The following is a 112,788-nucleotide window of genomic DNA, read 5'->3' as shown; positions in this document are numbered from 1 at the left end:
AGAAACCAGACTGCTTCATATCGCCATTCCCTCAATCAACGCAGAAGAAATAGAATCATACAGAAGACCTCAAAACCAGGGGGTTTTTAGAACCCTCCAGCTGCTGTCGCGGTCGCGCGGCACCGTCACTGGAAAGACGCCGTCCTGGCCCTTCAGCACCTTGGTCGTGGAGCCATTCCGCCGGTTCAACTGGCCCGGCGGGGCAGCCTTGCCCTCCTCATAGCCCAGATGCGCGGTCAACTCCCCACCCAGCATGCGCTCCATGAGCCGAATTTTCAGCTCCTTCAGCAGCCCGGCGTCACCAGGCAGGTCTTCAGGACGCTCTACGCCCGTCAGCAATTCGTCGAGGATTTCCATCGAGATGGTCATTCATACTTCCTTTCGGTGAAGTATGGACCAGATCAGTTATACACAGAAGATCGGACACTCTCGATCTCGGCGGCCATGGAACGGATCGACCAGTGGGTCGCGTCTTTGGACGTTGTGTTCGGCGTGCGCTCGATGACCTGCGTAACCTGCGCATCCGACACCGTGCGGGGCCGGCCGGCACGGTATTCGTCGGTCAGGCCTTCGATGCCATCTTCGACAAACCGCCGCCGCCATTTGCCGACGGTGTGCTCATGCACCCCCAGGCGTGCAGAAACTTCCTTGCTTTGCAAGCCTTCAGCGCAGAGCAGAACCATCCGGCAGCGATCCGACAACGACCGCGGCGCCTTGTGACGCCGGACCTGCCCTTCAGGAAACGTCCGCGCCTGCGGACTCAGCACCACCTGACCTGCCTATCGTCCCGCCATCGTTCTGCTCCCGTCATTGTGACAGGAATATCATATAATGATGCTTATTTCAGTTCCAGATGACTAGCCTCCTACGATATTTCATTTCCATCCGCGGGTAATGGCCATTTCACTGCCAATTTCTTTGATCAGAAAATCAGGCGCTCCACAATTTGCGGCGACCTCTTCCCACAAGCAAAGCGCACTGTCGACCGCATCAATAATCTTGTCCCTTCGAACAGGCTTAATCCCCGCGATCCGCGCTACTTTATTGATGGCAACCTTGCCCGGGTGGCGCCCATCACCAGCGATCGAAATAGAATGCTCGCCACCGGGGCCCGCAGAAAACGACACATCATAGGCGGGAGCCAGCGACCATTCACCAGCCGCATTCATGAGAAACGCGTGATTTCGAACATGATCGTCCCGGTTTAATGCCCGCACGTTAAATACCATACGTCTAAAAATTTCCTCGACTACATCAATCCGACGACACATAAGTTTGGCAAGCTTGATGAGATCAACGTAATCAACCACACCGTGCTGCATACCGGTATCAAGCAACCCCGCTACCGTGGACATATGCAAGCGGCCACGACCCGGACGATCAAACCGATCAGTGCCAAAAAATCGCTCTTTATTACCTTCTAGCGGAAACATTCGACAGACGTTGATGCCAGCTTCTTTCATGAGAATGCCGTAAGCGATCTCGGCTTCCACCGTCCCGATCGGATCAGATGATGCACGCCCTTTGATCAATACCTGAGTCCAGCCGGAAGCGAGCGGCAGACGGTGATCGCGCAAGGAATGCATATCATCATTGATCTGCGCGACAAACTTGGGCCGCGCGCCCTGACTGCCACCGGACATGACACGGAGCCGCGAAAGATCCGCTGCGGACGCACCATTCACCACTTGTGGTATGATCTCTTCGAACCAGCCCAGATCAATGCTCTCATTCGGAAGGCTGTCTGTTTCAGGGGCGTATGTCAGGGCCCCGCTACCATAGCGCCCGACATAAGCGAGGCGCTCGATATCTCCGATTGTGGTTCGGCTGATACCTCTCGCCGCAATTTCCCGATCAAGCAGGAGACGTCCCCAACCATCTGGGAGACTATCTTCAAACAGGGAAGGAAGACTTGCACCCCGACCGCTGTTTGGCCTCAACAACTGATCATATGACCGACAAAGCACCGGAGAGAGAGGAAGAGGACTTGCCGCAAATCCGGCATCCCACTCGAAAGCTATGCTTCTTCGCTCAGGATCCCGGCCAAGCTGTCCCACCTGTAGAGGCTTTTCTCCATCACCGAAGTCAAGCGCAACAGAAAGTCTTTCAATCATCGCGTCCTCTGCTTCGCTGCGCGTCGACGGAGTTGACTAAACTCATCCAGTTCATCCAGGGAAGAAGCCTCTGGCATGGGAAAAAGATCAGAAAAAGCGTCAAGTGTCCCGAGCGCCTCAGCTATTGCTAGCAGCGTTGCCAAACTCACAGCACCCCCGTTTTCAAATCTTCGAAGCGTCGCTATGGCTACTCCCGATTGCTCAGCTAGATCTTCCTGCGTGATGTTCTTTGCCAACCGGCGCGTACGAGCCGATATCGCTATCTCATCATGCACCTCAGCCGCTGTTTTCGGTAACATGTAATGTATCACGTTTGATCTCTTATGCCATGTTTTCCGGTACAAAATATCATATCTGATATCTAATTGCCACGGCGTTTCGCGCCTCCAGAACTGCCAAACCATCTCCTACAAGGCGAGCTCGATAGAATATGGCGCCCAGATTTTCATACCGGGGACGGAGAAACCTGAGAAGGTCGAGCGACCATTCTCGCCTTCTGTGTCTTACTCGGAGGTGATGTTGTGGACGGCCCCCGCACGAAATGTGCGAGGATGAAATCGTCACCGTCTGCAACGCATGGAGCCACCTATGGGAACGATTTCGACGATTGGCCTTGACCTGGCGAGGAATATTTTTCAGGTGCATGGGATCGATAGTCTTGGGAACATTCTCGTACGCCGTCGCTTACGGCGCGGTGAAGTTCTCCGGTTTTTTGAAACACTCCCGCCATGCCTGGCCGGTATGGAAGCGTGTGGCACGTCGCATTACTGGGCGCGCTCGATTGCGGCTTTCAGACATACGGTCAGGATGATGCCGCTGGTCTATGTGAAGCCATACGTCAAGCGGGGTAAAACTGATGCCGCTGACGCCGAGGCGATCTGCGAGGCGGTGACCCGGCCGACGATGCGCTTCGTGCCAGTCAGGTCACCGGCTCAGCAGGCAGCGTTGCTTCAGCACAAGACGAGGGATTTGCTGCTGCGTCAAAGAACCATGCAGGTCAATGCGCCACGACGCCCTTAACGCATTGATAGACTGACCGCTTGCCTTTACCGAATTCAGAACCGGGACTTGTCATTTCCTATGCCTATCTGTGGCGACATGAACACAACCGAGGACTAGAGGAAGGCCGCAAGCATCTGCCCTGCGTCATCGTTCTGACGATAGAGAAAGCAGGCGGTAGGGCAACCCGCGTGACAGTTGCCGCCATCCCCCACCAGCCCCACACTGACTTTCCGCTTCCCTTTTTCGTACAAATGTAATACGTTTGTACTGAAATCAGGGAGGTAGTTATATGTCCGCCGTGACATTCCGCGTCGATGACGCCCTCAAATCAGCTGCCGTTGCAAAACTCTCCGCGCACGGCCTTTCTCTCTCCGATGTCCTGCGCGATACGTTGGCCTATATCGCCGAGACCGGCCAGCCGCCGGTAAAGCGGCGGCTTGTGACCGACGAAGATGCTAGGCTGATCGAAATCGTCCGCGAACGCCTCGCCGATCCCGCCCCCCGCCACCGCATGACGCTGGCGGAGCTCAAGGCCCGCCATCCCGATGACTGAATACGCGATCGAGTTCGATGATCGTGCACTTCGGGAATGGGACGGGCTGGACGGAAGCATTCGCAGGAAATTCGAGAAGAAGCTCGAAAAACTGGTTCTGACCCCGCATTCTCCCGGCAATGAACTGCACGGCGATCTCGCCGGATTCTACAAAATCAAGCTTCGCCAGGACGGCTATCAGGTCGTTGAACAGAGGATCGTTATTTTTGTCATCGCGATGGGGCGCCGCGAGGATGATGAAATCTACACGGCGGCAACAGGGCGCGTTCCGGAAACGCCAGTCACTGCTGCAAACCCTGGTAGACTTGGAACTGACCGATGACTGGCAGCATATGGTCGACAGCACCGTGATCCATGCTCATTCACAGGCAACAGGCGCAAAAGAGGGGGCATTTGGAGGCTTTTGGTCGATCACGCGGCGGCTTTACGAGCACACTCAATGCCCGATGTGACAATCAGGGACGTCTTCTTGGCTTTGTTCTCACCCGCGGGACAGGTTTCGGACTACAAGACCATAGGTGCCCTGATGGAACTGCCTATCACGAACCACAACTGCATGCTGACAGATCGGGGGGCATGACAGCGACATTTTCCACCGGGATCCGCATGATCCATGTGCTCCTGCTGTCATTCCATCATGTAAAGGCCGCAGCGCCCCACAAAAAACAGAGCGGCGGCGTTATAGGAACTGCACCCGCATTGAATGGATGTTCAACAGGAATTTATGATTGCAGTCGTGAGATAGGTTATGGCTCCGAAGATCCATCTGTCTGTCACGAAAGCTACAGATGTACCTAGCCACTTGTTGGCATAACAAATATTATGGGATTTACAAGTTTGATTGTTCGGGAAGGCAACCAATGATACTTGCGATTAGCGGACAGCAAGATACCCCGTCTCGCCGCGTGACAAGGTAATCATGCCAAAACGCATGGGCATATCCAATTGGAATCCTTGTCATGGACAGACCGCCTCATATATAATCCCATTCTATGGTCAATATATGAGGCAACCTGTCATGTCCGAGACCACGTTTCTCTACTGACGCCTACGATCCGTCCGGACTGATCGCGGCCGAACGGCTGAGTAGCATGCTGCATATCACTCGTGGCGAACTGGCTGCCACCCTGGGCCTGTCCCGCGACGCCGTCTCCAAAAGTGCCCGCCTCGGCCGCCCCACCACCCAGGCGAGGCTGCGCGACATGGTCGAGATCCTCAATCGTGTCCGGCCATGGGCGGGCTCAGCCCAACAGGCTTTCGCATGGTATCGGTCACAGCCCCTGCCCTCCTTCGGTGATCAGACTGTCGAGGCGCTCGTTCGGGAAAGATACGCCGACGCCGTCCGGCGCGCTATCTCGATCGGATTGCAACCGGCGGTTACGCGCGAGGTTTACCGGACGGGTGTTCCGGGCTCATAATCCCCGCTGGTCTTTCACCCCACTGTCAGGCGACGGTGCGGCGCTTCATGGAGGCCGGTTCAACCTGGACGGCACACCTGCCCTTTACACATCTCTGCGGATGGAGACTGCCTGGCTCGAGGCCCAGCAAGGCTTCCCGTTCAAGCCTCAGCCCTTGACCATCTGTGGCTATGACGTCGATAGCGAACCCGTCCTCGATCTGACCGACCCGTCCAATCTTGATAATCGCGGTTTCTCCTCCCCTGCCCCTGGGAAGATCTTGCCGATCAGGGCAAGATGCCGCCCTCGTGGGAACTCGCAAAAATGCTCACAGCCAATGGTGTGGCTGGCATCATCGTCCCGAGTTTTGCCCCCGGAGCAATGGAAAATGACAGGAAGCTGGTCTTCTGGCAGTGGTCAGACAGTCTACCCTCCCGCGTAACCGTCATCGACGATGAAAAGCGTTTGCCAGCAACCGCAACGTCATGGTCGTAAACCGAGAATAAATGAAGGACTTGCGACGATATTAGTCGGTTAAAAGTCCCAACGGAAGCCATTGGGACCATTACGTCACGTCGATCACCAACCATAACAACGGGCGCCCCTCTTTTTGAAGAGCGACAAACAACCAAGCGGCAATTATGCATTCCGTCCTGTAAATGCGTTCATATGAGCCTGAATTTCGAGAGATGCCTCTCCAACGGTCGACGGGTACGTTTGAGCAGTCGTCATCGCCGCGACGCGCTTGTTGTGAAGCGCGAGATCAGCGCCAGCGGTTGGCAATTGTCTAGCTGCCTGCGCCAGACTGATCTGAAGGCTGTTTAAAGGCTCTTTGACGGCATCAATCGAATCACGCATCGAATAAGACGTTGAAGCCTGAACGCTGCTTGGACCTTGATTGTCAGGTGTTTTAAGAAGCTCATCAAGAAAGTCCGGCGCTGCCTGGTCACGTTTGGTTAGAGAACGAATACCAAATAGTTTTCTAAGTGTCGCTATTATTGTCGTATGATCGTAAGGGGTATTGCCTTGTGGCCTGAATACGTGACCCGGCTTTACATATGGTGAGATGATTATTGCAGGGACACGGACACCGAAGTAATCAAAATTAAAACCATCTTGATGTTTATCGTCGGGTGATACTGCTGCTGGTGGAGTCACATGATCATAACATCCTCCGTGTTCATCGTAGGTAATGATTAAAAGTGTCTTATCCCATAAGGGACCATTGCGAACCGCATTATAGACCGATGCAATGAGTTCCTCCCCGTATACGACATCGTGCGCCGGATGCTGGTCATTGGGCATCTTTCTCAAAATGGGGTGAGCAAAATATCGCGGCTCGATGAAACTATACGCGGGTAAAGTCCCTTTTCTCGCATCATTCTCAAACTCCTCAAAATATTTGAAATTCGAGAGCGAGAATTCCCAAAGAGAGGACAAAGTCGTCGATTGCGCAAAGTCATGAAAATATATTTTCCAATCCTTATGAACCTCCCTTAATCTGTTGAATACGGTGGGCATTTCAAACGGGAGCTTGTCCGGATAGTTATTGACCCATCCACCAGACGTGCCCGTATGCGCAAAGATACGGTTTGGCCATGTCTGACATGGCGCAGATGCATGCCAACGGTCTGAAATGCCGAATTCCCGACCCAGCGTCGTCAATACAGGTAGCTGATCGGGGGTGAAGAAATGCATGACTGACTCAGGACTATGCGAACCCGGGCGATCAGGCTGGGCCATATAATTATCTACGAATCCTGACATGTCTGGTAATTTCGAAGCCAAGCTGCCCTTTTCCTGGCGTCCATGAATCTGTTCGTAAATGTCTTTAAATGATTCACCGGGATCAGGATCTGGAATGCGCACCACCTGACGGTCGGTTCCGTCCGTAGTCCACACGGCTATCGATTCGACGGAGCCGTCCGGATGATGCCAGGGATTAGTCTCCGTTCCCGTTAGTCGGTCGATCGGATCGGTGGACGATGGCGACTGTCCAAACATACTATCGAATGACCGATTTTCTAGCATTAATACAACTACGTGCTCAATACCCATTGATTTCCACTCCTTTTATTTTTTACACCATTTAATAAGTCATATATCAGAAAGTTATTTTCTTTTATCTTGTAAATCATACAAATCTCCCGGACCTGAAACCCACGTCTCAGTCATTGATCAAGTCCCAGTTCCCAATGATCACGGGCTGACTGCCCCGCCCAACAGAATGCCAAAAGCCCCCGAATATTGTTACAGTACCAGCTATACTCATACACTAGTTTGTGGGAACTCCGCTAATCCCCTTTTTTTAAACGGGTGACACAAGAGAATGTAGAGAACAAGCCTGCAGTTTCTGTACAGACACTAGCTCGGCATATCCGCGTTGCCCTTCTCCCAACAGTATATCCCGCGTGGCGACGCCACGTAACCCCTGATGGTTAGAGACAGAGATCCAGTCGCAGAAACTGGCCATGACCAAATCGGGTCCCACACCGATGACGCCTCCTTGAGGCACGTTTTCATATCCAATCAATAGGGTAACGGCTTCAGACCCTTTACTCTTCCTTCGGCTCGACTGCGGATGTACCATGACATTCTAAATGTCTGACCGAGACGCCTCTTCTTCCTCGTCTTCACCCGTTGCGTCCATCGGGAGAGACCGCATGTCAGGAAAACAGCAGATGGACGGTCAGCATACGTCCACATCTGGTGCCGTTTAGAGCTGTCCGATGCATCCGGACATCAGGGAAGCGCATCCTGGCAAATGCCCGATATGCGGTATGACACTTCAGCCGATGAGCAGCCCCGATACTATGGAACCAAAGAAGGGAATGGGCCACGACCAGGCGATTCATGATATGGCCTGCCATGATCAGAACCGCCATGCGCCCCAGACCGCTGCCTGGCCGCCTACTGGTGGCCACACGATCTGGACATGCCCCATGCGTCCGCAGATCCGGCAGGACCATCCTGGAAACTGCGCGCTTTGCGGCATTGCGCTGGAGGCGGAGGAACCGACCGAACAGCCTGACGACAATTCGGAGCTGAAGGACTTCACGCACCGCCTGATCGTGGCCCCCGCTCTTGCCATCCCACTCACGGTCGTCACCAATGCGCTTAGGCTCGGCGCCCTACGGACCCGCACCATGCTGGTTCCATATAGTTGGTCCGCTATCTCCCTCATCTAAGACGCGCCGCCGCCCGTCTAACCTGCTCGGGAGCGGACGTTCGTGGTCTTAGTCCATCGCATCTCTTCCGACGAAACCTTCGATCCAGCGTCTCGTCAGGTAGACCATGAAGCTTTGCACGAGTTCCGCACGCGTGGGCGCGTGGCATATGTCAGGCGCACGACGTGGAGCGACATCTCCTCGGTACGCCAGTCGCGCACGGTCTCAACGACACGGCCGTCCGCCCATCTCTCGTGTCCCATGAAGCCGTGATCGCCGTGCCCCGCGCTGTAGGATGTCAGCCACGGTGCTCGGGCAAGCCATACACGCGGCTACTCGATGTCTTCCGACCTCGTCCATACAGTCGGCAAGCGCTTCGCCAAGGCGCACCTTAAAAGTGCCCAGCTACGGTGTGTCGTCAGTTAAGCAGGATCATGATTGAGGCGAACTGCACGGCTGCAAGGAATGTTGACTTCAGTTTATCGTAGCGGGTTGCGATAGCGCGAAACTGCTTGAGTTTATTGAAAATAACCTCTCAACAAGGTTTCGTTCGCTGTAAAGGGAAAAATCGGTTTTCCGTCGTGTTGTTCTGTTGCGTTTTGGCGGGATGACCAGGGTAATCCCGCGCTGTATCAGCCGATCGATCAACCTGTCCGCGTCATACGCCTTGTCAGCAAGGAAAGCATCCGGGTCGATGTTTTCCAGAAGCGGTTCCGCCTGGGTGATATCTGCGTCCTGTCCCGGTGTGATGCCGAGTTCCACCGGATTGCCCAGAGCGTCGCAGATGGCATGGATCTTTGTAGTCAACCCGCCTCGTGATCGTCCGATGGCCTGATCCGTGCCCCTTTTTTGAGAGCTCCGGCACTATGCTGATGCGCCCGGACAATTGTGCTGTCGATCATCATGTATTCGTTGTCGTGATCAGCGGCCAGATAACGAAATATCCGTTCGATGACACCGCTTTCACACCAGCGGCGCAGACGCCGGTGCACGTTTTTCCAGTCCCCGAAACGGGCAGGAAGGTCGCGCCATGGAATGCCCGCGCGATAGCGATACAGTACCGCCTCCACGAACAGACGGTTGTTCGCCGCAGTGCCGCCGACATAACCCTCACGACCGGGGAGAAGATCCTTTATCCGCTCCCACTGGTCATCGCGTAAACCATAGCGCCGCATCCCTCTGTCTCCCCCAAAACTGGGAAAACAGTCAGCACACGCAGCCATAAAGTACAACCCACACGTGCCACATTCAGGGCTTAACTGACGACACGCCGTAAAATAGATGCTTCGAAGGTCAGGGTTATGCCGCATGGCAACCAGAGTAGGCATGTACAGAGCGTTTCTGACATGAATCCGACCAACCCGAATAAAGCTTTTACCCTGCCACTTTCCTCACTGCCTGGTCTGCGAGCCCAACAACCTGTCCATTTCCCAGTGTTCCCAGTTCGGGAATATCGACCCTGCCCCCTGAAATGCCCTCGATTTGAAGTAAGGTCTGTCCATAAGAGACAGACGATGAAGAAAGCACGTTTCACACAGGAGCGGATCATCGGGATCCTGAAGGAGCATCAGGTGGGCGCGACGGCTGCGGATCTGTGCCGCAGGCACGGGATCAGCGACGCGACCTTCTACACCTGGCGGTCGAAATACGGCGGCATGGAAGTGTCGGAAGCGCGTCGGCTGACGGCTCTTGAAGAAGAGAACGCGAAGCTGAAGCGGCTCCTGGCGGAGAGCGTAATGGACGTCTCGACGCTGAAGGCCTGCTGGCAAAAAACTCGTGACGCCCGGTTTGCGGCGGGACGCCGTGGCCTGCGCGATCCGGGAGAAAGACTATTCGCAGCGACGGGCCTGCCGGCTTATTGGTATGGATCCGAAGACCTGGCGCTATGCGTCACGCCGCTCGGATGATGCCACAGTGCGGGGGCGGCTGCGTGAACAGGCTGCAGAGCGACGACGATTTGGCTATCGGCGCCTGCAGATCCTGCTCGACAGGGAGGGGCTGGTGATGAACCACAAGAAGCTGTTCCGGCTGTATCGCGAGGAAGGGCTGTCAGTCCGTAAGCATGGCGGCCGTAAACGGGCGATGGGCACGCGCTCGCCGATGATGCTGCCCGACGGGCCAAACCAGCGATGGAGCCTGGACTTCGTCTCGGACGCGCTGAACAACGGACGACGCTTCCGTGTGCTGACAGTGGTGGACGACTACACGCGAGAGTGCCTGGCGCTGGTAGCGGATACGTCGCTGTCAGGCGAACGGCTCGGCCGCGAACTCGACCGGATCGGGGAACAGCGCGGCTTTCCCATGATGATCGTCCGTGACAACCGCACCGAGATGACCTCGAACGCGATCGAGGCCTGGCAGGAAAAACGGTCGGTGCTGTGGCACTACATCGCACCAGGCAATCCGCAGCAGAACGGGTTCATCGAGAGCTTCAACCGCCGGTTCCGTGACGAATGCCTCAACGAGCACCTGTTCCGCAACCTCGCCCACGCCCGTTCGGTCATCAAGGGCTTGCGGCCTGACCACAATGCCGTCAGGCCCCACACCAGCCTCGGGGGCATGACCCCAGAGGCTTTCGCTCAACACACCGACAAGGCATACAGCAACCCACAGACCCTAACTTAAAACTGAGGGCACGCTCGGGGTAGGGTCACTTCAGGCCCAGATGATCCCGATAGCGGCGAAAGCAGGCCGCGCCACATTCCAGCCGCATCAGGGCGCCTTCGGCGATGGCCGGGGCACGACGCGAATCTTCCGCGATGAGCGGGCTGATAACCTCTGCATTCCATGTTGCGGAATGGCGCACATCCAGCACGGCATGCAGGTCGAAATAATGCCGGTCATCGGGCTGCACGCCCAATCGTTTCAGCCCTGCCGCGACCATGGCCGCCCTACCCGGCGCGGTCAGTTCGATCACGCCCAACGCGCCGACCGCGTGAAACGCCAGATGCCGGCGGCAGGCCAGACCGGACATGGTGTTGGCTAGGGCCAGCGACTGCCACACCGTCGTCTCCGATTGGGACCGCAGCCCGAGGGCATGGACCAAATGCGCCAGCATCGGACCGTGCATGCCGGCTTCCCGGCCATGACCCATTTCGTCCCAGTAATTGCGCGCCAATTCCAACTTGGGGCGCGTTGGCATACGGACCTGGACCAGTGCCGTCAGGTCCTCGAAACCCGCTTCCCCTGCGGCTTCCTGTTCAAGGAACCAGCACATGGCCTCACGGGATGCATCATGCGCCAGCCAGGGGAAAAGGCTGTCGTGCTGGCCGGGACCGGTCTGTTCCAGTTCCTCGAACCATGCGAGGAAAGCCGCGGGCTCCCGGGGAGCCTGGGCGGCGATCGGTGCGACCTGTTCGCGCAGGGAGCGCAGAAAACCCGCTTCCTCCGCCAGCAGACGGGGCAGATCCAGTCCCGCCGCACCGTCCTCCTCGGGCAGGCACGGCGTCAGCCTTAGACGATTGAGCCCGGCCAGTGCCAGATGGAGTTCCCGCTGCGCCCGGTCGCTACTCTTGCCCGTCAGGATATTGTTCATTGACACCATTCCTCTCCTGCTATCGCCGTGTCACGGTCAGGCAGATCACCGCGATCCGCTCCGCCGTGGATAGCGGACCATTCTCCAGCTCCTCACCAAAGACATCCGGATCGAGCTCAGTGGCCGCCCACGTAAACTCCCGGCCATCCAGCAGGGCCACCACATCGCGCAGGAAGGGATTGTCCCCATTGATGATTGCGGTCCCGGTATAGAGCAGCAACGTCCCGCCGGGCGTCAGCCGCTCCATGGCCGTTCTGACAATCGCCAGTGACAGGCCCGCCCCCAGCCTGCCGCCGCCATCTCGGTACAGTCTGCAACCGGGATCGGGCAGATAGGGTGGGTTGGAGATGATCAGGTCGAATGCACCCGAAAGCCCCGACAGGAGATCGCCCTGCCACGCCATGATGCCGCCGACGCCGGCAAGACCAACGTTGATCCGCGCCAGCCGCAATGCGTCGGGGTTGATATCGACCATCACCACTTCGGTTGACGGGCAGACCTGTGCAATCATGATCGCGCCAAGTCCCGTGCCGCAGCCAATGTCCACTGCCCGCACGGGCGGCGGGGCGGAGCGCAGGTGGGCCGCCAGCACCGCGCCGAACCGGTAGCTGTCGGGGCCGAAGAACACCGCATCCGCCGCCACGGTGGGAAAGGCGGAATGGAAGAACCCGTTGCCCCCCAGCGTGGAGAACCGGAACCGGCTGCGCCAGGCCCCGTTATCAGCGACAAGCATCCCTGCTTCCGTCGCCTGCGCAAAGAGGGACACGGGCAGCGCATCACGCCGGAAGGGCCGGCTCCAGCCAAAGATATCGACGGGGTTCGCCGCCCACCCATTACCCGGTCGCGCGTTGACGCGGCGCTGGGTCTCTGGCGTGGGGCAGACAAACCTGTAGCCTGATCGCAACAGCGTGATCCCCACCTGTTGCATTGCGTGATCCCGAACTGCCGCGGGGAAGATAGGATTGTCCATGATGAAGCCCCAACGCAGCACGAATTACGCCTGTTCCCACCATGCTGGCAACGCCTGCAGCTTTGGTGCGATGGAACGGCTTCCGAAGCCGGTATTGTGTATACCCCTTGTCCTGCAGTGGCTATGGCTGGGGCTACGCTATCGCAGCCTGACGCTGCCATCGGTGGTCAATCCGGCGATCGAGACCGGGGGACTGGCAGGCGAATCAAAAGCAGCCTGCCTGGCCCGGATCGGTCAGGCGCATGCGCCATGGGTCGCCCGTACCGTCCTCGTCTCCCCCGCTGACATCCCGGCGGCAGCGTCCATGGCGCGGACACTGGGCTACCCGCTGGTTGCCAAGCCCGATATCGGCTGGTGCGGCCATGGCGTGCGACGGATCGATGTCGTAGATGGGCTGACGGCCTACATCGCGGCCTTCCCCCCCGACGCCAGCTTCCTCTTGCAGGAATTCGTGCCCGGCCCCTTTGAGGCCGGACTGTTCTACAGCCGTGGCCCGACCGAAGCCCATGGCCGCCTTATCGGTCTCGCCATCCGGCATTCCCCACAGGTCACGGGCGACGGCGTGCGTTCCATCGCGGCCCTGATGGCCGCCGACCCACGGCTGTGCTCGCGGATCGGGCATTACCGGCGCGCCCTTTCCACCAGAGGGATTGACCATGTTCCGATGCGTGGCGAATGCGTCATCCTTGGCACGGTCGCGTCCCTGCGGGTGGGCGGCCGCTATGAGGATGCCATGCGGCTCAATACCCCTGCCCTTGAAGACCGTGTCGATGCCATAGCCCGCTCCATGCACGGCTTCCATTTCGGTCGCCTGGACGTACGTTTTGGCAGCGAGGCGGCCCTGCAACGCGGAGAGTTCCGGATTATCGAAATCAACGGCGCCGGATCCGAAGCCATCCAGTTCTGGGACCCGACGATGCGCCTGCGGGATGCCTATCGTGGCGTGTTCGCCAAGCAGGCGGCCCTGTTCGCGCTGGCGGCCCGGATGCGGGCCGATGGCGCGGTCCCGATCAGCGCAATGGCGCTGGCCACGGCATGGTGGCGGCAACTCAGGCTGATGCGGCGCTATCCTTCGTCCAATTAGTTCATATGTGCAGCCCGGATCATGATCTGGAAACAGGCTCCGCATCTGTATGACCCTGATCGGCGCTGTCATGCCATGATACGTGGTTCCACCGCCTCACCCCTTCTGCAATCGGGGAAGCAGGCGTTCCAGTCGCAGCCTCCCCCGGCTGTCCGTCAGCCGCCAGGCTGCCAGGTAGGCCGCGGCTGTCGCGCCGATCAGGTTGCCACTGACGATAAGTGACATCAGCAGGACCTGGTACCTTGAGGCTGCCAAGGGGTTCATCCCCGCCAGGATCTGCCCTGTCATGATTCCGGGCATGGTAATGATCCCGGCGGCCGCCATCTGGTTCAGCGTCGGCAGCAGGGCCGTCCGGATGGCCTGGCGAATCAGGCCGTTCATTGCCTGCGCGCGGGTCGCGCCGAGAATGATCCGCGCCTCGATGGCCTGCCGTTCGCGCGTGATGGCGGACAGGAGTGTATTCATCGACAGGCTTGTTGCATTCATGACATTGCCCAGCAGCAGGCCCGTCAGGGGAATGGCCGTGCGGGCCACATACCACGGGTGGGGCTGGAGGCCGGTCAACAGCCCGATCAGCACCACGATGACCGTCCCTGTTACCGTGGAGGCACCCGCGATCCCGAAATGCCACCACAGACCAAGGCGGACCTGCTGGCGTGACCCGGCTTCCCGGGCGGCGGCGGTGAACATGAAGGCCAGCAGCCCGATGGTCAGCCACACGGAGGCATGACCAAACACGAACAAAAGCACACTGCCGACAAGCGCAAGCTGTACCGCCATGCGCACGGCGGAAACCAGCAGCACCCGCTGCAACCCCAGCGACAGCAGGAACGACAGCGCGCTGCCGATGGCGATCAGGGCAGCGGCCACCAGCATGTCCCCGGTCGTCAGCACTATGGGTGTCATGGCGCGATTTCTTCCATGTGTCCCCGTGCCATCCGGAACCGCGTCCCGGCCATGCGCCCCGCCTGCCCCATGTCGTGCGAGACCAGGACAATGGCCGTCCCCTGCGCCCTTGCCTCCTGAAGAACGGCTTCAACCCTGTCCGTCGTGGCGGCATCCAGCGCCGAACAGGGTTCATCAAGCAGCAGGACACGGGGATGCAGCAGCAGGGCGCGGATCAGGGACAGCCGCTGGCGTTCCCCCGTGGACAGGCGTGACAGCGGCGAGCGCAGGCAGTCTTCCCGCAGGCCAAGGCGCGCGACCAGCGCGCGCACCGCGTCCGTATCCACCATGTGGTCCAGCACGATATCGGACCACCACGCAGGTTCCGCCGGGACATATTGCACCAGGCGGCGCCACTGCGCCGCAGGCATGCCCGAGCAGGCCTGTCCATCGATGCGTGCATCGCCTTCATGCGGGTCAAGATCCGCGATCATGCGCAGCAGTACCGACTTCCCGCTGCCTGATGACCCGGTGATCGCCACGCACGCCCCCGCCGGGACAGTGAATGCAAACGGGCCACCATGGACGCTGCGCAAGGCCAGTACCTCCAGCGCCACAGGCCTGGCCTGATCTGTCGCTACAGTCATCCATCCTCCTGAACAGCCATCCCTGCCCGTTCGCGCGAAGACATCAGCCACGTTGCGTCCAGTCCCGGGCCTTTTCCCATATCTGAATTTCTCGATATGAGGAAATATTATATCCTCGCCGGACATGGCGACCGGCATCGCGCCGGTGTGCATGGCCCGGGCTACGGTCCATTTATGGACAGGTCCCGGCGACAGGACGGCCTGCCCCCGCGCCAGCCCGATGAAACCGGCCAACGCTGTAGGCGTTGGGAACCCTGCCTGTTTGCCCATAATCGGATATTACCATGATGCTGGATCGCCGTTCCTTTCTGGCATTGTCCGGACGAACGACGCCGGCGGCCATGATCCCGCGCCGGGGCCGTGGCGCTGGCCCCGTCATGGGTGGAAAAGCGGACCATACGCTGCGGATCGCCACGGGACAGGTCGAACTTGCCCCCGGGCGCATCATTTCAACCACGCTTTATAATGGCCAGTTTCCCGGCCCCCTGCTGCGGCTTGAGGAAAGCAGGCTCAGCGTGATCGACATCTTCAATGATACCGATACGCCGGAACTGGTGCATTGGCATGGCCGGGGGCGATCTCAACCGTGGTACCTATACCGGGCAGGTCGGGCTGGTCTATATCGAGCCGAAGGATAATCCTGGCGCCCATGACCGCGAGATATTCCTTGTGCTGAAGGAATTCGCGCCATTCTTCAGCCGTGGCGGCGACATGGCGGTGGGTGCGCTTGCGGGCGACCCGGTAGCCGAACTCCAGCGGCTGGGAAAGGGCGCCGACGCGGTCGCCACGCAAGGGACGAAGGGGTTCGAGGTCGGCTACAGGTCATTCACGATCAACGGCCCATTCAATAAGGTGGCGTATAAGCTGGTGCTGCCGGATAGGGCGCCGTCGGGTAAGCAGGCACGACCGGTACAGACATCGCCACGCCTGTAGTGGCAGCAACCACGCCCGCGATCAGTCCGGTTACCGCCGCCACAAGCAGGTACTGCGCTCCGGACTGCATCCAGTAATAGCCTGATGGCGGTGCCCACAGGCCATGGTAGCGCCGCCAGTCACGGCCCCGCCACTGCCACGACGGTCATGACCGCCATGCCCCCATGGCGGATCCGCACGGGCCGTCGCACTGGTCAGGATCAGGCAGGCTGACAGGATGGCGGCCGGAAATCGATCTATCATGGTGCCTCCATCGGCAAGCAGGGTAAGGAACACAGGCTCTCATGGCTTATGCATGAACGTACGCCCCCCCCCGCGCCAGGACAGGGATTGACATTATTTTATATATCCACAATCAAAGATATATGGATATGGAATCGGCCCTTGCCGCGCTCAGCGCCCTGTCCCAGTCCACGCGGCTGGCTATCTTCCGCCTGCTTGTGCGCCATGAACCGGACGGCCTGCCCGCCGGAGATGTCGCTCGCCATCTTGATATGCCGCAGAACACGATCTCGACCCACCTCGCGATCCTGACACGTGCCGGCCTGCTGAGCGCGCAACGCCACAGTCGGCAGATCGTCTATCGCGCCTGTCTTTCTCGCCTGCAGGACCTGATGCTCTTCCTCGTCAGGGACTGCTGTGCGGGCAGTCCCGAACTCTGTGCGCCCCTGATCGCGACCCTGTCCTCCTGCTGTCCGTCCCCCGAATCCTGCTCATGACCATCACGATCTATCACAACCCGGCCTGCGGCACGTCGCGCAATGTGCTGGCACTGATCCGCAACAGCGGCGAGGAGCCTCGCATTATCGAGTATCTGAAAACGCCTCCCAATCGTGCGGAACTGGTCGATCTGATTGCCCTTATGGGCGTTCCGGTGCGCTCGGTCCTGCGGGAAAAGGACACGCCCTTTCACGAACTTGGCCTCGATAATCCGGCCCTGAGCGATGACGCGCTGATCGATGCCATAATCGCACACCCAATCTTGATGAACCGACCGATCGTCGTCACCCCGCTCGGCGTTGCGCTCTGCCGTCCGTCCGAGACGGTTCTGGACATCCTGCCCAACCCACAGCAGGGCGCATTCGTCAAAGCGGACAACGAGAAAACCGTCGATGAATCCGGAAAGCGGATCGTCTGATGCTGGCGCTTCTGATTTTCGTTGTCACGCTGGTTTTTGTCATCTGGCAGCCTCGGGGGCTGGGCATCGGCTGGAGCGCAATGGCAGGTGCCGCCGTGGCTCTGGCGGCTGGTGTGATCCACTGGCACGACATTCCGGTCATCTGGCACATCGTCTGGGACGCGACCTTCACCTTTATCGCGCTGATCGTTATCTCGCTGTTGCTGGACGAGGCCGGGTTCTTCCATTGGGCCGCCCTGCACGCGGTGCGTTGGGGCAAAGGGCGAGGCCAGACGCTATTCCCGCTGATCGTGGTGCTGGGAGCGGCCATTGCAGCGGTTTTCGCCAATGACGGCGCGGCCCTGCTGCTCACGCCCATTGTCATCGCCATCCTCACTCAGCTCCGCCTGAGCCATACTGCAGCCCTGGCCTTCATCATAGCGACCGGCTTCGTCGCGGACACCACCAGCCTGCCGCTGGTCATCTCCAATCTGGTGAACATCGTCAGCGCCAATTTCTTTGGCATTGCGTTCGATCGCTATGCCACGATCATGGTCCCTGTCGATCTGGTAGCACTTGGTGCAACGCTGGCCGTCTTGTGGCTGTGGTACCGGCGGCAGGTGCCTGCGACCTATCCCGTCGCCGAACTGCCCGCACCTGCCACGGCCATTCGTGACCCTCATGTATTCCGGGCGGCATTTCCGCTGCTAGCCCTGGTTCTGGCGGCCTATTTCCTGACCGCGCCGTTTCATATCCCGGTCTGTGTCGTAGCCTGCCTGGCTGCTGCAATCCTGCTGCTCGTCGCCGGATATGGCCGGGTGATCTCTGTTCGCAAGGTGCTGCGGGGTGCTCCGTGGCAGATCGTGATCTTCTCCCTAGGCATGTATCTGGTGGTCTATGGGCTGCGCAATGCCGGGCTGACCGACTATCTTGCGACCGCACTGGTCTGGCTCGGTCATCAAGGGACGTTCACGGCCACCATCGGCACCGGCTTTCTAGCGGCTGTTCTGTCGTCCATCATGAACAATATGCCGAGTGTGCTGGTCGGGGCGCTGGCGATCCAGCAGGCTCACGACATCACGCCGCTGACACGCGACCTGATGATCTATGCCAACGTCATCGGCTGCGACCTCGGGCCGAAATTCACGCCCATTGGTAGTCTCGCAACACTGCTGTGGCTGCATGTGCTGGCATCCAAGAATCATCGGGTCACGTGGGGGCAATACATGAAGGTCGGGCTGGCCATCACCCCGCCGGTCCTGCTGGCCACGCTCATCGCGCTGGCCCTGTGGCTGCCCCGGGTCAGCCACCCGTAACGCATGAAGGGAACCGCTCCATGACCGCACCTGACCTGCCCGCCCTGCATCCGGAATATCTCGAACGGGTTGACCTCGCGCGGCTTGAGCCACACCCACGGGTTGACCATCCGCCCCGCATCCTGCTGCTCTATGGCTCGCTGCGACCACGCTCGTTCAGCCGCCTGCTGGTGCTGGAGGCGGAGCGCATCCTGAAAGCCCTCGGCGCGGAAACGCGGATATTCGACCCGACCGGCCTGCCGGTGGCGGATTCCGTACCTGCCACCCATCCGAAGGTGCAGGAACTGCGCGCACTCTCGCTCTGGTCGGAAGGCCAGGTCTGGTGCAGCCCCGAACGGCACGGTAACATAACCGCTGTGTTCAAAAACCAGATCGACTGGTTGCCACTGTCCGAAGGCTCGATCCGTCCGACGCAGGGCCGCACGCTGGCGGTGATGCAGGTCTCAGGCGGATCGCAAAGCTTCAATTCCGTCAATGCCCTGCGGGTTCTGGGCCGATGGATGCGGATGTTCTCCATCCCCAACCAGTCCAGCGTGCCGATGGCCTATACGCAATTCGGTGATGATGACCGGATGAAGCCCTCCCCGCTCTATGACCGCATGGTGGATGTCATGGAGGAACTGATGAAGTTCACATGGCTGCTGCGGGACCGGGCCGATTACCTCGTTGATCGCTATAGCGAGCGCAGGCAGGACCATCGCCCGCCTGAAGCGCGGTGAGGCCGGGACGGGACGGGACGGAACCGTTCAACGTGGTGATTGCGGATGGCGGCCATGCTGCGGGGCCGTAAGCCTGCTACGCTCCAGCCAACGCCAAAGCGGCAACACTTCAGGCTTACCGTATCCGTGATCCTGTGATCTGGATTAATAAACCCCAATCTTCGTGCGACCATCTTGTCGCTTTATCAAAGCTCTTGTAAAAACAAAAAGAAATACTTTGTCATGAACATAGCGTTATGGAATATTTCCAATTGAAAACCTCCATAAACAGTAAAATCCGTCACGATCCACAAGAAACTACCAAGGTTCTTGTGGTCAACACCCTCCTGACGTGAAGACAAACACCGTGTCCTGATTTCGCATATAGCGATCTTCCTATACCGCCTTGATGTGCCTGGGCATCATAGCCTGCTCATGCCGTTGGCCACGGTCGTTCGAGATTACCAGGATAAAAGCAATAGTGGCGGTCACCGATATTGTACCGGCCCACCTGACCGACACCACTACGAAAGGGGTTCACCCCATGTTACCCTTACAGTCGAGTTGCGCCCTGCCTGAGGCTGCCACGTCTCGAAATGGACGGGAAGGCATCTGTCTTGATCATGACCAGTCCTTGCAGCAATGGATCCTTGCATGATGACCGAAACCTGCAAGGTCCTGATGATCTTCCCGCTTTTCAACGCCAATTCATTCTGGAACTACAAGGAAGCCTGCGATCTTGCGGGCGCACGCTATCCGGCGGCCCCCCTTGGCCTGGTCACGGTCGCAGCCCTCCTGCCCCGGGACTGGGAAGTCCGGTTGGTCAACCGCAATACCGAAGACCTTGTGGATGCCGATTACGACTGGGCCGACATGGTCATGACCGGCGGCATGCTGCCGCAGCGCAATGATGCGCTGCACATCATCGAGACCTGCCGCGCGCGCGGCAAGCCGGTGGTGGTGGGTGGCCCCGACGTGACCTCTAGCCCATCGCTTTACAGCGCCGCCAATTTTCAGGTACTGGGCGAGGCCGAGGAAATCATGGATGATTTCGTCGCGGCCTGGCGCAGCGGTGCGCGGCAGGGCGTGTTTGAAGCACCAATGGGCAAGACGGATGTTACAAAAAGTCCGTTGCCGCGCTTTGATCTGCTCAAGCTTGACCAGTACCTACATGTTGGCATCCAGTTCTCGCGTGGGTGTCCGTTCAGTTGCGAGTTCTGCGACATCATTGAACTCTATGGCCGAGTGCCGCGCACCAAGACCAATGCGCAGGTCATGGCCGAACTCGATGCCCTGTACGCGCTTGGCTATCGCGGACATGTGGATTTTGTCGATGACAACCTGATTGGCAACAAGAAGGCGCTCAAGAAATTCCTGCCCGACCTGAAACGCTGGCAGAACGAGAAGAACTTTCCATTCGAGTTCTCGACCGAGGCATCGATCAACCTTGCCGATGATGCCGACCTGCTGCGCAGCCTGGCCGATACCAATTTCTTCGCCATATTCGTCGGCATCGAAAGCCCGGATACAGACTCCCTCGTGCTGATGCAGAAAAAGCAGAACACGCGGCGCAGCCTGCAGCAGAGCATCGAGACAATCCACAAGGCCGGGATTTTCGTCAATGCGGGCTTCATCGTGGGTTTCGACAGCGAAAAGGGCAGTGTCGCCCAGGGCATGATCGACTGTATCGAGGATACGTCCATCCCAGTCTGCATGGTCGGCCTGCTTTACGCCCTGCCCACGACGCAGCTGACGCGGCGCCTGCTGGCGGAAGGCCGCCTTTTTTCCGGCAGTGAACAGACGCAGTCGGGCGACCAATGCACGGCGGGGCTGAATTTCGAGACAAAACGCCCGCGTCGCGACGTGCTGAACGATTACAGGACGGTGCTTGCGGCCATCTATGACCCAGTCGCCTATTTCGGCCGCGTGCGCAGGCTGGGCCGGATGCTCGGGCGCAAGCGCGCGCACCGGATGATAAAGGGTGATTTGCGCAGCTTTGTCCGGCTCATGTTCCGCATCCACCGTGCGGGGCCGGGAACGGCCGGGCAGTTCTGGCGCATGATGCTGGACTGCGCCCTGCATAACCCGCGCGCGCTGCCCTATGTGGTGATGACAAGCGCGCTTTACCTGCATCTTGGCCCGTTTTCACGCCAGGTCATTGCCGAGATCGACCGCGAGATCGCGGATGTGGAACAGGGCCGCTGGCATGTGCCGCCCGTTGTACGTCATGTCAAGGCAGAACTCGTGCCAGCCTAAACCGTGTTAAGGGAAGATGAAGGAGTATGCATGATGTACAATAAAGGCGCTAATATGCATTGCCTGTTAAAGCGCATTTCGTATAAATTCCGACATAACGAAGCTATTCCACTTATCAAAATATATATTGAATTAATGAAAAGAATTGTTCAATAAATAATTTGTTTTAGATTTTATTATACGATATTTTTTCGAAAAATGAGGCGCATCTGGCATAATCATCATATATGGTTACATACAATCATATTATTGAAAACCTGCTCTTTTGCATATGCCCAGCCTGTTCCCGTAAGCGTGCTGAGCGCGGGCGTTACGCCACAGCAGAATATTCCCGACCATATTGACCCGCGCACCCATCTGTCCGGCAACTGGGGCGGAATACGGAACTGGCTGCTGGCACAGGGAATTGATATCCGTATATCGGATACCAATGAATTCTGGTCCAACCCGGTGGGGGGCGCGCAGGCATCCAGCAACTACATCGGGTCCGCCGCGGTTGAAATGGTGACGGATCTGCACACCCTGACGGGCCTGCCACTGGGTACATTTGACATCAGCGCCATGGAAATCCGTGGGCGACCATTCAGTAATACGCCCCTGTATGTTTTCAACCAGACATCGAATATCGAAGCGGATGATAACGGGCGGCTATATGAACTGTGGTACAGCCAGAAATTCATGGGAGAACGCCTGGCCTTCCGGATTGGCAAGCTGGATCTCGGGCATGACTTCATGGTCAGCAGCGTCGGGCTGAACTTCCTCAACGCGTCCTTTTCCTGGCCCATCATGCCCGATAATGACCTGTATGACCAAGGCCCCGTCTCCCCCGTGGCCACGCCTGCGATACGGTTGCGCTATACCCTGTCCCCACACTGGAATTTCCTGTTCGCGGCAGCCGATGACAATCCTGTGGGCGGCCCCTTCATCAACGCGAAGGACCCGTGGAACCAAAACCGCGACCCCGGTGGCACGCGCTTCAGTTTCCGCACGGGCGCTCTTTTCTTCGGGGAGGTCCAGTACCGGCGGACCCTGTACGGAAGGCAGGGCACATATAAACTTGGCGGTTACTTTGATACCGGACGCTTTCCCGACCAGTCCGATCTCAGAAAAAACCATAAAACCAACTGGGCCGTCTACGCCATTGCGGATCAGACGCTGCAGCATTTCGGGCGAATAACGGAGCTTGACGCTTTCATTCGGGGGAACTGGACAGCGGACACCGACCGCAACCAGATCGTCTATGCCGCAGATGCTGGGTTGTCCCTGAAGGGGCCGTTTGGACGTGCAGGCGACATGGCGGGGTTTGGTGCGGGCCTGGGGGCGGCTAGTCCCTATCTTGCCCAGGCGGACCGGCGTTCTGGCCTGCCCATGCAGGGCACCGAATATCATCTGGAGTTGACCTATCAGATCCCAATCACGCCATGGTTCATGCTTCAGCCTGATATTCAGGGCATCATATCGCCCAGTGGTGGTGTTCTCGATAATAAAGGGCAGCATGTGCATGACGAAGCCATCTTCGGTCTGCATAGCAGCGTAACATTCTGAACCACTCTGTACAAGGTTTTTTTGAAAAGATCCGACCAGACTGTGTTGTCCCGCCTTTTCATTCCAGGTTCATCTAGGGCGTGTCGTCAGTTAATTCCGATGATGGCGGAAACGAGTTGCACTGCTGCGAGGAATGTTGACTTCAGCTTGTCGTAGCGTGTTGCAACGCCCCTGAACTGCTTCAGCCTGGCGAAGAAGCGTTCAATGATGTTTCTGTTTTTGTAAAGCAGGAAGCTGATTTTTCGTGGATTACGTCGGTTTTTCCTTGAAGGGATAACCGGTGTGATCTGCCGTTCTTCGATCTTTTCGATAAGCGGATCGGCGTCATAAGCCCTGTCGGCGATAAAAGCTGCAGGGTCGACTTCATCCAGCAGGGGACCTGCTTCCGTGATGTCCGCTCTTTGACCGGGCGTCAGGGACAGGACAACCGCCTTTCCTGCAGCATCGACAATAGCGTGGATTTTCGAAGTCAGTCCGCCACGGGACCGCCCGATAGCCTGATCCGCGCCCCTTTTTTACGGGCACCCGCACTGTGCTGGTGCGCCCGGACAATCGTGCTGTCGATCATCATATATTCGTTGTCACGATCGGCGGCCAGATGCCGGAAAATCCGTTCGATCACGCCGCCTTCGCACCAGCGACGCAGTCGCCGGTGGACGTTTTTCCAGTCACCAAAACGGACAGGCAGGTCACGCCAAGGAATGCCGGCACGGTAACGATATAGAACCGCTTCCACAAACAGACGGTTATCGGCAGCCGTTCCGCCGACATGGCCTTCACGACCCGGGAGAAGATCTTTTATCCGTTCCCACTGGCTGTCACTCAGGCCATATCGTCGCATTCATTCTCTCCCTGAAAACAGGGAGAAAACATCACAGATCAAACGGGAGTACAAGCCTCATGCCGTCAGATGCTAACTGACGACACGCCCTAGAAATTCACATTGGTATGCAACCCGAATACGGCTTCATTACCAATCCGGTGCGTCGGACAGGATGGATCTCCCGTGCCGCCCGAGGGGTTCAGGACATATTGGAAATCGGGCTGCACGACCATCCATGGTGTGATCTGGGCCTGATAGGTCAGTTCAAAATGATTTTCGTTTCCCTGCACCAGGGCACCGCGCGCGCGATCATAGGCACGCACGCCTGATGTGACGCGACCGATACCCCAGCCCAGACCAAGTGTATCATTCGTCCTGCCTGAAAAGGGCGCCTTCAGGTTAAGGCCGGCATCAATGGCGAAGCTTATGATATTGCGATCACCACTATTACCCGTCGCCCGGACAAACAGGCCAAGTGCGCGTGATGCATCAGGCGACGGACGCCAGATCAACTGGTCGATTATCCCGTAAATCAGCCAGTTTCCCCGATCCCAGCGGGGTGTACCACCATCCGCGCCAAGAGACAGTCCCTGTGTGTTATATCGATAATCCGGAAATCGTGCCGTATCATAATAGCCTCCAAGTTTATAAACGCCTGACAGGCCCGGATGACTGGCCGCGCGTCCACTGTCGCCAGATTGAGGATTGAAGGCATACTGAATTTCGGTAATCAGTAGCGCGCCGGTTCCCATATTGAACTGCGTGCCACTTCCATCCCTTATGGTCTGGCTGGTGGGGTCCGCCGGGTTTCCGGTCACGCCAAAGACACTGCTATCCTGATTACCCGACGGATTGTCATCCGCCGCCGCGAACATGAATGTGTATTTTTCACCGGGTCGGTAGCGCAACCGGATTGCGGGAGCTGCAAGCGGCCATGAAGGACCGCCAGCATAAAGGTTGACCGAAGGACCCATTGGCCATCCGAAATTGGCGTTGAGGTACAGGGACGCGTAATCGCTGATCAGGAATTCCGTATCGAGATCCTGCTGGCCGATCTTGACGTCCAGCGCGCCCCTGAGAAAGGACTGCTGGTACCAAAGTTCAAACAGGCGGGTGGAGCGATCCGCCTCAAATCCGCTGATGGGGTTGAAATTGCCCAGATGGTCCTGAGTGACGGCACGTCCCCGGATCTGCAGGGCACTGATGTTGATTGTCGCGCCTTTAAGCCCGATCATCCTTTCCAGATCCGCCATCAGGGTCGGCATGGTAATGCCGATATAGGAAGGGCCCGTGCCCGATCCCCTGCCATCGCCATTGGTACTGCCGATCCCGCCCGTGGCGCTACCCCATAACTCGTTGACGTCCTGAATGCTCAGCGTCAGGCCGTAGCGGGCCAGCCATGGACGCAGTCCCCCCATATTCCCCAGCAGGCTCCCACCGGCAGACGGCGTATCTTGGCTGTGGCTGGTCGTGATTGCGCCTGCTTGCCAGGAATCACGCACGGTCGCCGGGTCAATCTGGGCCAAGAAAGGTGTACTGGCGCCCAGATGGGCCTGCCCACCCGCAATGGCGGTCTGGGCCTGCCCCGCAACGGAGATGAAACCACCGATGCCCCAGAAGAAAATTCCCTCACATACACGCCGGAACAATCGGGTAACGCAAACCGCCGGAATCCTGCGTGATGTCAGTTCGCACGGTCGCAAATGTTTCTCATATTATCGTAAAAAAGGTCGTAATCCAGACAGATATCATATACCCGGTCTTCTTTCCACAACATGATGTTTTTGTTAAAGACACAATGTGAATAAAAGAGAATTGTGATATTATATCGTTCTCGTAATTTAATTTATTATTTTTAAAAAATATGCCTGAAGGTCATAAAAAGGTGTCTATTCTGCTTTGGCGATGGACGAAAACACATAGCGGAAAATAAATTATCGCGGCTGCCGCTTCTATGGAAAACAATTCAGACTTTTCACTTTGGCTGCCTGCACAAAATGATCGCCGGCATGCGTGGTAATACTGAGTACCATGCTGCCTGCTACAAGGATTGGCGGCCCTACCATTGCTCATAACGGCTGATCTCTTGCTAGCAGCGTCTCCCCCGTGACCTTATTTTCCGTGTTCAGGTTCACGTCATGTCTGCGTGTTACAAGAACAGCGAGCATCGGCATGATGGCATGGCCAGGGTCAGGTGCCAGGAGGCCGGACAAATATTATGAGATCGATAGTGCATTACGGATTGGCAATCCTGATGATAGTCAGCATATCCGGCTGTGTGGCGCGCGCCGAAACAGAAACAGAAACAGAAACAGAAACAAACGGTATTTGCGAGACAGTGGAACAGGGTATCCGGCTGCATGTCGACGGCACGTATGGCGGATATCCCCATTCCGTCCTGCGTGATGCGGTGCTGGAGAGCGTAGCCTGTCCTTCGGGGGATGCAGAACTACGCGCTTTCCATACCATTGCGATACCGCCGCCCCATATGCGTATTGCCGTCATGCGCCCCATCGGGCAGGGCCAGCAGGGATCGCTGTCCATCATGCTGTTTTCACAAGGGCATTTCGTTATCGGCGAACGGATGTCCCTCTCTCCTTTCTCACGCACCCAGTCTCCTTTTTCGGTAAAGGCAGACATCAACCTTGCAACAGCACGCCTATGGGGCGATCTGGCGAACCGGATCGCACAGGGGAAGCGTGCCATTCCATAATGGGGAAACACGCTCAGTCCATCACATTTGCGATCCGGTTTACCGAAAATGGCCGTAGCTTGCACATATTCTGCGATGTCATTAGGTGACGGGCGCCACACAGTTATCTGGATACAGGTTCCTTGCTCGCTGCCGGTGTCGTCGTGGGTTTACCATCTCCGTTCTTTTTTTACAGTCTGAACACCAACAGGCCGCAGGTATCGGCAAGGCGGCCAATCGTTCAGGTTCGCGTCATGTTTGAGTGATATGATCGTTCGGATGAAATACAAATCTGGCCTTTCCCCAGCACGTTATGACGCACCAACAATCATTTTCCACTGGGGATGCACGGCCATTATCATGTTGCAGTTCGCAACCGCGAATTTATGGGGCCTGTTCCGGAACCCGCTACACCATCAACTGGTGGTGACCCACCTGACGGCAGGCATGGTACTGAGCGTTCTGTTTCCCGCACGCCTGCTATGGCGACTAGGCTGGGGGCGGCAGATCCGCGCCGCCGATCGCTGGCTTGATGCCATGCTGGCGCGCTACGTGGAATACAGCCTGTATGGGCTAGTCCTGCTGGAAATCCTCCTTGGGTATCTGTGGCGATGGGGCAATGGGCAGGCCATGAGTTTCCTGTCCATCCAGATCATGCCGCCCTTTGGCAGGTTTCCGACATCGACAGTCGGCATTCTGCACTGGCTGCACCAGTGGAATGGCTGGCTGATCATCGTGCTTGCCACGGGTCATGCGCTGGCCGCGTGTTTTCATTACTTCATTCTCCGGGACAATGTTTTTCAGAGAATGCTGCTGACAGGGAATGTATCCGATGAATATGGAAAGTAAAATACCGCTGCGCCCCAAAGAAATCCACGCGACCTCCCGTCTGGGCTGGCTGCGGGCCGCTGTTCTGGGGGCGAATGATGGTATCCTGTCAACATCCAGCCTGATCATCGGCGTTGCCAGCGCCCATGCGACACAGGGGAGCATCCTGCTGGCTGGAATTTCCAGTCTGGCTGCCGGGGCCATGTCCATGGCCGCGGGGGAATATGTGTCCGTTAGCTCGCAGGCGGATTCTGAGAAGGCTGACCTCGCCCGCGAAAAAAAGGAGCTTGGCAGTAGCTGGGACGCTGAAGTGAGCGAACTGGCCGGGATATACCGTCAGCGTGGCCTGGATGATATTCTGTCACGCAAGGTTGCCCTTCAGCTCATGAAGCATGATGCACTGGGGGCGCACGCCCGCGATGAACTCGGCATTTCGGACGCGACAGCGGCGCGTCCGGTACAGGCCGCCTTTGCATCGGCTAGCGCATTCTCTTCCGGTGCCATACTGCCCGTGCTGGCAGCCCTGCTGTCGCCAGCCAGCGTGGTCTCGTGGAGTGTATCCGCTGTATCCCTGATTGGTCTGGCGGTATTGGGAGTCGTGGGTGCGCGTGCAGGTGGGGCCTCACCATGGCGTCCGGCAATGCGGGTCATATTCTGGGGCATCGTAGCGATGGCCGTGACGGCTGCCATCGGCCGGATATTCGGGGTACAGACATAATGTATTAAATATTTCTGTATATTGAACGAATGGAATGATATCGTGAATGTACTTCTTGTAATTGTGCTATCAAAGGCAGTCGTTTCAGTGCTCTGCATGCGACTTGCATTTCATTTATATCGTGACAAAAACAATATAATATTACATAGAAATAGGTCTGTGGGATTATGCTATCCCGGCAATAGATAGTGGGCATCAACTTCCTTGAATACTTTCCCAAGGCGGCTATGGGAACCCCGCTTCTCCTGCGGGACGCGAATTATATGCGCAGTGATCTCTATTCCGTTGTCGCTGCGATCATTAATGGCCGACTACGATGTCGGACCGAAAGGCATTTGCCTACACGCCATGGTCATCCTGCTTGCGTACCTATCTCATCCAGGATGGCCGAACCGGGCATGCATGCAAGATCATCCTATACCGCCAGGGAGTCACGCACTCATGACATAACCGCTACCCCTGACGGTGTGGATCAGAGGTTGGCCATCCTGCCCCAGTTTCTCCCGCAGACGACAAATATGCGTTTCGACGATGTTCGTACGAACCGGGAAATCCATATGCCAGACATCCTTCAGCAACATTTGCCGGGAAAGCACCGTGCCTGCATTCCTCATGAAATATTCCAGAAGTTTTAGTTCCTGAGGCTGCAGAAGAACCTTTTCGCCATTCCGTGTCACTGCAAGCGTCAGCAGATTGAGTTCAACGTCAGCCACATTCATTATTGTTGTATGCTGGAAGGAAGATGATCGACGAAGCAGTACCTGCACGCGCGCGACCAACTCGCGTAATGCAAATGGCTTGATCATGTAATCATCCGCACCATGCCGCAGACCGGCGACACGGCTTGGTACGCCATCCATCGTCGTCAGGAACAGGACTGGCGTCATGATGGCATAAGAGCGCATGCGCATGAGAATTGTCAGTCCATCCAGACCAGGCAGCATGCGATCCAGAATGACGATATCCCACGTTTGCGACAGGGCATGCTGCGATCCATCGGTCCCGTTAGCGACACAAACCACGTCAATTCCGCTTTCCTCCAGTCCCTGCCGCACGTAATCCGTAGTTGCGTGGTCATCTTCAACCAAAAGCAGGCGGGGGCGTGTTACCAGCGTCATGAAGCAGGCCAATCAACAAATTTAATGTCCCGCCCAGCGAGACTGAGTTCTTGATCAGGTTATCAGAATCATTGTTACATGGCACCATCCATGACGATGGATAGACAATTATTGGCATTTTTTAATGTATCGACCATGTCTCCAAATTGAATACAGAATAAATAATATCAATATTTCATGTGATACATATCATAAATGTGGATGTATATGTATTATATTTTATACGGTATTAAAACAAATACTACGTACGCGCAGGCATATAAAAAATAAAAGACGGTAAGTTCTCTCCGGACAGGACAAGGCAAAGGGGTTAACGCGGAAAGACCATTGGGGGTAAAGTCAGGCTACAGGGCTGGAGCCTATGCCAACCGGACCTGTCATGATCGGGGACGGGTGGATCTTGTCCGGTCATCCATATCCTGAGAGGATGTCGCTACATGATAAATATGTCCAATGATGTCGTGGAATAGGATATCCCGACGCCGAAATGTGGAGACACGACGTATCATCGCCACGACGTCGTTTCGTATCGTCACGTTGTTCGCCGGTCTTTTTATATTGGGCGGCATGGTCATGACTATAACGTCAGGCCTTTACAGCCAGTCAACCATGCGCCAGCAGATCCGCCGGGAAGTGGAGAACGAGAGCCATGAGACATTTGCAGATGCTGGTGTTGCGGATGTCCGTCATCTCCTGCCAGTTGTGCAAGGACTGATCGAACATGAACCCGGTTTCCATTATTTGCTTCAGGACCCCGGACAGGTCATTGTCGCAGGCAACATGCTGCATCTGCGACCAGTGCCGGGCGAACGCTGGCTGGCATGGTCCCATCGCCTGCCGAAAGAAATCAACCAGGATATCGTTTATGGAATAGGTTATCGCCTTGATGACGGCGGCTATTACTTCGTGGGCATGGATGCCTCGCCCCTGACGCATCTCCAACGCGCATTATGGACAACGATCCTGTGGGGCATTGCAGGATTTGGTCTGATAGGGGTAGCAGGCGGCCTTTTCCTGAGCAACCTGATCCTGAAATGGATCGAGACGATAAGCAGGACGGCACGGAGCATCATGCAGGGCGATCTGTCTCGCCGCATCCCGCTACGTGGCACGGATGATGAGCTTGATCATCTCTCGGAGAGCCTCAATGCGATGCTCGACCAGAATGAATACCTGATTGCAAGTCTGAAACAGGTCTCCAATGACATCGCGCACGACATGCGCCGCCCGCTGGCGCGTATGCGCCAGAATCTTGAGCGCGCCATTGGGGCACATGGACCTTCCGATACCATGCATGAGCAGGTCGAGTGTGCAATCGAGGATCTGGATGCCGCATTGGAAATATTTTCCTCGCTGCTCAAGCTGGCGCAACTTGAGTCCGGGGCATGGAACAACGAAATGGAACCCCTCGATCCCGCACGACTTCTGGAATCAGTTCTAGAACCGTATCGCTCCGTTATCGAAGACAATGGACAGCGCCTGGAAACCGAAATCATTCCCGCCTGCCCTACCGTCACCGGTCATCCAGTCCTTTTACGGCAGGCGTTCTCCAACCTGATCGAGAATGCCGTACGCCATACGCCCGACCAGACCACCATCACAGCGACCATAATGCTTTCGGACAAGACCATCACGATAGAAATAGCCGATAATGGTCCAGGCATTCCGGACGAAGCCATGCTTCGGGTATTCGACCGCTTTGTCCGTCTTGATACAAGCCGTACGCATGACGGTAACGGGCTAGGGCTTACCATGGTGAAAGCCGTAGTACAACTGCACCGGGGCACGATCGTCTTGTCTCACAACAACCCTGGCGTAAGGTGTATCGTTAAATTACCCATAGAGCTCTAGCCTTCACGGCCTCATAGACAGCAGACCTCCTGGCTGGTTAGAGATGTGCAAATACGACTGAAGATTGGGGCATTGTAAGCTGACATCCCCGTGAGCTTTCGCCAGAAATAATGATGCCGCGCGCCCATGCGATGTGGCCGCCTGCAACGGTCCCGGCGAGCAGGGATCCAAATCGGGATTCATACAAACCATGCTGCTCTGGTCCCTGATTCTGGTTGCATCAGCCGCGGCATTTGGCCTGAGCGCCGTGTCGGGAGGCGGTGCCGGGCTGCTCCTAATGCCCCTGCTGGGGCTGGTGCTGCCTGGCACTCAGGTGCCAGCCGCCCTGTCGATCGGGACAGTTGCCAGTTCGGCGACGCGCATCATCTCGTTCCGGCAGGCGATCCGGTGGGACATCGTCCGGCATTTTGCGCCCACCGCGTTGCCCTTCGCCGCCCTGGGCGCATGGGCATTGAGCCGTATGGAGCCAGCCTATCTGTCGCTGCTTCTTGGCGTATTCCTGATGGGGAATCTTCCCCTTCTCTTTCGCAAGCCTGCACCCCAGGTCACTGTGAAAACGCCCCACGCTATCGAACTGCACGTGCTGGGTGCTACCGCCGGCTTCATTTCCGGTTTTACCGGAGCGGTCGGCCTGGTGTTCAATGGGTTTTATTATCGACTTGGTCTGCGGAAGGAAGAAATCGTCGCAACCCGCGCGGCCAACGAAATCATGCTGCATGTGCTCAAGATCGCTCTCTACGCTGAGTTCGGCCTGTTGAATACCCGGGCCAGCATTGCGGGTATCGCTGTTGCTGCGGCGGCGGTTCTGTCATCAATAATCATGAAGTACCTGTTGCCGCACCTGCATGATCGCCTGTTTCACCATATTGGTCATGCCGCCATGGTCGTGGCGGGTGTCATGATGGTGATCTCCGCCAGTAGTCAGTTAGCGCGGCAGGCAAATGTCACGGTGCATTTCGCCCACGTAGCCCATGAAGCCGCAGCGTCCGTGTCATGGCGACAACACACTTTCGCGGTCGAATGGGAAAATGGTGATGAACGCGAGTTGAGCCCCCGAGTGCTTTCCAGACTGGCTTCATCCCCTATGATAACAACCCATTGATTTAAGTGCGGGAATCTGATTCAGGCTCTGTGAGGAGACTGGAGATGAGCGACCTGTTTTGGCTGCCGGACGAACAAATGGAGCGTCTGCGGCCCTTTTTCTTTAAGAGCCATGGTAGAGCCTGCGTTGATGACCGCCGAATGCTGAGCGGCATCATTTTTGTCAATCGGAACGGCTTGCGCTGGCGCGATGCGCCCCGGGAATACGGTCCACATAAGACGCTCTAAAACCGTTGGAAGCGCTGGGGCGCCATGGGGATCTGCGCCCGGATGATGGACGGTCTGGCTGCCGGAAAGGCAGAGCCCCAGACCATCATGACTGATGCGACGTATCTCCAGGCACACCGCACGGCTTCGAGCGTGCGGCTAAAAAAGGGGATCCAGGTCGCTTGATCGGCCGCACCAGAGGGGCATAAACACGAAGCTGCATGCGATCACCGACCAGAGTGGGCGACCGCTGAGCTTTTTCATGACTGCGGGACAGATAAGCGATTATACCGATGCCGCTGCCCTGCTGGATAGTCTTCCTGAAGCACAATGGATGCCGGGAGATCGCGGGGATGACGCCGACTGGTTCAGGGACGCCCTGGAAGCAAAAGGTATAAAAGCCCTGCATTTCAGGACAGAAATCTCGCGGAAAACCGGTCAGATACGACAAGAGAAAATATAAACGCCGCAATCGCATCGAGATCATATTCGGAAGGCTCAAGGGCTGGCGGCGGGTTGCAACCCGCTACAACAGATGCCCGACCGTCTTCTTCTCAGCCATCTGTCTCACCGCAACCGTCATGTTCTGGCTATGTGTCCCGAGCCTAGAAGCCGTCCGTACTTTGGTAAAGACCTTTCAACACCGTAATAATAATAACGTCCGCTATCATTATATTACCCGCAACAAAATGAACTTTGCACCTGAAGATTATATGAATCTTACTTCACACGAGATTCACTATGACTACAGTGACATTTTTTTCATCGACGGCTTCAAATGTTCTATCAACTGTTTGAGGGAGGCATCATGCCAGGATGGAAAAGTGAGCAAACACATTATCCTGAACCACTAGTGAGATCCAGTAAGCTCATTCCATCGGAAAATGCCATAAATGCATCAACGGCCTGTACTATGAGATGGCGAAACTGACAAGCATTGCCCAGTATACACTGGTTATTGCCAGATGGGTGACAGGCGCCAGGGGATTCTTTTTCAGTTTCCATGAGCCGCATAATATGACCGACGTTGATGTTTCTGGCAGACACAGCCAGACGGATGCCACCAGTACCTCCCCGGGTACCTTGTACGATCCCGGCATGACACAGGTGTTGTACAACTTTCACAAGATGATTGTGCGAAATGCCCTGCAACTCAGTGATGTTCCTGACGGTAACACGCGAATCAGGATTACACGCCAAGTGGATCAACACACGGAAAGCGTAGTCGGTACGCAGCGAAAGAGGCATCAACCCCACCACCCATAGGCACGTGTTGACTGATTTTCCCAAGCAGCCTCTAAGAATATTGCCAACGGGCTGCTGTACCAGGCAACCGTGACGCAGGGCATTCGTGACATAGGGGAGTAGAGTACGCAAAATGGAGTTGCCTGCGCGTCTGTTCCTCTACTGTCATGAATTAGGTTACCTTCGAGTTTGGAAAGGTGACACACACACCAAATCCTCTGGCAGATCCTGTAAGTGGGGAACGTAAGCGCAGAGTAACGTCCATTTGGGTAGCGATATTACTGGCAATGGCGAGACCCAGGCCACTGCCATGATTACCGGTCCCGCCGCGCACGAATGGGCTAGTCAGCCGCTGGAATATGCCGGGTGGCAGCGCGGGGCAGTCATTGGTGATGTCGATTCCACCATCTGGTAGCACGGCCACCCGCACGGGCATATGGTGCCCTCCATGCAGCAGGGCGTTTTCAAGCAGGTTGCGCAACATGATGCCGGTCGCATCCATGTCACCATGTACGAATATGTGGTGAATCCCGTCTGGCGCGATGACAATGCCCTGCCCGTCACACGGATTATGCCCAAGATCATCGACAAGGACATGCACTACGGTCATCAGGTCGAAACGGTCGCGCCGGAAAGCGACGCCGGACGAGGCGCGGGAAAACTGCAGCAGTTTTTCCACCGTGCGGCCCAGCCTGCGGGTCCGGTCGGCAATGAGCTCCACCCGCCGGCCCGTATCCGAACCCGCCGGCATCAGTCGGCCCAGCATCTGTACCTGCGCCAGAAGGGCTCCAAGCGGGTTACGCAGTTCATGCGCAGCGCTTGCGGCAAAGGCGCGCTCGGTAGAGAGCGCTGCCTCCAACCGCGCCAACAGCGTATTGATCGAGCGCTGGATGGAGACTAGTTCGTCAGGGAGATCAAGGGGGGGAATGGGCTGAAGGTTGCCGCTGCCACGTGCGCGCATCTCGTCATGCAGCAGGTCCAGCGGGCGCAGGGCGCGCCGCACGATCAGGCGCACCAGCCACCAGATCACCGGCATGAAAAGCAGCATGGGCACGACAGAGATCAGCATCGCGCGCCGGACGGCCTCGCGCCGGTGGAAGGTCGGTTCCCCCACAAGAACGCGGTATTTCTCCGCCACGGGTGACGCGACATAAACGCGAAAATGCGGAACATTAGCAAACCCGGTCCGCCACGCGCGCTCGAATGCGTCCTGCGGGGCATTCTGGGAACGCAACACGACATGCCCGGTCACATCCACGATCTGATAGGCCAGGGTGCGTGGCCCGACTTCCGGCAGCCAGGCGATGGATGACGCCGCACCCGGATCATGCAGTCGTGTCTCCACAGCCGTCTGCAGGCGCTCGGAAACTTCCTGCAGCGAGTTGTCCAGCCGTTCCGTTACCTCGTAGCGGGTAAATCCACCTACCGCGACACTGAGGATCAGCAGCCCCAGTATCACGACCATGAGTACGCTGCTGATGATCCGGGTAGACAGGCTCCAGCTTTTCATGCGCCGTCCCTTGCATCGAGGCAGTAGCCACGGCCGCGTATGGTCCGGATGACCGTGTTGCCGACCTTGCGCCGCAGGCGGCTGATGAAAACCTCGACGGTATTGCTGTCCACGTCCCGGTCCAGCGCATACAGCGCGGTGTCAATCTGCTGGCGCGAATAGATCCGGCCCGGACTGCGCGACAGCAGTTCCATGATGCTCCATTCCCGCGCGGTCAGGTCCAGCCGCTCGCCATCACGCGATACAGACCGGTTCTCCCGGTCTATCGTAATCTCTCCCACGCGGCAGTGCGCGTGCCTGCGCGGCGATGCATACCGGCGGGCCACTGCCGCAATACGGGCCACGAGTTCATTCAGGTCATAGGGCTTGACGATATAATCATCTGCCCCTTCGGACAGACCCGCGATACGGTCACTGATCTGGTCCTCTGCCGTGGTGATGAGGATGGCGATGTCTGATGATGTCCGACGGACCTCACGCAACAGGTCGCGCCCACTTCCATCGGGCAGGCCAAGGTCGAGCAGCATGAAATCATAATCCACCGTTGCCATGGCCGCGCGCGCGTCCTCCAGCGTCGTGAACCAGTCCACGGCATGCCCGTCCAGACCCACGCGCTCCTGCACCGCCACACCCAGATCGTATTCATCCTCGACAATAAGGATACGCATCAGTCCTGATCCTTTTCCCGCATGACCCGGGCATACAGTGATGGCAGCACAAGCAGGGTCAGCAACGTGGACGTGACCAGCCCGCCGATCACCACACTGGCCAGCGGGCGCTCGACTTCCGCGCCCGCACTTTCGGAAAACGCCATGGGAAAAAAGCCAAGGCTGGCGACAAGGGCTGTAGCCATGACGGGACGGAAGCGGGATTCCGCGGCCGCAAAGGCCGCCTGTGCCACGGCCATTCCCCGTGCCCGCAGGGCTGCGATCTCACTGACCAGCACCACGCCATTCAGGATCGCCACGCCAAACAGCGCGATGAAGCCGATCCCCGCCGAAATGCTGAACGGCATGCCGCGCAGCGTCAGCGCCACGATGCCGCCGGTTGCCGCCACCGGCAGGTTGACGAACACCAGCAGCGCGGGCCGCACTGCGCCAAACGCCACCACCAGCAGCGCAAAGATCAGGCCAAGGGCAACGGGCAGCACGATCTCCAGCCGCCTTGTAGCTGATTGCAGGTTACGGAACTGCCCGTCCCACTGCATGGTATAGCCCGCGGGCAGCTTCACGTCCCGCGCCACACGGGCCTGTGCTTCGGCTACATAGGAAGACAGATCACGCCCGCGCACATTGGCCTGCACCACCATGCGCCGGCGTACCCGGTCGCGGCTTATGCGCGGCGGCCCATCGACTTCATGCACATGCGCCACCTGTGACAGCATCGCATTCCCCTGCCCGTCCATCCGCCGGACCTGCAGCGCGCCAATGGCGGCGGCGGATGTCGCCACGCGGGGGTCAAGGCGGACCTGCGTGCCGATGATGGCGTTATCCACGATCACCGGCCGGGCGCCGATATGCCCGCCTATGGCCTCCACCGTATCGAGAATGTCCTGCACCGCCACATTGCGGCTGGCAGCCTGCGTGCGGTCAATGTCGACCACGATCAGCGGCACGGTGCCGTCCCCCGCAGCCGCCACGTCCGCTGCCCCCTTCACGCCGGACATAGCCGCCACCACCCGGTCACCCAGCTCGGCCAGCATGGCCAGGTCATCGCCAAAGATCGAGACGGCAATCTGCGTGCGCACGCCAGAGAGCAGGTCATCCATGCGCATCTGCACCGGCTGGCTCCATGAATACAGCGCATCGGGCAGTTCGCGCCGCAGGGTATCATCCATCGCGGCGACCAGCCCCGCCTGCGTGCGGGCGGTTTTCCATGTGGCGGGTGGGTTGAGGAAGATGAAGCTGTCGGTCTCGTTCACGCCCATCGGGTCGGTGGGAATGGCCGATGTGCCGGTATTGCTGACCACCGCGCGCACTTCGGGGAAGCGGCGCAGGATCTGCTCCTGCTTCGTGACTGACGCCAGAACCGTATCAAGCGAGGCCGAGGGCAGCCGCGTGGTGGTGACCGCCAGCGCCCCTTCATCAAGCTGGGGAATGAACTCACCGCCCAGCCTCATCGCAAGCCCCGCTGAAAGGGCCAGCACCACCAGCGTACCGCCAAACAGGATGCGTGGATGGGTTTCCCCCCATGTCACCATATGGGTATAGGGCCGGCGCAGGAAGGCAATCAGCCGCGTATCACCCGCAGGCCGCACGCCCCCCAGCGCAAGGGCGGCCAGAACGGGCACGCAGATGAAGCAGTACGCCAGCGACGCCAGCAGCGCCATGATGACCGTCTGCGCCATGGGGCGGAACATGTGCCCCTCTATCCCCTGCAGGGTCAGGATCGGCAGATAGACCATGATGATGACCAGTATGGCAAACCCCACCGGGCGCATGACCTGCTGCACGGAGGAGATGACCAGCGGAATGAATTCGGCGTCCGGCTCCTCCTCCCTGCGCGACAGCACATGTTCGATCACCACCAGCGAACCATCGACAATCATGCCGAAATCGATTGCGCCAAGGCTGAGCAGGTTGGCCGAGATACCGAACTGCCGCATGCCCGCCATCGCGCAGACAAGGGCAACCGGAATGACCGAGGCAATGACAAGGGCGGCCTGCCAGCTCCCGATCACCACCACCAGCACCCCCACCACCAGCACGGCGCCCATGACCAGGTTGTCACGCACGGTGGCGATGGTCTGCCCGGTCAGGGTGGCGCGGGTGTAATAGGGTTCGATCGTGACGCCTGCGGGCAAAGCCTGCCGTATGCCCGGCAGCGCACGGTTGATGGCGGCAAGCGTTGCGTTGGAACTCGCCCCGCTTTCCATCATCACCACGCCGATCACGATCTCGCCCTGCCCGTCACGCGTTACCGCCCCCAGACGGGTGCGCGCGCCTGCGCGCACGCGGCCAAGATCGCGCAGCCGCACGGCGGACCCATCGGGGTTGGTGCGCACGGCAATGTTGCCAAAGTCGGCCAGGCTGCCGACCAGCCCGCGTCCGACCACGCTCTGCTGTTCGGCATGGTGCGTGATCCATCCGCCGCCGGATGCCGCGTTGCCGGCATCCACCGCACGATAGACCTCGCCTACCGAAAGGTTGCTGCCGATCAGCCGCGCGGGGTCCAGCGTCACCTCATAGGTTTCTTCCGCCCCGCCATTGACGTTGACATCCACCACACCGGGTACAAGACGCATCTGCGGCACCACGGTCCAGTTCATGATGCGGTTGAGTTCCATGAGCGAACCCCCCGCGCCACGGATCTGGAACTGCATGATCTCGCCCATGCCGGTAGCCAGCGGCCCCATGCTGACGGTAATGCCGGGCACGGATATGCTGGCGCGCGCCTGCTGTATGCGCTCGTTCACGCGGGTGCGGTCCAGGTTGATGTCGGTATCATCGGCAAACTGCACATACACCACCGAGACGCCGCCGCGCGATACGGAACGCAGGTCAGTCATGCCGGGGATTCCGGTCATGCTGGTCTCGACGGGAAAGGTGATGAGTTTTTCCACTTCCTCCGTCGCAAGGCCCGGCGCCACGACCGAGACGAGAACCTGCCGGGGCGAAATATCCGGCACCGCTTCCACCGGCAGGCCCAGGACAGTCATGATGCCCGCGGCCAGCAGCAGGCCAAGACCGCCCAGCACCAGCATGCGCGCGCGGATCAGGGTGGCAAGGTAGGCATGTGCCATCAGTCTGCATCCATTCCGGCCAGACCGATGACGGAACGCAGGGCAAAACTACCATGACCCACCACCGGCTCGCCCTCTGTCAGGCCGGAACGCAGCACTGCCTGCCGCCCGTCATCCAGTGCCACATCGACCACGACCGGCCGGTAGTCCGTCGCGTTCACCCGCACGAACACGACGCTGCGCCCGTCAATCTGCTGGATGGCTTCGGACGGCACGACAAGACCCGCCACGCTGTCACGCTGAGCCAGTGCGGAATCCAGCACCATACCGGGCACCAGCGCGCCAGTGGGGTTTGACACACGGCTTATGACCCGGACCAGCCCGGTCAGGGAACTGGCCATCCCGTCCACCGTATCGATACGGGATGTAAACGGGCCGTCTGCCGTCCGCGTTACCTGCTGGCCGCCTGGTGCGATCCGCGCCGCCTGATCGGGCGGGATATCGGAAACGATCCATACGCTGGACAGATCTGCCACGCTCGCCACGTCCATGCTCGGGTCCACATCACCCGCCACTGACGTACCGATCACCTGCACCATGCCGTTGACAGGGGAGATCAGGGTCGAGGTTTCGTCTTCCGCGCCCTGACTGTCCTGCTCCGATGATGAATTGAACTCCTCGGCAAAACGGTGGCCCAACGTGTCCACATCCGCCTGGCGTGCACGCATGGTGGCATCCGCCTGTGCCAGCACGTCCTGCCTGCGGCGCAGTTCGGCCAATGATATGCTCTCGCCAGCCAGTGCCCTAGCCCGCTGCACCGCGCCTGCCGCATCGGTCCGGGCCGCAATGGCGGCAGCAAGCGCTGCACGCATCTGAACCGCCTGCAGGCGCGCAACATGCAGGGAATGATCCTGATAGCGCACCAGCGCCTGCCCCCGCTGCACGGATGCTCCGGGCTGTACCAGTACTGCCAGCACCTTGCCACTGCCGGCGGGATGGATATGAACGACCCGCGTCGTATCGGGCATGACCCGGCTCATGACCGGCAGCATGGGTGCCACGCGACCCGGCGTGGCTGTGACGATGGTTACCCCTTCATTGGCAACCGCCGCCCCGTCCAGCTTCACGATCGGGGGCAGCGTCCCCTCCCCGGCATGGGCAGGCAGGGCGGACAGGCCGAGAAGAAACAGGATGGAGGCAATCCGCTTCATGGCACGACACCTGTTGCAATCAGCATGCGGATGCTGGCGACATGCCATTCCACTTCAGCCCGGACACTGGCCAGTCGGGTATTGGCGGCCGCCTGCCGGGCGGCAAGCGCCGTATCCACACCGGCTTCGCCTACTTGCCAGGCCCGTTCCTGCGCCTGGGCCCGCTTTTCCATATTCTCTGCGGCACTGCGGGTAGCCTGTCGTGCCGTGGTGGCCGCGATCAGGCGTTCACGCACGCGCATCATTTCCAGATGCACCATGCGCCGCGCCTGCGTTTCCTGGCTGGTGGCCGTGGCCAGGCGGTTGCGGGCTTCGGACATGATGGGGGTGTTACGGACCTCGCTGGGCAGGGGGATGCTGAAATTCACGCCCACACGATCATCCCACGGGCTGCCGTACTGCTTTTCATGAATGGCGTCCACGCCGATTTCCGGGTTGGGCATGAACGAACGGCGCGCCAGTTTCATGTTCGCTTCGGCGGCTTCCACATTGCGGTGCGCGACCTTTATGCGGGGATCGTTGTCTTCCATGTCGCGCGGGCTGACAAAACGGGCCTGCGTCACGTCGCCGCCACCATAACGGCTCAGGTCAGGCACAACCGGGCGCCCCAGCAGCACCTCCAGGGCCGTAGTCGCGTTCTGCGCTTCCTCCTGTGCCAGGGCCAGTTCATTGCGCGCGTTCTCCATCGCCGCCTGCGCCATCTGCCCATCGACCGAGGCCAGTTCCCCACCATGCACCGCATGCGTCGCATTGCCGGCCATGCGCGCTGTCGCATCGTACAGGGCATGGGCCACATCCATCCGGGTACGGGCAATCAGGGCGGCGGCAGCTGCGTCCAGCACCCGGATGGATAGCGCCATGTGTTCGACATTGAGCTGCTCATCAATCGACGCGGCTTCCGCGCTGGCTACCTGTTTTGTTGCACTGCCCTGCCCCGGCAACCACAGCGGCACCGATACGCCGCCCTGATAGGTTGTATAGCCTTCGTTACTGCCCAGCATGTGGTCATCCATGTATTCACCCGACAGGGTCGGGCCGCCGGCAAACCATGACCCGGCAGCGCTGGCGCGGGCGCGGGCGGAATGATGGCCGACCTGAAGTTCGGTGCGGACGGGATCGATCGCCCAGGCCATGCCGACGGCTTCATGGAAGGATGGGCCAGGGCGGGCGTCCTGGGCCAGGGCCATCCATGGCAGGGCACAGGCCATGGCGATCGACACGATGGGGGGGATGGGGGGGATGGCGCGGTTCATGCTTCAGGCCATCATGGAATGGCGCGACCACCATGGCTGATCCGTTCGGCCAAATCGCTCCACAGTCGCGCCATCAGCAGATTGATCTCGGACGTGACCGAAAACGGGGACTGCGAACGCGCCAGGGGCGAAAGGGACATGCGTTCCCCGATGACAAAATGCCCCTGCGAGAACAGCCGGGCCGAAATCGCCCCCTGCTGCCCCTGCCCCATGGGCCTCGTAACGGAAATACGCAGGTGTGGCGGCGGGTCGGCAATGAGACCGAAGACATGCCGTTCAGCTTCATCAGAGGGGCACGCCACGCCCTGCAGCACGGCGTCACGCAGTACGGAATGGGGATAACCCCCATACATGCCATCTACATGCAAACGTATACCATGCCGGACCGTCATACATATGCCCTCTGTCCCATCATCCGCCCAAGCGGCCGACACCCCTAGGAAGAAAATACAGGCTGCATACAGACTATCCCGCACTATCCTTTGCATAATAAGCGTCTGTTCCCCGGCGTACATAAAGTTCCTGCCATCACGACGATGACTTTCTGACGGTAACAGAGAAACCTGACGTGAACCTGAACATCCGGTCTACAAAAGAGAATTTATATTATGAAAATGATTATCATTTCTATATTTAGAGTAAGCGATAATTTCATATGTGAATTTAAGGCTCTGTTAGAGCCTGAATTAGAAAGCGGTTTGATTGATTTGTCTCAGCACCCTGCAGATATGGACAATCATCAACTGTGCACAGGATAACGAGATTGGTGCCTCGACATGTTTCGTGAAACGGCGGCAGCGTCCGAGCCATACGAAGCGACGCTCCACGATCCAGCGTTTCGGCATGATGATGAAGCCTTCAGCCCGATCGCTGCGCTTGACGATCTCGATCGTCCGTCGGCCACGTTCGACCAGCACACCACGCAACTTCTCGCCAGCATATCCACCCTCACCAATCAGATGGCGCAGCCAAGCGAACAATGAGCGTATTTTGGTTGCTGCCGGCGGCGCACCGTTATGATCCTGAATGTCGGCGGGATGCACGACAGCTGCCACGACATGACACAGCGTGTCGGTCGAGATATGCCGCTCGCGACCCTTGATTTTTTTTGCTCGCGTCATAACCACAGCGGCCGCTGTTGTAGCGGTTTTAACCGACTGGCTGTCAATAACACCCACCGAAGGCGTGGCGTCTTGCCCACTTGTGCTGCTCTGCCACAGCTGGCTAGGCTCGTATCTCGGATTTGAGCATCTGTTAAAGTTCCTTGCTACGGACGGACATGATGCTGTCGTGCCCTCGGTACCCAGCTCTGCCTTTTTCAACCCGATCACCGGTATCATACATAGGCCCGCGTTGTGCAGCCGCACTCATATGCGGGCTGATGGCTCGTCTAGCCGGTACCCGGCGTTTTGAACGCTCATCGGCGTCAGGATAAGGCTCCAGACTCACCCCGCACCCAGACTGAAACAGGTGATTTCACACCCCTGCCCAATTAGATTACAAAACCCGACCACAGCCCGGTGCCATTGCTAACGTATAGCAACCTACCGCCAGGAATGTGCTGGCAGCCGCAACCGAACGTGACCCTGTTCGGCTGTGCTGCACATCTCATGTTTCCGTTTTCTGGCGCAGAGGCCAACGTTGCCCTGTATGTCGGCGTAGAACGTGGTTGATCGCTCATCAGACAAGCGCATGGAGCGTCGAACCTACAACACATATTAAGAAGTCCGGCAGGACATGTTTGAATACATAGAAATGTTCGGGCTTCCCTGTTTTCCTCGGCCAGCCAGTAATCTGGCATGCTGACGAACTGCCTCAATTTCCTTTGCCGAGACCTTTCCTTTGAGCTTCGCGTTCCGCATCCGCCAGTCCAGACTTCTCACCTGATCAGAGAGGACCACACTGGCGGGTTTTACTACTACGGCTACTTCAAACGGATAGCCTTTGATTTTAGTGGTCATGGGGCAGCAAAGCGTCATCCCCGCTTTGGCATTATAACTTGCAGGGCTGAGAAGCACCGCAGGCCGATGCACAGCCCGTTTCCGCCCCGGCTGAGGGATCAAATTCCAACCAGACAATGTCGCCGCAGTCCGGAACCCACGTGACCTGCGATTTGGTGTTCACCAGCTTTCGTCACCTACAGACTGTCCAAAGTCAATTTCATCATGCCCGTTCAGATCGGTAATCCCGGCGACGAGATCTTCCAGTTTGAGCAGTGTGGCGCGAACTGGCGCAATGATAACTCGAACATCTTCCTCATGAACATTCACCATCTGATCATCCTGACGTTCGGGTGATGCCTGGCTGCCTTATGACAAAGCCGGATAGGCCGGGCTGATCAGTCAGACCTTGGCCCCTTTTGCTTTCGTGCCGGTCTTCCGTACCGCACGCGGTCTCGCTGAAGTCTTGGAACCCGGCGTTTTCTTTGGCGATGCCGCGGAAGATCCGGTTTCAGTTGCCGACGACCTGGATCGCTTCGAAATCGTTTTTTTGGGGGGTAATACAGCCTCAGCAGTGTCGACCAACACTTCTTTCGTCGCACTATCGACAGAAGGTGCTGCGGTTGCTTCGTCCACGGGAGCGGTCTGGGGCACCAAAACCTTACGTCCGAGACCCGCGTCTCGCGCCAGAGTCGCCCGCATTTTGGCATACTCCGGAGCAACCATGGGATAATCCATAGGAAGTTGCCACTTCTCTCGGTATTGCGTTGGCGTCATTCCGTACCTTGTCTGCAGGTGACGCTTGAGCATTTTGAGTTTTTTGCCATCTTCCAGACAGACGATGTAGTCAGGAAATACCGACTGCCCGACTGGAACTGCAGGCTGCTGGGCAGGGATGCTGCTATTTTTCTCTGTGGCCGGTGTTGTTTCGCGGATAGCAGCGTAGACATCGCGGATAAACGCCGGGACATGTTCTGTCGGCAGAGAGGTATTGGTATTGCCGAGATGCGCTGCCACGATGTCGCTCATGGCAATTACAATTGCCGGGGATAGGTCGTCTGATTGGTCCATGATAAAGCCTCTCCGCTATATTTTTACCGAATAACATTGCCGGAGTGTAAGTCTTTATGCAATCGGCAAAATATGGCGTATCGAAAGCTGAATTATATATTGCGGCACGTTGCCTACATCGATCACATTGCACCATGAACATCAAGTTTTACGCAAATTGTATGCGGCGGAGCCTGCCCCTGATTACGCTATCAGACGGCGTAAACTGGCTTATGCAGCGGGCCTTTCACGAAAACTACGGCTCACCCCAATGTCGATGATAAGTTTTTTAGTCCGAATATATCCACACACGAATTTTCCATGACGTGGTGAGCGGATACAGTATTTATCTCTATCACCTGTCCGATGATCACACCGGGTTACCCCTGCAGGTAATGCAGCCAGTCATGGCTGTGTAACGATATAGCCGCGTTTCAGGCGATAACGGATCATCGCGGTCAGGGCATTCACCGCGGCGCCTTCATCCGGATAGAGATCCACGCGCTGGGTGCCAGCTGTCCCGATCCTGCCCCAGTTACGAACAAGCGCGGCACCACCGAACAGGTCGGGCTGAACTGACAGTCCGTAATACCGCCACTCATTGAAACTGGGTTGAATACGGCGCAACTGGACCGATAGTGGGAACAGTCCAAGCTGTATTGTTTTCTCTGGGGGAACGGCGCTCGTTGATCTTCTGGATGTCATATTGGTCCTGCGCATCGCATGATGCTAACATGATCTATTATCCAAGTACAGATATTCTGAACTTCTTTCAGCCTTTTGCAACTTCGCTTGGAGCATGCATGGATCATTTCCTGCGATCTATGGGTCGGATGGTACGATGCGGATGTCTTCCGATACGTCAGTCATCCAGCATGTTGGTGGTTGCTTCAAGCCACGACCGATCGCAAGATGACGTAGAAGACGCTTTTTCTTGCCATCCAGGCATGACTGCCCTTCGATCACCCAGCAATAGCTCCGCATGTTTCGAACATACGTTGCCCGCAGAATATCTATGAAACACTCGGTAACAATAATGAGATATACGTTACAACAAGACGGAATCGTGTAGATTGGGCAGCCTGATCATGATTCCGTGTAGCTAGGTGACCAGATTAAATCACGACGAAAATCGTGAATAATAGCAAAGTATATCGGGTTATGCCGCTCCAGCGCTCCGTAAGAAACATGGCAACCGTGCACTGCGTTGCTTCAGTGTGTTCGTCTTGATCCGTGTGAGGATGACATGAAGTTTGATGAACTTCGCTCGCGTTTCGAGCTTATCGATGACGAACAATCCGGACAGCTATGTCTGACGCTGGTTCAGGCGATTTTAGCGCTGAGATGCAATATTGAATACATTGCTTCTCCAGCGAAAACATCAACTGCCAGGCGTGAGCAGGCAAGATCATTGCACCCCATTCTGGTGCTTTGCCACGAAAAAGGCCGTCAGTTGAAAGACGACCATCCGAATTCCCATTATTTGCAACTCCGCGTTGATATTCTTGTAAAAATGATAAGTGAGATGTCGGTCGACGAGTTAGGAAGCGAAGCAGAAGAGACGTTTATTCTCTCCCCGATCAACCCTGCTTTTGAAAATCCCCCATCTCGAGAAAGGGGGAACGACAAGGAATGATTTTTTAATCGCAGTCGCATGATCAGGGCGTACAGGACATAAGTATTGTCCGGAGTCCGCCATGCGCAGTTTCTACGTGTTGCCATTTCTCCTGCTCATACACGCGCCAGCGCGAGGACAGCAATGCTCTGTGTCCACTCCGATTGTGTCCAGGAGCAACACCATAGGGCCGCCCCTGGAACATGATAATAAAGGTAGGACTGATGCAGTCGCCCACCTTGGGATAGCAGGGGCCAACATCGAAAAACTGCCCGATCTCCACGGCTTCGAAGCTGGCATCGCCCATACCCGGAACGAACTCCTCGTCTTTTTCGCTCCGGAAAGCCATGCAATCGTGCTTAGCGGCACGCTGGTTCCGGTACCATACGACACCCTACGTTCCCTGGCCGGATCGCGCGCCCACGATCTCACGCCGGTCGAAGGCATCAGGGGAATGTTTGTTCGGGCGGATAACCGTTTTCAGGTCGTCTATGCGACCCCGGATGGCAAGGCAGCAGTCGCGGCCCGCATGTGGGGCGCCACTGGACAGGACATCACGAAAGACCAGATCAGGGACATTCCCGGAGCCGTCCCAGAAATCAGTATCTCTGGCCCTTCATCCGACACTAACGAACAGTCCGGGCTTCTGGGTCTCTCGGGAGGCCTTATAGGGACACCTTCAGCCCCGGAAGTCATCATGTTCATAGACCCGCAATGTATCTACTCGATGAAGGCAATGCATATCCTTCAGCCCGCAATCGATGCGGGGAAAGTTCGCCTGAAAATAGTCCCGCTGTCATTGCTTGATTACGAGGATAATGGCGCCAGTACCGTCAATGCGAGAGCCATGCTGTCGCTTCCGGCAAACGAGATGGCACAAGCGTGGGTCAACGGTCGTCTAAACCCGAGATTGACTGTACCTGAACCGGATAGTGGGGAGAAGCTTGCCCGCAATACCGGGATTGCACGGCAGATAGGGCTCACAGGGACCCCAACCTTCGTCTGGATGCACCGCAATGGCAGGATCGGCCGGCTCGACGGCGTTCCCACGGATGTCATCACGTTTCTCACCTCGGTCTCGCAATGAAGACACGACAGGACCAGACCGGCCCGCGGCGTTTTTTTGCAAAAACGCGCAAAGTGGCCCGCCTGATGATTGGCGACCCACGTACATTGGTCGCCTGGTCCGATGTGACGAGGAACGCCGCGCTGATTGAAGCCCTCGGGAAGGCATTACTGAAGCCTAAAGCCAGTATGCAGGGCCCGCGGGCGCCAGACGGTACCCCTATTGATATCGCCGCGATCGCTGCCGAATATGGCGTCGAACCCCGCGTTGTGGCGATCTTACTCGATCGGAGACAGCATGAGACATACAGGCGGGCGCTTGCTGCCAGTATGCTCGCTGTAGGTCTGATTCTTGGCTGGGCCGGAGAGATGCTCCTTTCCCACTGGAAGGGCACCCAACTCCTTGCTGCGCTGGAGTTCGCACCCTTCTGGACATTTCTGGCACTCGTGGCGTTTCAGAACGCGTGGCTCAACTGGCAGATCCGCGAACGCCGCCTGTGTTCCGCCCGCCAATTTGTCGCGACCGCCGACAGCCTCATTCCCCGCAAGCCGTAAGCGCAAGTCCATCTGCATTGCGCTGGTGAATAGATAGGATCGGCGGAGCACTCAGAACGTCCCGGGAGGCGCGTTCTTGTCGCCGCCCTGAGCGCCTGTTGCCCAAGAGGCGTGTTCATAATCCTCGCGCCCCTGCATCACCCGTGGATCATCAGGCCGGACGATCGTACCGGCGCGATCGCACGTAGGGGGTGTCCAGATTACACGTGTCGATCCGTAGGCAGCGTGCGGATCATAACGCGCATGCCTGGTCGGCGGAGCCTTTGGGCCATGCACATGGGCAGCAGACGACACGTTGCCAGCGCTGCATGCCGCAAGCCAGGGGGAGAGGACAAGAGGTAGAATGAGATGTTTCACGAATGGTCTCCCGCTTAGAGGAGACCATCCTGACCAAGTATCTTGCGACTAGGACTGCCGCTTTCTCCATTCATTTTCCATGGAAAGATAGCCCCAAATCCGTCGTTCCATGTTCTCGGCCTTGGTTGTCAGTGTGACATGGTCATCGCTGAGTCGGCGGTAATTGACACGGATTGCCTCAAGTTCTTGCGCCCGGTCTTTTTCCTGTTCCCTTGATATTTTGAGATCGTTGGCAAGCTGCTCAGCATGAGCACTCGTCCGACAAAAATGGTCTTTCAGTTCTCTGATCTGGGATTCCAGGCCATGAGCGTAGTCTTTCCAGTCTTCCAACTGGCTTTCGAGTTTATCGGAGTGAGCATTTGCCAGATTAAGTGCCTCGGTCAAGCGACTGATTAACCGAACCTGCTCTTCGAGTTCGTTAAAATGCGGCGGAGCAGCACCATGAAGGGCCTGTCGGATATTGCGTTGCAAGCTCTCGCTATACTGACACGACATGCGTCCGAGTATGAAGCCTGCCGGCCCACTCAACCCGTTGCCACCAAACATTTCATGCCCTCCAAGTGTAACGCACTATAGGATCTTTTTCATTGTCGTATCTACAGCTTTATTTGCACCCGTATATATTTGCTTACTATTTTTATCATCCATAGGCTGGGTCGCAGTTCGATCGCTCCCACCGAGCGACTGCTGAATCGAGAGCAACGTGCCCGCCATACCGACAACGGCGGCGTCCCGGCTGAACTGGTCGATGTCGACCCGGTCCACGTCACCAAATCCGATCATGGCGGGAACCCGCTGGGGTAGGATCGAGATCATCCTGAATGAAATGAACGCCAAAGTGACATGAATCATGACAAACAGGCTGACCAGAACAATCATGCCGAGGAAGTTGCTCACAATCCAGCCGTTTGACAGCACCAGTCCGGCCGCAATGCCGAAACACATGTGGATCAGCCACGACACTGAATCAAATATAAAATATCCAAGGAAAAGTCCGAACAGCATCAGCACCGGCCGGAAGATGACATTGAACAGAAGGGCATAACCCTGTTTTGCATGACCGTGCAGCCCCTCCCCGTTCATGGTCATATGCGCGAGCATCCACAGAGGCGCTGCAATCACGGACTCACAGACCATGATGAACCATCCAGCCACGGCAAACATCCACATGACAAACGGGATCATCGGGATGACATAGGCGATGGTGAGGCCTGGCATAAGCATGGCGAAACAGCCGCCGATAATCGGCGCGCCAAAAAAGTGCATCAGTGCGTGCCCGGCCCCTGCCGCAACGGCACCTTCAGGATTTCCGCTCAGAAGCGACAGCACGCCAATACCGACGGTGCCGGCCGTAGAAGAAAGAACCGACGCAGTGCCCATGGTGAGAAGGGCGGTCGTGATCATCCAGTTGCCAAGTGACATGAGATTGCCAAACGGATCCGTCCAGTAGCCGTTCGTACCGGACGGCTCGATAAATCCGGTCACGATCTGCAGGGCGTAATCATTCAGGTGCAGGGCGCGGAACAGCTGGTCGAGCACACCCGCACCGTCTCCGCCCGGTATCGCTCCTGTGTACAGGTCAGCATTCCCGCCTGGCGCGGTCACGCCATCCTGCGTTGCAACCATGCTGTCAATGTTCTCCATAAAGGTGTCCGCAGACTGCACCAGGGGCGCAATGTCCGAGGCAAGATAGTTTCCGAGACCGGAATAGGATGGCGTGGTGATGGTTGGCGTTGCGGTCATGAGAGACAGGGTCTGGCCATTGAGGCGCGCGAATTCGAGATAGTAGGCTCCTGCGCCAGTCCACCCGAGAGTATCCATCTGGCTGCTGGTGTTGACCGCATCTCCGTTCGTCGAAATTCCCCATTGGTGAAGCGCGAGCGTCTGATTATTGACCGTGTCCTGAAGCTTCGAACGCAGTTGTGCCGCCTGCGTCGTGAGACGCGACGCATAATCGTTGGTGGCATTGACGATGATGGTCATGAGTGGGGCCAAGGACGTTGTCGTTTTGGTCTGCCAGTACTTCTGCGCCACCTGTTCAACCTGGCTGCGAATGTCGCCAAGGATCACGGAATCAAGGACCTGCTTTTGCATACCCGCCTGGTCGACCTGGAAACCGGCCAGATTCACTGCGTCAGTATTGGGCGCCTGCAGACTTACGGCCCCGCAAACTGGTGTCCCGTCTCCTGCGCCGGCTGCCATATTGTAAGAATAGTTGATGATCCCCATCTTTCCGCCGGTCACGGACAGGACGGTCTGCCCGGTCGGGGCTGCAATCAGGCTCGTGTTATTCGCAGCAATGTTAATAATGGCCCGGCAGAACTCATTTTTTACAAGGCCGGTCACAATCCCCTTTGTGCCGGGGATAAGGGGCTGTGCAATGACCTTGCCGTCTGGTCCGATCGCCTGCTTCGCCTTGTCGTAAACGACCTTCGCCATACCGATGCCCCAGAGCGAGCCCTGCACGACAACGGCCTGCGCTGCATTGAAGCCGGTTGTCGGCAGCGGCCACATCAGGATGGCCGCAATCCCGATCCGCACGATCGACATGCTGGTCTGGTTGTTACCAAGGAGTTGCGCTGTTTCTGCACCCCGGTGGATGTTCATGAAGTAGATATAGCTTACGACCGCCATCGCAAATGCCATGACAAACCCGGAGAACCACCCGATCATGGTTCCTATGACGGTCGCCTCGTTGCCGATGCTGGGCGCGCCCGTATCCTGGCCGAAAACCGGGAATACAGACCGGATGACCTGCGCCGCCCAGTCACTGCCCGGATCAAGCAGGTCCCATGTCACGTTATAGCCCGTGCTGCTGGCTGCATCTCCCGAACCGGTCGCGACAACCGTCTGCGCTGCCGCGGACACGGTAAGAGCCGACAGAAACAGAAGCGGCAGGATGGCGAATACAGGGCGACGAAAGGGCGTCATGGTTTGTCCTCCAGCGGCGAAGTCACGGCGCAGGACTGGCGGTGGGACCGGGCTTCATCCGCGTCATGAAATCCGTGACTGCAGTCACAGCCTTGTGCATCATCTCGCGGACCTTCTCGCTCATGTCTTCCAGCGCACTGGCCCCCTCTTTTTTTCCGGGCACTTCGGCAGCAGTCCTGCCGATCTCGGCATCGATCTGGGTGAAGCGCTGCGTCACACTGCCGGGCATTCCCATGCGCTGGCCTGTTGCCTCGGCGGCGTCCCTTCCCTTTCCGTAGGCTTCGAGCTTGCTGGTGACATTCTCCAGTTGCGCCGCAAATGCCTGGTTATTCTGTTTCTCCGTCACAAACTGGCTATGCAGATCCGCATACCGGCCACCGGCCTTCATCTCCGACAACACACCGGCAACACCGTCAGGGTCGCCCTTTCCTGCATCTGAAATCGCCGCCATGATGGAGGAAGCTGGCCGCTCCCTGAGGTCACGCAGGGCCTCCACCGCCTGCTTTCCCAGACGTTCGGTCGCCTCCAGGCTCTTTTCGTCACGCGCGTTGTGCAGCCGGGTGCTGAAATCGGCGGCCTTTTCCATCCACGATGATGCCGGGCTCGCAGGCTGGCTATCAATGCGCGAGGCAATCGCTTCTGCTAGGCGGGCAAAGCCGCCACCGCGAATAACCTTGACGTCCTCCTGATCCCTGGCCGCCCCGTTCGTTTCCCGTGTGTTCGCTGCCGCCTTTTCCTTTGTGCCGTTGCCATCCATCGTCGATCGGCTTTCCGGCGCGTCTTTTGCGGGACCTGTCTGTTTCTCTCGAAAGTCCTTCTGAGGATCCGTCGTATGGGTCTGTCCGGGTTGACTGCTGGCCGACTGCTCCGGTCCAGGCGGAGCGCCCTCCCCCGGCGACGCCATTCCACGGGTTTTGTCCGGCTGACCTTTCTCATCGTGCGCAGACCCGGCAGCATGGTCATGCCCTGGCGCTGGCTGATGCCCTGGTTCGGGAAAGACGGTCGCCCTCAGGTTCTCGATGGTGTGCGCGATGTCCGGGTGGTCCGGATCCTGACGTCCTTCAACCAGTTCGCTGGCAAGTGTCCGGATCGCGTTTACTTCTGGCTGCTGAAGGCGATGCGTTTCACGCATCATCGCAGCGACCACAGGTTCGTTCAGACCTGGGTAATGCGCCGCGCGCTCTGTCATCTCGGTGCGGAGAGGATGCTCCTTTTCAAGCGTCGGTCCCAAAAGGCGCTCTACATCCTGCACGGCGTATGCGACGCGCGTACGGAAGCCGGGATCATTATGGACGTCAGGCTCGCGGGATTCCTGCCGCAGCCGATCATATGCGGCGGCCTGCCCGGGTGCCTGCTTCCTGTATTCGGACTGCACGCGATCAAGGGTTTTCAGCACATCCTCGATATCGCCGGTTTTCTGCTGGGCCTCAGACATGGCAAACCTCTAGGGATTGATCGTGGGGGAAGGCATCGGTGTCAGGCCGTCCCTGAAGGCGACCTCTTCTTCCTGCGCGACCCGGGCAGCTCCCATGGTCGCGAGGTAGAGCCCGAGACGGTAGTTCTGCAGCGCAAGGTAATTGGACTGCGCCATCTCGGTGGCAACCTCGCGCATGACCGACGCGGGAGGCATTGCCTGGAGCGAGGCGTTCCAGCTTACGCTGGAGACCCTGCGATTGACTTCCAGCGCCATAGCCTGCAGCCACGACGCCTTGTCGAGCGGCGTGAGCCCCTCGGCCGTCATTTCAGCCTTCTGGTCCCGCGTGAGCGCGACAGACGGAACACCAAGAGATGTGACGTAGCCCGTGACCCAGCGGGCAAGAGACATACGACTGTTGTACGACCGGCGCCGGGTTGCGGCTTCACGTCCCCGAAGGCTGGACAGCTGCTCGCCACGCAGGGCCGCCGGCGCTACCGGCTGGATGAGCGTGGTCGCATAATCATTGGCTGCATCCACTGCGCCATCCGCGGACAGGGTATCGGCGCCGAACAGGCTGGCGGCACGCTGGTCGGCGTTCGGCAGCCGGGACACGGAAGAGCAGAGCCCCTGCGCCACGTCGTCGGATGAACAGTAGCGCTTGAGGTGCAGGGACATGTTCGCATCCGTGCCCTGTGACTTGCCGTAATAGGAGGGAGTCCCCTGACCTGCCTCACCACGGGGATCGCTCACGGTCGCAATGGCATACACCGCGGATCGAGCCGCCTTGGACGCGGCCACGGTGGACTGCTGGGCATCAAGGCCCGCGCAGAATTCCGGATTCATCATATGCTCGTCCCGGATTCCGGTTTCCTGCTGACGCCGTAGAAATCCGGCCATCGCCGCGTCCTGGGCATCCATGAGTTGCGACTGGGCACCAACCTGGGCTTTCGCGTAATTGGCAACCTGCGTGAAACCCTTCGTCAGGAGAGACGCAACGGAATTCGGGTTTGTAAGACTACTGAGATTTGAATCGATGCTGTCCGTCAGGTTTTTCGTCATCGTATTGAGGGCGTTGCCCGTGAACGCCTGGAGAAGCTTGATCGCTGCAACGACAGCGGCATCACTGAAAAGCGCGTATGCCGGACGCGGCGTGACTGCCAGCACGCAGACGCACGAAGCGGCACCAATGGCAACCATCTGCAGCCTGCGCATCAGAATACTCCGTCCACGAGATTGCTCAGGCTGTATCCGGTCGGAAGCTGGGGAGATCCGTTGATATACAGGTCAGTCGTACCGCTCGACGTCCCCGCAATGGCAGTCGCAATTGGCGGACCACCACCACCGAAACTCAGGCTCGGGCACATGAGTCCGCTACTCGAGCCAAAACCGAGCCCCAGATTAACGCCCGACAGACTGAGTCCACATTGGGTCGACCCCATGGCGTTCCCCCATGCCGCCTGTACGGCCTGACAGACCTGGCCGCCTATCTGGCCCTCGACGGCCTGCAGGAGGGCTGCGGGGTCAAGGCCGTTCGTGATGAGATTCAGTCCGGTGCCGTTGAAAAAATTGCTCAGGCAGGACAGGCCGTTGACGCTATCCGGCTGCTTTTCATAGGCGTCGTTGGCCTGGACGCGTTCGTTTACGGCTGTTGCCGCCGCCTGGGTCAGGGCGGCGCAGCCGACGCTTCCCGTAGATGTCGTGGCACCAGAGGCGCCTGATGACGTGGTCTGCGCATGCCCCTGTATCGATACAAGAGCGGCAGCCACTGACAACAGGACACGGAAGCGCAGACGGATCATGCGGCCTCCTGACGTGTAGCCGGACGCGTCACAGCCTCCAGCAGGGCAATCCTTTGCGGAGCAAGAAGGCGATGAAGCGCCTGGCGCCTGCTTTCCGAGATCACGCCACGTCCAAAAGGGCTGTCCGGCGACAACAGGTCCCTGCGGCCGCGCAGATAGGGGATCAGCGCGTCAAGGGAGCTGACCAGATCAGGCCATTCATGCGGCGCAACACCAGCGAGGATGGCGTACCAGGCCGTCCTCGCTGTCATATCATTGTCCAACATCGCAATGACGTCCTTTCCGCCCCTGATGCGCCAGATCTCGCCGAGCGCATCCAGCGCAAGGGCGACATTGGGCATCGGGGAAGGAGGTCCGGATTTCCGGACGGATGAGGGCTTGTTCATGGAACCTTCCTCGGGTGGTTACGACGAAGGTGTCGGGCCATCATGCGACCGGTCAGCGAATTCGATGTCGGACCGCGACCTTATTATGGCCGACATCAATGACGTCGCCCGCCTGGGCTACCGTGGTCGCCAGAACCTTGTTCCATTCCCGGCCGCCCTGCCAGTCAACAGGAACGCTGGTGTCCACGTCCGCCGCGAACACGACGCGCACCCCATGCGGAACGATCTGGCGTACGGCGAAGCCAAGTGGAACCTGCTTTCCGTATCCACTGGCGATATGGAAATATCGACGGGCTGGAACATTGCCGGATGTTCGAGGATCCGTACCAGTACCCGGCAATACGCCCGGCCCTTCCTGACCAGCATCTCCCGGTGAGGGTAAGGTCTCCCCGCCGGTCGTCCCCGTTGAGGGCAACGTCAATGCCGGCCGGGGCGGAGTGTCCGGAGAGGTTGTCTGGACCAGATGAAACGCGGCAGATGTGGCAGATATGGGGCCAGAGGCCAGCGCCATAACCACGGCAGGCATAACAGGCATATGAGTGTCTCCATCAAGCTCTCCTGACCAGAGCAGCGGCCTTTGCGACCTCAGACACCTTTTTTACGGGCTCCAACTCGACTATCATGACGTTCCGTCACGGCTGATCCGCTGTCAGGACGCGGCCAGTCGATATCTTCTGGATGTTGGAAGTTTCTTTTGCTGAGGAAAATGCCTGCCGTGAGAGTAAACGAAAATGTCCCATGACAATGGCAAGATGCAAGCCGAGGCTTTATTTGCATCCGGCCAATTATATAAAGACATCGGGGAAATCATTTATGACAGGCGGACGGCGCTTGACTGGACGCAGGTGCACCTCGCCAAACTGGCACGGTTGAATGTATCGGTCATACGGAGCATCGAAGCAGGTCGTCCGGTTTCCCTGGAAACATTATCGGCGCTGCTACGGGTATTTGAAATAGATCCGCGCGATATTCTTCCGCAAGGTGCACCAGAAGGTACATGGTTTGCCCATCTGGATCTGGCGGCATCCGCCACGCAGCTGAAAAAAACCATGAAGCAGTGTTCGGACTACAATCTGGCAATCCAGAAATTACGCGACATTATTGGCAATATTTCAAAGACGTTTAACCTGCCGGAAATACCGGCCAGATTGCCGATCGATCATTATTCACACAGTGTCGCCTTCACCTCGGGGGAACGGCAGGACCTCCTCGAGATATTTGGGCGCAGGATTCAGATCTTCAGGACGCTTCAGGGGGCAACAGCGAGCCAGATCGCCCATAAATCACACGTTTCCCTGACCAGCCTGAGCCTGATCGAAGCAGGACTCAGAAATCCAAGCCTTGAAACGGTTTATCGCATTGCCGAAGGACTGTCTGTCTCCGTTTATTACCTGATCCCGGGAATACATGACGACGCAGACCTTTTGCGTTCCCTGGACATGACCGCGTGGGCAATGTCCGCGCAATCACAACTCGAAGCCCTCGCTGATCTCGAGTCCATTATTGGTCACCTCGACGATATCGCAAACCACTGACCGGGTGCATGAAGGTATGGAGGCTGCCAGGAAAGGGGTCTCCTTTCTTATGGCAGGCACTATGCCTTGGACTGTCCATTCCAGGTGATGTGCCCCGGCTGATCACCAACGCGGACCGGAAACCGCGTCCGGAGTCATATTAGCGCGTTCTGCGCTATTTATTTCTTGACGGTTATATAACGCTTAAGAGATATTATTCCCAAAACACGCAGCCTATCCCGAAAACGCGATGACGAGGGCATACCGCCATGAAGTCAGCATCGTTCGGCCAGGTTATAAAACACGGTCTGTTTACATGGCTTCAGACCTATCCCACGCCAGAAATGACGCGCGCCCTCTATGCCAGGCTGTGCGACGAGGTCCTTGTAGCGACAATGCTTACCCTGACAGTGCAGGAGGTAAAGGAGTCAGTCGCGCAATGGGCCGACCGACCCCAGAATGTTTTTTATGAAGCGCCTGCACGCAGGGGAGCATGGACAAGGACCCAGTTGCTCATCCTTGGCCAACGCTGGCTCTGTGGTGATAAAACCGCCGACATAGCCGAGATGCTTGGCCGCTCGGCCGGGAGCGTGCGTGCAAAAAGAAAGCAGCTTGGCCTGCCACCGCGCATCAGGCTCTCAAAAATACAGGCGGAGACCATACTTGCCGAAAAGCGGAGCGCCATTCCCGCAGATCCCGAAGCTGTCCTGACATGGGAACAGGCCTCCCTGCTTCCTCATGAAGCCCGGCGGGGACGGACATGGCTTGTCAGGAACAGCCTCAACAAGCTGACCCTCACAGGACATACGGGAGGAGACAAGGTACGGTGGCACGAGGCCGCCAACATTGAAATCGCATACCGCCATTTTGCATTTCAGAACCCGCGTGAAATTGCGCGGGACTTCCTTATTTCGGAAAGCGCGCTGAAATCCCAAAGCTGCTGGGAACAGCTTCCGCCACGACGCGGCGCCAAAGTGCCCTGGTTCATTCACGCGAGGGCCGAATATTATATCGGCGAACACCACTACATCCGGCGGGAATGCCTCTGCAAGAGCGGATGCTTTTTCTGGACCACCCGCAAGGGTGGTGACCGGGTCAGCAGACGATACCGCCGCAGCATTGCCGCCACGCATGGCATTGCCGCCTGAGTAGTAGCGGGAACCGTCAAAGAAAAAACGTGCCGGTCGCAAGATAGACTTCCAGCCTGCTCTCATCACCGTCGGGAAATGAGAGTAGAGTGATGACCATCTTTTTTCATGCCCCCGTAAGGGAGGCGCGCCATGCGGCTGTTTAATTCCGCAGTAACCAGGCGCCTTACCGACCCCGACTTTCAGGGGATTGTTGTAGACAGATCACTGCTGCTCAACATCGCACTGGCGGGCGTGGTCATCGTATTCGCGGCGCACGACGCCTATGTCCGTGCACACCCGCCCACACCCCTCTATTTCTACGTTGACGGCCAGAATGCTCCCCGACCGGCCGTGGCCCTCACCAGTCCGGTACTTGGCCAGGACCAGCTTCTCGGCTGGGCCGTCAAATGGGCGATCGCACCCTACAACATCAACTATCGTGATTTTCCAACCCAGATGAACACCGCGGGCGCTCACTACACGCTCAACGGATGGAACACCTTTGCAAAGTCTTTCATTACGCAGGGGAATCTGGCGAAACTCAGGGATGCAAAACTGCTCTGTTATGCGCAGCCGACACGGGCCGCGACCGTACGCGCCGAGACAGTCGTGCAGGGACACGCGCGCTACGTAATACAGTTTCCTTTCATCCAGACCTGCGAAAACGTGAACCAGCAGAATACGCAAATGCTGATGGCAACCGTGACGATTGATCGCGTGGAGGACCTGGATCACCCGGATGGACTGGCCATCGAACAGCTTGTCGTCTCGTCGGGGAGGGAGTGACAACCGTGCGAATTCTTTCTCTCTTTCCGCTGACCCTGTCCGTCCTGCCACTTGCGGCACTCGCGCAGCAGCCATCACAGCCCGGGCCGGCGGCAACGACACCCGCAGACGATCCTGATACAGCAGCCGAAGGTGAGGCCGAGCATGAGGCCATTCCTTTCACCCCCGAAGAAATCCTTCGGCTGGGGGAACGCCTGAAGGACGTGCGTCGTGCCACGGAGCAGGTCGGCACAGAATTCGCGACCCCTAATGCGCGCCCGGCGATCCGTGTCTCCTTTGCGCCTGGTCAGCAGACAAGCCTGATCTTTACGACAAAAGGCTATCCGACCGCATTGTCCTTCGTGGACAGCACGGGACAACCCTGGCCGATCGCATGGAATACGTCTGGCAATTCCGCCAACCCGGACGGCAGCACGAACTGTGCTTCCGGCAAAAGCGGCGCGTCGGCCGGGAATCCTGCGGTTGAGACAACAGGTTTCTATACCTGCGTCCCGTTCAAGGGCTCCAATACCATCAATATCGAACCGATGTCGCTCCAGCCCAGAGGTGGACTGCTCGTAACGCTTCAGAACGCGCCAAAGCCGGTCTCCTTCCTGTTGATCGCGGGACGTGGATCCTATGATGACAACCTGACCGTTCGCATGTCCGAGGGAGGCCCCAATGCCCGGGAGCCGGTCGACAGCCGCCCCGGAGTACCCGCGACAGGCGAGCCTTACATGAACGCCATGCTAAGCGGCATTCCACCAGCGTCAGCCGTTCCGCTGGCCGTCGAGGGTATTTCACCCGATGACGTGCACGCCTGGCGGATTGGAAACGAGGTCTATCTTCGCACGCGCCTTCATCTCATGACGCCCTCCTCGGACAGCATGGAGCAGGGTGAAGGGGGATACACGCTCTATGCCTTCCATGAGTCCCCCGTTGTCCTTCTCTCCGATGCGGGACGGACGGTCTCGGCCCATATCAGGGACGCACAGTGATGAAACCCAGGTTCAACCAGCTGCTCAGTGATGCGTCGCGGGGCGGAAACCGGCGTCTGCTCGCAATCCTTGGGAGTATCGGCACCGTTCTTGGCGTCACGCTGCTCATCTCCACCATCCACCGTAAGGAGCTTCCACGCTCGGACCCCGGCAGGCCGCCCGCTGCCAACCCCCTGCCCGGCGGCCTGAATTCCAATCCACGCCAGCAGGAACTCCGCGAAGATCAGATCCGCGACGAGGCAGACCGGGCACAGACTGCGGGACAGTCGTATTCACCTGATATTGCGCCGGGCACGCCCACCCATCCCGACGACAAGCCTCCCCCGCCCCCGGTCGCCCAGGAGGTCGGGGTGGACGTCAACCCGGCGATGGCCAAGGCCGCCGCAGCGCCAGCCCCACACGCACCTGAGGTCGTGCCAAGCGTTCCCGTCGTACCAGTGCAGACGGATGCAGCCTTCCGTGCTGCCATGCCACGTGACCCGCAGCTCCAGAAGGACGCAATCGCCGTATACAGACATGCGATCATGGATCTTGCAGGCCGTCTTGATGGACGCTTTCCTGTCACAAATGTCCTGTATGAAAAGACGGAAACCGGAAGGGAACAGCAAAAAAACCCAGCGGTCCCTCCTTCCATGACTTCAGCGGCAACTGCAAATTCCCAGACGGCCCTCTCCCGCGTCCTTGTTCCTGCCGGGCGGGGGATTTACGCCCATACGGTTTCAGCAACCAACAGCGATCTCGGGGGAGAAATCATCCTGGAAGCTGATTCAGGTCCACTCGCTGGCGACAGGATGAAAGCATCCGTCAGAAGGGCCGGGGGACATCTGAACAGGCTGGTTGTCCGCGTTGATCAGGTCTTCCATAAGAATGATCCGACCCCGATCCAGGTCGAAGGTATGGTGGTTGCGCCGGACACCATGGAAGCTGCGGTGGCCTCAAGCGTTGACCAGCTATACGTTGAGCGCTTTGTTCTTCCCGCCGCAGCCGCCTTTGTCCAAGGGCTCGGGCAGGCGATCGAGATGACGTCGAACACGACCGGTTCGATCGGAGCCCTCGGCAACGTCAACTACGTCCAGTCACTGAATTTCCCGCAACAACTGGGCGTGGCGGCCGGTGCAGCGGCCTCGCAGGTCAACAGCGCGCTCATGCAGCAGATGCCGACCCAGCCGCGCGTAAATCTTGCCGCTCAGGTCAGTGTTGGCGTGATCTTCATGTCGGACGTCGTCATGAAGAAGTAAGTTTTCGGGCACCGGTCGCATGATATCGGCGAATTCTGCACTCTCTACCAGAAGGCAGCATTCACCATGACCTCAGCCGCAACCGCAACGACGTCCCGGGATCCGTTCAGCGCGGATCGCGGCATTGAACCTGTTCCGTTTCGCAAGCTGGGCACGACGCCCGAGCCTGACCCTTCGCCTGAACCGGACACAATTGCCGAGCCTCTCTCTCCTCACCCGCAACCTGTGACAGCAGCACCTGACAAAAACCGACCCGTTCCACATGCAATAGCCCTTTTCAGGGCGCTTCCGCGTCGCAGGCAGGTCATGATAGCGGGTACTGCCGTCGGCAGTCTGCTCTCCCTCTTCCTCGTGATGGGCATAGCAAAGAGGCAGGCGTCTCCCGTGGGCCAGGAAGTCGGAATGATTTCCGCCCCGCTACCATCAGGCCCCAAAGCGTCTCCCGCGTCGAGGCACTCACCTACATCATCGCCATCATCCCCGGCACCTCAGGTCTCGGCTACAAATGAGGATCTCAAGGCACTTCTTGCGATAAAAAAGCCGCCCCATCCCGCCGGCCTACTACCGGAAACTCCGTCGGCCGAGACAACACCCGCGCAGAAACACGACACTGGCATCGAAAAGGCTGTTACGACGGACGATGCGGTCCAGAAAGCAACCCGCCTGCAAGCGGCTCCCATGACATCGGACGACCAGTTGCAGGTGCTGCAGCTTGTAACGGAAGAAGCAGCACTGGTGCAGCGGACCCGCAGCGACATCGCAGCACTCCGGCAGGATCTTGACCGGCTGCGTATCGCAGATACGGCAAAGGCTTCGGATCTCAACCGCCGGATGTCGCTCCTCGAAGCCAAACGAGCCGTGGCCGACGCCGAAGCGCCCCCGTCAAATGGACCGGCCGCCACACGCGCCGCGGCCGACAAGGCACGGGCAACTCTGGAAGCCGCGGCGGCCGAGCCACAGCCAGCACCAACGCCGCCGCAATCTCCAGCGTCCCGGACAGCGAAAATGCACCAGACGCCTCCTGCTTCGCCCCCAACATGGACGCCGCACTACCGGATACTTGCTGCATCTCCCCAGCTTGCCATGGTGCAGGACGATGCGGCGCCAGCCGGGCAACCGCCACAGTCCGAAATCGAAATCGGCACCGATCTCCGCGGATATGGTCGTGTGCGCGCCATCTCTCAACGCGGCACGATGTGGGTGATCCAGGCTGAACGCGGCATCATCCAGTAAGGCAAGGACACATCGACGTGCAAGGTCTGGTCAACCTCGTCAACGATCTCGCTCTCGCCATGGCCTGGCTGCTGCCAATGGCCTGCTATATTGCGGCATGGATTGCCTTCCTGACCGGGACATGGGGATTATGGCAGCAGCGCCAGCCCCAGAACCCGTTCGTCGGCCGTCCCTGGGTGCCCTGGATCGGGATTGTCCTCTCCGGCGTCTTCGCCACTTTTGACAGGATACTCACAAAATCCACCACCTCTGCCGGTCTCGATACACAGGTTGCGCTGGGAGCCTCTGTCACCGGCTATACGGATGCCGCGACCGGAAGCGTCATTTCCGGGACAGGCCCAGAGGATGCCATCCTGTCAATCGTCAGTAATTTCGCCCTGTTCTTCGAAATGTTCGGCGCCTGGGCGGCGTTCATGGCGGTCGTTGCGTGGAACGCGTCAGCGACCGGAAAAACAAACCGCTCAAAACTCAGTTGCCTCATCCAGTTCGTTTTCGGCGTGATCCTCCTCAATCCCGTCAAGGAAGCAACCTGGATCCTGAGCCACTGGACAACGTCCGGCTAGGTCCTGTCCGCAAAGAAAGCGTTCGAAGTCGCATGTTGCCGACAGAACAATGATTTGGGGGACATGATCCCTCTTTCAACGGAGCCCTCGACCATGAACCTCTCTCGCACAGGCACCACCAGCGCGGCGCGACTGACGCGTCTGGTGACACAACGGGCCGGATACAGACAGCGTGCCGTCACGGCACTTGGCACATTGGCCGTCCCGATCCTCATTGCCAGCCATGCGCTGGCCCAATCCGCAACCGGCAGCGCAAACGGTATCGGGGCCCAGATGCAGGCCACCGCCCAGGAGGGACTGACAGCGGGCGGCTTTGTCGCTGCTGCATGCATGTATGTCGCTGCCTTCATCTGCTTCATCGGCGGCGTATGGGCGGCCTGGCAGAGCCGCAACGAACAGAACCGTTCGCCCGGAAAGGTCGGTATGGCAATCGCCGGCATCGTGCTGTGCGGTCTTTTCGCAACGGGTCCGCAGTGGATCAACAAGGCTGCCAACACCGCGTCCGGTGGCTCGGCAACCGTTGGTACGCAGGCTCAGGCCTATCAATTCACGAGCGGCGGCTAGGAACCCGATCGCAATGGCCCGTCTCACACAGTCTTTCCGGCTGCTGCCGCGCCCATGGGATCCGTCAGCGCCAGACGCCGGGGAGATGGGTGAGCCGGGCCTTTTCACATGTGCGTGCTGCGGCCTGATAACGCCTGGTCGCAGGTTTCCATGGCATGGTGACGGACCCGGGCCTGTCTGCGCCTTATGCAACATCCTGCAGGATCCGACCCGTCCGGCCATTGAACGCGAAGCCGTCCTGATATGGTGGCCGAAACTGCCGCAGGCCCGCATCATGACCTTGACCCGCTGCGCGCATCAAGCCCTCATGCAGACGCTCGGCAATGGGCCAAACGGACAGGATGTCGTCTGGCATCGTGCAATGGACGCGATCGCGTCAGGGTCGGACACCGCGATGATGCCTGCGCAATGCAAAAGCGCTCTCGCTGTGCTCCGCGCTCTGCACGCGCGAACGACCGAAGCCCGGCGGCGGCTGGAGACAACCTTTCCCCGACTGCTGGCGACTGCCCTGCTGATGGCGAACCGGGCTGACCCGCAGATCAATGAAAGCGCGACCGCCCTGATGGACGGCATCCGGCTCTTCCCCCTGGGCCGTCTCCATAACGGCCCCACCGACATCTACCCGGCGCTTGTCAGGGGATGGCTTGATGCCGATCCCCAACCGGTCATGACGTGACAGGATCATATCAATGGGCGGTATTCTTTCCAGTCTGCTGGCCGGCATCAGCCTCGGGCTGCGCCAGCCCCTTGCCTCATTCTGCGATGTGGAAAGTACGCACGGGGACCATCTCATCACCAAACGCGGTGAATATGTCTCCGTACTGCGCATCAATGGCCTGCGTCGCATGTGCACGCGGCAGGAAGTGGAAGCGCTCGCCGAGCAGCAGCGTATAGAATTGCAGGGTCTCCTTGAAGAACGTGGCCATGCCATTGTGGGATGGTATATTTCCGATCCCGAGCGCTCAGGTATCGAGATTGACCGCCTGAGTCTCAATGGTTGCCGGTCCATAGCCAGACAGATCGGAGCGGACCTTTCGGACGTCATCGAAGAGAGGCGCCGACGCTGGCCAAACGTCATGCGCTGGGAGACCACTTGCTATGTCCTGTGGACCCGGCCCAGCGTGCTGACACGTGAGGACCGCAAACAGGTGGCAGAGGAGCGCCGGACCCTTGCCTCCCAATTTCCTCGCGTGGGCAATACCCAACGTTTTGCCCTGCGCTCCGATATCATGGCGGCCCGCCATGAATCGTTCATTTCACGCGTCCAGGCCGCCTTGCAGGGGTTCGACATTTCCTGCGAATTCCTCGGTCCACATCAGGCATTGCAGGTCGCGCGCGAAGCGACCTATCGTGAAACGGCGGGCTCCGCCTGGAAACCGACCTTGTTGGGTGACCGGGTAATGCCACGGCTTCCGGACGATCTGGATGACCCGCAGCCACATCCGCAGGGCCTGCTCTGGCCAGCGATCCGGGACCAGATCTTCAATGCCGACGCCGAAACGAAAGGCGGACAGCTCGTGACCGTGGGGGATTATACATACGCCCCGGTCGACATGACGATTGGCCCAGAGGATCCGCGCCCGTTTTCCGAACTCTCCAGCGTGCTTGGCCGCAAGAGACTGCCGTGGCGCAGCGCCATGATCCTGGAGGGTGGTGGCCGCGCCGCCTTCGGCTTCAAGGAAGCCGGAGCCGGGTTTCTGGCGATGTTTCCCGGAAATAGCGACATTCGACGGGCGTTTGCCGCACTCAAGCTGGAGCGCCAGAAAAACAACCATAATTCCGTGCGGATGCGCATGACCGCCACAACCTGGGCTCCGGTTGGAGCAGAGGCGAAGCTGCGACGGCAGGCGTCGGACCTCTCCCAGGCAATTGATGCGTGGGGCAACAGCAAGACAACGCGGATCTCTGGCGATCCGCTGGAGGCGGCCATGGGTTCTGTCCCTGCCCTGGCGCTCGGTTCGACTGCGACCTCATCGCTCGCTCTTGTCGGTGACGCGTTCTCCATGATGCCGTGGGCACGCAGTGCGTCACCGTGGCAGAGGGGATCCATTCTCTTCCGCAAACCCGATGGTTCAATCTGGCCCTATGATCCGACCGGGGGCGGGCTACGCCCATCCGTCGTAGACATTATCATCGCCCCGCCTGGCGGCGGAAAATCCGTTCTGGCCAATACCATTCTGCTGGGCTTGATCCTCAGCAGCGCCGCGATCAGCAGCCACGGCACGAAGCTCCCCTATATCGGCAAGCTCGATATCGGGCCGTCCTCGCGCGGACTGATCGAGATGCTGCGCAACGCGCTTGGCCCCGAACGCCAGCACGAGGCGGTTTACGTCAAGATGCAGGCAATCCCGGGCTTCGAGGTCAATGTCTTCGATACCCAGGTCGGACTGGAATATCCTCTGCCACTCGAGCGCGTTTTCCTGCAGAATTTCATCTCGCTCCTTGCTACGCCGCTGGATGGCAGGCCGTGGGAGGGCATGGACCATCTGGTAGAGGACGTGATTGATGAAGCCTACCGCCTCTGTACCGGGGTGCAGGGGGGCACGCCCAAAATCTACACTCCGGGGATCGAGCCCGACGTCGATGCCGCAATAACATCGCTGGGCATCAGCCTGCCCCACCATGCGGGAGAGGACGATCCGACATGGTGGCGGGATGTCGTCGATGCCCTTGTCAATCTCAGGGAATACCGCCTTGCAGGTTTTGCCCAGCGCCATGCAGTACCGGTCCTGCAGGATCTGCTGATTGCGGCCCGCAGCCCGGAAATCGAAAAACGCTATTCCAAGATCACCCTGGAAACTGGAGAAAGCCTGATCGACACGTTTGATCGCTACATCATGAACGTGATCAAGAATTTTCCCATGCTGGCGTCCCCGACAAGGCTGGATATGGGGGACGCGCGCGTGATCGTTCTCGATCTTGCCGAGGTGGCACCATCCGGCTCTCCCGCGGCCAACCGCCAGACAGCGCTCATGTATATGCTTGGCCGCCATATCCTGGCCCGGAATTTCTTTCTCCATCCCGATTATGCCGACGACCCGCATATGCCCCCGTCCATGCGGGACTATCATCTCGCCCGCTTCACTGAGATGTATGAAACGACGAAGCGTGTCGACTTCGATGAGTGGCACCGTACCGAACCAGCGCCCCAGGTAGACAAGCAGGCTGTCCGCGACGGCCGCGAGGGGCGCAAGCACAACGTCCAACTCGCCTTCATTTCACAGAACCATACCGATTTCAGCGAGGACCTTTACAAGATATCAACCGCCCGATGGGTCCTCAAATGCGGTGATCAGGAGACGGCAGACAGCCTTATCCGACGCTTTAAGCTGTCCGATGCCAGCGCCTATGTGATCCGCAACGCACTGCCGGGACCGGGAAAGAATGGTGCGCCATTCTTCGTGGACATGTCGGCCGGAGAAGCAAAGTATGAACAGCTTCTGGTGAACGTCCTGGGGCCAATCGAACTCTGGTCTTTCTCGACGACGCCTGGCGACACGGCGCTCCGTTCGCGCCTTTACAAACGGATCCACTTTGCTCGAGCCCTGCGGATGCTCGCCACCGTATTTCCCTCGGGAACAGCAAACAGCGAGATCGAACGCAGAAAAAGCGAGCGCATGAATGTTTTCGGTCTCGCGACCGATGAAGCGTTTGCCGGCGTTCTGGATGAACTGGCGGATGAGATCGTGGAAGGTAGAGGCGTGGCCGCAGGATTGTATGAAACCCTGCGCGCCATTGATGAACAATCGGAACTCGAATTTACCATTGGGTAGAAGGTGACCGATATTTTCCTGACGGCCTCACATCCCGATCATTGCGGACACAATGATGTTGACCATGCTGTTCGATCAATAGCGCGGCGACGTCTGGCAGGGATAGATTCGACAAATTTATGTGTCGTATCTGGTATATTATACGATATTATCAGTCATATGTGACTATCAGATCGTTAGCGCGATCCCGATCTGATCGTTTATGAAGGCGGCTTCATAATGACGCGCCATCGCCCCGGAAACACCAACCTCTCGCAGAACAGGCCTCCACTCATCCGAAATTCGCCGCGCTGTCACGCGGATCATCTGCCGGGCCTCAGCAGGGGTAATTTCGAAGAATTCACACGCCTCCAGTGCCAGACGGATGGACCGATCATGCGGACCGCCCTCCAGTATCGCCGTTTCCAGATGCGGGTTACGGTCGGGTGCTGGATTCACATCGAAAACGGGGGATAACCGCCAGTGTCCAGCGCCCACATAGAGAAATCCGTGATTTTTCAGATGATCGTCCTTATTTGACACGAGAATAGTATAAACCAGACGCAGGAAGAGTTCGCGGAACTCTGCCTGGGGATCGGCGGCATAGGTCCGGATAAAATCGACAATCTCCGTATAGGAACCCAGTTCCGTTCCGGTTTTCCCCAGAGCAGTCCTCGCCGAAATATAAGGAATCCGGCCAGCCCCACGCCGATCAAACCGCTGGATCAGAGCCACAGGAAACGGCGTTTCAGCCAGTTCCAGCCTGACCTCTGGCGTCCGGATTCCGCATGCTCTTGCCAGACGAAGCGTGGCAACTTCAATACGTTCTATTGGCCACTGGTCGTGAACCGAGGTAAATTTTGCAAGCCAGAGCACATCGCCGTCCCGAACATTGGCCTTCGGTCGCGCCCCACCCGAACCACCTGCACCAGCGAGCGCCTGCATATCCCTTTCGGATATGTCCTTGCCCTGTTCATATGCCCGCGCGATAGCCGTAATAGCGGCAAGATCGACCAGACGCGGTATGATGTCATCGGCGCCGCCACGAATGATTTCTCCGTTATCATCGGCGAAACGAAGCGCACCCTGCCGACATACGTCATCCGACAGTGTGAGATATTCAAACTCGGAAAGCCCATTACCGTAGGCACGCTCGAGAAGCCTGCGCCCCCAACTGTCGGGCGCAGCATCAGCAAAGACACCCGCAAGGGCATCGCGCACGTTCCCTGGCTGGCCAGCCGCATGAAACGGCCCAGAGCCAAGGGGAAAGGTTGGCTGGATGGCAAAGGCCCGAGAATTCTCGACCCAGGCCGGATCATAAGTGAAGGTCGAAAACTGCCGTGGACCTGCCTGCGTAAAACGCAGTTGACCCACGGGAGTCAGGCTGTTGCCAAGAACGACATGGGCGCTGAAATCAGGCATCAGAACGAAGCACCGTCCATATCAATAACATCCGCTCCCCCATGCGTGGCCTTATCCTTATCCTGCTGCCTGCGTAACGTGGTCGCAGAAGACCGGCCTCGACGAGGCTGACGTTCAGCAGCCAACGCCAGTCCCAGATCATCCTTGCGGATATCAATCAGGTCGGCCAACCGGTCCAGAAGACCAAGCACGACCAGCACGTCGGCCAGAGTGCCGATCCCCACACCCGGGTCTCCCTTTTCCAGGCGCGCGATGGAACTTGCTGACGTGCCGGCACGAGCGGCCAGGTCGGCTATCGCTATGCCGCGCCGCAGGCGCGCGCCACGAAGGTCACGCCCCAGTCGCTCAAGAGCCGCGCGGGATTTTGGTGAGCCCATTACTATCACTCATATTTGGCATATAAAATGCCTTATAGCATCATATATGGAATTCTGTAAACTCCACAGCCTCTGCCCTTCACAACACGTTCCTGGCAGGAACTGGCACGTCGCGTAGAAAACGGTGGGCAGGCCGCCTGATTTCCAAGGGCGGTTTCTGGTCGCAGGGCGATCATCACCCTATAAGTCTATTTTTCACCTTGAGGTCATGATGCCTGTTCCGCCAATCGATCCCTTCCACGCGCTGTCCATCAGCGCACTGGCGCATGAACTGGCCGCGCAGGGGCGCAGCATCATTCATATGGAATTTGGCCAGCCTTCCACCGGCGCGCCAAGCGCGGCGATCGAACGCGCCCAGCACGTACTGGCGACCGACCCCATGGGCTATTGGGAAAGCCAGCCCCTGAAGGAACGGATCGCCCTTCACTATGACGAAACATATGGCGTTTCGCTCCAGCCTGAACAGATTATCCTGACCTGTGGCGCATCACCCGCGCTGGTTCTGGCGCTCATGACCAGTTTTGTGCCCGGCGCGCGTGTGGCCATGGCGCGACCGAGCTATGTGGCCTACCGCAATGTGGTACGCTCACTCCATATGGAACCGGTCGAAATCCCATGTGGGGAAAAAGAACGCTTCCAGTTGACCCCCCATGCCATTGCAGAGCTTGATCCCGCTCCCGACGGGCTGATCCTGGCCAGTCCGGCCAACCCCACCGGTACCATCCTGTCTGCAGATGAAATACGGCGCATTGTTGACGTCTGTCGCGCGCACGGGATCTGCATCATATCGGATGAAATCTATCACGGCCTGAGTTTTGGCGAACGCGCGCACAGTATTCTGGAATATGATCCCGATGCGCTGGTGGTAAACAGTTTTTCCAAATACTTCAGCATGGCGCCGTGGCGGCTGGGGTGGCTGGTTGTCCCGCCAGCCAAGGTGGAAGCCGCCCGCGCGCGGATGGGTAATCTGTTCCTGCCGCCCGCCGCCCTCAGCCAGCACGCGGCCCTTGCCGCCTTCGACTGCCGCGATGAGCTTGAAGGGCATATGGAAACCTACCGGCGCAATCGTGACCTGCTGTTGCGTGCCCTGCCCGAAATGGGGCTGCGCCATATCGCGCCACCAGATGGAGCGTTCTATATCTATGCCGATATCCGGCATCTGACGGATGACAGCATGGCGTTTTGCAAGCGCCTGTTGCTGGATACGGGTGTTACGACAGCACCGGGCATTGATTTCGACCCCATAGACGGGAAATACTTCATCCGTTTCAGCTTTGCGGTCGCAACGGAACAGATTGAAGAAGCCATCCGCCGCATGGTCCCATGGTTTCGTCACCAAAAGGACCGCTTACCCGTCAATGCAGTGACTTAAAGGGGGATATACGTCTGGAGCGCGTATAGCTGTGTTTCTGATCAGGAGACATGCGAATACGCACTTACCGCGACCCACTACTACGGACCATGCAGGTGGTTTCTTCCAACTTAAGTTCTGCGACACACGTCTTGATTATAGTCAGCCCCGGCTGCATGCCTTACCCAGATCAATACATTCATACCAAACCATTAACTGCCTGCGATATTACTACCTCAAGCCACTGCTGGAACTGAAATGCGAGGTGGCAAAACTATGCTTCAGCACGATCCCGTTACTCAACACAACAGTCAGCATCTTGCTTTTGTTATTTGATCTTTCTCCAAGCATGCCAAGCCCGACTACGTCCTGCGCTATTGAAAGACCATCCTCCCTGCCGGACGTAAAACTATAAATCCAGACCTCATAACCATCTTCATAGGTTTTCTGCCCCGGTTCACCGTAAATCTGACGCACCTGGGATGAAGTTGTCACACCATCATGAATATTCTGATCAACTTCCGCGATGGTTGTTTTTTTTATGGAAGCATCACCCGTGGACGAACAGGCACTCGTGCCTGCAATGATCGCCATCACGATGGCCGTTCTGATGATCTTCATCCTGCACTCTACCCTCTCGGCTACATATCATCGACATACCTCATTGTGTCCCATCGATACAGATTGTTCAGCGCACATCAGATGCTTGGTAGGACTGTCAGCAACATGGATGGCTGCCGGTGATCCCCTCACGTTCGGAGCCGAAAACAGAAAAGGGTTGCTCTTGTCCCACGCAATTCTGCGCGTCAATCCAGCGACAGCATACCCCAAAAGAGGACACGAATCTGCTCTCGGGGCCTGCATGAAATAAAAAGCAACGCAGCCAATTTTTGCTGCAGCAGTCGCAAGATGATCTTCGAAGCTGCTCCCATTATCCGGAGAAGCTTATGAAACATTCTCTGCTCATTTTTCTTTTGCCCATGGCGCTCAACGCCTGCGCGCAGAGCCTGTCGTCACCTTCTCCCATTGCGACGACCGGCATGGCCAATCCTGAACTGGCCTTGCAGCGGTCAATAGCAGAGACCACGACTGATCTTCGGGAACTTGGCAGCATCCGCCCGTCTCCGGTCGTGGCATCTACCAACCAACCCCCGCTCCCCGATGACCTGACCCGCCGGATCTGGTTCGTGTGGGACGGCCCCCTGGGGAAGGCCGTCGCAAAACTCGGCCAGGAAATCGGCTATAGTGTGACTGTCACCGGCCATCCCCGAGCAATGCGCGTCGCGACCAACAGCGTTGCCGCCGTGGTGGATATCCTTCGGACATTGGGCGATCAGGCCGGAGATCAGGCCATGGTCTCGGTAGACCCGCTTCACCACGCGATAACGGTGGCGTGGCATGCGTAAGATGGCGCTCTTTCTATCTTCGGCCATCGTCGTGACGGCCGCAGGCAGCCCGACCCATGCGGCGTCTGTCTCCACGGGGAAGGTTGTCATTGAGGAGGGGCAGCACGTCCGGCTACCGACATCGTCTCCATCCCCGCCACCCGCCCGCAGCGGCACGTTGGTCCCGGAGCCACAGCCGCCCCAGCCGGGTGCGGATCAGGTGGACGGGGCTGATACCGCCCTTGCCAATCCCATCAATAAACCGGTGACAGGGGCCTCAACGCTCGACGAGGTGGTGGGCGGCGAAGCACCACCCTCTCTTGAGGCCCTTGAGAACACCCGCCCCAATGACGAGCCAGGCGATGACCTGAAACCCGGTCGAAGCGCCCAGCTTCGGGAAGCCGCGCATATTTACGGCGCGCAGGGTGGTCTGGCCGCCCGGGCATTCGCCATCAACGAGATGCTGCGGCGCCATGAGGAGACACTCGACGCCACTTATGATTTCCGGTCGATCGTGCTTCCGATCGGGAGCGGCCAGACCCTCATGCAGCCCCCCATCGTCACCGAGGCACAGATGGCCTTTGCGCTCAATGACACCGGCCAGGTGGCGCACGAGACAGAATGTGTTTTCGAGATCACCCGGGAGGCACAACTGACATCCGCGCCCCCGGACTGGCGCACGTATCTCGTCCGGACATGGGGCAAACCGCATCACCCGGTAGCCGCGGCCCTGCCCCGCACAAAGGCGGAAGTGTCACACTGGAACCAGTGGGTGGCCGAAGGCTGGGCAGACGGGGAAAAGCAGGCGACCGAGATCTTCCTCTCCGACCTGTCGCGCCTGCAGCGCGACATTACCGGCATGGCCCGCTACCGGGTGCTGCTGAACGCTGGGCGCGTCGAAGAACCGCGCGTCGTGTTCGAGCACCAAGATGCCGTGGGAGGAGGAGACACCCTCCACCTCAATGACCGCACGATCCGGATCGCGAGCCAGCCGGGGCTTCAAGGCCACGTCCGGCGCGGAAGCGATTACGGTTATCCGGAGCATTGCCGATGAATATCACCATCCCCGTCACGACCGACGAACGCTGGCCAGATGAAGGCAGGAAAGCGTTTGCCTGGGTCGAGGAGCGACGGCGTAACGCGCCAGGGCTAGACTCCCTCCTTCGCTGGGCGCATGGCCTCGGCGCCTCGCGCATCGACATCAAGACCGGCCATCCGGTCACGATCAAAGTGCACGGCGTGATCCGCTACGCCACATGTAAAGCGACGGACTCCCTTGCGCTGGCGGATATCGTCGGCCATGTCTATGCCTCTGACGGGATGGCCATGCTTGGTGTCGGCCATATCCTCGATACAGCCTACAGCGTGGCACTGGACCGCAAGGTCAATCTGCGTTTCCGGATCAATCTTTCACCCATTTCGGTCAAGCGGGGCAGTGGCGTCCACATCGTCATGCGTCCGATCCCCGCCCGCCCCGCAAGCCTTGACCAGCAGATGGTCGAGCAGGAAATCCGGGACACGAACAGGCTCAAAAGCGGCATGATCCTGTTTGGTGGGGCAACCGGTTCCGGAAAGACCACGTTGCAATTCGGGCTCGCCATCGAAAAACTCATGGACCCGACCGTGTATTGCGACATGGCAACCGGCGAGGAGCCCATCGAGTTCCTGCTGGACGACCTGCGTCCGCCTTCAGGCTCGCGGATCAGCCAGACGGAGATCCGCCCCCCCACCCTGACTTTTCCCACGTTCACCCGCAGCCTGACACGCCGCGAGATGAGCGATGGCATCATCACGGAATGTCGGGACGGCGAGACCATGAATGCAGCCATCAATATCGCCATGATGGGCGGTATTCTGGGCACGACGCTGCATGCAGACAGCGTCTCCCTCATGATCCAGCGCGCGATCGCGCTCTGTCCCCCCTTGGAACGTGACAACCTGGTCTCGGCCCTCGCTCAGGCGCTCCGGTTCTGCATCAACCAGCGCCTTGTGCCCCGAAAGGACGGCGGGCGTGTTGCGATCCGCGAATTCCTCACCTTCGATCGTGATCTGCGCCGCAAGCTGACCCGGACCGAGCCAACGGACTGGCCCGACGTCGTGGCCGACGCGGTCGAGGCGCAGGGCCAGTCTTTCGGAAAGGCCATCCGCAAACTGCTCGATGCCGATCTGATCACCGAAGACACCGCTCTGGCGGAAGAAAGGAGAGACGCGTGATGTGGCGTGCAACGGCCTATCCTGTCCGGGTTTTCATTCTCGATGCCCGCAGCTGCTTTCCCATTCTCATCTCCGTGACACACTGGAGCCTCACCACCCTGCTGATCGGGGTCTTCGGCGTGGTGTTTTTCGGGACGATCTCGTTTTTCGGGCTGACGCTGCCGGCCGCGATACGCTCCATACGACGCTTCCTCATCGGGCCGGTCCGCACCGCCCTGCCGACATGGCAAAGGAGGCGGTTCTCATGAGCGCGATCGACCTGGCGGCGATCAGTGCGGCGCAGACACGGCTTCTGGCCGAAATCGGCAAGCCGATTGAACTGCTGGACCGTGGCACCGGAAAACGGGTGGTCGTATCACCGGCTGACGCGGCACACCCTGAAGCCTATCTGCCCGTTTTCCTGATCAGTGCCGAAACCCTGTGGCTGGAACTGACGGGAACGGGCTTTGCCCTTGATGTCAGCAGGACGCCCGACAGCGCGCTCGGCTATGCCGTCCGCAAGGTGCGCGCCGGTTCATTTACGGTCGTGATGTTATGTCTGATCGATGTCACGATGAGGCTTGCGGAGATGGACGACGCGCTGGTCCTCAATCATCTGATCGACTTTTGGGGCGAAGCCCATGGCCGGATCGCTGATGTTGCGCCGACCTTGCAGGGGGCGACATGATCCCCCGCCTCGCTCTGGCGGCACTCGGGGCGTTTCCCCTTTTTGCCGCCAGCACGACCGCCAGTGCCGCAAGCATCGAAGAAAATGGCCGCCAGATTGCAGCCTGTCTGGAGGCTTCGGCAAAAATCTCTAGTGTGCCCCGTGGCGTGCTGCTTGTCCTCCTCTATGTCGAGGCCGGCCGCCCCGGAATGGTCAGCCCGAACGGTAACGGCACGGCGGATCTCGGGCCGATGCAGGTCAATACGACATGGGTCGATCGCATCGCGAGGCGATGGCACAGCACGCCCGCGCAAACATATGCAGCCCTGCGCGACAGTTCGTGCGCCAATATTGAGGCAGGCGCCTGGATCCTTGGTCAGGCGATGCACGAAGCACACGGCGACCTCTGGCAGGCCGTGGCATTCTATCACTCTCATACCCCACGCCACGGCAATGCCTATCTCCGGCGTTTCTACGACATCGCCCTCACGATGATGGCCAGAAACCACAGGGACGATCGCTCATGAGCACGAGCCGCGTCCCATGGTCATCCAGCGATGACTATCTGCTCTTTTCCTCGATCATCATCATCGTCGGGGTCCTGCTGTTCAGCTACATGGCCTGGAGCCTGTGGCATACGCAGATCACAGCCTTCTATCTGCGGGCCATGCTGGGGCAGATCAACCTGCTGCATACGTCTAATCCTGACCTGATGCGCCTGCGTTTCCAGTTGCAGGCCGCGCAATATCGACCGGATCTGGTGCGGGCAATCCAGCTTTATTATGGCCTTGCAATCCTGGGCAATGCCCTGAAATGGCCGCTGGCCATCGTGATTGCCCTCCTGGGCGGGTTATGCATGTGGCGTGCTGCCCCCGGCCGATTTGCAAAAGCGCTCGATCTGGAAGGTCTGATCGCGGTCCAGGCAGAAATGTTTCCGACGCTGAAAGGCTTCGTCCGACGTCGACTGGACAGGCTTGTAACGCCTACGGATGGTATTCCCCTGCCCGCGGACCCGGCCCTGACACGTGCCGAATGGGGCGCGCGCTTCGCTGTCGATGCACAGGACCGCTACAGTGAAACCGGCGCGCTCGAGGCGTTCACGCGCCAGTTGGGCCGCCACTGGTCCAGCATCAACGCCGCATCCCCTGTTGAACAGGTGCTTCTCGTTGCCTTTGCGATGCACTACCTCCAGAGGCGCCGGGAAGCCCTCGCCCTGCTTGGTGAACTCTCTGCCGGCCTGGCCGACGCTGGCCTTGATGGTCCCCATGGTCCGCTGGCGCCGCTTACGGTGCCAGAGTCCGTTGTGCGAAGCGCCCGCTCTGCCCTGCAGGACAAGGAAATCACAAACTGTATCGATACGGTCTGCGAGCGCAGCGGATGGAGCGTGACCGCGCTCATGACCCTGCTGCACGAAGCCCGGCGTCAGGCGGGCGTACTGGCACCCTCCTCATTCGCCATCGTGAAGCTTATCGACCGATCATTGTGGTACGCGCTGCACTCACTCGGCTTTCCTGCTGAAATCCCGGCCGAAGACCTTCATCCCAATCCCCGCATCGAGGCCGCTGGCGCGCGTGCGCACTGGAGCGAAGAGCGGCGCTACCAGCGTCCGATCTACATCCCTGCGGTTGAAAACGCACTCGCCATCCTGCGCCCGATGCCCGAAGCACAAGGATCTTCCCATGACCCGTATCATCCTCCACGCTGATGGCCGGGCGCCCATCACCATTGAACTCGACGGGACAGGCTTACAGCCCCTCCATCTTCATATCGAATCTGATTTCGGGCAGACGGAGACGAGCGATGCGGCACCGACTTTACCAGAAGCGGCAGCAGCACGGCGCGGGCGCCTGAAAAAAGCATTGCCCGCGCTCATCGCCGGGGGGCTGGCCGCCATCCTGATCATCGGCACACGTCAGGCCATGGTTTCCGACCGCGCCGTTCCCGACACGGGGCCCACTGGCATGCTACGGCCGCCTGCAATTCTACCCCCACTCTCCGGCGCGCCCATGACGGACGAAGGCGCGCCAGGGGTCCGCTCAACCTATGTGCCGGGCGCGCGCATGCCGGTCGATGGAAATGTGGTCGGCAATCCCGACGGTCACCCGGCGAGCGCGGAAATCGATGCCGCACGACGCATCATGACGCAGCGGCCTGTCATCACTTATCCGCAACCCCCAGGTAGCGCGCAGACAGCGCCGACGGCGCCGGTTTCCCCCACGGCACCAACCGCTCCCGTGGCGCCCACGATCGACACGGGAAAATCTCCTTTCGGGCTGGAAGACTGACGCATGGTGAAGCGCGAAATCGGCGGGCCGCAGGTCCACCAGCAACTGAAACACGGCTCTACCTATCGCGACACGCGTCCCTTCACGGTCCGGATCGCCGAAGAGCTGCAATCCAGCAGTTCCGGGTTCGCCCTCATGATTCTGGCAGGGCTCAGCGTGCTGGCTCCCGCGATCGTCGGGATCACCTTTCCCCTCGCCCTCTGCCTGACGCTCTGGGTCATGACCCGCCAGCCCGTGCTGCCTTTTCATCTGCCCAGGTATTCCGGCCTGAAGGACAAACACGATCTTGATCCCAAAACCCGTCGGCCGCGAGCGGCGGCAGGCATCATATATCTTGGAACGGACGGACTGACCGGCCAGCAACTCTGGCTTTCATCCGACGCGGGGCGCCAACACGCCGCCGTGCCCGGCACAACGGGTGCAGGCAAAACGACATCCGCCATCTCCCTGCTGGCCAATCCTCTCGCGCATGGATCCGGGTTCATCCTGATCGACGGCAAGGGCGACAACACGGTCCACGGGGATGTGCTGGCGCTTGCCCGCCGCTTCGGGCTGGACGACCAGGTGCTCAATCTCAATTTTCTGACCGCAAGCGGCATCCGCCAGTCCAATACGTTCAATCCGTTTGCGACCGGCAATGCCGACGCCATCCGTGAAATGCTGGTCAGCCAGCTCGGTGAGCCGTCGAGCAACGACGCCAACGGCGTCTTTCGGGACCGTGCCGTCGGCCTTGCCGGCACGATCGCGCCGGTGCTGACCTGGATGCGCGACACGCACGGCGTGCCGATCAACATCGAGACCATGCGCTACGCCATGGAACTGCGCTGGATCGGCACGCTGGCCCGCCATCGTGTGTTCCTGATCCGCAACCCCGGCTCCGATCACCCCATCGAGATCAGCGTTCCCGAAATTCCCGATGATATCCTCTATCCGGCCCAGGCCTATCTGGGCGAACTGCCAGGATATGATTCCTCTCTGGCCTGGAATGAGCAGAAGGAAAACAAACCGAGCGAGCAGCATGGCTACGCCAAGATGTATTTCACCCGGGTCTTCACACAGCTTGGCGTCAGTCTCGGGCACATATTCCGTGCCCAGATCCCTGATATCGACATGCGCGATGTGGTGCTGAACCGCCGCATTCTCGTCGTCACGCTGCCCGCGTTGGAGAATTCATCGGATACGCTGGCCGGACTGGGCAAGATCGTGGTTGCTGCCGGTCGCGGCGTCATGGCCCAGCTTCTTGGCGCCCGCCTCGACGGCCCCGCCGAGCAGGTCTTCAAGCTCAAGGCAGGCAGCGGCGACGCGCCGTTCCATTTTTTCTACGACGAACTCTCCGCCTACGTCACGGACGGCATGGACCGGCAGCTGGCCATGGGACGCGGCCTGAACTGCATGTTCTGGCTGGGGTTTCAGGATCTTCCGGGTCTTACGACACGCATCGGCGACAAAGCCTTTACCCTGCTCGGCAACGCCAACCTCACCCACGCCATGCGCCTGCAGGATGCCATGCGCACGCGCGAGTGGATCGAAAAGCAGTCCGATCGGATCGAGGTCAGTCAGGCCACGCATTTTGAAGGCAACTCGGCTGGCAGTTACCGGGAAGGACGGGGTGCCGAAGTCCGGGAAGTCGCCCGTATTCCCTGGGCAGACCTTCAGTCACTCATCGAAGGCGAGGCCATAACGATGTATGCCGGTCGCATCGTCCATTCGAAGACGTTCTTTGCCGCCGTCAATGGGCGGTCAGGCGCGATCCGCATGGCCCAGCCGGTCATGCTTGCAGCGCCGCTGGACCTGAATCGGGTGCCCCCGGACCAGCAGTTACTCGCCCTCCTCGCGACGATCGAAGGCGGCCTGTTTCAGTCTGAACTGACCACGGTACACGACGAGCCGGATGTTCGCGCACTCCAGGAAGCAGTCGACCGCCTCGGTCCAGGTTCTCAAGACATCCTGCGCAATTTTGCACAGATCGGTGCAGCGGTCGCGGCCACACCACGCCGGGTTGCGACCGCCAGTGACGATGAAGGGAATGAACACACAGCCGGCACAGACATGCTGACACCGTTTTCCTATATGCTGCGTGATGCTGCCTCCACCCCGAAACCCGGTTTTCAGACACCGCCCCGCACCATACCTCCCATCGACGGTCACCTGCTTGGACGCCTTGAAGCCATTGAACGCCGCGTGGACCGGCAGCCTGGTATAGCCCGGCGTCGGGCACTGCTTATATTGGGTGTCAGGGACGCGATGACAAAAGGCGCACCGAAGGAGGGCGCGGCCAGCACCGGGATGACCGAAAAGGAAATCCTCGCCCAGATCAGGATATTGCGAGAAAAAACCTCGGCATGACGGGCACGATCATCATCCTTCCCGGCGGGGAAAGGTTCCAGCTCGAATGGCGCCGGACCGACCCGGCGCGGTGGGAACGCCGCCTGAAGGCAAAATATGATGAGAGCCGGAGCGCGGAGCGTTCTGACAAGGCGCGATGCCTATGCCAGCATCGCGGCGCCGTACTACCTCTACAGATCCGTTACCGGGCGGACAGTCACAGTTATCACCTCGCCGTCTGGCCAAATGAAGGGCCGCTGCATGAAAAGACATGCCCGTTCTACAAGCCTGATCCGGAGAAAAGTGGGCGCGCCAGCTATGTAAATAGCGTAATTCGCGAGTGTGAGGATGGGGATGTCGCTGTGACCCTGTCGATCGGCCTGCGCCGCAAGGGACCACCCCGGCCAGTCGATGACACGCCGCTGCCTGCTTCAGATCGGCCCGGACAGGCGCGACAGCGCCGGATGACGCCTCTCGGGCTGCTCCATCTCCTGTGGGAGCGGGCGGGGCTGACCGAATGGCGGCCACAATTCGCCGGACACCGCACACCGACGGTCGCCCTGGGCCGGATCGCCTCTGCCGGAACCCGGATCCGGGCGCAGGGCAGACTGATCTCCGATCTTCTCTGTCCTGTTGCCCCAGGGCATGAAAAGTTCGGACGGCGTCTCCATACCGTTGTCAGGACAGAAGGACAGGAAAACCATCTGTTCCTGATCGGGTTCGTGGAGGCTCTGGAACCAGATCCCAGGGGCAATTTCACGATGGCCCTGAGCGGTCAGCGCAACGGTTACCGCTGCTTTCTGACAGTGCCTGCTGCCGAGAGGAACCGTCTTGTCCGGTCGCACCAACTGGCGGCAGCCACACTCGCCCTGCCCGAAGCGGCGCGGCAGGCACATGTTGTGGCGTTGCTCTATGTGACGGCACGAAACATCGGAACGCCCAATAGCCGATGGAAGGGCTGGATCCAGGCGGAAGTCAGGACCGGTGCCCTGATGACCGTCTCTCGCAGCATGCTTCCTTTCGAAAGCGGCCATGAACTGGCGGTAGCCGATGCCCTCGTGGCAGCGGGACGCGCATTCGAAAAACCACTGCGTTTCGACGCGGAACGGGATCTCGTTTTCCCGGATTTCATCCTGCAGGACACGGCGCGGAATGACGGATATCCAATGGAAGTTTTCGGTCGCACGGACGAGGCCTACACTACCAGACGAGCCGAAAAGGAAAATTACTACGACGCGACCTTCGGAGCGGGTGGATGGTGGTCATGGGATGCGACAACAGGGAGCCGGATGCCGCCTTTTCCATCAGGCAGGCTGAGATAAAACAGGGTGACTTCTTCACTTGGCTGCCTTATATGTAGCACCATGAAGCTGAACTCCCATCAGGTTGCTCTGGCAGCAATAAGAAAGCAGACCCTTGCGAACACGAAGAGCAAGCGGACAGCCCATGCGGCTTTGCTGCGAATGGGGATTATCGATAGCAAAGGCGCGGTTACCAAAGAGTACACGCGTGACCCACGCATTGAGGGCATGCTTAAAGCGTAACTGCGTTGACAGCTCTTCATACATCTTTTGTACTCGGTTATCATGGTTGTTCTGAAGAGGTCGGCCGGAAACTGATTAACGGAGAAAGCGCACCAACTCCGTCGGAGACCGACTACGATTGGCTTGGACCGGGTTTCTATGTCTGGGAGTCCGACCCGTTACGTGCGCAAGAATGGGCATATCAGAAACAGCGCAGGGATTCCGGTTTCAAACCGTTCGTTATTGGTCTGGTCGTAGATCTGGGCAACTGTCTTGATTTAACGACACGCGAAGACCTAGAGATGCTCAAGACCGCCTATGAAGGCCTGCGAGAGACATTAAGCACGGATGATATACCGATGCCGGTGAACCGTGATTCCCGGCACGACGTAAATAGTGATAAACTTTTTCGTAACCTCGACTGCGCTGTTATCAGGTATCTTCACGATTCTATTGAAGCCCCAGAGTCTCATCTCGCACCTTATGATACGGTGCGCGGCCTTTTCCAGGAAGGCGGCGAACTCTATCCCGGTAGCGCCTTCCGGGAAAAGACACACACGCAGATCGCAATCCGCAATCTGGATTGTATAAAAGGAATCTTTCGTCTGCCGGACTCTAGCGTCGGGATATAAGGTAGACAGCCGTCTGTTCATCATCATGACTGAATCAAAAGAACAGCCACGCCGCCTCGTCTGACGGCGCGCTCCGCTTTTGGTGGATAGCCTTCTTTCTGCCCCGACGCTTCTCCTGCGACCTCTCTGGCAATGCCGGTTCCGTTGCCCATATCATCAAAATCTGTCGCAGCAGACGTTATGTCTCGCCCCAATTCGATTTCTCGTGCAAGTTCCGATCTGCGCACTGTGTAATTGGGAGCGACCATAGGATAATGAGACGGAAGTCCCCACTTCCGCCGATATTCTTCAAGCGTCACGCCATAGGATGTTGATTTTCACTAAGAACTGACGGTGTGGACGGCTCGCAGTGGTCCTGAGAGGATGCTGAAGAGTTGACTGTCCAGTGGAGGAAACCATCACGCCGCAGTTGATCCGTACCATCAGTTCTCAGTGAAGATCAACGCCGTGAGGGCGCTTCAGCGAGTGGGAATTATTGATCACAAAGACGAAGTGACGGAAGCATACGCGTGGCCACGGCTGTCCATATATATTTTTTTACACAAGGCACCGTTTATATGCGATTTTAAGCATCAATAAACGGTTTTGGACAATTCGGCAGGAATCTAACTCCAATGGCGGACCCGATTGGCGGCATGTGGCTCGCACTGAAATATGATGCAGAGCCATTCGGCGGACTGGCTGTCAAAAGCCAGCTTGGAAGTCGCCGGTCGAGCAGTCATCATAATTTATACAGCATCGAGACGTATCCCGAAAACATGCGTCCGGCCGACACCGCAGCCGCGCATCTGCAGTTTCATCTGCGACACGAACCCACCTGCCTTGAGTTGCTGGCGCGCGTCTTTGCGAAGACCGGACCAGGTTTTGTCCAGGAGTGGATAAACAGTGCACCGACCGGACAATATGCCAGACGGGCGTCATTTCTCTTTGAGTTCGTCACCGGACAAACGCTCGTGCCGCCAGTCGACCTCGGCGGCAACTACGTCTTCGCACTGGACGCATCTTTTCAGGTAACAGCTTCTCCGGACAAAACGAGCAACGTCAGCAGATGGCGCGTCCGTGACAACATGCCTGGGAACCGCTTTTTTTGCCCCTTTATCCCGCTTTCCAGTCAACTCAAGACGGCTGCGGAGATGGACGTATCTGCCGGTTACGGTGAACTGGTGCAGGAGTTCGGCGAGAGCATGCTTGCCCGGGCCGCAGTGTGGCTGACAAATCGTGAAAGCAAGGCAAGTTTCACCATTGAAGGCGAGGAGCATCAACTTGACCGGATCCAGCGCTTCAGCCACGTACTCGCCACGAGAACCGGGCAAGGGACAGTCCCCCTGACAGATACTGACCTTGCCGAATTGCAACGCAACATCCTCGGTGACGTCACAATAACCGAGCATTTTGGCTTGCGACTGTCTCCGGTATTCGTTGGAGAATACACGATGAGGTACGAGAATGTTGTTCATTACCTCGCGCCTCCCGCACAAGACGTAGCGGATATGCTTGAGGGATTAAAAATTTTCCTCGACAGGACGGAAGGACAGTCTCCTGTCATGCGTAGCGCCGTGGCAGCCTTCGGGTTTGTCTACATCCATCCTCTTTCTGACGGGAACGGCCGTGTCCACCGGTTCCTGATAAATGACGTTCTCAGGCGGGACGGCGCCATCCCCGACCAGATCATCCTTCCCATCTCAGCTACGATCATTGGAGACCCGACGAGCAGGCGAAACTACGACCAGATTCTGGACAGGGTTTCAAAACCCCTGATGCGACAGATCACGGATCATGTCTCTTTCGATCGTGACATGCAGACCTATCCTGATGGGATAAAATCCAATCTCGACTTCTCGAACCCTGATCTGGCGAGACCGGCCTGGCGCTATATCAATTTCGCCCCCCACGTTATCTATCTCAGCGCAGCACTGGAGATGACCATCAAGCACAACATGAAAGAGGAAGCCATATATCTCCGGTCGCACCATAATGCCCGGCAGGCACTCAAGGAGCTTGTTGAAATGCCGGATATGGATGCCGACCGCATCATCAGGTCATTACGGGATACTCGTTTCATACCCAGCGGCAAGATTCAGAAAGAATATCCCATGATCGGAAAATTCAGGCTTTGGAACGCCATCTCTGAGGCGCTGAGACGTTCCTTCTCTGAATGATTACACATGAACCGACCATGATAAGTAGAAAGCTGTTCGTCACCAGACATGGGATCTGAAAAAGGATTGTCCGAGTGGAAAAGGCAGGCTGCCCTCGTGAGAACACAACTTTGTAGACATCGCTTATGGATTTTCACTGAGAACTGAATTCTTTCACAAGGTGCATAACGCAAGGGCTTAGGATCGCGATCCGCAACCTGGATTGTATAAAAGGCATCTTTCGTCGGGATTTATCGACGTCACGCCCCGAACTGGATCATGGTCCGGTCAAACAGGAACATCCACTGTCGACACCCTACAGCGTAGCGAAGAAGTTCTGCCTTCGCATATTGCTGCGTTCCTGAGCCAGGAGATCGCCGCGCCGCCCGGTCCGGCGGCGCGTTCCCCTTTTAGTGGACGGCCTTCTTTCTACCCCGGCGCCTTTCTTGTGGCTTGTCAGGCAATGCAGGATCCGTCACGCCCTCATCACCAGATTTGGTGGCAGTGGACATTATATCCCGCCCCAGCCCAATCTCTCTTGCAAGTTCCGATCGGCGTACTGTGTAATTGGGAGCGACCATAGGGTAATGAGCTGGAAGTCCCCATTTCCGCCGATATTCTTCAGGCGTCATGCCATAGGACGCCTGCAGATGCCGTTTGAGCATTTTCAGCTTTTTCCCGTCTTCAAGACATATGATATAATCCGGAAATACGGACCGCTTGATGGGAACGGCAGGTATCTGTTCTTTCACGCTCGAAGTAGTCGGGAAGGACAATGAATTGTAAACAGTCCCAATCAGCCTGATAAGTTCATCTGGCGATATTTTATTTTCCGATACATAAGCAGTTATGATTTCCACGGTCAGCGCCAGCTGTCTTTGTCGTTCTTCGGGCATTGTCCATCACCTTAACAGACGAAAAAACTGTGGCCCTGTATATAACACCGCTATCGGGAATAGTCCTCGACGTTTTCGAAGATTTGGCAGATTGCAGAACAGGTATGCTCTTGAGCAGATATCCAATAGGATCCTGCGCCTGCTCATCTGTATTTCATCTGACCGTCAACACTTCTTGCTTTCTACGGCAATCCTGTTACCCGTTTCCCGCCCAGCATCAAGACGCCATATCTGCGATAAGAGATCATCTGGATCCGGTGTCAGCAGAACACTCAGACACAGCTTCCTCTTCGGTCCAGAAAGGTCTTGAGGCGTGAATATGCCCGGAAGTTTCAGTTGGACCAATAACGCATAGCAGGCTTTCAGGGATCGGTTCGCGTACAACATCATTGAACCGAGTACGCAACTCCTTCTTCAACCAACAGTCGAACGGATCAGGATCTCCCCGGAAAGACACATCATCCATCATTGACCTGCTATCTGCTGCTCCCCGCCTCCCTAACGATACGCAGCCGACTTCGTTGCGCAAATGACCAAAGCATGCGTCAGATCTGAGATGTTGTCGCGGTATGGCACACTGTCGGCAGGATTCAAATCCGGGTGAGAACAGCAGAAAACCGGACGCTCTAGCTGGCGGCGCCTGGCGACGCAGACGGCACATGGTGACGCCCGCCCAGCACCTGGGCGGCCCGTTGGCTCCGAAGCGCCTGCTCTGCACCCGTCATGACCGCTGGTGCGTTCCTGATCATGACCTGCAGCCTGGCGTCGATCTCGACCAGACGCGCTTTATGCAGGCGCTCGGCCTGCCGCGCCTGGGTTTCCAGAATAATCTCCCTCCCATATGGGCGACCTGACTTCGTCAGTGTCTCATGCGTGCGCCCAAGCGCGATCAGTTCCCGGATCCTCGCATCCCGGGCCTTGCGGGTTCGGGCAACCAGATCCGTGCCCAATGATTTATAGGGTTTATGCGCCATTTTCTTTGCCACATGATTCCACAGGTCGTCACTGGTGATGGGCGTCGTGTCCCCGAGCGGCCTCTGGTTCCGGACCGCCTCAAACGTCGCGCCATCGGAGATCATGGTCCATGTGGTTCCACGCGCCCGGCTTTCCGCGACGTATGAGGTAAATCCCGTCGCCAGTTCAACGCCTCGCGGCAGGGCGTTGATGTGCTCGTCTGAAGTAAGCCCCTGTGCCGCATCAATCGTCATGGCATGTCCGAACCCCAGCAACACCCGACCAGTCTTCGCGTCACGAAACCGCCGCCATTCAACATCGGCAACAAGCCCCTCCTTCGTGCGGACGCGAAGCCCCGCATCGCCATGAGCCAGAACCTCCACCACATCACCGTTATTTCCAACCGTGGCGCCCTTTCCATCCACGCTGCCCCATGTCCGACGATACAGCCGAAGCCGGTCGCCCGTAGCGATCGCGAGATCATAGGTTTCGCCACGCTGATCAATAGCCTGCACGGTGATTTCATACGTCGAGATCTCGCCGCGCTCCTGCAGGATTTTACGGACTGCACGACTCAGGTCGGCAGCATCCTGATTGGTCAGCGCTGACATGCTGATCGTCTTGGTCCGGCCACGCCGCGGACAGGCACCCTCGGCGACCAGGGCATCGCGACGCGTCACATACAGCCGGGCAATATCCTGCAGGACTTCCTCATGGTCGCCACCGACCAGACGGATCGTTCCGTTCGCCCGTTTCATATCAATCGCGTCCCGGACTTCCTTCAGATGGAACCTGTTACGGACGTCGTCATCATTTTCCTCGTCTGTATGCGCGTTGGCCGCAGCCCCCCTGAACTCGTGGGATTCCAGATCGCTCTCTTCCGGCTCTGCGCCACGAAACAGATCAGCAATCTGGCGATTTCTTGCAGATACCTGCCGGACACTGGACAGAAGCTCAGGCATATCTTCCGGATCCAGGACCCGACGCAGCATCTCGATGGCGTCCCCTGCCTCGATATTCTGCGCCTGCTCGTGGTCACCCAGCGCCTTGATCGTGCAACCGGTATCACGCTGCACCTGTAACAGGCGAAGCATCTGGCGTGGGCCGACCTGACCGACCTCGTCAATCACCAGTACCGTGTTTCGATCCACATCGACGTCACCCCGCTCCAGCCGCGCCAGAAAGGGCAGCATCGCGCTTGTGTCAAAGATGCCGGCCTCGCGTAATGCGTCCGCCTGACGCCAGGCATTGGCAATCCCGATAACCCTGCGACCATTCGTGTCATAACGCGTATCATGTTTCCACGCATCAACCAGCGGAGACAGCAGCGCCGTCTTTCCGGAGCCTGCGACACCGGTGAGCATGGAGAGCGCGCCGCCCCGGCCAAGAGCGTAGATCGCGGCCTTCTGCGTCTTTCCATGATCGCTTGCGAAGTCGAGGGATGATCGTCCGATCGCTTCCGTGATCTGGCGGTCCGACAGCGCCCCGCTTCGGTTTCCTGACGCACGAGCCGCCTGAATCGCGAGGTCCTCCTCGATGGCGATCTGCGCGGAATTTGTCACCCTCAGCCTGTCGCCACGCATCTCCTGAATCAGCGAGACCCGTTCCCCGCCGAGTTCAAGACCACGCTGTTCAATAAGGGCCACGACATGATCAATGTCCTTCACCCCACCCTCGATGCCGGTGCCGATCAGGCCCCGGGCCGCATATGTTCGAAGCTTGTCGTGATCGATCACGGCGGCTGTTTCAAACTCCCCTGCGAGATGGCGCGCAGCGAAACGGTAGGCAATATCGTATCGTTGTTCCCTGGTACCCACGGGCGCTACTGGCGTGCCAAGCAGGCTTTTTTCCTCCCAGCCAAGACGCCTGGCCTGCTCGCGCCATATCTCATGGTCACTCGTACCTTTGTCCTTGTCGAGCCGGGCTGCCAGGCCGGCCATGGACAGGATGCGGCGCTTGCGGTCGATCGGCATATGCGCCCAGTCCGCTCCTTCCGCCGCGGCGTACTCCTTGGCCGCCCTGATGACGTTGCGTCGTCCCTTGCTGAAGAAATCCGATATATCCTGCGGCACGGCCGAAATGACCGTCGCCTGTTCATTCGCATCGTATTGCTGGGCGATGCCGATCCGGCGCAGTTCATCAGCGAGCTGTGCCTGGAAATATGCTCCAAATTCGTGAACGCGCGATCGCAGCCGCTTCGTGTCGAGTGAACCCACATGTCCCTTTTCCGTGACTACGACATTGAACAGGGCATTATGGATATGGGCATGGGGATCACCGCCTGTTGGCGTATCGATCAGATAGGTCTGGCCTGTCCCCGCGTCACGCGCCTCGACCGTCGGGCGCGCGGTATCATGCCGGAATGACACCCAGGCGACCTCGCCCGGGTTGGCACCGTCTTCGCCCCCATGACCGCGCCGCGCGAAACCGATTTCCCGCGCGACATAGAGCATGGTGGCGTCGTTTGCCCGATCAATGGCGTGCCAGATGACTGCCCTCTCGGCCTCGGTCGGCGCAAACTCGGCCGCAAGCGTAACTGATTTGTGTGGCGCAAGGGTCAGATCATAGGCACTGATCTTGCGGGCATTCCTTGACCAGTCATCGCCATTATCGGCCCTCTTTGCTTCAAACAGGCGATTGAGTTGCGCGTTCTTCGGTGGTGTCTTCGGATCAATGCCAAGAGCCGCTGCAATCTCGGGTCGCATGCCCGGTCGCCACGAGGCCCGCCCATCGCGACCAGTGTAATAGCTGGTCAGTCGGCCACCATCTGCGTCAGGCACTTTTCCGGGCTGGGTACGGAAATCGTGCTCTGGCTCTGGCAGCTCCTGCGTGAAATAGGCAGTGATCAGGCGACCACTACTCTCAGCCGAGATTTTCCGGAACGTCATCATCAGACACCCGTTCCGTCCTTTTCCTCGGGTCGAGAGGTGAGGGGCACCCGGCCCTCCTGAATATCGAGGGTTCTGCCGGTTGTGGCGTCAATATGCCTGAGAACAGGGCACTGCGCGGCGACAAGTGTCACCAGTCGGCCGAGGATCTCATCAAGTGTCGGACCATCAGATTCCTTCGGGGCGAGAATTTCAATGATCAGGGACAGCTTGTCTTCGATCATTCGAAGCCGTTCCCGGATATCGTCGTCCCAACTTGCGGTCGTGTTAGGTTTTCCGACTGACTCGCTCATTATCGTCACCCCCCGTGTCAGAATCACGGGAAGCGTGACGCGGAATCATGCGACCGTTCAGGCCTTCTTCTGGTTGACCCCGGTGAGTTGGTCCTTGACGGCCTTGGCCGGCGCAAAAACCAGTTTGCGCGAGGCCGGAATCTGCATCTCAGCACCGGTCGCCGGATTGCGACCCATGCGGGCAGCGGTGTGCCGGACAGTAAACTTGCCAAAGCCGGGCAGCGATACCTCGTCGCCGACCTCTGCAGCCTGAACGATAGAGGTCAGGACGGTCTCAAGAGCGGTCTTCGCATCGGCCTTCGTGCCGCCCGTGGCTTCGGCGATACGGTCAATCAGATCGGTACTTTTCATCAACGCTGTCTCTTTCAATTAAGGTGACATGGAAAGATCGAATCACAACCGTGGCGGCTTTATGATTTCTCTCGGGTGGGCACGATGATGCTGCGGGACAGGTCTACCCCGATGCGAATGGCGTCATCAAGCTGGCGACCAATACCACTCTGCAGAACGGCGGAACAATACATCACCCCGTCGATTTTGCGGCATACGCTCCAGACCGACCCGATCAGGTTCATGGCATGAACCAGCCCCTCCACGTCGTGACGATCCAGATCGTGAATGAACTGGTGAGGATCAACCTCCTCAATGTATGGCTCCTGTCCCGGCATCACAAAAACCATGTGAGGACCGGGCCGAGAAAGGCGCCTGAGAAGATCCATCTGGCTGCTGGTGACTGTAAGTTGCACGCCACTTCCGGGGCATCCACCGGGGATATAGGCACCGGTTCGACTGATCTGTGGCATCACCTCTCCAGTAATCCAGCGCCGAACCCGTTTGGCAACAGGCTTTCGAGAAATGAACGTCAGGTGATTGGCTCCGCTTTCACTAACGAAGAGTTGGTCCTGCATCCCGCCTGCCGTCACCACGCCAATACGGCAATATTCATCATCATCAAGCCGTTTGACCGTCGCAGAAGGATTGCTGAGGCCCAATATGGAGCAAATCTCCCGGGCCGAGATCCATCGCCTTCCGGTGACTTCCTGAACTGAGATGCGGGTGTCTTCGAATGTCAGATAGTCTCGTTCGCTTTTATGCAGAATAGGTTGAACCGGATCACTGACCGGCTTCCTGACTCGTGGCCTGTTAGGGATGGTATCTCGCATCTCATGTCTCCCCTTTTCCTAAGGAGATTGTGCGCGGGGAACATGCGACCTCTTGTTAAGATGAGCTCAGCGGCATCCGGAAGGGTCTAAGCATTGCTTATACCCTTTTCCAACTTCCCCGCTCCTGGCGGCGAAGCCGCCCGCACCAACGGTGCAATGGTGTATGAGAACCCGCTATTTATGGGTAGGCGCAATGTCAGCCTCGGATATGTCGATGGGTCGTCGTAGGGTCGTGAAACAGTCGTTCCGTCCGTGCGTCAAGGGTAGATATATGGGTCGCTCATGAGTATGCGCACGCAGATTACATGTGAGAATCTGCATGCTGACGAGGCTGCGACCCAGGTATGATCTGGCCGTATTGCATTCGATCGAGGATGCAGGAGGGGATGAATCATGACAGGCAGGTTCGGCAAGGAACGGCTGAAATCGCTCATCGAGAACCACAGGGCCCGAGACAGTGCGACACCTCTCTATCGGTGGCTGCTCACCAATTGCGAGGACATAAGCGCACTGCGATCAAAAGGGGATTCCTGGGCTCCCTATGTTGCGGCAGCCCGAGAAGATGGCCTTGACCTTCCGGACGAAAAGGAAGCGATGAGGCGTATGGAGCGCTATTGGCGCCGTATGGCCGGCACCCGCCGCATGCATCCGGAAGCTGAACAGGTTCCACAATCTCCTGACACCGAAAGCGCCATGCAACCCAGCCGCTTCCCTCGCGGCTGGAGGCCCGCTGTTGTCGATGACGGTCGCGTAAGCTGCGCGCCCGATGGAACTGGCGTTCCCGCACAAATAGTGCCCGCCGAAGAAAACGCACAGGTCGCATCATTGCCTGCGACAGTGCCAGTGTGCTCGGACAGCGAGACAACCGGGGAGAAGAACTTCCCCATTGGTCGCGCCCGGGCCGAGGCCATCAAGCGGGATCTTCTTGCGCGGCTGAAGCGAAAGGAGCCCGGTTTTCATCGGGAGTAAGGCATGGCATCCGCCACGATCACAGACGCCGCAGACCCAACGGAGCTGGTGACACGCCCAACCCTGCTCGTAGCCATCGGGCGCCAGCGGGTGGGAAAGACGACATTCCTCAAATCACTGGCCGAGATCACGGCCCAGCAGGGAGGCAGACCGGAGATCTGGAACACGGATTCCATGAACCGCTCGCATACGCTTTCATCGCTTGGTCCGCAGGTTCTGGAAGCGGACAGCATGTCCCCGACCGGGCAGGCTGCCTGGCTCGAAGGGCAGATCGAGAAGCTGGTTGAATCCCGCCATGATGCGATTCTCGACATCGGGGGAGGATGGACTGCGATGCACGAACTGATCCGCTCATCTCCCCTTGTCGCGGCGCTGGACGAGCTTGGGGTCTCGCTTGTGACGATCTTCATGATCGGTATGGAGAATGCGGACATCGACTATCTGCAGGACCTTCAGGAGCAGCATGGCTTCCTGCCACGCCGCACGGCGATTGTCATAAATGAAGGCCTGCTTCCCGTCGGTATCGACACACCTCAGGCGGTAAGCCAGATCCTCGAAAACGAAGCGGTGCTCAACGCTCTGGACCGAGGCGCCGCGCACGGTGTGTTCCCCGCGATCAACGGGCTGAAGAAAATCGCGGATCGTGGGCAGTCGTTCATGGATTTTGCTGCGAACAAGCCGGTTCCCGGACAGCCGAAAAGCTCGGTCTTCGACAGACTACGGGTCAATCGCTGGCTCAAGCGGGACGTGCCCCTCTTCCTGCGCGACCTCGGAGCGGACTATCTGCCCCGGATGCCAAAGGGGCTGCCCGACGTGGTTATGGAGAATGTCTGATGGCAGCCCAGGGCGACATCGAGGCGGCAGACCGTGAATTCGCGGTCCGAATGGAGAACCTGCGCAGGGTCGCCGCCCAATGGGTCGAGCGTCCGATCGCGCCCGAAGTCGAAGTGCTTTCGGCACTGGTCGCAGCGATAGACCAGATCGGCACCCTCTGCATTGAAGCCAGGCGCGCCTCCATCCGCTCCGTTGCCGAGAGCAGGCTGGTGGCCGAACAGCAGCGCGAAACCCTGGCGCAGGACACGATCGCCATCCGCAGCCACCTCAGGGACGGAATTGAAGCGGTGCACACGCTGCGCACCATCAACGAAAAACTGGTCGAGAAGAAACTCCTCGCGATCACCGCGGATATGACGAAAGGATTAAGGGGCGCCATCGAGAGCCAGGCCACGGCCATGACCAGACGGTACAACCTGGAGACGGCCTTTCGCATCCTGGGCTACAGCTCCATCGTCCTGATAGCGGGATTTGCACTCGGACGGATGCCATGAGCATGTCTGCAACGGTCACGCTCAGGGCCGGAACGGAAACGCCGTACGAAGTACTGACACAGGTCGCATGATGCTGGCCGATCCTGTCCGCCTCGCAACAGGAGGCCAAGGTGATCCGGTTCCCCTTTCCATGCCGCCGCACGGCGCAAGCGACCGTGGTCCTTGTGACGTGCGGCTTCGTCATGCCCCCCATCGGGCACGCACAGACAGTAAACGTGCCCGGCGGACTCCCGATACATGTCAACGCAACCTATCAGGAACCGGGGCTCGGTGGCTGGACCCCGGACACGACAGGCACAGCCCAGGCCACCAGCGGAAGCGGCGCCGTCACCCAGACAACGACAGCAGGCACGTCCGACAGCGATGCGCTCGGGATCCTATACCAGCAGTCATGGGGCTATGCGGCAGCCCAGAACGCCGAGGCGCTGGGCGTCAATCCGTCAGCACTGGCCGCGACCTGCGTGGTCGAGTCCGGCTGCCAGAACCTCTACACGGCCGGAAACGGCAGTACGATCACCGGCGCGTTCCAGATGAGCAACGGGACCTACAGCCAGACCCTTGGAGAGGCACTGGCCGCAGACCCCTCGCTGGCCTCATCCATCACCAGCGGCACGGCAGGCCAGCAGGACCCGGCGACGCAGGCGGTGGCTGCGGCGCAGTATCTCAAGGATGCCGCGACCAGTCTGCAGCACAGCGGCATCAGTAACCCGACGGCCCTTGATGCCCGGGCCTATTATAACTTTGGCCCGAGCGCGGGTGCTGAAATCGCGACGGCCGACGACAGCAGTCTCATGTCGTCCTACATATCGGGCACGGCAATGTCGGGGAACAATATCAGTTCAACCACCACGGTCGGCCAATGGCGCGCGGCAGTCGCAGCAAAAATGGGCAGTGCCGCGTCCAGTTCGATCCTGACCGGCTGACGAGGAGTCCAGCATGAAGTTTTCCCACCGGGCCGCGATCCTTGCGGTCATCACCTGCAGCATCAGCCATCCGGCCTTCGCGCTGCACAGAACCCCGATGCGTGCGCTCGACGGGTACAGATGCATGGCCCTTGATGCGCCGGAGCGGGTCATGATGGATTTCCGGCATCCGGTTCCACTGCAGAGCGAACCACGGGACGATGCCCCGAGCATTGCTCCCGCGCTGGCGGTACTTCCGGTCGCCACGGACGCACCGCCTACGAACGGCTACGTCCGGAGCATGACCCTCGCATTGCGTCCCGGCTGGGTCTCGACAAGGTGGCTGAAACCCTACGACGTGGTCCATCCCGGCATGACCTGCACGCCCTACATCATGAATGACGGCAAGCTGGGCTTCGTGTTCGGCAGGACGACACAATAGGTTTGTCATCTCCACAGTCCGGCATGCTGCATGACCGACATTGTTTTCCCCGGGAGCGGAACAGGGAAGGCCGCTGCCCGCCGGGAGGGCCGCGAGGCGCCCGGGTCAAGCCTGAGGGCATGCCCCTGAGGTGAACCGGGTTGCCCGGAGCGCGGGGCACCGCCCTGCGATCCGGGCGGCCCTGTTCACTGAAAGGGGCGTGTCCTCACCGCGCGAAGCGCGGCGCGCAGCGGGCTTGAGGCGGGCGCCTCGCGGCGGCATGCTGGTATCAGGGCATTTTTTTCCCGCACGATGGCGGCCCCGGACACCAGAAGCAGGAACCCGGTTTCCGGGCTCCTGCGGCGTGGTCTCTCAAGGCGTCGGATCGTCAGGCCACCAGGGGTCGGGAGCGTCCGCAATCTCGCGCGCTTTCGCTTCGGCTGCGGCGATGACTGCGGCCCTTACGGCCTCGGTCGCCTCCCGCCATGCGTCGATGCCGTGGTCGGCAATAAAGTCATGGGCGCCGTCATCTTCGGGGTGCGGCATTTCCGGGCCGTGATAAAAAGGATTGCGATGCCAGACGTCCCGGTCCGTCAGGACCCATGCGTGGTGGGGCGCAGCACGCGAAAGCTCAAGGGCCTCGTCGCGGTCTGCCATGGATTCATATTCGCTCATGCGGGTCGATCCTTGCGGAAAGGTACCTTGCCGTGGGTGGCCGGACCCGCCTTGGGTCCGGCCGGGTCGGTCAGAAGCCGAGGGCGTCCATCTCGGCAGCTGCGGCCCGCTGGTCGATGGTGCGGGCGTTGCTGGCCGTGTAGGGCTTCCACGGGGTGCCGATCATGTCCTCGTAGGCCGCAAGGGCCCCGCGGGCGGACGCAACCAGAGCGGCGGCCTTGATCCCCTGCTCGGCTGCAAAGCGGCGGGCGTTGGCCGCCCTGTTTTCCAGCCCGTCGACGCCCATCCGGTCCTCTTCGCGATATTCGTTGAACTGTGAGGACAGTTCGCGGGCCTGCGCGCGCTTGGCGTCGTAGAACTGGGCGGCCCCGAAGGCGGACGCGACAGCGGCACCAGCCATGCGCTGGAGGTGCATTTCCAGCCCCTTGTCGTTCTGCTCCCCGTTCCATGTGGTCACGACCAGCACGGGCGAGAGGCTGCGGGCGATGACGGTGAAAGCCTGCCGGGCCGTTTCCGCGAGGGCGTCGGCGTCGAAGTCCTCAAGACCGAAATGGGAAACGATCTTGGTGATCTGGTCGGGAACGGGGATCAGGGCTTCGGCGGCCTCGATGGTGATGACAGGCACGCGCCGGGCCGCTTCCTCGAAACGGCGGGCGGCGGGGGCCTTCTGGCCCGATTTTGCCTTGCTGGCGGCTTTCTTCTCTTGCGCGGAAGCAAGGGCGGCGGTCATTGTGTTGGTAGCGTTGGACATGAAACTTGACCTTTCTGTCTGGCGTCAGCCCTGTCCGGTGTTGGAGCACCGGGCGGGGCGTCTGTGGCGGGAACCATTTCCCTCTCCACAAATAAAGAATAGTACAGACAGAATATAAATACAATAAAAAAGACAATATATTATGAGTAAATATTAGTTTACTATTGTTTTTATTCCCTTTATTTCCTTATGCCCATTTTATTAATCACAGTATTATCATGTATTTCATAAGTATTCATCCTGTAGAACCCCAGGGCGAGCGGTCGAACCGTTGCGCGAAAGCGTGGAGACCCCGCAGGGGGCTCCAGTGAGGTTAGCGGCGCAGCCGCTTAGCGAACCAGAGTGAGAGAACCCCGAAGGGGCCGCCCTGATTTTCTTTTTTTCCTGTTGAACAGAGATGTTTCCCGGACCGGCCCTTTCGGGAGAGGAAACCGTATCCAGACGCCCTGTACCTGCGCCGCGTTTTGCGGGCATGCGCTGCAGGGCCACAGCTCCCGTTCGTCTGTGACCCGCGACATTCCTTCAGATACTCTTGATGAAGCCGGAAGGCGTGCCTTCGGCAGGATTGACGAACACCACATCATCCGGTGCCCGGCGCGGTGTGTCGATGGCAAGAAAAATGACAGGATCACACAGGATACGCGGCACCGCATGCACCGCACGCCGCGGAAAGACCAGCAGGTGCCCGGGGACAAACGGCGCTTCCTCAGCCGGATCATCAATCCAGAATGTCCCTTCTCCCGAAAGGACATGGAGGACTTCATCACACTGGGTATGATAATGCGGCGGCACGTCCCGATAGATCCGGAACACCCTGATGCTGGCTTCCGGCCTGTCGGTCAGATAGGTATCCAGCAGCATCGTATCCGCGGTCTGCGGGAACGCGGCGGCAATCCTGTTGAGATCGAACCGCCCACCGGTACGGTTCAGGGTCATCAGGTGCTCTTCATCAGTCATGAGGCCTGTTCTCCGCCCATGTTCCACACCATGTCTCGACGAGCGCTTTCATGGTCTTCTCCATTTCAGCCAGGAAAACCTTCGAGCACGATCTTGCCCTTTGCCTGACCGCTCTCGATCAGGGCATGGGCCTGCCGCAGGTTCGCCGCCGTGATCAGGCCGAGGTGCCTGCCAAGCGTGGTTCGGATACGCCCGTCATCCACGAGGCGTGAGACGTCGTTGAGAATCTCGCCCTGCCTGCCCATATCGGCTGTGCCGAACAGCGGGCGGGTGAACATCAGCTCCCAGTGCAGCGACAGGCTTTTCTTCTTCAGCGGCAGGGCGTCGAGCGCGGCCGGGTCATCAATCAGGCCGAAATGCCCCTGGGGCGCGATCAGCGCGACAATCTCTGGCATATGCCGATCCGTCTGCGTCGTGGAAAAGACGAAGCCGGGCGCACCGGTCGGAAGGGCGGCGACCTGCGCGGCAAGAGGCCTGCTGTGGTCCACCACATGATGTGCCCCGAGGGATGTCACCCAGTCGCGCGTTTCTGGCCGGGAGGCGGTGGCGATGACCGTGACATCGGTCAGGACCCGGGCCAGCTGGATGGCGATGGAGCTGACGCCGCCAGCGCCGCCGATAATCAGCACGGCTGGCCTCACGCCGGGGACGGACCGACGGATATCCAGGCGATCGAACAGCATCTCCCAGGCGGTGATCGCTGTCAGCGGCAGGGCCGCGGCTTCAGCCCAGTTCAGGGAACGGGGCTTACGGCCGACAATCCGCTCATCGACCAGGTGGAATTCGGCATCGGTTCCCGGACGATCGAGTGCGCCTGCGTAGAAAACCTCATCCCCGATGGCAAAATCCGTGACTTCAGGTCCGGTGCCGACAACGATCCCGGCGGCGTCCCAGCCCAGGACCCGCCATTGACCCGCGTCCGGCGCGGCGCTGCGACGGACTTTTGTATCGACCGGATTGACCGACACAGCCCTGATTTCCACCAGGAGATCCCGCCCTGAAGGAACAGGCTTCGGCAGATCGATGTCCTGAAGGGACGCGGGATTGTCGATCGGGAGAGGCGTCTGGTAACCGACGGCGCGCATGATGTCTGCTCCTGTGTTGATGAAGGAGAACAGTGAGCATTATGCTGGGTTCGGACAAGAACGCACTTTTAACGCCCATAGTATCGGAAATGATACCGTCATGGCCCGTATCCGGCATAAATCACTTGATTGCAGTCCCGGCTGTGCCGTTGAAGCGACGCTTCAGCTCATCGACGGGAAATGGAAAGGGGTGATCCTCTACCACCTGCTTGAGGGAACCCTGCGCTTTAACGAAATCCGCAGGCGCCTGCCCAACATCACCCAGCGCATGCTGACGGCGCAGCTCCGCGAACTGGAACAGGACGGGTTTGTCCTGCGGACAGTCTACGCCGAGGTGCCCCCGAAGGTGGAATACAGCCTGACGCCGCGGGGACGGACCCTGGAGCCGGTCATCATGGCCCTCAAGAAATGGGGGGACGAGAATACCGGGTTCAGGCGGGATCCCGAATCCCCTGCGGACCTGGACGAGCCTGCCGCCGATTGTCCGATCTCCTGCGTTCAGGCTGGCGGGTGAGCGGGCAGTATTGGTGATCCGGATCCGCGTTGCGGACATGCACCCGGACGCTCACCCCGAGCACGCATGGTTCCCGGCATTTCCCGCCCCAGTCGCATGACGGACAGATATATGGGACACGTTATCGGGCCATGGAACTACAGGGGGAGACTGCGTGGTAAGACTTCGACGTCATCGCGTGAAGCCTCCCGGCAGCTGCCGCCTGACGGCCCATGAGGTGCAGGTCTGGCGGTCCTTTCGCGCCGCCATCCAGGGCGAGAAAGGAGAGAGCGCCGTAGCCCACGTGCTCGACCGGAGCGGCCTGGCCGTGCTGCACAACGCCATGCTGCCGGCAGGTGACAGCAGGACCACCCAGATTGACCACCTGTTCCTCAGCCCGAGGGGCATCCATGTCGTGGAGACCAAGCGGTATGGCGGCGAACTGACCGGACACCCGGAAGATGAACGGTGGCGACAGCGTTTTGCGGGCGAGGCGCCCGATGCCCCGCCCCGGCTGATTTACAGCCCGGTGATGCAGAATGCCGCCCATTGCCGGGCCGTCTACGCGCTGGCCCGCCTCGTGGACCCGACCATCCAGGTCTTCAGCCACGTCGTGATGACGGGAACTGCGGTCCTGTCACCGGCGCTTGTCGCCTGCACCCTTTCCCTTTCCGGGTTGGAAGCCCTGCTACATGGTCTTGAGCGCAACGTGCCGCGGGGCACACTGACTGACGCATGGCGGCGCATCGGGCTTGCCTGCCATGCCAGCGGGCATCAGTAAGCGGCCTCCCTGTCAAGAAAATCGAGCAGTTCCGCGATTTCCCCGGTTGAAAGCATGCGCCCACGACAGGCCTCACCGTCGCGGGGAAAGTCGAGCGGCTCGCCGCCATGATCACGGTTGCCGGCACTGATCCAGAGTACCCGCTCCGGCTCCTCGGGATCATAATCAAGGCGAACCCCGAGGCCATCTCCAAGGTCGATGAAATCAGAGAACAGGTCGTCCTCACACCGCAGCGGAAGCGTGCCGATTTCCACACCGACCCATCTGTCGGGAAATCTGGCCCGGAGAAGTTCGGTGAGCTGGCGCGTATGCAGCCTGAGATCCGTCGGGTCCCGGACGGGCGGCGGTGGCTCCAGAGGCTGCAGAAAATCCGCCTCGTCATCACCCCAGTCATCGGGCTCAATCGGCGGCACCGGCTTTTTCGCCATAAAGCAGACGTCCTTCGACCAAAAGAAAAGCAATTTAAGACCAAAGCGTCGGACGGCACTAGCCTGTTTGGCTCAACGCCCGACGCACAGATGAAGCCAACCTCATGCCAACCGGTTAACTGGCCGCATATCGTCCCGAAACATCACCTTGTCCACTCGTGTATAAGGCTGCAAAAATATGTTTGAATTCAAGCGCTATCGTAAAGATAATCGTTGAACATGATCTGGCGCCCGATCCTGTCATGGGCGGGAATAGAGGTCTATGACATCATATGCATATTCACCTGATCCGTCATGGTCGTCCCGCCTGCCTTCCGCAACCAGCATTATCCCGCAACGAATACGCACGTTGGCTTATTTCCTATGACGCGATGGGCATCATGGACCAGCCACCGGCTTCACTCCTAGACTGGCTGCGGACCGCAAAAATAGGAAACCTGATTTCAAGCTCTCTACCCAGAGCCATTCAGTCAGCTGACGCCGTGGCACCGGGCAGAGCAAAGAGCGACCCCTTATTTAATGAGGCTGCCATTGCCATTCCTTCAGTGCCCTTCCGTATGCATTCAACCGCCTGGACTTCAGTCGGTCGAATACTTTGGCTACTGGGGAGAACGACAGGTGAAAATTTTATCGATTTCCGATTTCGTGCCCAGGCCGCGACTGACGCACTGATGGCGTCAGCAGCCGTGGCCAATACTGTTCTCGTCGGGCATGGATGGATGAACAGGATAATCGGCAAAGAACTGCGGAGACGAGGGTTTAGCTTGCAACAGCAGGTGAGGCACGGTTATTGGTCTCGTACAAGCTTCACACGGTAGTTCTAATTTCGACAGCGGCGTATTGATAGCTTGGAAAGGAGTTGCTGTCTCTCGTATCTAGTCAAGACAGCCCGTCATCTCCAGATCTTAATCCCTTCTCATAAAGGACATGATCAGGGAAATATGAGTAGAGGAGAATGCCACCTACCCGTTCAATAGACAGGTATATTTCAGACTGGTTACGACCTCGGGCGGAAGTCAATTCGCATTACGGAATCAATATTATTAAGATCAATTAATTCTGTTGCCAATATTGCCAGAGCATCACAAATTTCATTTGTACATGCGCAAGCATCAGCTTCTATCTCACTCGGAGAAAACGCAATAACTGGAACACCTGAGATCATTAGTGTTCTAGCCCGAAGACGATCGCGTTCATCCTCCGGTAAGATACGGGTTGGCGCATGGCATTCTACTGCGAGAAAGCGACTATCCCCTCTCATACAAATTTTGAAAAGGAAAGCGGGAGTGAAGTCGCGTATCGTCTGATGCATCGACCAGATAGTGCCCCACTCGGGCTCGTCACTCGAAGCCCCCCAAGCATGGCAATGCTGTAAATCGTTGTAGCCATCATTTCCGTACAGGAACAGGTTCAACGCAAGGCGAGAAATTATTGGGTCAATTGCTTCTTCAACGAGAAGGAATACATCATGCTCGACACTACGAAGGCAGCGCCGAACGTCGTGAATACAAGAGACAGCTTCCTCGTCCGATCCTGCTGTTATTGCTTGGTCAATTTTTTCATTTGCCCAATCCTCGCATTCTGAACCAAAATTTTCGAAGAATTTCATTGAAGGACTGCGAACACCATGGTCCGCAAGCTTAGTAGCAGCAGCGATCACCATTTTGCGAAATGTACCAGGCGACCACCGTGGAGTTAATTTTGATAACTCCTGTTCACTTACCATATTCGAACCATCCTTAATGCGCGCTGCCCATAGGAGCAGACAACATACGACCTTGGCAAGGTTACAGAAGTTCGAGAAATGGAAGTCTAGGGCCTGAGTGCTCTCATCTCGATGAAACAATAATGAAATTTATCTTTGCACAGACAGAAGGCTGAGTTCTGAAAGTTAGTGTCAGTGTAAGATACGATTAAAAAAGCATAAGCGATACCTTATACTGACATGCGCATGACACCACTACGCACCGTCAATTCGACGAAGACCCGCACACGCAGTCAGGAAACTGGCTTATCGCCGGTCATAATTCTTCCATGCCTTCCGCCATGCAACCCGGGGTCGTGGTGATCTTACCGGTCGAGAGCAGGATTGTCGCCGGACAGGAAAGATCCCAGTTCCCCAGCCCGCGTTCCCAGCGTCCATCGATAACCAGGCCGACAGGACAGCCCGGCCGCTCGTAGAGGCGGACTGCACTTTGCGGTATCGGGGGATCATCTTCTGCCCGCGCCAAACGCTGGCGCAGGTGGCGGTTCCAGATGGTCTGGGCCAGGGGCGACCGGGCAAACGTCCGTGAAAGGTCTGCCTTCATCGCCAGACGCGCGATCCCCCGATCCGCATAGTCTGAAACAGATCCCATGACCCTCTCCTGTGTGAGATGATCCTGCGCGCAGGACCGTTCGGCGCCCACCTCTGTGGCACGCCAGCCGTAAATGACGATCATCCCGTGATCGCCGGCGAAGGAGGCGATGCGGCCCGCCAAATCCCGGCCTCGAGCCATCGAGGCCGCGCGTTGCCCCGCAATCGACGCGCCACGTATTCCCGCATACCCGTCGCCACCCTGGCAGAGCCGTTCGGGCATGCGCGCAGGCCTGCATATATCTGGACAAAGCCTGCAGCCCGTGATGCCGTCTGCCCGGGTGAGCCCAAAGGATTCACGCTGGTTCACAAGGACAGCCCCGGTGATGAACCTGAACGTGGCCCGGCGGGCTTGCCCACAGGTTCAGACGAAGCAGGCAATGAGGCGTCCGAAACCCGCGGCGGCCGCTGCGTGCCGTGCGCCTCGACCTGACCCAGCCATGACGGAGACACCGTCTCCGGCTGTGCTTTCGACCCTGAACCCAGGACTTCGGACAGGCGGCACAAGGGCGCAACGGGAACAGAACCTGCCTGCATTCCTTCCCTGCGGGTCCTCAGTACCGCATTCCAGTCCTCTCCCGGCCCCTTCGGAGATATCCGTCCCGACCAGAGACCGACGTCCTGCGCCATCGCAGCGAATTTCCCGGCATAACGATCCCCCTGCAGGTCGTTATCAACGGCAACAACCAGTCGCGCTTCAGGCTGGGCGGCGACCTGCGTCATGACCCGCTTCAGGTTAGCTTCGCTCTCTGGGCTCATGCCGCCACCCGTCGAGGTATAGAGCGTTCCTTTGTGGAAGCGATCGAGTGCAGCAAAGGACAATGCATCAATGGCCGCCTCGGTGACGACAAGGCGCGTCACGGGCGCTTCTCCCCCGTCGGCCCGGAAACCGAAGAGACGCTTGCCAATGCCGCCTGTCGAGAACCCCTTGTAATCCGGCCCCCGCATTTCCATGCCGGTGAACTGCCCGTCCGCATCCCGGTGGCCGAACCAGGCGGTTCCGTGCGGGCCTTCCTTCAGCGCCCCCTGCTGTCCGGCAATCGCGACAATATGGTCGGGCAAACCACGGATCTCCGTCAGATAGCGCCATGCAGCCGTCCCCTGCCCGGGTGCGGCGCGACGGTTCCACAGTTCAGCGGGATCGCGCCGCGGTCTGTCATCGGCTCCCTTCGTACGCTCGGCAACTTCGAGCGTCGGGCTCCTGCCGATCAGGGCGCGAAGTTCCTGCCTGACATGACCGAGGTTCTTCGAGGGATCGAGATACTGGACAAGCTTGAAGACATCACCTTTGCCGTCGCCCTTGGGGTCCCACCAGCCCTTGCCATCGTGATTGACAATAATGGCCTCACTATCACGGCGAAATTTCAGGTTACGTGCGGAACGCTGCGCGGTGGCCTGCCGATCCAGCCGGAACCCGGCTTTCTCCAGCACAACGGCGCAGTTTACAGCATTGCGAAGCTCATCAAGTTCTCTTTGCTGTGCTTCTGGGGAAGACGTGTAAGCCATGAAAGACACTCCTTCACGAACAGCATGGGTTGTGTTTCAGACCGCTCCGGTATTTACGGTGAGTATTTGAGATGATCGTGCGGAAACATCCGACAACCTCTGTATGGTTCGTCGAGATATTGCGTCCTGATATTCCGCGTTGAGAGTTTTTATTCTGCGTAACCTGCAAAAGAATACAGGACGCACGAATGGCTGCAGTTTACGCGCGGCAGAAAACGGCATGTGCCCGCGCCACTGCACACGCATTACCGGGACTATGGACGAGCGGGCATTCACGGCGCCAGATACTCCCTGTGGAGTATCCCGTCTGCGCCCACATCATGCGACTGACGAAAAAATAAGGTTCACGAGCCCGTATAAAGGGCGATAGAGAAACAGGAGAGACACAGCTCATCCCCGATGTGGACGGACGACCGGCGTTCCGGTGTCGGCAGACAGGCGTTTCCGATCGCCCGCGCCATCAGGTCTGACAGTCCTCACAAGTATTCATGACGAGAACTGGCGCGGCAAAAGCCGCACTTTCTTCTCCCTGAACAGGCACAATGCTCCGGGTCGCTGACGACCCGGAACGCCGCGCGGCCTAAAACGGGATTTCGTCATCCACGTCCTGCGCGTTGGAAGTTGCGGCAGGAGCGGGGCGCTGTGCAGTGCTCCGCGAGGGACGCTCTTCATCAAAGCGTCCATCGCCCGTGCTTCGACCATTGGCCAGCACCTTCAGGTTTCCATCAAACCGATCAATGATGATCTCGGTCACATAACGGTCCTGTCCCTGCTGGTCGGTCCATTTGCGTGTCTCGAGATGGCCTTCGACATAGACCAATGTTCCCTTCTGGCACCGACGTTCGATCACGGCCGAAAGGTGATCATTGAAAGAGACGACACGGTGCCATTGGGTTTTTTCCCTGCGCTCACCGCTGGCGCGATCGGTCCAGGTTTCACTTGTCGCCACGCCGAAGGATGCGATTTTGCCCTCCCCTTCCCTACGTGCGGCAAGATCCGGATCCCTGCCCAGGTGACCGATGATGATGGCGCGATTGACTGACTGGCTCATGGTCTTGTTCCTTTTTTCCTTCCTGGTCGTCTCCGGCCCCTGCCGGATCTCTGACCTGGTGCGGTCGCGCGGAAGCGGGCCACAGGCGGCGGGCGCAACCTCTCGGGGCGGCAGTGGTGCGGAAGCCGCGCATGCGGCTTCACGGTGCCGTCCCGACCGCAGGCCCGGGGGTTGCGCCCGACGACGACCGCTTCAGACCGCAAAAACCAGGTCAGAGACCCGGCAGGGGCCGAGGTCATGCTTTTGGATTTTGATTTCTGTTTTATTTTTCTATTTCGCTCATAATCGTGTCATTTATTCTTGTACAATTATGATAGTCGTCCTAGAATTTCCTTGTCTCTACATTGGGAGTTCATCATGGCCGTGATTACTGCGTCGGAAGGCCGCATCACCCTGAAGGCCGACTTTCATCCCGAACTGGCAATCCAGGCCCGACGTTACAGGGGACGTTTTCTCGGCAAGGAAATCGGCTGGTCCTTCCTCCCCGAACACGAGCAGGCGATCCGCCAGCTCTGCCAGACCCTGTATGGCGTGGATGGCACGCCAGATGCGTGGCATGACTGCTGCACCGTGCAGGTCGAAGTCGACGAGCAGGATATCCGGGCACCGCTGTGGCGCCAGTTCAACGCCGATATTTACCTCGGTGGCCGTCACGTTGTCGGTGTTTTTGGTCCCCGTCAGGCAGTTCGAACCGGCAGGGGCATAAAGTTCCTGCGCGGCCAGCCGCATTGCGCTACCCGGATTAGCGCCTACCACATGGAGGTACCCACCGGCAGCCTTCTGGAAATCCGGAAATATCCGCGTGCCGCACTGGTGTTCCTGGGCCGGTGCCTCGACGGGCATGGCTCCTGGCGCATGGCCCAGGGCTAGAGCAGCCCGAGTTGCACGGTGGGCACGGATGAATTCGATGCCGTCGCTGTTCCGCCATGCTTTGCCTGCAGACGGGCCAGCTCCGCCTTCTCGCGCGCAACCTGATCGAGGAAATCGCGCCGTGTGGCTGCATTGTCGAACCATGTCTGCGCGAAGCCGGTCCGATTATAATGCGCGATAAATCCGAACATATTGCTCAGCCGGCTATACAGGGTCGGGGTAAATTTTTCTGCAGGCATTCCGAGTGCGATGAACCGCAGGATCGCATTACCAAGCTTTGCCTTTTGCTGGGCCGTCGCCCATTGGGTGGGTTTCAGGACAGCCGGGTCGAAAGGCGGGATCCGAAGCCGCTCGCACAGGATCGGCCCCGCCGTCATGACACCCGGCTCCGGCATCGATAGCCGTTATGAAAGCGGTTCACATCCGGCAGATCCGGATAATGCCCCTCGCCCAGGCCCTCTTCATTCATCCTTTCCAGATAGCGCACTGCCACGGTCACACGGCGGACATTGGCGAGGCTGCGCAATACGACCAGATCCGAGCGGCCTCGCATATAACGGTCTTCCCAAAGACCCGTGACGGGGTTCAGCGCAGCCGCCCCCATCGTGCCGTTCAGAAAGCATTCCACGATCCACGGCCGGGTCCGATAGGGACGTCCTGAAACAGGTGCCGGAAGACGGAAGATGGTTCCACTGGCAATCGTCCCGACCCGGAGCGGGTTATTACCGCCCTGGAATGGAGACGTATAATACTGGCGGATCATGCCACGTCTCCTTTGCAGGACGCCATGTTTCCGGTTTCGGCTGCGGATCGTCCATGCAGGATCCGCGCGCCATCAGCGTCGTTATCGACCATGAGAACCCATCTGTCCGTCCCCAGGGCGCCAGCGCGGTAAGCCGCATCAAAGCCACGTGGCTTACGATCGCCCCGACGGATATGCACACTGATGGAAAACGAGCGCCCGGGATGTGCGCTGGCGATCCTCTCACCGTAAAGCGTTACGGCAGTCGAGATTTCCGCGAGCGTCCGGGCTTCTGTCATCCCCCGTGCACCAAGGTGTTCCATCGGCAGCGCCTGAAGGATGGTGCTGCGCTCGGAACGGATGCGCACGGCGGGAGTGGCAATCAGGGCAAAGACAGGCATGATGAACTCCATCGCCCAGTGGGCCCTTGCGGGCGCACAGGTTTTCAGGGTTGGGTTTCAGGCGGCAGACGCCACGTCCTCGAGAGACGGCTGACGTGTCGATGAGCTGAAAATGTATTGGGCCGCGGCTGAAGCAGCACTCGCTGCGGTGAAAATGGCGCGCTTGTCAGCCTTCAGCAGTGCCAGCCAGTTCCCGATGTAATCCGCATGGCGGACCGTCGGCTCGATCTGCAGTTCCGCGCACACGAAAGCTGATGTCATCTCTGCGACCAGTTCCTCGGCCGCGTAGGCATGGTCACCAAACCGCTTGCCAAAGGTGCGCGACAGTCGGCTTTCGGACCCGGTCCAGTGCCCGATCTCGTGAAAGACGGTTCTGTACCAATCGATCTGGTTGAAATAGGACTGCTGGGGCGGAACCCGGATGAAGTCCGCATCCGGGGCATAAAATGCCTTGTCGCCACCGATGCGAATGTCCGCCCCGGTTTCGCGCATCAGCGCTTCCGCGTGCGGCACGATTTCGCGTTCCGGCAGCGGCGCGGTCGGCGTGACCATGCTCTCCGGCAGGTTCTCGCACTGGTCAAGATTGAACACCGTAAACCGCTTTAGAAACGGGATCTGGCGTGGCTCGTCGGAACCCGCTTCCGATTTTGGCGTGAAACGGTCAGCATAAAACACCGTCGTTCCCTTCTCGCCTTTCCTGACATTGCCGCCCTGCGCATGCGCCTGACGGAACGTCAGCCATTTCTGGGTAGAAAACCCCTGCATCTCTACCGAACCCCACAGCAACAGGATGTTGATCCCGGAATAGGCCCGATCGGTCGCGGCATTACGCGGCAGGGCAATGCCGCATTTCGCGCGGCTCCACGGGCAGACCCACGGCACGGTTCCCGCTTCAAGTTCGCGGATGATGCGGTCAGTGACGGACTGGTGAATATCGGTACGTTCGGTTCTGGCCATGATCAGTCTCCAGAAAATGCAGACGCCGCCCCGAAGGGCGGTGCGGATGGGCAGCGGATGGCGAGAGTGGTGTCACCTGAGATCGATGATGCCCGTGCACGGATCGAGGAAGACGTCGGGCAGCAGGAGGAAAGTGACCATGGAGGCCGTCCAGAGGAGCACGATGGCGACGAATTTGGCGATTTCGACGGCAGGGCGGGACGGCGGCGCGATGCGGTTCTGTGCCATTTCCAGATCCTTTTTTCGGGGGTTTCGACCCCTTCCGGCGACCGCAGGCCAGACTGGCGGGCAAGGGCGCCGCACAGCGGCGGCACCGGAGCCGCGCACAGATGGCGCAGCCATCGCGCACGGCGAGGAGCCACCCCTTGCGCGGCAGGCTGGACTGTGGTGCCGATCCTCTCTATATTTTCTTTTTATTTATTGATTATAATTATTTTATATTATATTTTTATACATACATCTCGGAACATCATTTAAAACAATATTTTTATATTTTATATTTGTAAACATGTCTTTTTCTCTGCTTGCAAACACGGTTCACCCGCATGTCCTGATGGGCCCTCTCAAAGCCATGCCGTATATTCATGCTTCTGATGACCATGCCGACCGGTTTCAGGCCGCCACGGCCTTGCGCGCAGACGATCTATCCGAACCGGATACCGTTCGTCGTAAACGTATATTCATTGATGCGAATGGCCTCATCGACGGCGTCATCGGAAGATTCGTAATCCCATGCTGTTTCGAGAGAGCGATACAGCCATCGTGCAAGATCACGCATGACATCAGAGAGTATCTGCGCGGCGTCTTCGGTCATTTCGCATCCGGTTTGACTTTCACGTATCACAGTGACGGTCATTGTAAATTCGTGATAATAGGGCCCGGTCTGGCTAATCCGGGCGATTAGCTGGTAGAAATTCCGTCTCTGGATCTGCGCCAGGGTGTCAGCAATCGCGTGGAGTTGCGTATCCCGTGGCGCGTAACGGCGGATTTCATGGGATGCATGCCGTTCATATCGGTAGATCCCCTCGAATGAAGCTCCGTCCCCCTGATTAGAAAATCCTCGGAAATAGAGGCACGGACCGCCTTGCTCTGGAGTTACTGCACCCCGGGGTAAAAACGTAGCAATGTCCACACCAAGTATGCCGCATATCTGCAGAAAGTCCTCATAGACCGCATCCCACCAGGAAAAGCGGTGAAGAAAGTCCCGGTACCAGCAGCGAGCCTTTTCACGAGCTGATCCGGACAATTCATCAATTTGATAGACAGGAACGGCAATAATTTCATGCATCGGAAGTGTCTCCTTCGAGAGCAGCCGCCAGCCAGTCATTGGTGGTAACCCAGCCGACAGATCGTCGCGCGCCGAGATCGATCACATGTGCGCCTCCACCAAAGGCTTCGAGACGTGAGCGCGAGCAGGTGTTGGCGTACTCAAACCCCCACAGTCCCGACAAACTGAATGTGGAGGCACACTTCAAAACGAAAATAACAACACACTCAGGGTCACCACTACCGTCGTCTTGGATCCACAGTCTGGACATGTTTTCGCTTGATACGCTCAGAGAGAACCCACTTGAAACACAGAAGCCGTCAGGATCTTCCGGCTCGTTCCGATAGAGTTCAAGCGCCCTCTCCGCATTTTCAGCCGTCCCTACATCAAGGACACACGAAAAATGAGTGAAGTAATTGGCCATCGGGAAACTCCCCATAAAACAAAAGCCCGAAGCATGTCCGGACTTTCGCGAGAGAAATGACAGACGGGGTCGGAAGCTTTGTGCAGGCATGGGATGGACTGCCGGACAAGGGGCTACGCAGCTTTTTTTTCACGCGTTTATCCCCGTGACATCCGGAAGTTCGCCTCAATCATTATTTTATCTGATTTATAGGACGAAAAGCTGTAGCTCCATGGTCCTCGTATCGACATATCCACGACGCCGCATACGGGCTACGTCACGGCCAGTATTTCAGAAGTCTTCTGTTATTCTGAAAGTCTGCCATAAGCGGGATCAAGGCTTCGATGAATGGGCTGCGCCCGTCCCATCCAGGGCTGGGGGCGGATTTCCTTCAGCCAATCAACGAAACTCGGAATAAATCCAAAGTCCTCGCGCATATGCTGCTCGGCGATCAACCGCACCGGGACAACCCGCCCGGTGGAAATTGTCAGCACAACGCCAAAAAGTCTCTCAGCGAGGAAGATTCCTTCCGCGTGATGTCTCAGCGCACGATGCCGAAAATCGGCCGAAATCAATTTTGATTCGTCGAACCAGGTATGGATAGGCAGGAAGTCATCAGCCGTACCTCCCCACTGCCGCACCGACGAGAGAGCATGATAATAACTATGCGCCATTTCAGGCCTCCTCTGTCCAGCTATGCTCGGAATATTCAGTGGACATATATCGTCCGTTAAATTCGAGCGTCAGCGTTCTGTTGGCCACGTCAAACCTGAAGTCGCCAAAAGCACCCTCATTGTTTTCCCAACCACCGTTGGTCTCGGCCAGTGCGGCGTAACAGACCTGTTCGATGACATCCCGCAGGGGAGTACGTTCCGAGACAGTCTCGCAGTCAGTCCACCTCGCCGTCACCGCATCGACAAGGACGTCGAGCAGTGTATCCTCCCCTTCAGGCACAACAGCAATCTCCTCGATCTGGCCGCTATCTCCTTCACCGTCAAACGACACTGTAACGGCTGTAATCCTGGATACCGAAAGCGCTTCAAAGATGATCCTGCGATTTTGCGCTGAAGCTTCATTGTATGCTCTTTCATGGCGAAGTAACCGCTCTGCATGCTCCGCAAAGCTTCGTTCGAAGTTCTCAGTCATGGCGAGTTCCCTCGGTTGCTCAGGCACGGGCACATACCCGCACTTGTTATCGGAAATGAAGCGGGCCGGACGTTGAAAACCATGTCGTAAGCAGATCAATGACAGGTAATGCCTTAATATAGGATTGTTAAGCATAGCGTTTCCGATCATATTTACCATGATTTTTATTATTTTTTACGCCCAGACCTCGCCCGTTACCTACATTTTTGCTTACGTTAATAAAGAATAGTCCTCGCGATATCCGACATATGCTTGTTCGCGTCAGGGTGTTTTCGGGGATGCCAGATAGGGGCAACTGATCTGCGCAGGCGTGACATCAATCCACAAACGACTGCCCGCAGTCGCCTCCAGTGCCTTGCGGATGGTATCGGCGGAAAGAAATTCCGCGCCATCGTCACCGCCAAACGACGCGCGTTTGACATCGTACCAGTCGTCAGGACATGTGCGCGGGTCCGCTTCGACAGCATAGGCGACAAGGTTCGCCTGACCCTCAGCGTCACTGAAGCCCGGATAACCATTCGACATCAGGTACACCCCATGATCGCCAACCAGCATGAGACCTGCCGGTATCTTCGCACGGTCGACATCCGCACCGGTCGGATGGCGCGACGACACGCCAGCCTTGAGAAAGGCCGGGTCAACAAGCTGATCATAGGTAGGGGAATGTTCGCTCGCGGCTTGCGCATGAGCAAGAAGACGCGCCACCAGGGCGTGGTCAAAATGAAGTTTCATTGCAGTATTCCTTTGTATGAGCCCCTTGCGAGGACACAAAAAAGGCGGAACACCGAAGTATCCCGCCTTAAGAAATAAGAACTGGCGCCTCTGGCCCGAGGGACGCCCGATGCCGTTGCCGGTCATTCATCTTCATCGTCATCGTCATCAAAGAAACGAAGCGAGGCATCGACCGGGCCGTCCGCATCAAACAGGACGTAATCACAGTCGTGATTCCGGGCCAGGGCAAGAATGGCCCGCAGTGACCGCGACCCCGGCCAATCATGGGAGTATGGATCCAGCGGGACATGGACAAACCATCCGTGCGGGCCGGACAGGCAGGTCAGCCCAAAGGAGCCACCTGACCTTGCATATCTCTCAAGGTGTCCACGGTCCGACAGGGGGAGGTGGCCGGTGCTCAGGTCGAGGAATTTCCGGATCTGGAACGGCGCTAACATCGGGTTTCTCCCTGCTGGAGGATGAGGCGGGTCAGACCGGCCCGGCGCTCTCGCCGAATGCACCAGCGGGCAGGACCCATTGTTCGGGGGATGTGAGGACACGGCCACGCCAGCGGTGGCAGAGCGCGCGGCGCACCAGATCCGGGTGCCGGCGCACGGGGCCGTAAACCGTGCCGCCATTGGCCAGCGTGCCGAGGTCCCGGTCGCGTCGGATGGTGCAGCCAAATGCGCGTTCCCACTCACACAGCCGGGCGAACCGATCCGGGTCCATGTGCCGCAGCGTTGCAGCCTGATCAGCAGACATGAATACACATGTCAGGCAGGACAGACGGCCAAACCCGAGCTGATAGGGAAGCGGCGGGATCACGCCATGCCGACGCAGGATCTGCCAGACAGCCGCTTCACTCCAGGCATGTACCGGCCGCCAGTGATCGATATGCCGTCGGATCCGACCATCACGACAGTCTGCCCGGTGCCGCTCAAAGACAGCGTAACGGGCACGGTTCGCGGATTCCGCCGCGCGTTCTCCGGTTACAAACAGGGTCCGGGCATGACTGAAGCGCGCCTGGTTCCGCAGGGCGCCATCCGCAACCATGATCTTGGCGTATGGGGAACACCAGCGGACCGACAGGTTCGCCGAAACCTGCGGGAAGCGGCGTCGCGTATTGGGCGGCCCCTTGCCACCGACAGTGACCCGCCCTGTCGGGGTATCGAACCAGACCGGTGCGGTCGGCGCATTATCGCGCAGCATTTCCCGCACGATCCCACCCTGGCGCGCGGAGAAATGCAGCCTGACGCCAAGGGCTGCAGCCAGATGCCGCCCGTAATCGGGCACATGCGGCCAGTCAAAAACGTCCCCGTCATCGTCCACAAGATGGTGCCACCACTCGATGCGCTGCGGCGCCACGCCCTTTTCGAGCAGGTGCAGCGTACTGGCGAGGGAATCCTTGCCAAAGGAACAGGCGACGATGACGTGATCATAACGCGCCAGATCAGGCATCTCTCCCTGCCCCGACACGACAGTTCCCAGGCGGGATGACAGGCTTGCGGTCACCATGGACATTCTCCTTGTCTGAATGTCTTCTGGCGGTCCGAAGGGATATCGCGGGTCAAACGCGGCGCGTGCACCGGCATCGCAGGCCCGCGGAGCGGGACAAGAGCCACCGTTTGAGGCGCGATGGCCCTTCGGGCATATTTTTTCCTGTTTCTTCCTGCTTTTCCTACGCGTCCGCGTTCAGGTATTCGTGCAGATACCGGCGCAGCAGCACGCAGGCTGCATGAGTGTCCCGCTCACCGTCATCCGCAAGGACACGATCCATCACTCTGGCGAGAACGAAGGCTGCCTCTCGGCCCGGGCTGAAAACAAGGGAAAACCCAAACTGTCCCTGCAGCACGCCAGTTCCCGCATCGTGGACCATGGCCACGATCTCGCCATGGACGACTTCCTCGACCTCAAGGTCCACTTCCTGACCGTCAGGCAGAATGGTGGTCCGGATCCCGTCAGAGTCCACACTGTCGGGGACCGCATTGAGGACGATCCGCGCAGCCGCCTCGGCGTCCGTCGCCGTGACCCTGAAATCGCCGGCATCCGCTTCAAACAGGCGCTCAACCAGCGTGATACGAAAATCAGGCATTGCCGTCCTCCCTTGCCAGGACAAATTCGCTCAGTGTCTTGGCTTCCCGCCATGGGCAGTGCCACACCATCACGTCCTTTCCGCAGATTTCGGCGACACAGCCACGCTCTCTCAGCCGGGCCAGTTCGTCCGACGTGATTCTTGGAACCGCCGTGAAAGCGGAAAATTCGACCACTGCCGCCTCCACGCTCTCATAGGGTCCCCGCCATCGGCGGGCCGCGGGCGGATAGATTTCAGGCGTCCGGATCAGAACCCCACCATCCGGGTGGAAGCCCAGTTCAACCACATACCTGCCGATCAGACGCTTTTCCGTCACGTATTCATGGGTCATCACGGTTCTCCTTCGCCGACGCAGGTGAACGCGTAACCTGACGTTCCGGATAAGCCCGGTTGGGGCACATCGCAGCATTTCCCGGTCGACATCCTGCCAGAGGCCGTTGCTGGCTCACCGCCCGACGTCCCCATGGGGGCGACGGACCGTGAGCCAGAGCAGTACGGCGGCAACAGCCTCGCTCAGCTGAAACCTACAAACTCAACATGCGCCCTGAGGAATTCTTCAGGTGTCTGCGATGGCGGCGCCAGACTTTCCGCCCTGCCGTGCAGCACGTCATCCTCCTGATCTGCCGCCTGGTCTGGGGGCGTGTCAGTCACTTCATCCCGTTCAATGCCCGTCGCGGCAGGATCATCGGTTACCGGGCCACCAGCCAGCGCACCAGCATCCACGTCGTCTTCCGGGTCGATATCGTCGTCATGCGCCAGTTCCCCATTATCGTCATCCGCTCCGGATGGCGGGGCGAGCGCTTCCGCGAAGGTGGCGTTCAGCGCCGCGACATCGACCTGGAAACGCGCGGCAGGATGCACCCAGATCCCCTGCCCGACATGGTCCATCAGGGCGCGGCGCATTTCCTTGCCGGTATTGCGCGGCAGGATGCCTTCCGCCTTTATGGCCTTCGTGATGCCGGGCTTGCTGAGCGTTTTCAGGAAGTCTTCATCCGCCATGGCGGGCAGATGGTCGTCCGCTTTCACGATATGGCCGACCAGGACACCCCAGTCGCCGCTATTCGTCGCGTTCTTCTCGCAGGACAGAACGGCTTTGAGCACGTCGACAGCAGCGCCACGCAGGAGCGCCTCGTCCAGCGCCATCTCGCCATCCTGGAACAGTCCGGCGGCGGCCACGAGCCGGCGTGACGGACGGCGCTGCGGGTAGTGTGCGTTGGAATCCCCATCCACCCGGACATTCTGCGCGTTGAGGGCCGCGATCATCAGCCCGAGCAGGATCCATGGATCGGCAGAGCCCCGCATGCCGTCCAATGCAGCATGCAGCGCCTGGGTGCGGAAACTGCCGATCATGTCAAAACCGCGCCCCGAAATATCGGGCCGTTCCCTCGGCCCTTCTGGCAGGGCTTCAATGACGGCGGATGGCGTCACGCGACCTGCCGCCTCGCTGCCCGGCAGGACGCACCAGCCCTCGCGAACCTTGAGGCGATGATCAAGCCAGAAGAATTTCGTGGCGCCCTCGCGCTGCCTGTTAAGCGGCATGGAAAAGTGACCCCTTCGGAAGGGGGACAGGCAGCTAAAAACGACCCCTTTCTGAGAAACGGGTTCACGATGGCCTTCATGCTGAATGGAGGCCCGGTTTGGGATGCTTGTTGTGGAAACAATTGGAAAGATCCG

General features: G+C 58.6%; 117 protein-coding genes and 6 pseudogenes. 58 read left to right on the top strand and 65 right to left on the bottom strand.

Annotation, left to right across the window (positions count from 1 at the left end):
• Positions 1-69: 69 nt before the first annotated feature.
• From CFR76_RS10910 to CFR76_RS10895, 4 genes and pseudogenes are all read right to left on the bottom strand, one after another.
• The gene (locus CFR76_RS10910; protein WP_025440191.1) at positions 70-369 is read right to left on the bottom strand and encodes a transposase; all 300 of its coding nucleotides are present in this window, start codon (positions 367-369) and stop codon (positions 70-72) included.
• Between the two features lie 65 nt (positions 370-434).
• Positions 435-770 (bottom strand): annotated as a pseudogene (locus CFR76_RS10905) (helix-turn-helix domain-containing protein); the annotation flags it as partial.
• A gap of 105 nt (positions 771-875) precedes the next feature.
• The gene (locus CFR76_RS10900; protein ID WP_025440189.1) at positions 876-2,114 is read right to left on the bottom strand and encodes a type II toxin-antitoxin system HipA family toxin; all 1,239 of its coding nucleotides are present in this window, start codon (positions 2,112-2,114) and stop codon (positions 876-878) included.
• Positions 2,111-2,413 carry a helix-turn-helix domain-containing protein gene (locus CFR76_RS10895; protein ID WP_025440188.1) on the bottom strand — a complete coding sequence of 101 codons (303 nt, stop codon included), beginning with the start codon at positions 2,411-2,413 and terminating at the stop codon, positions 2,111-2,113. Before CFR76_RS10895 ends, CFR76_RS10900 begins: the two co-directional genes overlap by 4 nt.
• A 289-nt stretch (positions 2,414-2,702) precedes the next feature.
• Here CFR76_RS10895 and CFR76_RS10890 point away from each other — a divergent pair.
• The 5 genes and pseudogenes from CFR76_RS10890 to CFR76_RS10865 form a co-directional block, all read left to right on the top strand.
• A pseudogene (locus tag CFR76_RS10890) lies at positions 2,703-3,125 on the top strand (IS110 family transposase); the annotation flags it as partial.
• A 280-nt stretch (positions 3,126-3,405) separates the two neighbouring features.
• Complete coding sequence (locus CFR76_RS10880; RefSeq protein WP_010511780.1) at positions 3,406-3,669, top strand: type II toxin-antitoxin system RelB/DinJ family antitoxin; 264 nt, start codon at positions 3,406-3,408, stop codon at positions 3,667-3,669.
• On the top strand, positions 3,662-3,991 hold the full coding sequence (locus CFR76_RS10875; protein WP_025440186.1) for a type II toxin-antitoxin system RelE family toxin: 330 nt from the start codon (positions 3,662-3,664) through the stop codon (positions 3,989-3,991). Before CFR76_RS10880 ends, CFR76_RS10875 begins: the two co-directional genes overlap by 8 nt.
• Positions 3,992-4,760: 769 nt before the next feature.
• Complete coding sequence (locus CFR76_RS10870) at positions 4,761-5,087, top strand: XRE family transcriptional regulator (RefSeq protein WP_231289964.1); 327 nt, start codon at positions 4,761-4,763, stop codon at positions 5,085-5,087.
• The gene (locus tag CFR76_RS10865; RefSeq protein WP_231289966.1) at positions 5,071-5,508 is read left to right on the top strand and encodes an RES family NAD+ phosphorylase; all 438 of its coding nucleotides are present in this window, start codon (positions 5,071-5,073) and stop codon (positions 5,506-5,508) included. Before CFR76_RS10870 ends, CFR76_RS10865 begins: the two co-directional genes overlap by 17 nt.
• Positions 5,509-5,705: 197 nt before the next feature.
• Here CFR76_RS10865 and CFR76_RS10860 read toward each other — a convergent pair whose 3' ends face one another.
• Positions 5,706-7,124: an alkaline phosphatase family protein gene (locus tag CFR76_RS10860; protein WP_010509887.1), complete on the bottom strand. Its 1,419-nt coding sequence runs from the start codon at positions 7,122-7,124 to the stop codon at positions 5,706-5,708.
• 884 nt (positions 7,125-8,008) lie between these two features.
• Here CFR76_RS10860 and CFR76_RS18760 point away from each other — a divergent pair.
• Complete coding sequence (locus CFR76_RS18760) at positions 8,009-8,254, top strand: heavy metal-binding domain-containing protein (RefSeq protein ID WP_007396760.1); 246 nt, start codon at positions 8,009-8,011, stop codon at positions 8,252-8,254.
• A gap of 397 nt (positions 8,255-8,651) precedes the next feature.
• Here the strand turns inward: CFR76_RS18760 and CFR76_RS10850 are convergent.
• A pseudogene (locus CFR76_RS10850) lies at positions 8,652-9,408 on the bottom strand (IS5 family transposase).
• Positions 9,409-9,747: 339 nt separating this feature from the next.
• Between CFR76_RS10850 and CFR76_RS10845 the strand changes: the two are divergent.
• A protein-coding gene (locus CFR76_RS10845) for an IS3 family transposase (protein WP_095666531.1) occupies positions 9,748-10,858 on the top strand; the annotation gives its coding sequence in 2 pieces (ribosomal slippage) (positions 9,748-9,995 and positions 9,994-10,858; 1,113 coding nt in all).
• A 25-nt stretch (positions 10,859-10,883) separates the two neighbouring features.
• Here the strand turns inward: CFR76_RS10845 and CFR76_RS10840 are convergent.
• A complete protein-coding gene (locus CFR76_RS10840) occupies positions 10,884-11,768 on the bottom strand; it encodes an iron-containing redox enzyme family protein (RefSeq protein WP_010509894.1) in 885 nt (294 codons plus the stop codon).
• A gap of 19 nt (positions 11,769-11,787) precedes the next feature.
• Positions 11,788-12,696, bottom strand: coding sequence for a methyltransferase (locus tag CFR76_RS10835; protein ID WP_010509896.1), 909 nt, complete (start codon positions 12,694-12,696; stop codon positions 11,788-11,790).
• Positions 12,697-12,736: 40 nt separating this feature from the next.
• Between CFR76_RS10835 and CFR76_RS10830 the strand changes: the two genes are divergently transcribed.
• The gene (locus CFR76_RS10830; RefSeq protein ID WP_010509898.1) at positions 12,737-13,822 is read left to right on the top strand and encodes an ATP-grasp domain-containing protein; all 1,086 of its coding nucleotides are present in this window, start codon (positions 12,737-12,739) and stop codon (positions 13,820-13,822) included.
• A 96-nt stretch (positions 13,823-13,918) separates the two neighbouring features.
• Here CFR76_RS10830 and CFR76_RS10825 read toward each other — a convergent pair whose 3' ends face one another.
• Both CFR76_RS10825 and CFR76_RS10820 read right to left on the bottom strand, forming a co-directional pair.
• The gene (locus tag CFR76_RS10825) at positions 13,919-14,728 is read right to left on the bottom strand and encodes an ABC transporter permease (protein ID WP_010509899.1); all 810 of its coding nucleotides are present in this window, start codon (positions 14,726-14,728) and stop codon (positions 13,919-13,921) included.
• Positions 14,725-15,354 carry an ABC transporter ATP-binding protein gene (locus CFR76_RS10820; RefSeq protein WP_025440182.1) on the bottom strand — a complete coding sequence of 210 codons (630 nt, stop codon included), beginning with the start codon at positions 15,352-15,354 and terminating at the stop codon, positions 14,725-14,727. Before CFR76_RS10820 ends, CFR76_RS10825 begins: the two co-directional genes overlap by 4 nt.
• 284 nt (positions 15,355-15,638) lie before the next feature.
• On the opposite strand from CFR76_RS10820, the gene CFR76_RS18440 reads away from it, so the two are divergent.
• Together CFR76_RS18440 and CFR76_RS18435 are read left to right on the top strand one after the other, a co-directional pair.
• Entirely contained in the window at positions 15,639-15,992 is a 354-nt protein-coding gene (locus tag CFR76_RS18440; RefSeq protein ID WP_231289981.1) for a multicopper oxidase domain-containing protein, read from the top strand.
• The gene (locus CFR76_RS18435) at positions 15,919-16,287 is read left to right on the top strand and encodes a multicopper oxidase (protein WP_025440181.1); all 369 of its coding nucleotides are present in this window, start codon (positions 15,919-15,921) and stop codon (positions 16,285-16,287) included. The genes CFR76_RS18440 and CFR76_RS18435 overlap by 74 nt, the downstream gene beginning before the upstream one ends.
• On the opposite strand, the gene CFR76_RS18430 is transcribed toward CFR76_RS18435, so the two are convergent.
• Positions 16,199-16,387, bottom strand: a complete 189-nt coding sequence (locus tag CFR76_RS18430) for an RcnB family protein (RefSeq protein ID WP_244151059.1) — start codon at positions 16,385-16,387, stop codon at positions 16,199-16,201. The genes CFR76_RS18435 and CFR76_RS18430 overlap by 89 nt on opposite strands.
• Before the next feature lie 265 nt (positions 16,388-16,652).
• Between CFR76_RS18430 and CFR76_RS10800 the strand changes: the two genes are divergently transcribed.
• The 6 genes from CFR76_RS10800 (at position 16,653) to CFR76_RS10775 (ending at position 23,219) form a co-directional block, all read left to right on the top strand.
• On the top strand, positions 16,653-17,006 hold the full coding sequence (locus tag CFR76_RS10800; protein ID WP_025440180.1) for an ArsR/SmtB family transcription factor: 354 nt from the start codon (positions 16,653-16,655) through the stop codon (positions 17,004-17,006).
• Entirely contained in the window at positions 17,003-17,425 is a 423-nt protein-coding gene (gene arsC, locus CFR76_RS10795; RefSeq protein WP_025440179.1) for an arsenate reductase (glutaredoxin), read from the top strand. The genes CFR76_RS10800 and arsC overlap by 4 nt, the downstream gene beginning before the upstream one ends.
• Positions 17,425-18,720 carry an arsenic transporter gene (locus CFR76_RS10790; protein WP_025440178.1) on the top strand — a complete coding sequence of 432 codons (1,296 nt, stop codon included), beginning with the start codon at positions 17,425-17,427 and terminating at the stop codon, positions 18,718-18,720. The genes arsC and CFR76_RS10790 overlap by 1 nt, the downstream gene beginning before the upstream one ends.
• A 20-nt stretch (positions 18,721-18,740) precedes the next feature.
• Complete coding sequence (arsH, locus tag CFR76_RS10785) at positions 18,741-19,439, top strand: arsenical resistance protein ArsH (protein WP_025440177.1); 699 nt, start codon at positions 18,741-18,743, stop codon at positions 19,437-19,439.
• A 633-nt stretch (positions 19,440-20,072) separates the two neighbouring features.
• Positions 20,073-21,674 carry a B12-binding domain-containing radical SAM protein gene (locus CFR76_RS10780; protein WP_025440176.1) on the top strand — a complete coding sequence of 534 codons (1,602 nt, stop codon included), beginning with the start codon at positions 20,073-20,075 and terminating at the stop codon, positions 21,672-21,674.
• A 294-nt stretch (positions 21,675-21,968) separates the two neighbouring features.
• A complete protein-coding gene (locus CFR76_RS10775) occupies positions 21,969-23,219 on the top strand; it encodes a carbohydrate porin (RefSeq protein ID WP_239020142.1) in 1,251 nt (416 codons plus the stop codon).
• A gap of 86 nt (positions 23,220-23,305) precedes the next feature.
• On the opposite strand, the gene CFR76_RS10770 is transcribed toward CFR76_RS10775, so the two are convergent.
• Positions 23,306-24,060 (bottom strand): IS5 family transposase gene (locus tag CFR76_RS10770; protein WP_095666530.1). Its coding sequence is split into 2 segments (ribosomal slippage): positions 23,306-23,730 and positions 23,730-24,060, totalling 756 coding nucleotides; the frame shifts between segments, so codons are not numbered across the junction.
• An 89-nt stretch (positions 24,061-24,149) separates the two neighbouring features.
• Positions 24,150-25,691 (bottom strand): carbohydrate porin, encoded by a 1,542-nt coding sequence (locus CFR76_RS10765; protein ID WP_025440173.1) that lies wholly within the window; start codon positions 25,689-25,691, stop codon positions 24,150-24,152.
• 569 nt (positions 25,692-26,260) lie between these two features.
• Between CFR76_RS10765 and CFR76_RS10760 the strand changes: the two genes are divergently transcribed.
• The 3 genes from CFR76_RS10760 to CFR76_RS10750 all read left to right on the top strand — a co-directional run bounded on the left by CFR76_RS10760 (position 26,261) and on the right by CFR76_RS10750 (position 28,280).
• Positions 26,261-26,755 carry a hypothetical protein gene (locus CFR76_RS10760; protein ID WP_014106858.1) on the top strand — a complete coding sequence of 165 codons (495 nt, stop codon included), beginning with the start codon at positions 26,261-26,263 and terminating at the stop codon, positions 26,753-26,755.
• A 246-nt stretch (positions 26,756-27,001) separates the two neighbouring features.
• Complete coding sequence (locus CFR76_RS10755; RefSeq protein WP_025440172.1) at positions 27,002-27,583, top strand: cytochrome b; 582 nt, start codon at positions 27,002-27,004, stop codon at positions 27,581-27,583.
• Positions 27,573-28,280, top strand: a complete 708-nt coding sequence (locus tag CFR76_RS10750; protein WP_007396730.1) for a VIT1/CCC1 transporter family protein — start codon at positions 27,573-27,575, stop codon at positions 28,278-28,280. The genes CFR76_RS10755 and CFR76_RS10750 overlap by 11 nt, the downstream gene beginning before the upstream one ends.
• A 431-nt stretch (positions 28,281-28,711) precedes the next feature.
• Here CFR76_RS10750 and CFR76_RS10745 read toward each other — a convergent pair whose 3' ends face one another.
• The gene (locus CFR76_RS10745) at positions 28,712-29,398 is read right to left on the bottom strand and encodes a response regulator transcription factor (protein WP_007396728.1); all 687 of its coding nucleotides are present in this window, start codon (positions 29,396-29,398) and stop codon (positions 28,712-28,714) included.
• Between the two features lie 453 nt (positions 29,399-29,851).
• Here CFR76_RS10745 and CFR76_RS10740 point away from each other — a divergent pair, with 453 nt between their 5' ends.
• From CFR76_RS10740 to CFR76_RS10730, 3 genes and pseudogenes are all read left to right on the top strand, one after another.
• The gene (locus CFR76_RS10740) at positions 29,852-31,249 is read left to right on the top strand and encodes a sensor histidine kinase (RefSeq protein ID WP_110557069.1); all 1,398 of its coding nucleotides are present in this window, start codon (positions 29,852-29,854) and stop codon (positions 31,247-31,249) included.
• A gap of 190 nt (positions 31,250-31,439) precedes the next feature.
• A complete protein-coding gene (locus tag CFR76_RS10735; protein ID WP_010509936.1) occupies positions 31,440-32,351 on the top strand; it encodes a sulfite exporter TauE/SafE family protein in 912 nt (303 codons plus the stop codon).
• Positions 32,352-32,395: 44 nt separating this feature from the next.
• Positions 32,396-33,150, top strand: a pseudogene (locus tag CFR76_RS10730) (IS5 family transposase); the annotation flags it as partial.
• A 244-nt stretch (positions 33,151-33,394) separates the two neighbouring features.
• Here the strand turns inward: CFR76_RS10730 and CFR76_RS10725 are convergent.
• From CFR76_RS10725 to CFR76_RS10675, 12 genes and pseudogenes are all read right to left on the bottom strand, one after another.
• Positions 33,395-33,805, bottom strand: coding sequence for an RrF2 family transcriptional regulator (locus tag CFR76_RS10725; RefSeq protein WP_010511654.1), 411 nt, complete (start codon positions 33,803-33,805; stop codon positions 33,395-33,397).
• A gap of 169 nt (positions 33,806-33,974) precedes the next feature.
• Positions 33,975-35,312: a histidine kinase dimerization/phospho-acceptor domain-containing protein gene (locus CFR76_RS10720; protein ID WP_007396722.1), complete on the bottom strand. Its 1,338-nt coding sequence runs from the start codon at positions 35,310-35,312 to the stop codon at positions 33,975-33,977.
• Positions 35,309-35,980 (bottom strand): response regulator transcription factor, encoded by a 672-nt coding sequence (locus tag CFR76_RS10715; RefSeq protein WP_007396721.1) that lies wholly within the window; start codon positions 35,978-35,980, stop codon positions 35,309-35,311. Before CFR76_RS10715 ends, CFR76_RS10720 begins: the two co-directional genes overlap by 4 nt.
• Positions 35,980-39,054: an efflux RND transporter permease subunit gene (locus tag CFR76_RS10710; protein ID WP_019086193.1), complete on the bottom strand. Its 3,075-nt coding sequence runs from the start codon at positions 39,052-39,054 to the stop codon at positions 35,980-35,982. The genes CFR76_RS10715 and CFR76_RS10710 overlap by 1 nt, the downstream gene beginning before the upstream one ends.
• On the bottom strand, positions 39,054-40,205 hold the full coding sequence (locus tag CFR76_RS10705; RefSeq protein WP_025440169.1) for an efflux RND transporter periplasmic adaptor subunit: 1,152 nt from the start codon (positions 40,203-40,205) through the stop codon (positions 39,054-39,056). The genes CFR76_RS10710 and CFR76_RS10705 overlap by 1 nt, the downstream gene beginning before the upstream one ends.
• Entirely contained in the window at positions 40,202-41,458 is a 1,257-nt protein-coding gene (locus tag CFR76_RS10700) for a TolC family protein (RefSeq protein ID WP_019086195.1), read from the bottom strand. Before CFR76_RS10700 ends, CFR76_RS10705 begins: the two co-directional genes overlap by 4 nt.
• Before the next feature lie 11 nt (positions 41,459-41,469).
• Positions 41,470-41,946 carry a hypothetical protein gene (locus tag CFR76_RS10695; protein WP_370664434.1) on the bottom strand — a complete coding sequence of 159 codons (477 nt, stop codon included), beginning with the start codon at positions 41,944-41,946 and terminating at the stop codon, positions 41,470-41,472.
• A gap of 198 nt (positions 41,947-42,144) precedes the next feature.
• Positions 42,145-42,657: pseudogene (locus tag CFR76_RS10690) on the bottom strand (transposase); the annotation flags it as partial.
• Positions 42,658-43,176: 519 nt separating this feature from the next.
• Positions 43,177-43,476 carry a type II toxin-antitoxin system PemK/MazF family toxin gene (locus CFR76_RS10685; protein ID WP_078527732.1) on the bottom strand — a complete coding sequence of 100 codons (300 nt, stop codon included), beginning with the start codon at positions 43,474-43,476 and terminating at the stop codon, positions 43,177-43,179.
• Between the two features lie 102 nt (positions 43,477-43,578).
• Complete coding sequence (locus tag CFR76_RS18050; protein ID WP_167331482.1) at positions 43,579-43,731, bottom strand: AbrB/MazE/SpoVT family DNA-binding domain-containing protein; 153 nt, start codon at positions 43,729-43,731, stop codon at positions 43,579-43,581.
• Between the two features lie 69 nt (positions 43,732-43,800).
• Positions 43,801-44,469 carry a MucR family transcriptional regulator gene (locus tag CFR76_RS10680; protein ID WP_019086198.1) on the bottom strand — a complete coding sequence of 223 codons (669 nt, stop codon included), beginning with the start codon at positions 44,467-44,469 and terminating at the stop codon, positions 43,801-43,803.
• Between the two features lie 384 nt (positions 44,470-44,853).
• Positions 44,854-45,153, bottom strand: a complete 300-nt coding sequence (locus CFR76_RS10675; RefSeq protein ID WP_039736669.1) for a WGR domain-containing protein — start codon at positions 45,151-45,153, stop codon at positions 44,854-44,856.
• A gap of 541 nt (positions 45,154-45,694) precedes the next feature.
• On the opposite strand from CFR76_RS10675, the gene CFR76_RS10670 reads away from it, so the two are divergent.
• The 3 genes from CFR76_RS10670 (at position 45,695) to CFR76_RS10660 (ending at position 47,683) form a co-directional block, all read left to right on the top strand.
• Positions 45,695-46,084, top strand: a complete 390-nt coding sequence (locus CFR76_RS10670; RefSeq protein WP_025440168.1) for a hypothetical protein — start codon at positions 45,695-45,697, stop codon at positions 46,082-46,084.
• Positions 46,085-46,145: 61 nt separating this feature from the next.
• A complete protein-coding gene (locus CFR76_RS10665; protein ID WP_025440167.1) occupies positions 46,146-47,150 on the top strand; it encodes a thiol:disulfide interchange protein in 1,005 nt (334 codons plus the stop codon).
• A complete protein-coding gene (locus CFR76_RS10660; protein ID WP_025440166.1) occupies positions 47,147-47,683 on the top strand; it encodes a hypothetical protein in 537 nt (178 codons plus the stop codon). The genes CFR76_RS10665 and CFR76_RS10660 overlap by 4 nt, the downstream gene beginning before the upstream one ends.
• Positions 47,684-48,088: 405 nt before the next feature.
• On the opposite strand, the gene CFR76_RS10650 is transcribed toward CFR76_RS10660, so the two are convergent.
• The 6 genes from CFR76_RS10650 to CFR76_RS10625 are packed head-to-tail and all read right to left on the bottom strand — an operon-like array spanning position 48,089 to position 54,573.
• Entirely contained in the window at positions 48,089-48,586 is a 498-nt protein-coding gene (locus tag CFR76_RS10650) for a hypothetical protein (RefSeq protein ID WP_019086203.1), read from the bottom strand.
• 24 nt (positions 48,587-48,610) lie between these two features.
• Positions 48,611-50,971, bottom strand: coding sequence for a DotA/TraY family protein (locus tag CFR76_RS10645; RefSeq protein WP_019086204.1), 2,361 nt, complete (start codon positions 50,969-50,971; stop codon positions 48,611-48,613).
• Positions 50,972-50,993: 22 nt separating this feature from the next.
• Complete coding sequence (locus CFR76_RS10640; protein ID WP_025440165.1) at positions 50,994-52,406, bottom strand: hypothetical protein; 1,413 nt, start codon at positions 52,404-52,406, stop codon at positions 50,994-50,996.
• A 9-nt stretch (positions 52,407-52,415) separates the two neighbouring features.
• Positions 52,416-53,600: a hypothetical protein gene (locus CFR76_RS10635; protein WP_025440164.1), complete on the bottom strand. Its 1,185-nt coding sequence runs from the start codon at positions 53,598-53,600 to the stop codon at positions 52,416-52,418.
• The gene (locus tag CFR76_RS10630) at positions 53,600-54,187 is read right to left on the bottom strand and encodes a hypothetical protein (RefSeq protein WP_025440163.1); all 588 of its coding nucleotides are present in this window, start codon (positions 54,185-54,187) and stop codon (positions 53,600-53,602) included. The genes CFR76_RS10635 and CFR76_RS10630 overlap by 1 nt, the downstream gene beginning before the upstream one ends.
• Positions 54,184-54,573: a hypothetical protein gene (locus tag CFR76_RS10625; protein ID WP_239020025.1), complete on the bottom strand. Its 390-nt coding sequence runs from the start codon at positions 54,571-54,573 to the stop codon at positions 54,184-54,186. The genes CFR76_RS10630 and CFR76_RS10625 overlap by 4 nt, the downstream gene beginning before the upstream one ends.
• Between CFR76_RS10625 and CFR76_RS10620 the strand changes: the two genes are divergently transcribed.
• The 11 genes from CFR76_RS10620 (at position 54,572) to CFR76_RS10570 (ending at position 66,351) form a co-directional block, all read left to right on the top strand.
• Positions 54,572-54,949: a hypothetical protein gene (locus CFR76_RS10620; protein ID WP_041250539.1), complete on the top strand. Its 378-nt coding sequence runs from the start codon at positions 54,572-54,574 to the stop codon at positions 54,947-54,949. The genes CFR76_RS10625 and CFR76_RS10620 overlap by 2 nt on opposite strands.
• 355 nt (positions 54,950-55,304) lie before the next feature.
• Positions 55,305-56,108 carry a helix-turn-helix domain-containing protein gene (locus tag CFR76_RS10615; protein ID WP_025440161.1) on the top strand — a complete coding sequence of 268 codons (804 nt, stop codon included), beginning with the start codon at positions 55,305-55,307 and terminating at the stop codon, positions 56,106-56,108.
• 248 nt (positions 56,109-56,356) lie between these two features.
• Positions 56,357-57,235, top strand: a complete 879-nt coding sequence (locus CFR76_RS10610) for a hypothetical protein (protein ID WP_025440160.1) — start codon at positions 56,357-56,359, stop codon at positions 57,233-57,235.
• Between the two features lie 132 nt (positions 57,236-57,367).
• Positions 57,368-58,003 (top strand): DotI/IcmL/TraM family protein, encoded by a 636-nt coding sequence (locus CFR76_RS10605; protein WP_025440159.1) that lies wholly within the window; start codon positions 57,368-57,370, stop codon positions 58,001-58,003.
• A complete protein-coding gene (locus CFR76_RS10600; RefSeq protein ID WP_025440158.1) occupies positions 58,000-58,980 on the top strand; it encodes a DotH/IcmK family type IV secretion protein in 981 nt (326 codons plus the stop codon). Before CFR76_RS10605 ends, CFR76_RS10600 begins: the two co-directional genes overlap by 4 nt.
• Entirely contained in the window at positions 58,980-60,218 is a 1,239-nt protein-coding gene (locus tag CFR76_RS10595; RefSeq protein ID WP_025440157.1) for a DotG/IcmE/VirB10 family protein, read from the top strand. Before CFR76_RS10600 ends, CFR76_RS10595 begins: the two co-directional genes overlap by 1 nt.
• A 678-nt stretch (positions 60,219-60,896) precedes the next feature.
• Positions 60,897-61,451 carry a hypothetical protein gene (locus CFR76_RS18425; RefSeq protein ID WP_244191882.1) on the top strand — a complete coding sequence of 185 codons (555 nt, stop codon included), beginning with the start codon at positions 60,897-60,899 and terminating at the stop codon, positions 61,449-61,451.
• A gap of 17 nt (positions 61,452-61,468) precedes the next feature.
• On the top strand, positions 61,469-62,014 hold the full coding sequence (locus CFR76_RS10585) for a hypothetical protein (protein WP_025440155.1): 546 nt from the start codon (positions 61,469-61,471) through the stop codon (positions 62,012-62,014).
• Between the two features lie 93 nt (positions 62,015-62,107).
• Entirely contained in the window at positions 62,108-62,578 is a 471-nt protein-coding gene (locus CFR76_RS10580) for a hypothetical protein (RefSeq protein ID WP_025440154.1), read from the top strand.
• Positions 62,579-62,852: 274 nt separating this feature from the next.
• The gene (locus CFR76_RS18420; protein WP_232272540.1) at positions 62,853-63,254 is read left to right on the top strand and encodes a hypothetical protein; all 402 of its coding nucleotides are present in this window, start codon (positions 62,853-62,855) and stop codon (positions 63,252-63,254) included.
• A gap of 13 nt (positions 63,255-63,267) precedes the next feature.
• Positions 63,268-66,351: a secretion protein gene (locus tag CFR76_RS10570; RefSeq protein WP_025440153.1), complete on the top strand. Its 3,084-nt coding sequence runs from the start codon at positions 63,268-63,270 to the stop codon at positions 66,349-66,351.
• Between the two features lie 168 nt (positions 66,352-66,519).
• Here CFR76_RS10570 and CFR76_RS10565 read toward each other — a convergent pair whose 3' ends face one another.
• Both CFR76_RS10565 and CFR76_RS10560 read right to left on the bottom strand, forming a co-directional pair.
• Positions 66,520-67,752: a type II toxin-antitoxin system HipA family toxin gene (locus tag CFR76_RS10565; protein ID WP_019087396.1), complete on the bottom strand. Its 1,233-nt coding sequence runs from the start codon at positions 67,750-67,752 to the stop codon at positions 66,520-66,522.
• Complete coding sequence (locus tag CFR76_RS10560; RefSeq protein WP_019087395.1) at positions 67,752-68,129, bottom strand: helix-turn-helix domain-containing protein; 378 nt, start codon at positions 68,127-68,129, stop codon at positions 67,752-67,754. The genes CFR76_RS10565 and CFR76_RS10560 overlap by 1 nt, the downstream gene beginning before the upstream one ends.
• 211 nt (positions 68,130-68,340) lie before the next feature.
• Between CFR76_RS10560 and CFR76_RS10555 the strand changes: the two genes are divergently transcribed.
• Entirely contained in the window at positions 68,341-69,501 is a 1,161-nt protein-coding gene (locus CFR76_RS10555; protein ID WP_025440152.1) for a pyridoxal phosphate-dependent aminotransferase, read from the top strand.
• A 210-nt stretch (positions 69,502-69,711) separates the two neighbouring features.
• Here the strand turns inward: CFR76_RS10555 and CFR76_RS10550 are convergent, their stop codons facing one another.
• A complete protein-coding gene (locus CFR76_RS10550) occupies positions 69,712-70,101 on the bottom strand; it encodes a hypothetical protein (protein WP_007396668.1) in 390 nt (129 codons plus the stop codon).
• Between the two features lie 326 nt (positions 70,102-70,427).
• Between CFR76_RS10550 and CFR76_RS10545 the strand changes: the two genes are divergently transcribed.
• The 11 genes from CFR76_RS10545 (at position 70,428) to CFR76_RS10490 (ending at position 80,490) form a co-directional block, all read left to right on the top strand.
• Entirely contained in the window at positions 70,428-70,886 is a 459-nt protein-coding gene (locus CFR76_RS10545) for a DotD/TraH family lipoprotein (protein ID WP_025440151.1), read from the top strand.
• Entirely contained in the window at positions 70,879-71,919 is a 1,041-nt protein-coding gene (locus CFR76_RS10540) for a type IV secretory system conjugative DNA transfer family protein (RefSeq protein WP_041250536.1), read from the top strand. The genes CFR76_RS10545 and CFR76_RS10540 overlap by 8 nt, the downstream gene beginning before the upstream one ends.
• The gene (locus tag CFR76_RS10535) at positions 71,916-73,079 is read left to right on the top strand and encodes a type IV pilus twitching motility protein PilT (protein ID WP_025440149.1); all 1,164 of its coding nucleotides are present in this window, start codon (positions 71,916-71,918) and stop codon (positions 73,077-73,079) included. Before CFR76_RS10540 ends, CFR76_RS10535 begins: the two co-directional genes overlap by 4 nt.
• The gene (gene icmT, locus CFR76_RS10530; protein WP_025440148.1) at positions 73,079-73,327 is read left to right on the top strand and encodes an IcmT/TraK family protein; all 249 of its coding nucleotides are present in this window, start codon (positions 73,079-73,081) and stop codon (positions 73,325-73,327) included. The genes CFR76_RS10535 and icmT overlap by 1 nt, the downstream gene beginning before the upstream one ends.
• Positions 73,324-73,746: a hypothetical protein gene (locus CFR76_RS10525; protein WP_025440147.1), complete on the top strand. Its 423-nt coding sequence runs from the start codon at positions 73,324-73,326 to the stop codon at positions 73,744-73,746. Before icmT ends, CFR76_RS10525 begins: the two co-directional genes overlap by 4 nt.
• A complete protein-coding gene (locus CFR76_RS10520) occupies positions 73,743-74,252 on the top strand; it encodes a lytic transglycosylase domain-containing protein (protein ID WP_025440146.1) in 510 nt (169 codons plus the stop codon). Before CFR76_RS10525 ends, CFR76_RS10520 begins: the two co-directional genes overlap by 4 nt.
• Positions 74,249-75,430, top strand: coding sequence for a secretion/conjugation apparatus DotM-related subunit (locus tag CFR76_RS10515; protein ID WP_025440145.1), 1,182 nt, complete (start codon positions 74,249-74,251; stop codon positions 75,428-75,430). Before CFR76_RS10520 ends, CFR76_RS10515 begins: the two co-directional genes overlap by 4 nt.
• Positions 75,405-76,010 (top strand): hypothetical protein, encoded by a 606-nt coding sequence (locus CFR76_RS10510; RefSeq protein ID WP_025440144.1) that lies wholly within the window; start codon positions 75,405-75,407, stop codon positions 76,008-76,010. The genes CFR76_RS10515 and CFR76_RS10510 overlap by 26 nt, the downstream gene beginning before the upstream one ends.
• A gap of 3 nt (positions 76,011-76,013) precedes the next feature.
• The gene (locus tag CFR76_RS10505; protein WP_025440143.1) at positions 76,014-78,356 is read left to right on the top strand and encodes a type IV secretory system conjugative DNA transfer family protein; all 2,343 of its coding nucleotides are present in this window, start codon (positions 76,014-76,016) and stop codon (positions 78,354-78,356) included.
• Complete coding sequence (locus CFR76_RS10500; RefSeq protein ID WP_025440142.1) at positions 78,353-79,657, top strand: DUF1173 family protein; 1,305 nt, start codon at positions 78,353-78,355, stop codon at positions 79,655-79,657. Before CFR76_RS10505 ends, CFR76_RS10500 begins: the two co-directional genes overlap by 4 nt.
• A gap of 227 nt (positions 79,658-79,884) precedes the next feature.
• The gene (locus CFR76_RS10490; RefSeq protein ID WP_081749555.1) at positions 79,885-80,490 is read left to right on the top strand and encodes a hypothetical protein; all 606 of its coding nucleotides are present in this window, start codon (positions 79,885-79,887) and stop codon (positions 80,488-80,490) included.
• A 34-nt stretch (positions 80,491-80,524) separates the two neighbouring features.
• Here CFR76_RS10490 and CFR76_RS10485 read toward each other — a convergent pair.
• Positions 80,525-80,798, bottom strand: a pseudogene (locus CFR76_RS10485) (MucR family transcriptional regulator); the annotation flags it as partial.
• A gap of 306 nt (positions 80,799-81,104) precedes the next feature.
• Between CFR76_RS10485 and CFR76_RS10480 the strand changes: the two are divergent.
• Positions 81,105-82,649: a Fic family protein gene (locus CFR76_RS10480; RefSeq protein ID WP_025440140.1), complete on the top strand. Its 1,545-nt coding sequence runs from the start codon at positions 81,105-81,107 to the stop codon at positions 82,647-82,649.
• A gap of 389 nt (positions 82,650-83,038) precedes the next feature.
• On the opposite strand, the gene CFR76_RS10475 is transcribed toward CFR76_RS10480, so the two are convergent.
• The 5 genes from CFR76_RS10475 to CFR76_RS10450 form a co-directional block, all read right to left on the bottom strand.
• Positions 83,039-83,524 (bottom strand): MucR family transcriptional regulator, encoded by a 486-nt coding sequence (locus CFR76_RS10475; RefSeq protein ID WP_081749553.1) that lies wholly within the window; start codon positions 83,522-83,524, stop codon positions 83,039-83,041.
• Positions 83,525-84,150: 626 nt separating this feature from the next.
• Positions 84,151-87,369: a MobF family relaxase gene (gene mobF / locus CFR76_RS10465; protein WP_025440139.1), complete on the bottom strand. Its 3,219-nt coding sequence runs from the start codon at positions 87,367-87,369 to the stop codon at positions 84,151-84,153.
• Entirely contained in the window at positions 87,369-87,590 is a 222-nt protein-coding gene (locus CFR76_RS10460; RefSeq protein ID WP_395372394.1) for a hypothetical protein, read from the bottom strand. The genes mobF and CFR76_RS10460 overlap by 1 nt, the downstream gene beginning before the upstream one ends.
• A gap of 126 nt (positions 87,591-87,716) precedes the next feature.
• A complete protein-coding gene (locus CFR76_RS10455; RefSeq protein ID WP_025440137.1) occupies positions 87,717-88,010 on the bottom strand; it encodes an HU family DNA-binding protein in 294 nt (97 codons plus the stop codon).
• Between the two features lie 59 nt (positions 88,011-88,069).
• Positions 88,070-88,822, bottom strand: a complete 753-nt coding sequence (locus tag CFR76_RS10450) for a BRO-N domain-containing protein (RefSeq protein WP_025440136.1) — start codon at positions 88,820-88,822, stop codon at positions 88,070-88,072.
• A gap of 393 nt (positions 88,823-89,215) precedes the next feature.
• On the opposite strand from CFR76_RS10450, the gene CFR76_RS10445 reads away from it, so the two are divergent.
• The 5 genes from CFR76_RS10445 to CFR76_RS10425 all read left to right on the top strand — a co-directional run bounded on the left by CFR76_RS10445 (position 89,216) and on the right by CFR76_RS10425 (position 92,463).
• On the top strand, positions 89,216-89,791 hold the full coding sequence (locus tag CFR76_RS10445) for a hypothetical protein (protein WP_025440135.1): 576 nt from the start codon (positions 89,216-89,218) through the stop codon (positions 89,789-89,791).
• A 3-nt stretch (positions 89,792-89,794) separates the two neighbouring features.
• Complete coding sequence (locus CFR76_RS10440) at positions 89,795-90,625, top strand: hypothetical protein (RefSeq protein ID WP_025440134.1); 831 nt, start codon at positions 89,795-89,797, stop codon at positions 90,623-90,625.
• Complete coding sequence (locus tag CFR76_RS10435) at positions 90,625-91,119, top strand: hypothetical protein (protein ID WP_019091963.1); 495 nt, start codon at positions 90,625-90,627, stop codon at positions 91,117-91,119. The genes CFR76_RS10440 and CFR76_RS10435 overlap by 1 nt, the downstream gene beginning before the upstream one ends.
• A 110-nt stretch (positions 91,120-91,229) precedes the next feature.
• Positions 91,230-92,042 carry a hypothetical protein gene (locus CFR76_RS10430; RefSeq protein ID WP_025440133.1) on the top strand — a complete coding sequence of 271 codons (813 nt, stop codon included), beginning with the start codon at positions 91,230-91,232 and terminating at the stop codon, positions 92,040-92,042.
• Between the two features lie 13 nt (positions 92,043-92,055).
• On the top strand, positions 92,056-92,463 hold the full coding sequence (locus tag CFR76_RS10425) for a hypothetical protein (RefSeq protein WP_025440132.1): 408 nt from the start codon (positions 92,056-92,058) through the stop codon (positions 92,461-92,463).
• Positions 92,464-92,814: 351 nt separating this feature from the next.
• Here CFR76_RS10425 and CFR76_RS10420 read toward each other — a convergent pair whose 3' ends face one another.
• The 4 genes from CFR76_RS10420 to CFR76_RS10405 form a co-directional block, all read right to left on the bottom strand.
• The gene (locus tag CFR76_RS10420) at positions 92,815-93,117 is read right to left on the bottom strand and encodes a hypothetical protein (RefSeq protein WP_025440131.1); all 303 of its coding nucleotides are present in this window, start codon (positions 93,115-93,117) and stop codon (positions 92,815-92,817) included.
• A gap of 70 nt (positions 93,118-93,187) precedes the next feature.
• Positions 93,188-93,868 carry a hypothetical protein gene (locus tag CFR76_RS10415; RefSeq protein WP_019087277.1) on the bottom strand — a complete coding sequence of 227 codons (681 nt, stop codon included), beginning with the start codon at positions 93,866-93,868 and terminating at the stop codon, positions 93,188-93,190.
• 522 nt (positions 93,869-94,390) lie between these two features.
• A complete protein-coding gene (locus CFR76_RS10410; protein ID WP_025440130.1) occupies positions 94,391-94,825 on the bottom strand; it encodes a cupin domain-containing protein in 435 nt (144 codons plus the stop codon).
• 65 nt (positions 94,826-94,890) lie between these two features.
• Positions 94,891-95,910, bottom strand: a complete 1,020-nt coding sequence (locus CFR76_RS10405; protein ID WP_025440129.1) for a zinc-binding alcohol dehydrogenase family protein — start codon at positions 95,908-95,910, stop codon at positions 94,891-94,893.
• 100 nt (positions 95,911-96,010) lie between these two features.
• On the opposite strand from CFR76_RS10405, the gene CFR76_RS10400 reads away from it, so the two are divergent.
• On the top strand, positions 96,011-96,424 hold the full coding sequence (locus CFR76_RS10400) for a winged helix-turn-helix transcriptional regulator (RefSeq protein ID WP_025440128.1): 414 nt from the start codon (positions 96,011-96,013) through the stop codon (positions 96,422-96,424).
• 154 nt (positions 96,425-96,578) lie between these two features.
• Positions 96,579-97,184 carry a nuclease-related domain-containing protein gene (locus CFR76_RS10395; protein ID WP_244151051.1) on the top strand — a complete coding sequence of 202 codons (606 nt, stop codon included), beginning with the start codon at positions 96,579-96,581 and terminating at the stop codon, positions 97,182-97,184.
• Here the strand turns inward: CFR76_RS10395 and CFR76_RS10390 are convergent.
• Entirely contained in the window at positions 97,178-97,612 is a 435-nt protein-coding gene (locus CFR76_RS10390; RefSeq protein ID WP_025440126.1) for a chorismate mutase family protein, read from the bottom strand. The two genes, CFR76_RS10395 and CFR76_RS10390, sit on opposite strands and share 7 nt — an antisense overlap.
• A gap of 272 nt (positions 97,613-97,884) precedes the next feature.
• Between CFR76_RS10390 and CFR76_RS18810 the strand changes: the two genes are divergently transcribed.
• Entirely contained in the window at positions 97,885-98,430 is a 546-nt protein-coding gene (locus CFR76_RS18810) for a histidine phosphatase family protein (RefSeq protein WP_010515643.1), read from the top strand.
• A gap of 179 nt (positions 98,431-98,609) precedes the next feature.
• On the opposite strand, the gene CFR76_RS17735 is transcribed toward CFR76_RS18810, so the two are convergent.
• The 4 genes from CFR76_RS17735 to ssb all read right to left on the bottom strand — a co-directional run bounded on the left by CFR76_RS17735 (position 98,610) and on the right by ssb (position 102,525).
• Positions 98,610-99,338, bottom strand: a complete 729-nt coding sequence (locus CFR76_RS17735; protein ID WP_146222663.1) for a hypothetical protein — start codon at positions 99,336-99,338, stop codon at positions 98,610-98,612.
• A 295-nt stretch (positions 99,339-99,633) separates the two neighbouring features.
• Positions 99,634-100,191: a hypothetical protein gene (locus CFR76_RS18415; RefSeq protein WP_041250534.1), complete on the bottom strand. Its 558-nt coding sequence runs from the start codon at positions 100,189-100,191 to the stop codon at positions 99,634-99,636.
• An 83-nt stretch (positions 100,192-100,274) separates the two neighbouring features.
• Positions 100,275-101,474: a DUF3991 and TOPRIM domain-containing protein gene (locus CFR76_RS10375; protein ID WP_025440124.1), complete on the bottom strand. Its 1,200-nt coding sequence runs from the start codon at positions 101,472-101,474 to the stop codon at positions 100,275-100,277.
• 580 nt (positions 101,475-102,054) lie between these two features.
• Positions 102,055-102,525: a single-stranded DNA-binding protein gene (ssb, locus tag CFR76_RS10370; RefSeq protein WP_025440123.1), complete on the bottom strand. Its 471-nt coding sequence runs from the start codon at positions 102,523-102,525 to the stop codon at positions 102,055-102,057.
• A 357-nt stretch (positions 102,526-102,882) separates the two neighbouring features.
• On the opposite strand from ssb, the gene CFR76_RS10365 reads away from it, so the two are divergent.
• A complete protein-coding gene (locus CFR76_RS10365) occupies positions 102,883-103,395 on the top strand; it encodes a hypothetical protein (RefSeq protein ID WP_041250533.1) in 513 nt (170 codons plus the stop codon).
• Here CFR76_RS10365 and CFR76_RS10360 read toward each other — a convergent pair.
• From CFR76_RS10360 to CFR76_RS10295, 15 genes are all read right to left on the bottom strand, one after another.
• The gene (locus CFR76_RS10360; RefSeq protein ID WP_025440122.1) at positions 103,392-103,772 is read right to left on the bottom strand and encodes a hypothetical protein; all 381 of its coding nucleotides are present in this window, start codon (positions 103,770-103,772) and stop codon (positions 103,392-103,394) included. The two genes, CFR76_RS10365 and CFR76_RS10360, sit on opposite strands and share 4 nt — an antisense overlap.
• Positions 103,769-104,158 (bottom strand): hypothetical protein, encoded by a 390-nt coding sequence (locus CFR76_RS10355; RefSeq protein WP_019087110.1) that lies wholly within the window; start codon positions 104,156-104,158, stop codon positions 103,769-103,771. The genes CFR76_RS10360 and CFR76_RS10355 overlap by 4 nt, the downstream gene beginning before the upstream one ends.
• Complete coding sequence (locus tag CFR76_RS10350; RefSeq protein WP_232272605.1) at positions 104,155-104,538, bottom strand: hypothetical protein; 384 nt, start codon at positions 104,536-104,538, stop codon at positions 104,155-104,157. The genes CFR76_RS10355 and CFR76_RS10350 overlap by 4 nt, the downstream gene beginning before the upstream one ends.
• A 57-nt stretch (positions 104,539-104,595) precedes the next feature.
• Positions 104,596-105,495 (bottom strand): ArdC family protein, encoded by a 900-nt coding sequence (locus tag CFR76_RS10345; protein ID WP_025440121.1) that lies wholly within the window; start codon positions 105,493-105,495, stop codon positions 104,596-104,598.
• Between the two features lie 72 nt (positions 105,496-105,567).
• Entirely contained in the window at positions 105,568-105,723 is a 156-nt protein-coding gene (locus tag CFR76_RS18045; protein ID WP_010512122.1) for a hypothetical protein, read from the bottom strand.
• 415 nt (positions 105,724-106,138) lie between these two features.
• Positions 106,139-106,783 carry a hypothetical protein gene (locus tag CFR76_RS18410; protein ID WP_019087113.1) on the bottom strand — a complete coding sequence of 215 codons (645 nt, stop codon included), beginning with the start codon at positions 106,781-106,783 and terminating at the stop codon, positions 106,139-106,141.
• Positions 106,776-107,186 carry a hypothetical protein gene (locus CFR76_RS10335; protein ID WP_026018840.1) on the bottom strand — a complete coding sequence of 137 codons (411 nt, stop codon included), beginning with the start codon at positions 107,184-107,186 and terminating at the stop codon, positions 106,776-106,778. Before CFR76_RS10335 ends, CFR76_RS18410 begins: the two co-directional genes overlap by 8 nt.
• Positions 107,187-107,470: 284 nt before the next feature.
• On the bottom strand, positions 107,471-107,839 hold the full coding sequence (locus CFR76_RS10330) for a DUF6915 family protein (RefSeq protein ID WP_010511883.1): 369 nt from the start codon (positions 107,837-107,839) through the stop codon (positions 107,471-107,473).
• Position 107,840: 1 nt separating this feature from the next.
• Positions 107,841-108,311 (bottom strand): DUF6878 family protein, encoded by a 471-nt coding sequence (locus tag CFR76_RS10325; protein WP_019087440.1) that lies wholly within the window; start codon positions 108,309-108,311, stop codon positions 107,841-107,843.
• A gap of 261 nt (positions 108,312-108,572) precedes the next feature.
• Complete coding sequence (locus tag CFR76_RS10320) at positions 108,573-109,043, bottom strand: DUF3085 domain-containing protein (RefSeq protein WP_019087439.1); 471 nt, start codon at positions 109,041-109,043, stop codon at positions 108,573-108,575.
• A 122-nt stretch (positions 109,044-109,165) separates the two neighbouring features.
• Positions 109,166-109,480: a DUF5983 family protein gene (locus tag CFR76_RS10315; protein WP_110557068.1), complete on the bottom strand. Its 315-nt coding sequence runs from the start codon at positions 109,478-109,480 to the stop codon at positions 109,166-109,168.
• 31 nt (positions 109,481-109,511) lie between these two features.
• Positions 109,512-110,543 carry a phosphoadenosine phosphosulfate reductase domain-containing protein gene (locus CFR76_RS10310; RefSeq protein ID WP_110557067.1) on the bottom strand — a complete coding sequence of 344 codons (1,032 nt, stop codon included), beginning with the start codon at positions 110,541-110,543 and terminating at the stop codon, positions 109,512-109,514.
• Between the two features lie 157 nt (positions 110,544-110,700).
• Positions 110,701-111,114, bottom strand: coding sequence for a hypothetical protein (locus CFR76_RS10305; RefSeq protein ID WP_053324123.1), 414 nt, complete (start codon positions 111,112-111,114; stop codon positions 110,701-110,703).
• Positions 111,107-111,445, bottom strand: coding sequence for a hypothetical protein (locus CFR76_RS10300; protein ID WP_110557070.1), 339 nt, complete (start codon positions 111,443-111,445; stop codon positions 111,107-111,109). The genes CFR76_RS10305 and CFR76_RS10300 overlap by 8 nt, the downstream gene beginning before the upstream one ends.
• Positions 111,446-111,627: 182 nt before the next feature.
• Positions 111,628-112,653, bottom strand: coding sequence for a hypothetical protein (locus tag CFR76_RS10295; protein ID WP_244191881.1), 1,026 nt, complete (start codon positions 112,651-112,653; stop codon positions 111,628-111,630).
• Positions 112,654-112,788 lie beyond the last annotated feature (135 nt).

It is taken from the genome of Komagataeibacter swingsii (genome assembly GCF_003207895.1).
Taxonomy (GTDB): Bacteria; Pseudomonadota; Alphaproteobacteria; order Acetobacterales; family Acetobacteraceae; genus Komagataeibacter; species Komagataeibacter swingsii.
This window is presented reverse-complemented; position numbering and strand designations above follow the sequence as displayed.

Excerpts from the sequence above, each read along its gene's own strand:
- CFR76_RS10310 (WP_110557067.1), bottom strand. The coding sequence starts at position 110,543 with ATGTCCATGGTGACCGCAAGCCTGTCATCCCGCCTGGGAACTGTCGTG.
- CFR76_RS10760 (WP_014106858.1), top strand. The coding sequence starts at position 26,261 with ATGAGATCGATAGTGCATTACGGATTGGCAATCCTGATGATAGTCAGC.
- CFR76_RS10555 (WP_025440152.1), top strand. The coding sequence starts at position 68,341 with ATGCCTGTTCCGCCAATCGATCCCTTCCACGCGCTGTCCATCAGCGCA.
- CFR76_RS18425 (WP_244191882.1), top strand. The coding sequence starts at position 60,897 with ATGACATCGGACGACCAGTTGCAGGTGCTGCAGCTTGTAACGGAAGAA.
- CFR76_RS10360 (WP_025440122.1), bottom strand. The coding sequence starts at position 103,772 with ATGACGGCGGGGCCGATCCTGTGCGAGCGGCTTCGGATCCCGCCTTTC.
- CFR76_RS10740 (WP_110557069.1), top strand. The coding sequence starts at position 29,852 with ATGATGTCGTGGAATAGGATATCCCGACGCCGAAATGTGGAGACACGA.
- CFR76_RS10610 (WP_025440160.1), top strand. The coding sequence starts at position 56,357 with ATGAAGTCAGCATCGTTCGGCCAGGTTATAAAACACGGTCTGTTTACA.
- CFR76_RS10330 (WP_010511883.1), bottom strand. The coding sequence starts at position 107,839 with ATGGCGCATAGTTATTATCATGCTCTCTCGTCGGTGCGGCAGTGGGGA.
- CFR76_RS18435 (WP_025440181.1), top strand. The coding sequence starts at position 15,919 with ATGGCCGGGGGCGATCTCAACCGTGGTACCTATACCGGGCAGGTCGGG.
- CFR76_RS10390 (WP_025440126.1), bottom strand. The coding sequence starts at position 97,612 with ATGGCGAAAAAGCCGGTGCCGCCGATTGAGCCCGATGACTGGGGTGAT.
- CFR76_RS10750 (WP_007396730.1), top strand. The coding sequence starts at position 27,573 with ATGGAAAGTAAAATACCGCTGCGCCCCAAAGAAATCCACGCGACCTCC.
- CFR76_RS10875 (WP_025440186.1), top strand. The coding sequence starts at position 3,662 with ATGACTGAATACGCGATCGAGTTCGATGATCGTGCACTTCGGGAATGG.
- CFR76_RS10565 (WP_019087396.1), bottom strand. The coding sequence starts at position 67,752 with ATGCCTGATTTCAGCGCCCATGTCGTTCTTGGCAACAGCCTGACTCCC.
- CFR76_RS10545 (WP_025440151.1), top strand. The coding sequence starts at position 70,428 with ATGAAACATTCTCTGCTCATTTTTCTTTTGCCCATGGCGCTCAACGCC.
- CFR76_RS10560 (WP_019087395.1), bottom strand. The coding sequence starts at position 68,129 with ATGGGCTCACCAAAATCCCGCGCGGCTCTTGAGCGACTGGGGCGTGAC.
- CFR76_RS10500 (WP_025440142.1), top strand. The coding sequence starts at position 78,353 with ATGACGGGCACGATCATCATCCTTCCCGGCGGGGAAAGGTTCCAGCTC.
- CFR76_RS17735 (WP_146222663.1), bottom strand. The coding sequence starts at position 99,338 with ATGGTAAGTGAACAGGAGTTATCAAAATTAACTCCACGGTGGTCGCCT.
- CFR76_RS10375 (WP_025440124.1), bottom strand. The coding sequence starts at position 101,474 with ATGGCTTACACGTCTTCCCCAGAAGCACAGCAAAGAGAACTTGATGAG.
- CFR76_RS10620 (WP_041250539.1), top strand. The coding sequence starts at position 54,572 with ATGGAACCTTCCTCGGGTGGTTACGACGAAGGTGTCGGGCCATCATGC.
- arsC (WP_025440179.1), top strand. The coding sequence starts at position 17,003 with ATGACCATCACGATCTATCACAACCCGGCCTGCGGCACGTCGCGCAAT.
- mobF (WP_025440139.1), bottom strand. The coding sequence starts at position 87,369 with ATGATGACGTTCCGGAAAATCTCGGCTGAGAGTAGTGGTCGCCTGATC.
- CFR76_RS10335 (WP_026018840.1), bottom strand. The coding sequence starts at position 107,186 with ATGGCCAATTACTTCACTCATTTTTCGTGTGTCCTTGATGTAGGGACG.
- CFR76_RS10675 (WP_039736669.1), bottom strand. The coding sequence starts at position 45,153 with ATGACATCCAGAAGATCAACGAGCGCCGTTCCCCCAGAGAAAACAATA.
- CFR76_RS10635 (WP_025440164.1), bottom strand. The coding sequence starts at position 53,600 with ATGCGCAGGCTGCAGATGGTTGCCATTGGTGCCGCTTCGTGCGTCTGC.
- CFR76_RS10680 (WP_019086198.1), bottom strand. The coding sequence starts at position 44,469 with ATGGACCAATCAGACGACCTATCCCCGGCAATTGTAATTGCCATGAGC.
- CFR76_RS10745 (WP_007396728.1), bottom strand. The coding sequence starts at position 29,398 with ATGACGCTGGTAACACGCCCCCGCCTGCTTTTGGTTGAAGATGACCAC.
- CFR76_RS18045 (WP_010512122.1), bottom strand. The coding sequence starts at position 105,723 with ATGGCACAGAACCGCATCGCGCCGCCGTCCCGCCCTGCCGTCGAAATC.
- CFR76_RS10525 (WP_025440147.1), top strand. The coding sequence starts at position 73,324 with ATGAGCGCGATCGACCTGGCGGCGATCAGTGCGGCGCAGACACGGCTT.
- CFR76_RS10735 (WP_010509936.1), top strand. The coding sequence starts at position 31,440 with ATGCTGCTCTGGTCCCTGATTCTGGTTGCATCAGCCGCGGCATTTGGC.
- CFR76_RS10315 (WP_110557068.1), bottom strand. The coding sequence starts at position 109,480 with ATGTTAGCGCCGTTCCAGATCCGGAAATTCCTCGACCTGAGCACCGGC.
- CFR76_RS10505 (WP_025440143.1), top strand. The coding sequence starts at position 76,014 with ATGGTGAAGCGCGAAATCGGCGGGCCGCAGGTCCACCAGCAACTGAAA.
- CFR76_RS10825 (WP_010509899.1), bottom strand. The coding sequence starts at position 14,728 with ATGACACCCATAGTGCTGACGACCGGGGACATGCTGGTGGCCGCTGCC.
- icmT (WP_025440148.1), top strand. The coding sequence starts at position 73,079 with ATGTGGCGTGCAACGGCCTATCCTGTCCGGGTTTTCATTCTCGATGCC.
- CFR76_RS10650 (WP_019086203.1), bottom strand. The coding sequence starts at position 48,586 with ATGTTTGGTGGCAACGGGTTGAGTGGGCCGGCAGGCTTCATACTCGGA.
- CFR76_RS10415 (WP_019087277.1), bottom strand. The coding sequence starts at position 93,868 with ATGTCCAACGCTACCAACACAATGACCGCCGCCCTTGCTTCCGCGCAA.
- CFR76_RS10345 (WP_025440121.1), bottom strand. The coding sequence starts at position 105,495 with ATGGCCAGAACCGAACGTACCGATATTCACCAGTCCGTCACTGACCGC.
- CFR76_RS10570 (WP_025440153.1), top strand. The coding sequence starts at position 63,268 with ATGGGCGGTATTCTTTCCAGTCTGCTGGCCGGCATCAGCCTCGGGCTG.
- CFR76_RS10515 (WP_025440145.1), top strand. The coding sequence starts at position 74,249 with ATGAGCACGAGCCGCGTCCCATGGTCATCCAGCGATGACTATCTGCTC.
- CFR76_RS10830 (WP_010509898.1), top strand. The coding sequence starts at position 12,737 with ATGATGAAGCCCCAACGCAGCACGAATTACGCCTGTTCCCACCATGCT.
- CFR76_RS10350 (WP_232272605.1), bottom strand. The coding sequence starts at position 104,538 with ATGCCTGTCTTTGCCCTGATTGCCACTCCCGCCGTGCGCATCCGTTCC.
- CFR76_RS10780 (WP_025440176.1), top strand. The coding sequence starts at position 20,073 with ATGATGACCGAAACCTGCAAGGTCCTGATGATCTTCCCGCTTTTCAAC.
- CFR76_RS10475 (WP_081749553.1), bottom strand. The coding sequence starts at position 83,524 with ATGCCCGAAGAACGACAAAGACAGCTGGCGCTGACCGTGGAAATCATA.
- CFR76_RS10580 (WP_025440154.1), top strand. The coding sequence starts at position 62,108 with ATGAACCTCTCTCGCACAGGCACCACCAGCGCGGCGCGACTGACGCGT.
- CFR76_RS10605 (WP_025440159.1), top strand. The coding sequence starts at position 57,368 with ATGCGGCTGTTTAATTCCGCAGTAACCAGGCGCCTTACCGACCCCGAC.
- CFR76_RS10790 (WP_025440178.1), top strand. The coding sequence starts at position 17,425 with ATGCTGGCGCTTCTGATTTTCGTTGTCACGCTGGTTTTTGTCATCTGG.
- CFR76_RS10840 (WP_010509894.1), bottom strand. The coding sequence starts at position 11,768 with ATGAACAATATCCTGACGGGCAAGAGTAGCGACCGGGCGCAGCGGGAA.
- CFR76_RS18440 (WP_231289981.1), top strand. The coding sequence starts at position 15,639 with ATGATGCTGGATCGCCGTTCCTTTCTGGCATTGTCCGGACGAACGACG.
- CFR76_RS10880 (WP_010511780.1), top strand. The coding sequence starts at position 3,406 with ATGTCCGCCGTGACATTCCGCGTCGATGACGCCCTCAAATCAGCTGCC.
- CFR76_RS10665 (WP_025440167.1), top strand. The coding sequence starts at position 46,146 with ATGCGCAGTTTCTACGTGTTGCCATTTCTCCTGCTCATACACGCGCCA.
- CFR76_RS10295 (WP_244191881.1), bottom strand. The coding sequence starts at position 112,653 with ATGCCGCTTAACAGGCAGCGCGAGGGCGCCACGAAATTCTTCTGGCTT.
- CFR76_RS10400 (WP_025440128.1), top strand. The coding sequence starts at position 96,011 with ATGGCCCGTATCCGGCATAAATCACTTGATTGCAGTCCCGGCTGTGCC.
- CFR76_RS10835 (WP_010509896.1), bottom strand. The coding sequence starts at position 12,696 with ATGCAACAGGTGGGGATCACGCTGTTGCGATCAGGCTACAGGTTTGTC.
- CFR76_RS10695 (WP_370664434.1), bottom strand. The coding sequence starts at position 41,946 with ATGCAAAGGATAGTGCGGGATAGTCTGTATGCAGCCTGTATTTTCTTC.
- CFR76_RS10425 (WP_025440132.1), top strand. The coding sequence starts at position 92,056 with ATGAAGTTTTCCCACCGGGCCGCGATCCTTGCGGTCATCACCTGCAGC.
- CFR76_RS10445 (WP_025440135.1), top strand. The coding sequence starts at position 89,216 with ATGACAGGCAGGTTCGGCAAGGAACGGCTGAAATCGCTCATCGAGAAC.
- CFR76_RS10660 (WP_025440166.1), top strand. The coding sequence starts at position 47,147 with ATGAAGACACGACAGGACCAGACCGGCCCGCGGCGTTTTTTTGCAAAA.
- CFR76_RS18415 (WP_041250534.1), bottom strand. The coding sequence starts at position 100,191 with ATGCCCGAACGGCTCTGCCAGGGTGGCGACGGGTATGCGGGAATACGT.
- CFR76_RS10480 (WP_025440140.1), top strand. The coding sequence starts at position 81,105 with ATGGCGGACCCGATTGGCGGCATGTGGCTCGCACTGAAATATGATGCA.
- CFR76_RS10860 (WP_010509887.1), bottom strand. The coding sequence starts at position 7,124 with ATGGGTATTGAGCACGTAGTTGTATTAATGCTAGAAAATCGGTCATTC.
- CFR76_RS10700 (WP_019086195.1), bottom strand. The coding sequence starts at position 41,458 with ATGAACCGCGCCATCCCCCCCATCCCCCCCATCGTGTCGATCGCCATG.
- CFR76_RS10895 (WP_025440188.1), bottom strand. The coding sequence starts at position 2,413 with ATGTTACCGAAAACAGCGGCTGAGGTGCATGATGAGATAGCGATATCG.
- CFR76_RS10615 (WP_025440161.1), top strand. The coding sequence starts at position 55,305 with ATGTCCCATGACAATGGCAAGATGCAAGCCGAGGCTTTATTTGCATCC.
- CFR76_RS10725 (WP_010511654.1), bottom strand. The coding sequence starts at position 33,805 with ATGCCTCTTTCGCTGCGTACCGACTACGCTTTCCGTGTGTTGATCCAC.
- CFR76_RS10540 (WP_041250536.1), top strand. The coding sequence starts at position 70,879 with ATGCGTAAGATGGCGCTCTTTCTATCTTCGGCCATCGTCGTGACGGCC.
- CFR76_RS18760 (WP_007396760.1), top strand. The coding sequence starts at position 8,009 with ATGCGTCCGCAGATCCGGCAGGACCATCCTGGAAACTGCGCGCTTTGC.
- CFR76_RS10435 (WP_019091963.1), top strand. The coding sequence starts at position 90,625 with ATGGCAGCCCAGGGCGACATCGAGGCGGCAGACCGTGAATTCGCGGTC.
- CFR76_RS10820 (WP_025440182.1), bottom strand. The coding sequence starts at position 15,354 with ATGACTGTAGCGACAGATCAGGCCAGGCCTGTGGCGCTGGAGGTACTG.
- CFR76_RS10455 (WP_025440137.1), bottom strand. The coding sequence starts at position 88,010 with ATGAAAAGTACCGATCTGATTGACCGTATCGCCGAAGCCACGGGCGGC.
- CFR76_RS18050 (WP_167331482.1), bottom strand. The coding sequence starts at position 43,731 with ATGGTGAATGTTCATGAGGAAGATGTTCGAGTTATCATTGCGCCAGTT.
- CFR76_RS10630 (WP_025440163.1), bottom strand. The coding sequence starts at position 54,187 with ATGATCCGTCTGCGCTTCCGTGTCCTGTTGTCAGTGGCTGCCGCTCTT.
- CFR76_RS10520 (WP_025440146.1), top strand. The coding sequence starts at position 73,743 with ATGATCCCCCGCCTCGCTCTGGCGGCACTCGGGGCGTTTCCCCTTTTT.
- CFR76_RS10625 (WP_239020025.1), bottom strand. The coding sequence starts at position 54,573 with ATGAACAAGCCCTCATCCGTCCGGAAATCCGGACCTCCTTCCCCGATG.
- CFR76_RS10365 (WP_041250533.1), top strand. The coding sequence starts at position 102,883 with ATGGCCGTGATTACTGCGTCGGAAGGCCGCATCACCCTGAAGGCCGAC.
- CFR76_RS10305 (WP_053324123.1), bottom strand. The coding sequence starts at position 111,114 with ATGCCTGATTTTCGTATCACGCTGGTTGAGCGCCTGTTTGAAGCGGAT.
- CFR76_RS18410 (WP_019087113.1), bottom strand. The coding sequence starts at position 106,783 with ATGCATGAAATTATTGCCGTTCCTGTCTATCAAATTGATGAATTGTCC.
- CFR76_RS18810 (WP_010515643.1), top strand. The coding sequence starts at position 97,885 with ATGCATATTCACCTGATCCGTCATGGTCGTCCCGCCTGCCTTCCGCAA.
- CFR76_RS10870 (WP_231289964.1), top strand. The coding sequence starts at position 4,761 with ATGCTGCATATCACTCGTGGCGAACTGGCTGCCACCCTGGGCCTGTCC.
- CFR76_RS10320 (WP_019087439.1), bottom strand. The coding sequence starts at position 109,043 with ATGAAACTTCATTTTGACCACGCCCTGGTGGCGCGTCTTCTTGCTCAT.
- CFR76_RS10595 (WP_025440157.1), top strand. The coding sequence starts at position 58,980 with ATGAAACCCAGGTTCAACCAGCTGCTCAGTGATGCGTCGCGGGGCGGA.
- CFR76_RS10460 (WP_395372394.1), bottom strand. The coding sequence starts at position 87,590 with ATGATCGAAGACAAGCTGTCCCTGATCATTGAAATTCTCGCCCCGAAG.
- CFR76_RS10535 (WP_025440149.1), top strand. The coding sequence starts at position 71,916 with ATGAATATCACCATCCCCGTCACGACCGACGAACGCTGGCCAGATGAA.
- CFR76_RS10720 (WP_007396722.1), bottom strand. The coding sequence starts at position 35,312 with ATGAAAAGCTGGAGCCTGTCTACCCGGATCATCAGCAGCGTACTCATG.
- CFR76_RS10325 (WP_019087440.1), bottom strand. The coding sequence starts at position 108,311 with ATGACTGAGAACTTCGAACGAAGCTTTGCGGAGCATGCAGAGCGGTTA.
- CFR76_RS10800 (WP_025440180.1), top strand. The coding sequence starts at position 16,653 with ATGGATATGGAATCGGCCCTTGCCGCGCTCAGCGCCCTGTCCCAGTCC.
- CFR76_RS10420 (WP_025440131.1), bottom strand. The coding sequence starts at position 93,117 with ATGAGCGAATATGAATCCATGGCAGACCGCGACGAGGCCCTTGAGCTT.
- ssb (WP_025440123.1), bottom strand. The coding sequence starts at position 102,525 with ATGAGCCAGTCAGTCAATCGCGCCATCATCATCGGTCACCTGGGCAGG.
- CFR76_RS10405 (WP_025440129.1), bottom strand. The coding sequence starts at position 95,910 with ATGCGCGCCGTCGGTTACCAGACGCCTCTCCCGATCGACAATCCCGCG.
- CFR76_RS10355 (WP_019087110.1), bottom strand. The coding sequence starts at position 104,158 with ATGATCCGCCAGTATTATACGTCTCCATTCCAGGGCGGTAATAACCCG.
- CFR76_RS10450 (WP_025440136.1), bottom strand. The coding sequence starts at position 88,822 with ATGCGAGATACCATCCCTAACAGGCCACGAGTCAGGAAGCCGGTCAGT.
- CFR76_RS10710 (WP_019086193.1), bottom strand. The coding sequence starts at position 39,054 with ATGGCACATGCCTACCTTGCCACCCTGATCCGCGCGCGCATGCTGGTG.
- CFR76_RS10640 (WP_025440165.1), bottom strand. The coding sequence starts at position 52,406 with ATGTCTGAGGCCCAGCAGAAAACCGGCGATATCGAGGATGTGCTGAAA.
- CFR76_RS10755 (WP_025440172.1), top strand. The coding sequence starts at position 27,002 with ATGATCGTTCGGATGAAATACAAATCTGGCCTTTCCCCAGCACGTTAT.
- CFR76_RS10510 (WP_025440144.1), top strand. The coding sequence starts at position 75,405 with ATGACCCGTATCATCCTCCACGCTGATGGCCGGGCGCCCATCACCATT.
- CFR76_RS10705 (WP_025440169.1), bottom strand. The coding sequence starts at position 40,205 with ATGAAGCGGATTGCCTCCATCCTGTTTCTTCTCGGCCTGTCCGCCCTG.
- CFR76_RS10410 (WP_025440130.1), bottom strand. The coding sequence starts at position 94,825 with ATGACTGATGAAGAGCACCTGATGACCCTGAACCGTACCGGTGGGCGG.
- CFR76_RS10670 (WP_025440168.1), top strand. The coding sequence starts at position 45,695 with ATGAAGTTTGATGAACTTCGCTCGCGTTTCGAGCTTATCGATGACGAA.
- CFR76_RS10910 (WP_025440191.1), bottom strand. The coding sequence starts at position 369 with ATGACCATCTCGATGGAAATCCTCGACGAATTGCTGACGGGCGTAGAG.
- CFR76_RS10645 (WP_019086204.1), bottom strand. The coding sequence starts at position 50,971 with ATGACGCCCTTTCGTCGCCCTGTATTCGCCATCCTGCCGCTTCTGTTT.
- CFR76_RS18420 (WP_232272540.1), top strand. The coding sequence starts at position 62,853 with ATGACCTTGACCCGCTGCGCGCATCAAGCCCTCATGCAGACGCTCGGC.
- CFR76_RS10300 (WP_110557070.1), bottom strand. The coding sequence starts at position 111,445 with ATGACCCATGAATACGTGACGGAAAAGCGTCTGATCGGCAGGTATGTG.
- CFR76_RS10715 (WP_007396721.1), bottom strand. The coding sequence starts at position 35,980 with ATGCGTATCCTTATTGTCGAGGATGAATACGATCTGGGTGTGGCGGTG.
- CFR76_RS10440 (WP_025440134.1), top strand. The coding sequence starts at position 89,795 with ATGGCATCCGCCACGATCACAGACGCCGCAGACCCAACGGAGCTGGTG.
- CFR76_RS10550 (WP_007396668.1), bottom strand. The coding sequence starts at position 70,101 with ATGAAGATCATCAGAACGGCCATCGTGATGGCGATCATTGCAGGCACG.
- CFR76_RS10900 (WP_025440189.1), bottom strand. The coding sequence starts at position 2,114 with ATGATTGAAAGACTTTCTGTTGCGCTTGACTTCGGTGATGGAGAAAAG.
- arsH (WP_025440177.1), top strand. The coding sequence starts at position 18,741 with ATGACCGCACCTGACCTGCCCGCCCTGCATCCGGAATATCTCGAACGG.